Source organism: Enterobacter cloacae complex sp. SHL021 (assembly GCF_049237765.1).
Lineage (GTDB): Bacteria > Pseudomonadota > Gammaproteobacteria > Enterobacterales > Enterobacteriaceae > Enterobacter > Enterobacter cloacae.
The window spans coordinates 57672-173014 of record NZ_JBMKJG010000003.1 but is presented as its reverse complement, the minus strand read 5'-3'; the positions used below and the strand labels follow the sequence as shown (position 1 = coordinate 173014).

Below are 115343 nucleotides of genomic sequence, written 5' to 3'. Positions count from 1 at the left end.
AAAAGTGACGATGCGCCCGCTGGAAGATATCAATGCCATCTTCAAAGAGATGGAACAGGGCCAGATCCGCGGCCGCATGGTGATTGATTTACGCTCGTAACGGTCCGTTCCCGCTAACCGCTCCGTTTATGGGGCGGTTTTTTATGACCACATTCCGGCACTCAGGCCAGCGCACGAGCATCAGACTGAGCCCGCCGGGCGCGCAGATAGCCATACACCAGCAGCGCGCTCATCGCCAGGAAGGATAATATCGCCGCCGGTAGCGTGACATAGCTCCAGCTAAAACCGAGCGTAATCATCATCCCGCCAAAATAAGCACCAATCGCACTGCCCAGGTTAAAGGCCATCTGTCCGCCTGCGGCACCAAGCATTTCCCCTCCTTTCGCATTTTGCAGCAGCAGAATTTGCAGTGGTGCAGAGAGTGCGAACAGCCCGGCACAGCAGATGAACCCCATCACCAGCGACGCGGTTTTCTGTTCGCCAAAGGCGAAAAGCAATAACAGTGAGGCGACAATCACCATATCGGTGGTGGCAGCAATACGCAGCGGGCTGAAACGACCCGATAGTTTCCCGCTCAGCAGGTTACCCAGCACCATGCCGAGGCCCATTAACATCATGATGATCGTCATCAGCCCCTCGGAGAAGCCAGTGACATTGACCATAAACGGCTTCACAAAACTGAACCACGCAAAAACGCCAGCGTTGCCAAACATGGTGGCGGCGAAGATCAGCCACGGTTCCGGTTTTTTCAGGAAGTGAAACTGCTCGGTGAGTTTTATTTCTGATGCGTCATGAAGGTTTGGTACCCACACCAGCACCGAGAGGATCACCAGCGCGTCAAACAGGGCTATCAGGAAAAAGGTATAACGCCAGTTGAATGTATGCCCCAGCCAGGTTCCAAACGGAACCCCCACCAGATTCGCCACGGTCATCCCGGCGATCATCCCCGCCACGGCCACCGTCACCTTACCCGGTGGCGCTATTTTCGAGAGGATAATCGCCCCCACACCGAAAATTGCGCCGTGCGGGAACCCCGAGATTAAGCGCCCTGCAGCCAGCCAAAAATAGGATGTGGAAAAGGTAAACATCGCGTTGCCCACCGCACACAGGGCAACCAGAAACAGTAGCGTGGTTTTTAACGAGAACTTACTGGAAAACAGCGCCACAATCGGCGCGCCAATCACCACGCCAAAGGCGTAAAACGAAATCATATTTCCGGCGGAGGGAATGGAAATACCGGTATCATGCGCCAGTTCCGTCAGGACACCCATAATGCCAAATTCAGCCATGCCCAGGCCAAACGTGCTAAGGGCTAACGAGAAAATTGTCTTTTTCATACCACAACCACGAGTGAAAATTCGCAGCGGGCATTATTGAATAATCTTGTATGGTGAGCCAGTTCAAATCAGCAGACTGACACGTTAATCCATTAATTCAGGTGAATTACACTTCTTAATGCGGCCTCGCTTCTTCCCCGCGACCGGACAACCTGAGGATGACAATCATGGCAAGTAACAAGAAAACCAGCGTCGCTGTTGATGTCGTTAAAAATGCCCCTCTGAAAACAAAAGAGTATGAAAAAGAGCTTCGTCGCCTTCACGTTGAACTGATCAAACTCCAGCAATGGGTTGTCGCCAAAGGATTGAAAGTCTGCATCGTGTTTGAGGGACGCGACGGGGCCGGTAAAGGCGGCACCATAAAAGCGATAACCGAACGCGTCAGCCCGCGCGTTTTCCGGGTTGTCGCGCTGCCTGCGCCAACAGAGAAAGAGAAAACGCAGCTTTATTTCCAGCGTTATGTTCCGCACCTGCCCGCTGCCGGCGAAATCGTTATTTTTGACCGCAGCTGGTACAACCGCGCAGGCGTTGAACGGGTGATGGGATTCTGCACGCCGGAACAGGTTGAAAAGTTTCTTGATGGCGCACCGGTGATGGAAAAAGCGATGGTCGATGCCGGGATCATTTTGCTGAAATACTGGCTTGAAGTGACGCCGAAAGAGCAGGAACGCAGGCTACGCGATCGCATCAACGATGGCCGCCAGATCTGGAAATTATCGCCTATGGATATTAAATCGTTCAATTTATGGGATGAATACACCGTAGCGCGGGATGCCATGTTTGCCTCCACGGACACTGCCTGGGCACCGTGGTTTGTGGCGCGCTCGGAAGATAAAAAACGCGTGCGGTTGAATATTATCTCCCATCTGCTTTCGCAGATCCCGTATAAAGAACTTCACGTTGAAAAAGTGGATTTGCCGAAGCGAAAAATTGGCAAAGTCAAACCGACAAAATATCCTTTCCGATATATTGCGGAGAAATTCTGATAAGCTGGAAGACGGCTCGCATAATGAAGATTACCAGGGGAAACGGTATTGTTTTTTGTTGGCTGCGGTTGATAATGACCGCACCAACAAAGGAGATACCCATGAAACACTCAGCCGTAACGCCCCCACCCTTAGGCACACAATCCCGTGATTTACGACGTCATCATGAAATCGTCCCGACTTCAGTACGTACGCCATCCGCGGAGGATCGCGCATTTATACAAGCCATGAATGAGTTTGTGGAAAAACACGGAACCCTTACAGACGATGAATTTTTCAGGGTATTTTGATGCTTAAACAATTCAACGTTTATCGTAATCTTTCACCAGCAACCAGAGATATCCTGCCTTACTACATGCTTATTCAGGATGACTATTATGCTGATCTTACAACACGCGTTATTGTTCCACTTATGAGGAACAATAGATTACCATTATGGCAGAGTCACCTTGCCCCCAGAATAAATATAGATTTCGAAACGCTACTTATTTATTCACCAATGATAAGTAACCTTAATAATCAGAAAATTAATAGCAAAGATTTTGTGTGTAATTTACGCAATGCTCGTCATGATGTTATAGCCGCCGTTGATCGTTTATTGACTAACACATGAGCGAAGCGCCGCCGGGCAAAGCCGACGGCGCAGGACGTTTTACTTCATCCCTTCCGTACTCTCCTGTTTCGCTTCCTGTCGCTCCACTTCCCGGTACCAGCGTGGGTGGTGTTTCTGCGCCCAGCGGCGGCTCACCTTCCCTTCAATCATGCCTTTAATCGACCCTTTAACCCAGAACGCCATATACATATGGATCAAAATGGCATGGATCAGAATGATGGCTGAGGTTGCGTGGATCAGCAGCGCGTAGCGGATGACCTGCATCGGGAAGTACTGCGCAAAATAAGGACGCCAGATGATCACACCAGTCACCAGCAGGACGAAAATCATGCTCATGATGCTCCAGAACATCATCTTCTGTCCGGCATTGTATTTACCGACCTTCGCGACTTTATGTTCGTTCCCCTTCAGGACCTCAATAATGCCCTTCAGCCAGGGAATATCCTGCTTGTCCGGGATATTGTGGTGGACGAAACGCACAAACATAAACATCAGCACCACAAATATCAGTACGCCAAAAAACGGGTGCAGAATACGCCCCATCTGCGGCGTGCCGAACGTTTCCGTCAGCCATTGCAGCGTCGGGAAGAAGAACGAAATTCCGGATACGGCCACCAGGAAGAAGCAGATCACCACCGTCCAGTGACAGGCGCGATCGACAAACTTTGTGCGCACTATCATTTTCGACTTACTCATGATGCTCCTCCTCGTCGTCATCCACCTCTTTATTCGGCCCGATACCGATGTAGTGATAAATCAGCCCGGCAAAGGTGGCGATAAAGCCCGCCGCCGAGAGCGGTTTTAGCGCCCCTTTCCAGAGATTGATTGAGGTATCGATCGCTGGATCTTTCGGCAGATTGTGGTACAGCTCCGGCTGATCATTGTGATGCAGAACATACATCACGTGCGTACCGCCCACCCCCTGCGGGTTGTAAATGCCCGCCTTGTCGTAGCCGCGCGCTTTTAGTTTGTCCACGCGCTGCTGCGCCACCTCCAGCATCTCTTTCCTGGTGCCGAAGTGAATGGCCCCGGTTGGACAGGTCTTGACGCAGGCAGGTTCCTGCCCGACGCTGACGCGGTCTACGCACAGGGTGCATTTGTATACCCGGTTATCCTCTTTATTGAGGCGCGGGATGTTAAACGGACAACCCGCAATGCAATACCCGCAGCCGATACAGTTATCCTGCTGGAAGTCGACGATCCCGTTCGCATACTGGATGATGGCGCCTGCAGACGGGCAGGCCTTGAGACAGCCCGGATCTTCACAGTGCATGCAGCCGTCTTTTCGAATCAGCCACTCCAGCTTGCCGTTCTGGTCAGTTTCGCTAAAACGCATCACCGTCCAGGATTTGGCGCTCAGATCGGCCGGGTTGTCGTAAACGCCAACGCAGTGCCCTACCTCATCGCGGATATCATTCCACTCTGAACAAGCCACCTGGCAGGCTTTACAGCCCACGCAGGAAGAGACATCGATAAGCTTGGCGACTTCGGCCTTATAATCCCGTGCGCGCGGCGCGGGCGTTATCGGGTTGGTCGCGGAGCGTTTAATAATGTCTTGTGTTTCCATCGCCATTTACTCGCTCCTTACGCTTTCTCGATGTTGACCAGAAACGCCTTGTACTCCGGCGTTTGCGAGTTGGAATCGCCAACGTTTGGCGTCAGGGTATTGGCGAGATAGCCTTTCTGCGCCACACCTTCAAAGCCCCAGTGCAGCGGGATACCCACGGTTTCCACCTGCTGACCATTCACGTTTAACGTCTGCAGACGACGGGTGACCACCGCAACCGCACGGATAAAGCCACGTTTGCTGCTCACCGTCACGCGATCGCCATTGGCAATCCCTTTCGCTTTCGCCAGCGTTTCGCTTATCTCCACAAACTGTTCCGGCTGTGCGATGGCGTTAAGCCGCGCGTGCTTGGTCCAGGTGTGGAAATGCTCCGTCAGGCGATAGGTGGTTCCCACATACGGGAATTTGTCCTTTTTGCCTAAACGCAGCACGTCGTCAGCGTAGATACGCACGACCGGACTGGAGATAACATTTGGGTGTAGCGGGTTCGTGCCGAGCGGCGTTTCCATCGGCTCGTAGTGTTCCGGGAATGGCCCCTCAGCCAGCTTGTCGAGGGCAAACAGGCGTCCCAGCCCCTCCGGCTGCATAATAAACGGCCCGGTCTCACTGCCCGGTGGCGCGGTGTTGAAGTCAGGAATATCATTCCCCGCCCATTTCGCGCCGTTCCACGCGATCAGCATCCGTTTCGGATCCCACGGTTTACCGTTGATATCCGCCGACGCACGGTTGTACAGCACCCGACGGTTTAGCGGCCATGCCCAGGCCCAGCCCAGCGTATTGCCCAACCCGGACGGGTCAGCGTTATCGCGATTGGCCATCTGGTTGCCCTGCTCGGTCCAACTGCCGGTGTAGATCCAGCAGGACGACGCGGTGGAACCATCATCGCGCAGGAGCGCAAAGCTGTTCAGCAGCTGGCCTTTCTTCGCCACCAGATTGCCGTTGGCGTCATAGAGATCGGCCAGCGCCACGCCGTTGTTCTCTTTGGCCACCTCTTCGGATTCAGGACGATCCGGTTGCTTATAGTTCCAGCTCATCTTCAGCAACGGTTCAGCGCCTTTGCCGCCTTCGGTGCGGTACATCTCACGCAGGCGATGGTAAATCCCGGCCAGAATTTCACCGTCATTACGCGCTTCACCCGGCGCATCCTGCCCCTTCCAGTGCCACTGTAACCAGCGACCGGAGTTGGCGATCGACCCGTCTTCCTCGGCAAAACAGGTAGACGGCAAGCGGAAGACCTCGGTCTGAATTGATGCGGGATCCACATCGTTCATCTCGCCGTGGTTCTGCCAGAAGTTAGACGTTTCCGTCACCAGCGGATCGATAACGACCATGTACTTCAGCTTGCTCAGGCTGCGAACCACTTTGTTTTTGTCCGGGAAGGACGCTACCGGGTTAAAGCCCTGGCAGATATAGCCCGTGACGTTGCCCTTATCCATCATGTTGAAATACTTGATGACGTCGTAGGCCTGGTCCCATTTCGGCAGCCACTCAAAGCCCCAGTCGTTCTCTTTCTGCGCCGCATCGCCATAAAACGATTTCATCAGGCTGACGTAGAACTTCGGATAATTGCTCCAGTAGTTCACCTGCTCCGCACGCGTCGCTTTTGGCGTATTGGCCGTGAGATAGGTTTGCAGATCGGCCTGTTTTTCCGACGGCAGCGTCAGGTAACCCGGCAGGCTGGTCGAGAGTAAACCCAGATCGGTTAAGCCCTGGATGTTGGAGTGACCGCGCAAGGCATTTACCCCGCCTCCCGCCATGCCCATATTGCCGAGCAGCAGCTGAATCATCGCCATGGTGCGGATGTTCTGCGCACCAACGGTGTGCTGCGTCCAGCCCAGCGCGTACAGGAACGTGGTGGTTCTGTCGGCGGCACTGGTAGAGGCCAGCACCTCACACACTTTCAGGAAGTCGGCTTTTGGCGTACCGCAGATGTTTTCTACTACGTCCGGCGTATAGCGGGAAACGTGCTGTTTCAGCAAGTTCCACACGCAGCGTGGATGACTCAGGGTTTCATCGCGTCTGGCATAGCCGTTTTCATCGAACTGATAGTTCCAGGACGATTTATCGTACTGACGTTTGTCCGCGTCATAGCCGCTGAACAGCCCCTCATCGAAGGCAAAATCATCCCTCACCAGCAGGCTGGCGTTGGTGTAGTGTTTTACGTACTCCGCGTTGATTTTATTGTTTTCAATCAGATACAGCAGCACGCCCGAGAGGAACGTAATGTCCGTACCGGAGCGGATCGGTGCATAGATATCGGCCACCGATGCCGTACGCGTAAAGCGCGGATCGACGACGATAAGCGTCGCATCGTTATTGTTTTTCGCTTCCATCGCCCAGCGGAACCCCACCGGATGGGCCTCAGCGGCGTTGCCACCCATCACCATCACGACGTTGGCGTTTATGATATCAACCCAGTGGTTGGTCATCGCACCGCGACCAAATGTTGGAGCAAGACTTGCTACCGTTGGTCCGTGTCAGACGCGCGCCTGGTTATCAACCGCCAGCATCCCGAGGGAGCGAACAAATTTTTGCGTTAGCATGCCGGTTTCATTGCTGGCCGCCGAGGCGCACAGCATGCCGGTAGAGAGCCAACGGTTCACCGTCACGCCCTGCGCGTTCTTCTCAATGAAGTTGGCGTCGCGGTCGGCTTTCATCAGTCTGGCAATCCGGGAGAAGGCTTCATCCCAGGAAATACGCTGCCATTTGTCGGAACCCGGCGCGCGGTATTCCGGATAGCGCAGACGGTTGTCGCTGTGAACGTAGTCCAGCAGTCCCGCCCCTTTCGGGCAGAGTGCCCCACGGCTCACCGGATGGTCCGGATCCCCTTCAATATGATAAATGGCCTCTCTGGCGTTCTTCGCGCCATCGCCCAGGCTATACATTAAAAGCCCACAACCCACGGAGCAGTATGTGCAGGTGTTACGGATCTCTTTGGCACGCAGCAGTTTATAGTTGCGCGCCTGAGCCAGCGCCATTTTGGGAGCGAATCCCAGCATCGCGGCTGTTGTTCCGGCCATACCGCCCGCGCAGATTTTAAAAAATTGTCTGCGGCTGACGTCCATTGTTGTCCTCATTTACGGATAAGACTTCGCGCCGCAAACTAACAGCAAAGCCCCTGTTTTTTTTGCGTCAAATCAAGGTCGCCGGTGTTCGCCCCCTTAATAGTCAACCATCTCGCATTTAAATACCTCTTTTTGATTAACGGCTTAAGAGAATAATTCGCGACCGGGGCGCGATCGGTGCTATAAGTTTTGCCTTTGGTTTTGAGAGTAATGGCAAGGGTATGGACAGAAAAAGAGCAACGCTGATTGGGCTGGCAGCAATCTTGTTATGGAGCACCATGGTGGGGCTCATTCGCAGCGTGAGTGAAGGGCTTGGGCCTGTGGGGGGCGCCGCCATGATCTATACCGTCAGCGGCTTACTCTGTCTGGTGACGGTAGGATTTCCTCAAATCCGGCGCTTCACTCCCGGCTATCTTATTGCCGGCAGCCTCCTGTTTGTGAGCTACGAAATTTGTCTGGCGCTGTCGTTAGGGTATGCGGCTACGCGTTCACAGGCGATTGAAGTCGGCATGGTGAATTATCTCTGGCCAAGTCTGACCATTGTGTTTGCCATTTTGTTTAACGGACAGAAATCGTCCCTGTGGGTGATCCCCGGATTAGCCCTCTCTTTACTCGGTGTGTGCTGGGTATTGGGCGGCGAACAGGGGTTGCAGGTGAATGAGATTATCCGCAATGTTGTCTCCAGCCCCCTCAGCTATGCCCTTGCATTTGCCGGCGCGTTTATCTGGGCGGCGTACTGCACGGTAACCAGCAAATATGCCAAAGGACAAAACGGGATCACGCTCTTTGTGTTGCTTACCGCGCTGAGTTTGTGGGTGAAATATGCCCTAAGCGATCAACCGGAAATGGTGTTCAGCGTTCCGGTGGTGGCGAAATTACTCATGTGCGGCGTCGCACTGGGGCTGGGCTATGCGTCGTGGAATATTGGGATCCTTCACGGTAACGTCACGGTGCTGGCAGCCGTGTCCTATTTTACCCCGGTCTTATCCGCTGCGCTGGCGGCGCTGTTGTTGAGCGCCCCACTTTCCTTCTCCTTCTGGCAAGGCGCTATCATGGTCTGTGTGGGTTCTTTGCTGTGCTGGTACGCCACACGAAAATAATCTTTTCCTGATGCCGGGTTAATTACAACCCGGCCACATAATTAACATAAATTTAAAATGTGATCGCCCATTCACTCTTTAGCAAAATAATAGAAAGCGGTTTAGTTTCTGTTTATATTAACTCTCGTTCGTAAAGATATGGCGCGCAAATTGACATAAACTGACACCGGAACGTAATAACTGCATAGCAAACAGTCACGTCAGAAAAAGCATAAAATAAAATAATTCACTGCAAAACATTCACTTCACACATCGAAATCAACGTACGATTAATCTTATAAGCCACTGATTTTAATGCACATCAACTTCATCAACGATTGCAAAAGCACGAAAAAGACGATAATTAACACCATGAAATAAAATTGGTAATAATTATATTCCCCGCAACGAAAATGGCGGTAAAACGCGCACAAAATGCATAATTTTCAGGCAATTTATTCGTTAAAGCTGAAATTTACCCGATCACGATCACACTAATTGAAATTATCTTTAATATTTTGAAACTTATTATTGAAAGCAGGCTACAAGATTTTTAAAAATAGCTTGCCATTGACGAACAGCCTCGTTTGGAAATCGTTCGAAGTGGTTCAGGAAATACCCAAGAAAATTATAAGGAATATTTAAGATGAAACTTAAATTAGTTGCAGTGGCGGTCACTTCCATGTTGGCAGCAGGCGTTGTAAACGCGGCTGAAGTTTTTAACAAAGACGGTAACAAGCTGGATCTGTACGGTAAAGTCACAGGTCTGCACTATTTTTCTGATGATACTGACAACGACGGCGACAAAACCTACGTTCGTCTGGGCTTCAAAGGCGAAACTCAGATCAATGACCAGATGACCGGTTATGGCCAGTGGGAATATGAGTTCAAGGGCAACCGCTCTGAATCTCAGGGTGCTGACGGTAACAAAACGCGTTTGGCGTTCGCAGGTCTGAAATTCAACGAATTCGGTTCCTTCGACTACGGCCGTAACTACGGCGTGGCGTACGACATCGGCGCATGGACTGACGTTCTGCCAGAATTCGGTGGCGATACCTGGACCCAGACTGATGGCTTTATGACTGGCCGTACAACTGGCGTAGCGACTTACCGTAACACCGACTTCTTCGGTCTGGTTGACGGTCTGAACGTTGCCGCTCAGTACCAGGGTAAAAACGACCGTAACGACATCACCGAATCTAACGGTGACGGCTGGGGTCTCTCTTCTACCTATGAATTCGACGGCTTCGCAGCGGGTGCAACCTACGCGAAATCTGACCGTACTGACCGTCAGGTTCGTGCAGCTAGCGACCTGAACGCAGGTGGCGAGAACGCAGAAGTATGGGCAGCCGGTCTGAAGTACGATGCGAACAACATCTACCTGGCAACCACCTACTCTGAAACCCGTAATATGACGGCTTTCGGTGACAATCACATCGCGAACAAAGCACAGAACTTCGAAGTTGTGGCTCAGTACCAGTTCGACTTCGGTCTGCGTCCGTCCATCGCTTACCTGAAATCCAAAGGTAAAGACATCGGTTCTTACGGCGACCAGGATCTGGTGGAATACGTTGACGTTGGCGCGAGCTACTACTTCAACAAAAACATGTCCACCTATGTTGATTACAAAATCAACCTGCTGGACGACAATGCGTTCACCAAAGACGCTAAAATCGCTACCGACAATATCGTTGCTGTAGGTCTGACCTACCAGTTCTAAGATTTGTCACACCAGAAAGCCAGCCCCTGCGGCTGGCTTTTTTTTGCCCCTCAGCCCGCTCCCCTGATCGTCATCCCCTGGTTCCGGTATACTGCTCTGTCGTCACTGTCCTAACGTCACAGCCTGAACAGGGAGCCCTCGATGATTACCACCCACGTTTTTATCGCCGTCAGTCTTGATGGCTACATTGCCCGCCAGGATGGCGATATCGGCTGGCTACTCCAGCGCGATGATCCAACGGAAGATCATGGTTATGATGCGTTCATTGCCGACAAAGACTGGATTGTGATGGGCCGGGGAAGCTATGAGAAAGTGCTGGCCTTTGACCAATGGCCCTATAACCGCCCCGTGCTGGTGCTCTCCAGTCAGCTGGCTGACACCGAGGTGCCCGAGCCGCTGAAAGGTAAAGTGCAGTTCTCCCGCTGTACCCCAAAGGAAGCGCTTGCTGAGCTGGCAGCGCAGAACGCACACCGCGTCTATTTAGATGGCGGACAGGTGATCCAGTCGTTTCTGCGCGAAGGACTGGTGGCCGATATGGTTATCACCACTGTTCCTGTCCTGATCGGCTCAGGCAAGCCACTGTTCGGCTCGCTGACCCGGGATATCGATTTAATGCTTTTATCCACCCGTAGCTTCCCGTCAGGTCTGGTGCAATCGCACTATCGGCTGACGCGATAACGACACCGCGCCGCTGCAGCAGGAGTGAATAGCCCGAAGGTGCAGCGCCTTCGGGCTTGCATTTACTGTTACGGCGCGTTCGCCAGGCTAAACCAAATCCCAATCGCCAGCAGCAATAACATCCCACCGGCGCTGCCTAACGCCGCGCTGTGCGACGTGATAAACGCCGTTTTTGCCGCCTCAATGACGGTTTCACCGAGCGCCGGACTGAGATCCTGCGCGACCTTCATCGCTTCGCCAATGGATGACGAGGCTTTATCAGCCAGCGTTGAAGGTAAGCCCTGCGGTAGTTCAATCGACGCCGAGAAGCTACGGGTCAGCAACAGACCAAATATCGCGATCCCCAGCCCCGCGCCCAGTTCGTAGGACATGGTTTCGATCGCCCCGGCAGCGGCGGCTTTCTCTTTCGGCGCCGCCGCCATGATTGCCGAGGTGGAGGCCAGCAGCGCACTCGCCGCACTGAAGCCAAGCAGCACCATCAGGCACCACGCCTGCCACTGCTGCGTGCTGAAGTCGAGCATCGACAGGCCAATAAAGCTGACGGCGCTCAGCCCCATTCCGCCTGCCGCTACCATGCGCAGCCCCAGACGACCAACCAGTATCCCGGCAATCGGGCCGCTGAACCCGCTGGCGACCATGAGCGGCAGCATGAACATGCCCGCTTCAAACGGGGTAAAGCCATGCACAAACTGCAGCTCCTGGGCCATCAACAATTCATACCCCACCAGGGCGATCATGGCGGTCATCGCCATCACCACCCCGCTTAAAATGATGCGATGGCAAAACAGGCGCATGTCGATCATCGGCACGCGGGCGCGAAGCTGAATACGCACGAAGATAAACAGCAATACCGCGCCGGTGAGCAGTGTACAGGCCACCAGCCATGGAGAAAGCCCGCCTTTCAGCGCGGTTTTGGCGCTATAGACCAGCAGCAAAATTGCCACAATCAGCATGACGGCATGGCTAATATTCAGCGGCTGCTCTGGGCGCCCTTGCTGACGCGGAACATAGACAGCGGCCAGCGACACCACCACCAGCACAATCGGCACGTTGATCAAAAAGACCGATCCCCAGTAAAAATGCTCCAGCAGCATACCGCCAATCAGCGGACCAAACGCCGCCCCGCCGGACCCGACCGCGGCCCAGACGCCAAGCGCGATGTTGCGATCTCGCGCGTTAATAAACAAGGTGCGTATACCCGCAAGGGTTGCCGGTATGATCATTGCCGCGCCAATTGCCAGCGAGGCGCGCGCGGCAATCAGCCAGCCCGCAGAGGGGGCAAAGGCCGCCGCCAGCGATGACAGGCCAAACAGCGTGCTGCCAAGCATCAGCAGCCGTTTAAAACCGATGCGGTCGCCGAGCGCGCCCATTGGCAACACCATACCCGCCATCACCAGCGAGTAGATATCGATGATCCACAATAATTCGTTACCGCTGGCGCCCAGCGTCATGCTCAATGTCGGCGCCGCCACGTGCAGCACCGTCGCGTCAATCGCCACCGGGATATACACCAGCACGATAATCACTAACGCTAACCACTGACGAAACATAAATTTCCTTTTTATATAAAAATGGACACATGTCCAGGATGCGATCCTACGGAATGTTGAACACTTGTCCAGCTCTTTGTTACACTCGTTTCATTGCTATTTAAGAGTGAGAGAAAATGGGTTATCTGACCAGGGATGAAAGACGGGAAGAGATCTTACAGGCCGCTATGCGCGTGGCGCTGGCCGAGGGATTTTCCGCCATGACGGTGCGCCGCATCGCCTCCGAAGCCGGTGTCGCAACCGGGCAAGTGCATCACCATTTCACCTCCGGCGGTGAGTTAAAATCGCTGGCCTTTATCCGGCTGATCCGCGAACTGCTGGATGCGGATGTGGTCGGGGAACACGCCAGCTGGCGGGCACGTTTACATGCCATGCTCGGCAGCGATGACGGCAGGTTTGAACCCTACATTCGCCTCTGGCGAGAAGCGCAAATCCTCGCAACCCGCGACGCAGAGATCAAGGGCGCGTATGTGCTGACAATGGAGATGTGGCATCAGGAAACGGTTGCCCTTATTGAAGCTGGCAGGAATGCAGGCGTATTCCGTTCCGGTGACCCGGCAGCAAGTATTGCCTGGCGTTTAATTGGCCTGGTATGTGGCCTTGACGGCATATATCTATTAAACATGCCTGAAATGGATGACGCTGCGTTTAATAATCATCTTGATAAATTAATTTCTCTGGAGTTGTTTTAATACTCCCTTCTGAGTAATTAAATCCCACCGTTACAATTAGTAACACATTAGGCGAACCCCTATTTCATTTCCAAACTCTGGGGTTCGCTTTTTTATCTATCCTTTCAGATGTATCTCAATACTTCCAATAACCACAATACCAGACCTTCTCATATCTAGCTGTTTTTACTTATTTTTTATCTTCATTTGGGTAAGCAAGAGGGCGATATGTCACAACAAAGTGAGAAAAGTCATCACCATCTTTTAAGTAACTGGAAACCGGAAAATCCGCAATTCTGGGAGAATAAAGGCAAACATATCGCGCGAAGAAACCTATGGATTTCTGTGGCTTGCCTGCTATTGGCCTTTTGCGTCTGGATGTTATTTAGTGCCATTGCGGTTAACCTCAATAAAGTCGGATTTAATTTCACTACCGATCAGCTTTTTATGCTAACGGCATTACCTTCTCTCTCCGGCGCAATATTGCGTGTCCCCTATTCTTTTATGGTGCCGATATTTGGCGGACGTAACTGGACAGTATTGAGCACCGTGATCCTGATTATCCCCTGCGTCTGGCTGGGGATTGCCATTCAGAACACCGCGACGCCTTACTGGGTCTTTATCGTCATTGCCCTGCTCTGCGGATTTGCGGGCGCTAACTTTGCCTCCAGCATGGGGAATATCAGCTTTTTCTTCCCGAAATCCAGACAGGGTAGCGCGCTGGGAATCAACGGCGGGCTGGGAAACCTGGGCGTCAGCGTGATGCAGTTGATCGCGCCACTGGTCATTTTTCTGCCGATGTTCACCTTTCTGGGGGTAAACGGTGTGCCTCTGGAGGACGGGTCCACCATGTGGCTGGCGAATGCAGCCTGGATCTGGGCTCCGCTTCTGCTGCTGGCCACCATTGCGGCGTTTATTGGCATGAACGATATCGCCAGCTCAAAAGCCTCTATCGCCAGCCAGCTTCCGGTGCTTAAGCGGTTTCATCTCTGGCTGCTGAGCCTGCTCTATCTGGCGACCTTCGGCTCGTTTATCGGTTTCTCGGCAGGCTTTGCCATGCTGTCGAAAACCCAGTTTCCGGACGTTAACATTCTTCACCTTGCCTTCTTTGGCCCCCTGATTGGTGCGCTGGCACGTTCAGCGGGCGGGATGATCTCCGACAGGCTGGGCGGCGTGCGCGTCACGCTCATCAACTTTGTCTTTATGGCCATCTTTAGCGCCCTGATCTTCCTGACCCTGCCCGGCTCGGGCTCCGGCAGCTTTGTCGCGTTTTATCTGGTCTTTATGGGGCTGTTCCTCACCGCCGGGCTGGGCAGCGGCTCAACCTTCCAGATGATTGCGATTATCTTTCGCCAAATCACCATTGACCGGGTGAGAAAGCAAGGTGGCACCGATGAACAGGCGCAGCATGAAGCCGTGACGGACACCGCTGCCGCGCTGGGCTTTATCTCCGCCATTGGCGCAGTAGGCGGATTTTTTATCCCTAAAGCCTTCGGCACCTCGCTGGCGATGACCGGATCGCCGGTCGGCGCCATGAAAGTCTTCCTCGTGTTTTACATCGTCTGCGTGCTCGTCACCTGGCTGGTGTACGGTCGTAAATCCTCACAAAAATAATAACTACATCTTCGCCGGAGCGTGATGCAGCACCCTTCGGCCATGCTATCGAAGCAGGAGAAATGTCATGAGCAAACTGCTGGACCGCTTTCGTTACTTCAAAACAAAAGGCGACAGTTTCGCCGATGGGCACGGGCAGGTGTATCACACCAACCGGGACTGGGAAGACAGCTACCGCCAGCGCTGGCAGTTCGACAAGATTGTGCGCTCTACCCACGGCGTAAACTGTACCGGCTCCTGCAGCTGGAAGATTTATGTCAAAAACGGACTGGTGACCTGGGAAACCCAGCAGACCGATTACCCCCGCACTCGCCCGGACCTGCCTAACCATGAGCCACGAGGTTGCCCACGCGGCGCAAGCTACTCCTGGTACCTCTACAGCGCCAACCGCCTCAAATATCCGCTGGTGCGCCGCAGGCTGATTGAACTCTGGCGCGAGGCGCTGGCGCAGCACAGCGACCCGGTACTCGCCTGGGATGCCATTCAAAACGATCCGCAAAAAACGCAGAGCTACCGACAGGCACGCGGTAAAGGCGGGTTTATCCGCTCGAACTGGAAAGAGCTGAACCAGCTGATTGCCGCCGCCAACGTCTGGACCATCAAAAATTATGGCCCGGACCGCGTGGCCGGTTTCTCGCCTATTCCGGCGATGTCGATGGTCTCTTACGCTGCCGGTACCCGCTATCTCTCTCTGCTCGGCGGTACTTGCCTGAGCTTCTATGACTGGTATTGCGACCTGCCTCCCGCCTCGCCCATGACCTGGGGCGAGCAGACCGACGTGCCGGAGTCCGCCGACTGGTACAACTCCAGCTATATCATCGCCTGGGGCTCTAACGTTCCCCAGACGCGCACCCCCGACGCCCATTTCTTTACCGAGGTTCGTTATAAAGGGACCAAAACCGTTGCCATCACGCCGGACTTCTCAGAAGTTGCCAAACTGAGCGACCAGTGGCTCGCCCCCAAACAGGGGACCGACAGTGCGCTGGCGATGGCCATGGGGCATGTGATCCTCAAAGAGTTTCACCTCGATAACCCAAGCGACTACTTCCTCAACTACTGCCGCCGCTACACTGACATGCCGATGCTGGTTCTGCTGGATGAGCTGGCCGATGGTTGTCTGGTGCCGGGACGCATGCTGCGGGCGTCTGACCTCGTTGACGGGCTGGGCGAAGCCAACAACCCGGAGTGGAAAACCGTCGCCTTTGATATTGCCGGTAATCTGGTGGTTCCTAACGGTTCCATTGGCTTCCGCTGGGGCGAAAAAGGCAAATGGAACCTGGAATCGCTGGCTGCGGGTCAGGAAACGGAGTTGACCCTTTCCCTGCTGATCACCCACGACAGCGTGGCGGATGTCGCCTTCCCCTACTTTGGTGGCAATGAGAATCCGCATTTTCGCAGCGTGAAACAGGAGCCAGTGCTGACCCGCCGCGTGCCGAGTAAAACCCTGACGCTTGCCGATGGCAGCCAGAAACATGTGGTCAGCGTGTACGATCTGGTGCTCGCCAACTACGGTCTCGACCGTGGTCTGGAAGACAGTAACGCGGCTGAAAATTATGGTGAGATCAAAGCGTATACACCGGCCTGGGGCGAACAGATCACCGGTGTCCCCGCGTATCTGATTGAAAAAATTGCCCGTGAGTTTGCCGACACGGCGCATAAAACGCATGGACGCTCGATGATCATTCTCGGTGCCGGGGTAAACCACTGGTACCACATGTACATGAACTACCGGGGCATGATCAACATGCTGGTCTTCTGCGGCTGCGTAGGCCAAAGCGGTGGTGGCTGGTCGCACTACGTGGGCCAGGAGAAGCTGCGTCCGCAAACCGGCTGGCTGCCGCTGGCCTTCGCGCTGGACTGGAACCGCCCGCCGCGCCAGATGAACAGCACCTCGTTCTTTTACAACCACGCCAGCCAGTGGCGCTATGAGAAGCTGACGGCGCAGGAGCTGCTTTCTCCGCTGGCGGACGCATCCCGATTCACCGGTCATCTGATCGACTTCAACGTCCGCGCCGAGCGTATGGGCTGGCTGCCGTCGGCGCCGCAGCTCAACCTCAACCCGCTGCACATCAAAGCCCGCGCGGAGGCAGCAGGCCTTTCTCCGCAGGAGTACACCGTTCAGGCGTTGAAATCGGGCGATATCCGCTTCGCCTGCGAGCAGCCCGACAGCGGTAAAAACCACCCGCGCAATCTGTTTGTCTGGCGCTCGAACCTGCTTGGCTCCTCCGGCAAAGGCCACGAGTACATGCTCAAGTATTTGCTCGGCACCGAAAGCGGGATCCAGGGAGAAGATTTAGGCTCGAGCGATGACGTGAAGCCTGAAGAGGTCGACTGGCAGGCTAACGCCATTGAGGGCAAACTCGACCTGCTGGTAACGCTCGATTTCCGTATGTCCAGCACCTGCCTGTTCTCTGACATCGTCCTGCCCACCGCCACCTGGTATGAAAAGGACGACATGAACACCTCCGACATGCATCCGTTTATTCATCCGCTGTCTGCCGCCGTCGACCCGGCGTGGGAATCGCGCAGCGACTGGGAGATTTACAAAGGCATCGCCAAAGTTTTCTCTGACGTGTGCGTCGGCCATCTTGGTACGGAAACGGACGTCGTGTTGCAGCCTCTGCAGCACGATTCCCCGGCGGAACTGTCCCAGCCGTTTGATATTCAGGACTGGCGCAAAGGCGAATGCGATTTGATCCCCGGCAAAACCGCGCCGAACATTGCGGTCATCGAGCGTAACTACCCGGAAACCTGGGAGCGCTTTACCTCCCTCGGCCCCTTGCTGGACAAGCTCGGCAACGGCGGGAAAGGGATCTCGTGGAACACGCAAAACGAGGTCGAGTTACTCGGCAAGCTGAACTACGTCAAGCTCGACGGTCCGGCGAAAGGCCGTCCGCGTATCGAGACGGCCATTGATGCCGCCGAAGTGATCCTCGCGCTGGCACCGGAAACCAACGGTCAGGTGGCGGTGAAGGCGTGGGAAGCGCTGGGCGAACTGACCGGACGCGACCACACCCACCTGGCGCTGAATAAAGAAGATGAAAAAATCCGCTTCCGCGATATTCAGGCGCAGCCGCGTAAAATCATCTCCAGCCCGACCTGGTCCGGTCTGGAAAGCGAGCATGTCTCCTACAACGCGGGTTATACCAACGTTCACGAGCTGATCCCGTGGCGCACCCTCTCCGGCCGTCAGCAACTGTATCAGGATCACCCGTGGATGCGCGCCTTCGGCGAAAGTCTGGTGGCTTACCGTCCGCCGATTGATACCCGCAGCGTCAGCCATATGCGCGAGATCCCGCCGAACGGCTTCCCGGAAAAAGCGCTCAACTTCCTGACGCCGCACCAGAAATGGGGCATCCACTCTACCTACAGTGAAAACCTGCTGATGCAGACTCTGTCGCGCGGCGGGCCGATTGTCTGGATCAGTGAAACCGACGCGCGTGAGCTGGGCATTGAGGACAACGACTGGATTGAAGCCTTCAACGCCAACGGCGCCCTCACCGCCCGCGCGGTGGTCAGCCAGCGCGTGCCGCCGGGTATGACCATGATGTACCACGCCCAGGAGCGCATTCTTAACATTCCGGGTTCAGAGGTGACCGGACGGCGCGGCGGTATTCATAACTCGGTGACCCGCGTCTGCCCGAAACCGACGCACATGATTGGCGGTTACGCGCAGTTGGCTTACGGCTTCAACTATTACGGCACCGTTGGCTCCAACCGCGACGAGTTCATCATGATCCGCAAAATGAAAAACATTAACTGGCTGGATGGCGAAGGTCGGGATCAGGTACAGGAGACGAAAAAATGAAAATACGTTCACAGGTTGGCATGGTACTGAATCTCGATAAATGCATTGGCTGCCACACCTGCTCGGTCACCTGTAAGAACGTCTGGACCGGGCGTGAAGGCATGGAATATGCGTGGTTTAACAACGTCGAAACCAAACCGGGGATCGGCTACCCGAAAAACTGGGAAGACCAGGAAGAGTGGCAAGGCGGCTGGATCCGTGGTATTCACGGTAAGCTGACGCCGCGCCTCGGCGGCAAAATGGGGGTGCTGTCGAAAATATTTTCTAACCCCGTCATGCCGCAGATTGACGATTATTATGAGCCTTTCACCTTCGATTATCAGGATCTGCACCGCGCGCCGGAGGGGGATCACCTCCCTACCGCTCGCCCGCGCTCGCTGATTGACGGCAAGCGGATGGATAAAATCGTCTGGGGACCCAACTGGGAGGAGCTGCTGGGCGGCGAATTCGAAAAACGCGCCCGCGACCGTAACTTCCAGAAGATCCAGAAAGAGATGTACGGCCAGTTTGAAAACACCTTCATGATGTACCTGCCGCGCCTGTGCGAGCACTGCCTGAACCCAAGCTGCGTCGCCACCTGCCCGAGCGGCGCCATTTACAAGCGCGAAGAGGACGGCATTGTGCTGATTGATCAGGACAAATGCCGCGGCTGGCGTCTGTGCATCAGCGGTTGTCCGTACAAAAAGATCTACTTCAACTGGAAGAGCGGCAAGTCAGAAAAATGCATCTTCTGCTACCCGCGCATTGAATCCGGCCAGCCGACCGTCTGCTCGGAAACCTGCGTCGGGCGCATCCGCTATCTCGGCGTGCTGCTGTATGACGCGGACCGTATTGAGGAGGCCGCCAGTACCGAGCATGAAACCGATCTCTACGAACGCCAGTGCGACGTGTTCCTCAACCCGAACGACCCGGCGGTGATTGAAGAAGCGCTGAAACAGGGCATTCCGCAGAACGTGATTGATGCGGCCCAGCGCTCCCCGGTCTACAAAATGGCGATGGACTGGAAGCTGGCCCTGCCGCTGCACCCGGAATACCGCACCCTGCCGATGGTCTGGTATGTGCCGCCGCTGTCGCCGATTCAGTCCTACGCTGACGCAGGCGGTCTGCCGCAGAGCGACGGCGTCCTGCCTGCCGTGGAGAGCCTGCGCATTCCGGTGCAGTATCTGGCGAACATGCTCAGCGCGGGAGATACCGGCCCGGTGCTGCGCGCCCTTAAACGCATGATGGCGATGCGACACTACAAGCGCTCCCAGACGGTAGAAGGCGTCACGGACACCCGTGCGATTGAAGAGGTAGGCCTTACCGTGGAACAGGTTGAAGAGATGTACCGCTATCTGGCCATCGCCAACTATGAGGATCGTTTCGTGATCCCCACCAGCCACCGTGAAATGGCGCGCGATGCCTTCCCGGAACGTAACGGCTGCGGCTTCACCTTTGGCGACGGCTGCCACGGCTCTGACACCAAATTTAACCTCTTCAACAGCAGCCGGATTGATGCCATCAACATCACCGAGGTGCGCGAACATGGGGAGGGAGAGTAATGCAGATCCTCAAAATCATCGCGCTGCTGATTGAGTATCCCGATGAGACCCTGTGGGAAAATCGCGAGGAAGCGCTTTCGCTCATTGAGCAGGACGCACCCATGCTGCTGTCGTTTGCCCGTCAGCACCTGAGCGCCCCGCTGCTGGATAAACAGGCCGAGTGGTGCGAGGTATTTGAGCGTGGCCGCGCGACGTCGCTGCTGCTGTTCGAGCATGTTCACGCTGAATCCCGCGATCGCGGTCAGGCGATGGTTGACCTGATGGGCCATTATGAGAAAGCCGGGCTACAGCTCGACTGCCGCGAACTGCCGGACTATCTGCCGCTCTATCTGGAGTACCTCAGTATCGTTACGGACGACGAGGCGCGCGAAGGATTGCAGAACGTCGCGCCGATCCTGGCGCTGATTGGCGGGCGTCTGAAGCAGCGCGGCGTGGCCCATTATCAGCTGTTCGATGCCCTGCTGATGTTGGCCGGAACGCGGCTTTCCAGCGACAGCGTGGCGAAACAGGTGGCCACGGAGAAACGCGATGACACCCGCCAGGCGCTGGACGCCGTCTGGGAAGAGGAACAGGTCAAGTTTATCGAAGACAACGCCACATCGTGCGACAGCTCGCCGATGCAGCACTATCAACGACGCTTTAGCCAGGACGTCGCGCCGCAGTATGTGGACGTCAGCGCCGGAGGCCCAAAATGACACATTACCTGAACGTCTTTTTCTATGACATTTACCCCTACATCTGCGCCACCGTGTTTTTCCTTGGCAGTTGGTTGCGCTACGACTACGGGCAATACACCTGGCGCGCCTCATCGAGCCAGATGCTCAGCAAACGCGGTATGAACTGGGCCTCTAACCTGTTTCATATTGGGATCCTGGGGATTTTCTTCGGCCACCTGTTCGGCATGCTAACCCCGCACTGGATGTACGCCTGGTTTTTACCCGTCGCGGTTAAGCAGCAGTTAGCCATGATTGCAGGGGGGATTTGCGGCGTGCTGACGTTGATTGGCGGGTCCATGCTGCTGATTCGCCGCCTGTTCAACCAGCGGGTGCGCGCCACTTCCACCACGCCGGATATCATCATCATGAGTATCCTGCTGATACAGTGCATTCTGGGGCTGACCACCATCCCCTTCTCCGCACAGTATCCTGACGGAAGCGAGATGATGAAGCTGGTCGGCTGGGCGCAGGGAATTGTGACGTTTAAGGGCGGCTCATCGGAAATGTTGAGTGGCGTTGCCCCCATCTTCCGCGTTCATCTGGTGCTGGGGATGACTATTTTCCTTATCTTCCCGTTCACCCGCTTGGTGCACGTGTGGAGCGCACCGTTTGAGTATTTTACCCGTCGGTATCAGGTGGTGAGGTCGCGCCGTTGATTTTGTCGGGTGGCGGCTTCGCCTTACCCGACCTACGTTCAAGCACCTGTCGGCCCGGTAAGGCGTAGCCGCCACCGGGCTATTTCCCGGCCTGAGGATGTGTATCAAACCCTGCCATCACCGCCGTCAGCTCCGCCAGTGAAAAACCGTGCTTCGGATCGTCAACGCCCAGCCCGAAGCGTTCCTGCATCAGCTGATACAGCGCCGCAGCATCGGGAAGATGGATCTGCTCCTCTACATGGCCCTTTTGCCAGTGAGTAAAGTTGAAGTTGGTCAGCGTCAGTTTGCCGCCGTCAGGCAGATGGCGACACATCAGCAGATGATGGCGGAAATGGGACTGCGGCCAGTGCGCTGACCAGAAATTGCCCATGACGTAATCACTGAAATATTGCGTCGTCAGGTCAAAGTGATACATCGACTGCCAGTGTTCGTGGTGACGGAATTGTAGTACCCAGTCGTTCCCCTCGCTCAGCAGACGATACAGACCGTGCGGCGTCTCCTGCTCTTCGTTGGCAAGCAGACGAATCGGTGCCGTCAGCGTCTGGCCGCCAAACCCAACGTCGGCAATCCAGCGCTCGCCGTTAAGTTCGACGAGCAACAGGCGATGCGTGCGCGGCGGCATTTGCGGTGGATTCGCTAATACCACACGTCCCAGCACGCTGCGCACCGTAAACCCGACTTCGCGCAACACGCGCTCAAACAAGCCATTTTGCTCAAAGCAATACCCCCCGCGACGCGCCTTCACCAGTTTGTCGACGAGGCTTTGATCGTCGAGCTGTATTTCACGCGGCAGAACGACATCTATATTTTCAAACGGGATCGCACAGTTGTGATGTAAATGCAGCGCGCGCAAGGTATCGATATCAACAGTAGCCGGTTGTTTCCAGCCGATGCGGGCGAAATAGGCAGTCAGAAATGGGGACATGCATCAGTTTCCTTTAACAGTGATGTTCTGTTTATAAACTAATTTTACGCGTCCACTTTGATTTCCGTGCTTTTTCGCCATACTCATCGTTATTAATGAGGAGACCCTATGAACCACTTTCGTCCTGTTGAATTACGTCATGCCAGCCGTCTTTTAAACCATGGTCCCACCGTGCTTATCACCAGTCGGGATGAAACCCTGGACAGGCGTAACGTTATGGCTGCCGCGTGGTCGATGCCGGTTGAATTTGAACCACCGCGTATCGCCATTGTGGTGGATAAAAGCACCTGGTCGCGTGAACTGATTGAACGCAGTGGGCAATTTGGCATCGTCATTCCCGGCGTGTCCGCCGCCAACTGGACCTACGCGGTGGGTAGCGTTAGCGGGCGCGACGAAGACAAATTCAACTGCTACGGCATCCCGGTGGTGAACGGTCCGGCACTCGGCCTGCCCGTCATTGAAGAGAAATGTCTGGCGTGGATGGAGTGCCGGTTATTACCCGTTACATCCGCTGCAGAAAAGTACGATACGCTGTTCGGGGAAGTGGTTTCAGCCGCCGCCGATGAACGCGCGTTTGTCGCCGGACGCTGGCAGTTTGACGGGGATAAGCTGAATACCCTGCACCATCTGGGAGCCGGGACGTTTGTGGCGAGTGGGAAAATGGTGAAGGCGCTGGATTGATATACCCTCCCCCCATCGGGGAGAGGGTGAACGTATTACTTCGCACGCCGAGCAATAATCTCATCCGCCACATTGCGCGGTGCTTCCGCAAAATGGTGGAACTCCATCGTGTAGGTCGCGCGCCCTTGCGACATCGAGCGCAGCGTGGTGGCGTATCCAAACATCTCTGCCAGCGGCACGTCAGCGCGGATAATCTGGCTGCCGTACTGCTCTTCCATGCCCTGCACCATGCCACGACGGGATGAGAGATCGCCCATAATATTACCGGCGTACTCTTCCGGCGTTTCCACCTCGACATGCATCACCGGCTCAAGGATCACCGGATCCGCTCTGCGAGCGCCCTCTTTAAACCCGAGGATCGCCGCCATGCGGAACGCCATTTCCGAGGAGTCGACGTCGTGATACGACCCAAAGGTCAGGGTCGCTTTTACATCGACAACCGGATACCCCGCCAGCACGCCGCTGTTCATGGCTTCGCGCAGCCCTTTTTCCACAGAGGGAATATACTCACGCGGCACCACGCCACCCTTCGTGGCATCTTCAAACTTGAAGCCACTGCCAGGCTCTAACGGCTCAAGGCTCAGCACCACATGCCCGTATTGCCCTTTACCGCCGGACTGCCGGACAAATTTGCCTTCGATATCTTTCACCGCTTTGCGCAGCGTCTCGCGGTAGGTCACCTGCGGACGGCCGATGTTCGCCTCGACGCCAAACTCACGCTTCATGCGATCGACGATAATCTCAAGATGTAGCTCACCCATACCGGAGATAATCGTCTGGCCGGACTCTTCATCGGTATGCAGACGGAACGACGGATCTTCCGCCGCCAGGCGTTGCAGGGCAATGCCCATCTTCTCCTGATCGCCCTTGGTTTTTGGCTCGATGGCAAGGGAGATCACCGGGTCCGGGAACTCCATTCGCTCAAGCGTGATGATCGCATTCGGATCGGTGAGCGTGTCCCCGGTGGTCACATCCTTCAGACCCACACAGGCCGCAATATCACCGGCGCGCAGCTCGTCCACCTCGTGACGATCGTTGGCATGCATCAGCACGATGCGTCCGATACGCTCTTTCTTGCCCTTCACCGGGTTATACACCGCGTCGCCTTTTCTCAACACGCCAGAGTAAACGCGAATAAAGGTCAACTGCCCGACGTACGGATCGCTCATCAGTTTGAACGCCAGCGCAGAAAACGGTTCTTCATCACTTGGATGACGCTCCGCATGCTGCCCTTTTTCGTCCACACCGTCGATGGCCGGTACATCCAGCGGAGATGGCATCAGCTCAATCACCGCATCGAGCATGCGCTGTACCCCTTTGTTTTTAAAGGCGCTGCCGCACAGCATCGGCTGGATTTCACCGGAGATGGTCCGAATACGCAGCCCTTTGATGATCTCAGCCTCATCAAGGTCGCCCGTCTCCAGGTATTTATCCATCAGCGCGTCGCTGGCTTCTGCTGCCGCAGAGACCATTTTTTCCCGCCACTCCTGCGCGGTGCTCAGCAATTCGTCCGGTACCGGCGCATAGTTAAACACCATGCCTTGTGTGGCATCATCCCACACAATGGTACGCATCTTGATGAGATCCACCACGCCGGTGAAATGCTCTTCCGCGCCCACAGGGATCACAACAGGCACCGGATTCGCCTTCAGGCGTTCCTGCATCATCCGTACGACGCGGAAGAAATCGGCACCCGGACGGTCCATTTTGTTGACGAACGCCAGGCGCGGCACATGATATTTATTCGCCTGACGCCAGACGGTCTCTGACTGTGGCTGGACGCCACCCACGGAGTCGTACACCATGACGGCACCGTCCAGCACGCGCATGGAACGTTCCACCTCAATGGTGAAATCCACGTGCCCCGGGGTGTCGATGATATTGATCCGGTGCGGTTCAAACCCTCTGTCCATACCCGGCCAGAAGCAGCTGACGGCCGCGGAGGTAATGGTGATCCCGCGCTCTTGCTCCTGCGCCATCCAGTCGGTTGTTGCCGCGCCATCGTGTACTTCACCCAGCTTGTGGCTCATCCCGGTGTAAAACAGGATGCGTTCGGTGGTTGTCGTTTTACCGGCATCGATATGCGCGGAAATACCGATGTTGCGATAACGTTCGAGAGGGATGGGTCGGGGCATAATATTTCCTTAAGTCTGTAAGACTGAGTTGTGACGACCGGGATGGTCGCCTGTGTGTTCGTTTGCTATAATAGTCCTATTGTACGAGTATTATCGAACTATTTTTTCACGGTTGACCTATTGTTGATATAGCTCAATCTGAACGTTGACGCAGGAAAACGATGATCCCAAACCACCCCGAACCTGAACAAATACTGCTGGAAAATGTGCTGTTTGCTCTCGGCAACCCGCTCCGGCTATCGATTATCCGCAGGCTGGCCGATGGCAGTGAACTGAGCTGCAACGCGCTGCGCCCGGACGATGTGGTGAAATCCACCATGACCCACCACTGGCGCGTACTGCGCGACAGCGGTGTAATCTGGCAGCGCCCGCAGGGGCGAGAGAATATGATTTCACTGCGAAGAGACGATCTGGATGCCCGTTTTCCTGGGCTGATGGCGATATTGCTGCGGGCTGAATAGCCCTGCGGTTACGTTAATATTCGTGGCAACGCTACGCTTTTTCCTGACGATAGACCGGGATCTGCCGTCGGGTCCTGGTCAGCGTATCAAAGACCTCGGTCCCGGAGGTGGTTATTCTCATCCCCGTTTTGCGCAACCGTTGCACATCGGCCGCGATGCGCTGAATGCCGAACCAGAAAAGCCCGTCGAGTGCGGTTACCGCGAGCCCGTTTTCCAGCGCTAGCTTTAATCGCTCACGGGGCGCTTTCACCTGCTGGGCGATTTGCCGGTACGGCACTTCGCTCCCCCCTTCGCTATCACTGCGCTGGATACGCGTTTTCAGGTGGTAGTTAAATTCATCGGGGATCCCGTCCAGATTCATTTTCAGGCTATAAACACAGCCGAAGCGCTTGCCGTTAAAAAGCACATTTTTTTGGCTGAGTTGAAGCTCTTTTCTGAGGCCGTCAATTAACTGCGGGGCGCGGGTGAGGAGTAACCGGAAAGGAAGCTCAAAGCTGGTGACGTAATCCACATTCAGCAGCGCCAGACGCAGGCGTTCTTCTGCACCGGCCTGTTGCTCCCGACACTCTTCCAGTACCTCCGCCCACTGACGCGTCAGACGCTCTGGTTCGGCGGCTTCGGTAAAGAGAAATTTTTCAATCTGGTAATCAACTCTTCCGGTCATCGTGCGGTTTCCCGTCGCTGTGAATGCGGTAATTCTATCCAGCGCAGTGATATTTATAAAGAACTGAACCGCAACGGCGTGCTGAAAATGTCGTTGCGATTCAGTCTTCTGACATCCAGGATCAGTGCGCCATTAACCAGCCCATCAAAAGCGTGGCGAAAATCACCGTCGACGCACCGCCAATGCGGGTCGCAATCTGGGCAAACGGCATCAGCGACATGCGGTTAGACGCGGAAAGAATTGCCACATCTCCTGTCCCGCCCAGCCCGCTATGACAGCAGGTGACAATCGCCGCTTCCACCGGATACATATTCAGGCGCGACGCAATAAAATAGCCGCTCAGCGCCATTGCGATGACGATCGAACCGCACACCACCACGTATCCCACCGAGAAGACCGATACCACGCTCTCGAGCGGCACGTACAGCATGCCGAGACCAATCATCAACGGCCAGACCAGCGCAGCGGAGACAAATTTATAGCAACTGTGCGCGCCCTGCTCCATGGAGGCCGGGATCATCTTGAAGTATTTGCACAGCACGGCGATGAGGATCATCAATACCGGGCCGGGAATATGCACCAGCTTCTCAAACAGTCCGCCAACGATGAAAAACGCACACACCATCAGCAACCCGCCCCCCATCAGATGGAAATACGTCTGCTGTACGCTCTGCGCGCTGGCAAACAGGCTCGTGTCATCTTTGCTGCGGGTTAACATGCCATTGCCTGAAAGCGAGGGACGTTTTGCCCCGAGGCGCGCCAGCGTACCCGCACAAATAATGGCAAAGATATTCCCCACTACGGCGGCGGGTGCCAGTTGCGCCACGTAGACGTCAGGTGTCTGACCCAGTATCGCCGAATAGGCCAGCGACAACGGTAAAATCCCCTCGCCAATCCCTCCGCCGATAATCGGTACGATGATGAAGAAGAAGGTGTGATACGGCGTATAGCCAAACAGCGAACCAACAAGTAAGCCGGTCAGCACGGCCATCAGGGTACCCACCACCAGCGGAACGAACATGCGGATCATCCCCTGGATCAACAGCACGCGGTTCATCCCCAAAATACTCCCCACCACCAGACAGGCGATGACGAAATAGAGTAAATTGGCCTCTTTCATCAACAGGTGAACCGTATCCAGGGTGTGTTTCTCGAATACGCCAAAATAGACCAGCACCGAGGGCAGCATCAGGCACAATATTGCCGGGCCACCAATATCTTTCAGCAGCGGGATTTGTCGGCCAATTTTGGCAAAGGCGAAACCGAGCGTCATGATCACCGCGAGTCCACCGATCATGTTTTTCGGCAGCAGCCCCGCCCACGCGGAGGTGGCCACAATGGCCGCGATCCCGACAAACAGCATCAACGGGACCGCGCCAACTTCAGCATTGCTCAACCCAAAAGCAAAACGTGAAGCGACTGGAGACGTGGTTACAGAATTATCTTTCATATAATCACCGGATTAGTAGGTTCGGATATCAATAAACAGGAATAAATCGTAATTAGCCTGTACTTAATAAAGCTTTAATATTTAATCGTATTCAAATTGCCATTTATAAAAATGGTTCATCGAGAAATTAGCATGGCGATTTCGCCGGAAATGTGAACAGCACGAGAATTTGTTTTTAAATAACTTAATTCATCTTTTCGTAACTAAAGTTTTTAATCGCCGCGTCGGTGTTTTGAAATTAATTAAACCAGAAAGACTGTGACCGTTATCACTACGCCTATGATCCTTAACCGCTAGATTAGCGCGAAACCAAAGACATAAATAAATCTGCGCCTGCAACTGAACCTTATCCGATTATTGAAATTCAGGAGTCATTCATGTCTCGCAAAGAAGTACTGTATACCCCTTATAGCGGCGCCGTATTACTGGAAAACCCGTTATTAAATAAAGGGCTCGCATTTATTAAAGAAGAACGTGATAACTTTAATCTGCACGGTTTGTTGCCACACAACGTTGAAACCATCGAGGAACAAACCGAACGCGCCTGGGTACAATTCTGTCATTTTAAAAGCGATATTTCCCGCCACGTTTATCTGCGTAATATCCAGGATACTAATGAGACGCTGTTTTACAACCTGCTGCGTTCGCACCTGAAAGAGACGTTACCCATTATCTATACCCCCACGGTAGGAGAAGCGTGCGAACACTTCTCGACTATTTATCGCCGCGCGCGTGGGCTGTTTATTTCCTGGCCCAATCGTCACCGTATTGATGAAATGCTGCAAAGCTTCTCACGCAATGATATTCGCGTCATCGTCGTGACCGACGGAGAGCGTATTCTGGGGCTTGGCGATCAGGGAATTGGTGGGATGGGAATACCCATTGGAAAACTCTCGTTATATACCGCCTGTGGTGGGATCCACCCGGCGTCTACCCTGCCGATTATGCTCGATGTCGGTACCAATAATCAGCAGCATCTGGACGATCCCATGTATATGGGCTGGCGTCACCCACGCATCAGCGACGATCAGTACGCCGAGTTTATGGACATGTTTATCAGTACCGTGAAGCAGCGCTGGCCCAATGTATTGCTGCAGTTTGAGGATTTCGCGCAGAAAAACGCCACCAGACTGCTGCAGCGCTACCGCGACCAGCTGTGCTGTTTCAACGACGATATCCAGGGTACCGCCGCCGTGACCGCGGGCACGCTGATTGCTGCCGCCCATGCTGCCGGGACCCGTGTTCGCGATCAGCGCGTGGTCTTCCTGGGGAGCGGATCCGCCGGTTGCGGCATCGCCGAAAAAATCGTGGCGCTGATGATGGATGACGGGCTAACCGAAGCCGAAGCCCGCAGTCGGGTCTTTATGGTCGATCGCTTTGGCCTGCTGACTGACGATATGACCAACCTCCTCGACTTCCAGAAAAACCTGCTCACGGCGCGCGAGGCGATCCGCGACTGGCAGGTTGAGTCGAACAATATTTCGCTGATGGACGTGGTTAAAAACGCGCATCCGACGGTAATGATTGGGGTCTCAGGCCAGCCGGGCCTCTTCAGCGAAGAGATTGTGAAAGAGATGCATCGCCACTGCCCGCGCCCGGTGATTATGCCGCTTTCTAACCCCACATCCCGCGCGGAGGCGCAACCGCAGGATCTCATTGCCTGGACACAGGGCGCCGCGCTCGTCGCCACCGGCAGCCCGTTTGCGCCGGTGTTCTGGCAGGGCGAGCAGTACGATATTGCCCAGTGTAATAACGCCTATGTATTCCCCGGGCTGGGGCTGGGTATTCTGGCCTGCCATGCACGCCGGGTCACCGAGGAGATGCTGATGGCGGCAAGCTGCAGCCTGGCCGCGCAGTCGCCGCTGGTGACAACCGAAAAAGGTGGATTATTGCCGCCGGTGGATCATATAGAAACGGTGTCACGCCATATCGCGTTTGCCGTCGCCAGAGCGGCCATTGAGCAAGGTGTTGCGCCAGCCATGGAGGATGAGATATTGCTGGCGCGGATTGAAGAGACCTGGTGGCAAGCAGATTATGCGCCGTACCGCAGGGCTGCGCTGTAGCCGTCAGCCTGCCCTCACGTTGTGGTGAGGGCATACATTAGTGCTGAATGCCTGACTGTTCAGGCATGTCGCCTGTAGATACAGTTCTGTTGGAAGTGACCACGCTTTTTTTGCGCGCATATCTGTCCGGCTGGCCTTCAGGACGGGTTTTGAAGCGTCGGTGCAACCACATATATTGTTCCGGCGCCATCAGCACCGCGCGCTCAATCGCCCTGTTCATTTGCGTGGCTACCGACGCTTTATCACCGCCCTGCAGCGTTTCGCCGATATCTTCAAGAATAATCAGTTCGTAACCGCTGCCGTCTGCCTTTCTGCGTGGAACGAACGGGATCACCGCCGGTCTGGCACTCTTCACCAGCATATAACTTCCGGCGGTTGTCGCGGCATCAGGAACCGCAAAGAACGGTACAAACACGCTGTTGGTTTTACCGTAGTCATGATCCGGGGCATACCAGAGAATGTCATTCTGCTTCAGGGCGCGGATCATGCCCTTCAGGTCATAGCGATCCAGCATGGTTTTATTTGAGCGCAGACGGCCGCGCGTCTGCAGCCAGTCCAGCAGCGCATTATTGTTAGGGCGATAAACACCGACACCCGGGTTGAGCATACCAAAGATCCTCGCCCCCAGTTCAAGCGTGAGAAAATGCATACCGATGAGCACCACGCCATTTCCGCGCGCCCGGGCCTCTTCCATATGTTCATATCCGCTGACGCTGAAACATTTACGCACCCGCCAGTCAGGCCAGAACCAGGCGATCCCGGTTTCGATGACGCCCATGCCAACCGATTCAAAATTACGCTGCAGTAGCTTTTCGCGCTCATCCTTTTTCATGTCGGGAAAACAGAGCTCAAGGTTGCGGCGAGCGATGTCCACACGACGGGGAAGCAAACGCATGGCCAGACGACCAAGCCCGTGTCCGATTCTTAATAAAAGGGGATACGGGAGCTGCACAATGCACCAGAGCGCTGCAATGCCTGTCCAGCTGAGCCAGTAACGAGGATGAAAAAAAGCGAGTGAGAACTGAGGTAATTTTGTCATGAGAAAATTATCCTGTACTGAATTTAACGCAACTGCTGTGCTTACCAGATGATTTCGTGAAAGTTTTAGAGAGGGAAAGTGTAACGGAAACGTCACAGGATCGTATTATCGATTTTTGCGAAATGTCGCGAGAAACTTAAATGCCGGGTCAACGAGGCCGCTGCCCGGCAAATAAAATTACATCGAATAGCCGGGCTTTTTAATCAACGAATCCAGATTCGGGCCAATTTCGCTGTCCCAGACCTGCGCTTTCCAGTCTTCAGGATTAACCTGGTTTAACGCCACCGACACTGAACTGTCTTTACTGTTGAAATGACGAATTATCACCTCGGCAATATCAGCCGCCAGCGCGTTTTTTTGTTCGTCGTTTAAATCCCGGGGAAAACATTTGATATCTACATGTGGCATGTGCAGGCTTCCTGTTATGAATCAGGTTTACACGTTATCAGATAATGCCGTTTGCCTTTAACACCTTGTGCAGTTCAGGAAGCTGACACACGGCGTCTGCAATGGCCGTTATCTTTGGCGTATTCTCGGCAAACCACGCATGCCGTGGCCCCCAGGTACGTGCGACCGCAATATAGACGTCGAGTAGCGTAAGCTGTTCACCCAGCGCAAACGGGGCCGCTTTGAGCTGGCTATCGAACCACAAATAGAGGGATTTGCGGTATTCGATACAATTTTTCTTCAGTTGTTCCGGTGCGTCAGGCACCCAGCGTTCGGGATAATCGGCATAGGTAAAGGTCGGATAGACGTTCGCGACAAACCAGATAAGCAAGCGTTGAAATTGCTGACGTTCTGCCTGTCCGACGGGCGGCGCCAGATCGGGACACCTGTCGAGCACCATCAGGGCGATGGCGGCTGTTTCGGTCATGATCGCGCCATTTTCCAGCGCCAGCGTCGGCACCTGACACAATGGATTGAGCCTTTGCAGCAATTCGCGCTGCGGACCGGGCGCATCAAACCCGTCCACATTAATAAACTCGTAAGGGATGTCTGCCAGAGTCAGCATCACTTCGCTGATTGCCGAGCCCCAGCCGGGTGCACCATAAAGTTTGATCATGTTGCCCTCTCAGGAGTGAAAATCCTAAGTGTAGAGCACAATTAATACGTGATCCCAGGCGGGTTAACCTCCGAGTGTGTCACCGCTTCGCCCTGCTCTCCCCAGCGCGCCAGCACCTTCTGATACTCCCCGCGCGTGATCGCGCCGTCCAGCGCGGCCTGCAGGGCGTAGACCAGTTGATTGCCTTTTTTGGTGGTCGTGGCGACATACGCTTTTTTCGGGCCCAGCCCGACAACGCGCGTTTTACCGGTCAGCGCGGCTTTATACGCCGCGACCGACTGTGGTCCAAAGAACACATCCGCCCGCCCGGACTGAATATAAAGATTGCCCGAGGCATCATCCGTCAGGTACACCGGCAGCGCGGGCTCACGCCCGGCCTTTTTATTCTCCTCGTTCCAGCCTAACAGGATGCGCTCCTGATTGGTGCCGGATCCGACAATAACCTTTCTACCCGCAAGATCTTCAGGACCGTTAATCGACCGCACCGGACTGGTGGATTTCACCGTAAACGCCAGCGAATCGACGCGATAGGTCGCAAAATCAAACTTCTCTTTGCGCTGTTCGGTCACCGCAATGTTCACCAGCGCCACGTCATAGCGCCCGGAAGTGATCCCCAGCGGCCAGTCTTCCCAGGCGGTGGGAACGAGCTTCAGTTTTAGCCCCAGGCTGCCTGCCAGCAGCCGGGCGATATCCGGATCGCTGCCGATTCGCGTACTGTTGTCGCTGGCAAGCAGGGCCAGCGGCGGTGAGTTAAGCGCAGAAATGGCCACCGTGAGGGTTCCCGGCTCGACAAATTTGTAATGAGCGGGGATCTTCGCCACCGCCTGCTGATCCACCGTCACCGGCAGCGGCTGCTCGTTGGCTTTTAAATCAATACTGGCATGGCTGGCGGCGGTAAAGGCCAGCCCTGCCAGAAGTCCATATTTCATGGGTACTCCTTACAGGACTCGTGAAAGGAACTGACGCGTTCGCGCGTGCGATGGCCGGTTCAGCACCTCGTCGCTGCTGCCCTGCTCCACAATTTTACCGTCGACCATAAACACCACCTGATCCGCTACTTCTCTGGCGAAACCGATCTCATGGGTGACCACCACCAGCGTGGTGCCGGAACGGGCGAGTTTCTTGATGACATCCAGCACTTCGCCAACCAGCTCCGGGTCTAGCGCCGAGGTGGGTTCATCAAACAGTATGACGCGCGGACGCAGCGCCAGCGCGCGGGCAATGGCGATGCGCTGCTGCTGCCCGCCGGAGAGATGGCGCGACCAGGCATCCGCTTTATCACGCAGCCCCACCACATCCAGCAGGCTATACGCCTGCTCAACGGCCTCTTTTTTGCTCAGTTTTTTATGGGCGACAGGCGCTTCAATCAGGTTTTCCAGCACCGTGAGATGCGGGAAGAGATTAAAGTTCTGGAACACATAACCCACATTGACGCGCTGTTTGAGGATCTCTTTCTCTTTTAACTCGTAGAGTTTGTCACCCCGACGGCGATAGCCGATGTAATCCCCGTCAATCTGAATAAACCCTTCGTCGACGCGCTCAAGGTGGTTGATGGTGCGCAGCAGGGTCGATTTACCGGAGCCGGACGGTCCGAGGATCACCGTGACGGGCCCGGTGGGATCTCAAGCGACACGTTATCGAGCGCTTTATGGCGACCAAAGAATTTACTGACGCCGGTAATGGAAATATGTCCTTCATGAGAGGCTTGCATGGACGGGCTCCTGTGCGGGCGTGGTGGTGACGGAACGGGAACGGGTACGGCTGAGGGTACGGTTCTGATTCACCGCCGAGCGACGTTCGCTGCGGGCCAGTCCCCGCTCAACACCATACTGGATAGCGGACAACACGGTGGTAATCACCAGGTACCAGGCGGCACCTACCATCAGCAGCGGGATCACCTCCTGCGTGCGGTTGTAAATCATCTGGATGGTGTAGAACAGCTCCGGCATGGCCAGCACGTAAACCATCGCCGTCCCCTTCGCGAGACTGATGATTTCGTTAAACCCGGACGGCAGTATGGTGCGCAGCGCCTGCGGCAGAATGATCCGTACCGTACGACGCCAGGCCGGTAGCCCCAGCGCAGCGGCCGCTTCATACTGACCATGATCCACGCCGAGGAAGCCCCCGCGAATGTTCTCCGCGGTATAGGCGCTCTGCACCAGCGTTAGCCCGACAACGGCGGTAGAGAATTGTCCCAGCACATTGATGGTTTCAAAGCTGCCCCAGGTCATGCCGGTGAACGGCACCCCGAGCGAGAGCGTGTCGTAGAGATAGGAAAAGTTATAAAGGATGATCAGCACTACAATCAGGGGCAGCGAGCGAAACAGCCAGATATAGCCCCAGGCCAGGCTGCTCAGCAGCCAGGATGACGAGAGTCTCGCCAGCGCCAGCATACCGCCCAAAATCACGCTCAGCGCGGTGCCGATCAGCGTCAGCAGTAATGTCTGGCCGACGCCTTCAAGGATCACCGGGTCTAAGAACCAGCGGGCAAACACAGACCACTCCCAGCGCGGGTTAAAGGCGACGGACTGGACAACGACCGCCAGGACAAACAGCGCCACCACGGCACCGACGCCCCGCAGCGGATAACGCGCCGGGACCACTTTTATGGTTTCAACGTTGCTCATCATCGTACCTCATGCGGTTTTACTTAACGCTTCACGAACCAGCGTTTTGGTGAAACGCAGCCGACCATCAAACGGGGGCTGGCTGTACTCTTCCGGATCGCGGTTGAGATCGAACTGCGGCTGGTAACCCTGGCTAAGATAGAGCCGTACCGCTTCCGGCTGGCGAAAACCGGTGGTCAGGTAGATCTGGCTGTAGCCTGCCAGCACCGCCCGGCGCTCCAGCTCCTGCACCACGCGCCCCGCAAGCCCCTGCTGACGCAGGCTTTTGTCCGTCCAGATGCGTTTGATTTCTGCGGTGCGTTCGTCGAAGGGTTTGTACGCCCCGGTGGCAATAATCTTCCCGTCACGCTCCAGGACGATAAACAGCCCCTGCGGCGCCAGATACCATTCGGTGAGCTCGACCTCAGCATCTTTCGAAAAATAGTCACCGTAGCGGGCAGCGTATTCACCGAACAGCCCATTGATGATGGGCTGAAGATCGGCATCTTCCGGCGAAACGTCACGAAATTGTTCGCTCATAACGCCTCCTTAATCACCCAGACCGGCCGGGTTGACTTCCGACTGCGGGATGCGTTCCACCCCTTCTCCCCAGCGGTTCAGCACTTTGTCGTAATCGCCGTTTTTGATCACGCCGTTGAGCGCGGTCTGCACCGGTTCCACCAGGCCGCTGCCTTTTTTCAGCGTCACCGCAATATGCGCCGCCTTCGGCCAGCCGCCGTCAACGCTACCGACCAGTTTGGTTTTACCGGTCAGCGCCGCTTTCCACGCGCCAATCACGTTTGGGCCAAAATACGCATCCGCACGCCCGGACTGGAGCGCCAGCGTTTGTGCCGCATCATCTTTGGTGTAGACCGGGGTAAACGGTTTCAGTCCCTTCTTAAGGTTTTCGGCGTTCCATGCCAGCAGGATGGCCTCCTGGTTAGTGCCTGAGCCCACAATAATCCGCAGCCCGGCAATGTCCTCCGCCTTCTGCAGGGATGTGATTGAACTGGTTGATTTCACATAGAAACCGAGCGAATCCTTACGGTAGGTGGCGAAATCAAACTTCTCCTTACGCGCTTTAGTCACGGTGATGTTGCTGATCGCCGCATCGTATTTCCCGGAGGCCACCCCCAGCGGCCAGTCCTCCCAGGAGGTTGGCACCACGTTCAGCTCCAGCCCGAGGCTATCCGCCACCAGACGGGCCACGTCAACTTCGCTTCCCTGAAGCGTTTTGTTGTCATCCGAGAAAACCGTCAGCGGCGGTTGATTGAGGCCCGCCACCGCGACGGTAAATTTCCCCGGCACGGCAAAGCGATAATCTTTCGGCAACTGCGCGATGGCATCGCCGTTTTTGGCGGTATTGATCGGCGTTTTGTTGGCCTCAATACTCACGCCAGTGCCGTTAATGTTCACATTCTCTGCCCAGACGGCAGGGGTAAAGGCCAGCGCGAGCGCCAGAATAAGCGATGGTTTCTGCATAGCGGGTTCTCTTTTATTGTTGTGTGAACTGATTTTTGGGTTCGTCCAGGCCCAGGCTGTCGCGCAGCGTGGTCCCGGGGTAGTCAGTGCGAAACAGGCCGCGGGCCTGTAGCACCGGCACCACCTGGTCAACAAAGCGCGGGAAGGTATCTGGCGTCCCGCCCTGGATGATGAAGCCGTCGGCTGCATAGCCGTCGAACCACGCCTGCAGGCCGTCCGCCACCTGCTCCGGCGTGCCGGAAAAACGGGGGCGTGGTGAGGCCACTTCCAGCGCGACCTGACGCAGCGTCAGCTGACGTTCGCGGGCATTACGCTTTATCTCATCCGTGGTGCTGCGGAAGCTGTTTTTCCCCAGATCGCCGAGATCCGGGAACGGCGCGTCGAGCGGATACTGGCTGAAATCATGATGTTCGAAATAACGTCCGAGGTAATTGAGGGCATCCTTAACCGACACCAGCGCCGCGGTGGTCTGGTACTGGTTTTCCACATCTTCGGCATCTTTTCCGACAATGACGCTCACGCCCTGGAAGATGTGCAAATCAGAGGCACGACGACCGTTGTTTTCCAGCTGCTGCTTCACATCGCGGTAGAACGCTTGTGCTTCTTCGAAGGTTTCATGGTGGGTGAAGATCGCATCGGCATGCTTCGCAGCCAGCTTTTTACCGTCGTCCGATGCGCCCGCCTGGAACACAATCGGACGTCCCTGCGGCGTGCGACCAATATTGAGCGGCCCGGCGACCTGGAAGAAATCACCACGGTGATCCAGGGTATGCAGTTTGGCGGGGTCAAAAAACTGACCACTCTCTTTGTTGCGCACAAAGGCATCGCCTTCCCACGAGTCCCACAGCCCTTTCACTACGTCAAGATACTCATCCGCAATGCGGTAGCGCAGCGCGTGCTCGGGGTGTTTTTCACGCGAGAAGTTCCTGGCCGCCCCTTCCAGCGGCGAGGTCACGACGTTCCAGCCCGCGCGGCCGTTGCTGAGATGATCCAGGCTGGCAAACTGGCGCGCCACGGTAAAAGGTTCGCTGTAGGAGGTGGATAACGTGCCCACCAGCCCCAAACGCGAGGTAATGCTCGCCAGCGCGGAGAGCACCGTTAACGGCTCAAAGCGATTTAAAAAATGCGGGATCGACTTCTCATTAATGTAGAGGCCATCGGCTACGAATAAAAAGTCGAGCTTGCCCTCCTCTGCTTTTAACGCCGTCGCTTTGACGAAATCAAAATTAATACTGGCATCGGCCACCGCCGCAGGATGGCGCCAGGCGGACATATTCCCGGAAGCACCGTGCAAAATGGTCCCCAGCCGCAATTGTCGTGTTGCAGACATATTCACCTCTTCTGAATTAAACGTGTTGCAGGGCTTTTTCCGCAAGCTGTGCAAAATAACGGGCAGCCGGCTCAATTAATGCTTCGTCCGGATTAAAGGCCGGGTGATGTAAACCATACGGGCTATTGCTGCCAATGCTGACAAACGCGCCGGGGATCTGCTGCAGATAGACTGCAAAATCCTCTCCGCCCATATGCAACTCGGCATGCTGCGTTTCATAACCCGCTTCCCGGGCGACCGACGTGGCAAACGCCGCCCAATGCTCGTCATTGACCAGCGCAGTCGGTCCGGCATACCAGGTGATATCAATCCGGGCACTGAAGGCGCTGGCGAATCCGGCAGCGATTTCACCGACACGCGCTTTGACGTTCTGCTGAACTTCCGTGCGATGCGTGCGCAGCGTCCCTTCCAGCTCAACGCTTTCCGGCAGGACGTTCCAGGTATTGCCGCCCGCAATGCGCGTTACGCTCAGCACAACGGAATCCAGCGTATTCACGTTGCGACTGGCGACGCTCTGCAACGCGGTAACAAGCTGGCTTGCCAGCACAATCGCGTCGTTGCCTTCATGAGGCCGTGCGGCATGAGCACCTTTGCCGGTAATGCGGATCACAAACCGATCGACGTTGGCATAGAACGGCCCGCCGCGGGTGGCAAATTCACCCACCGGCAACCCCGGCTCGTTGTGCATACCGAAGATGGCGCTGACATCACGTAACGCCCCGGCCCGCACCATGCTCTTCGCACCGCCAAAGTTCTCTTCGGCAGGCTGGAACAGGATCCGCACGCGGCCGTTGAGCAACGCTTCACGTTCTTTTAGTTTTAATGCCGCCCCGAGGATCACGCTGGTGTGGATGTCATGACCGCAGGCGTGCATGACTCCCGCACGCTGCGAGCTAAACGCCACCCCGCTGCGCTCTTCGATCGGTAAGGCATCAATGTCCGCCCGCAGGGCAATCAGTTTGTTGCCGGTGCCGATCTCCGCCACCAGCCCGGTAGGCAAGTCATAAGGCAGCGGCGTAATACCGGCATGGGTCAGCCACTGGTGCAAACGGGCGGTTGTTTCCACCTCCTGGCCCGACAGCTCCGGGTGCTGGTGCAGCTCACGACGCCAGGCAATCAGTTGTTCGCCAAAACGCATACGTTAACCTCCCTGTTAAGTCGCGCCTGCGCCAGCAGACGCAGGGACTGCACGCGCGCGGCGCCGTCCGCAACCGGTGTGTCGATAATGAATTCGTCAATCCCCCACTGGTGATGCAGAGCGTCCAGTTGTGCCAGTACCGACTCAGCGGTCCCGGCCACCAGCGACTGCGCGCGACGCGCTATACGCAGCGGCTCGCTGCCTGCCTGACGCGCAAACGCATAGGCTTGCTCTTCGCTGGCCACCGTAACGCGCTGGCCGTTTGCCAGCTCCACGCCCCAGACTTCAACCTTTTGTGCCAGCGAGTGCGCCTGGGCCTGAGAGTCCGCCACAATGACCTGCACCGCCACAATCACCTCCCGGGCGCTGTGTTCACGCCAGGTGGTGATGACCTCGCGCAGCAGGTCGGGATCGCCATTCAGGTGAGCAGCAAAGACAAAATGCCAGTTGAGCTTTGCGGCCAGCAGAGCACTTTCGACACTCGCCCCCAGCAGAAATCCCTGCGCCGGAACCGGCGGCAACGGCGTGGCGCGCACCGCCTCCTCCGCGGACTGATTTTCAGGACGGATCCAGCTATCGAGCTGCGCCAGCTGTTCGGCAAAGCTGCCCTTTTCCTGCTGATTCAGACCGCGTTGCAACGCGCGGGTGGAGAGCGGCAGACCGCCAGGCGCTTTTCCAACGCCCAGATCCACGCGTCCGGGAGCCAGGGCAGCCAGGAGATTGAAGTTTTCTGCAACTTTATACGGGCTGTAGTGTTGCAGCATGACGCCGCCCGATCCCACGCGGATACGCGTTGTCTGCCCGAGGATCCAGGCAATCAATAACTCCGGCGAGGGGCTGGCCAACTGTGGGGTGTTGTGGTGTTCGGCAATCCAGAAACGGTGATAACCGAGAGTTTCCGCCTGTTGCGCCAGCGCCAGGGTTCGCGCCAGCGCATCGGCGGCTGTTTCATTTTCAGCGATGGGGCTTTTATCCAGAATGCTGATTCGCCAGGACGTGTTGCGTTCTCGTTTGACTTAACATGTCGTTATTAATAAAGGCGTATTTCACCGCTGAGAAACAATTAATTTACATTTGGTTTGCCGGAAATCAGATATATAAAACCCTGTTAAGAATAAGACTTTAGGGAGGAAATCAGCGTTTCCGCCTGAGCGCGGCGGGTAATACGAATAAAGCGTATGTGTGCGTAGTCCGGGTTTTGCATATCGACCTGATAACGCCTGCGGTTGTTGCGCCAGGTTTTAATCGTCCAGATGATAATGGACTCTCTGCTGAGGAAGGCGCGCCGGAAACTCTCTTTATTGCCCGTTCCCGGCCAGAGTTCGTGTTGATGCCAGGCCCGCTTGATCGCCCGGATAACGGCCTGATACAGCGTACGGACAAATCCATAGTCCACCCAGACGACCAGATCCACATTGCGCCATTTAACAGGGCGCGTGCGGTTATAGTTGCCATCGAGCACCCAGTTTTGAGAAGCGCTTAATGCATGCTCCAGTTTTTCCAGAAACGCATCATCTGCTGTGCCCTGCCAGTTCGGGCGCCAGTAAAGCCTGTCCATCTCAATATAAGGAATAGCCAGCTCATCAGCGATCCGTCTTGCCAGCGTGGTTTTTCCACTTCCGCTGGTGCCGATTACATTAATTTTCACCGTTAGCCTCGTTCTGGCAGAATAAAAACCAAACCGATCATAGCGTTTACCTTCCGCTAGTTCCACTGAGCAACTGATAAGCGCCACTGATGTTTAAATCATCAATCCGCGAATCTTTTGTCTAAAAACTCACCACGATTCAGCGCGTTGTGATCCCCGTCTGCTCTGACCACACGATTTCCTTCGACGTGCATCACTTTCGGCACGGTTATATTTTGCGTCGCTTATCAATTGCAGGTAGGATGCCTCGCCATGTTTCGCCTTATCCATACGCAGAATGACTGGGAAGGCGACATGTGTTTGCGCAGAAGCAATCGTTTGTATGCTCTCTGCCAGGCAGGGCTATCACGATAATGGTTCAGACAGGCAAACAGGTAACTCAATGAAAACAAGCAATAAAAGCGCAGCCGATCATCATGCTGCTAAACGTCGCTGGTTAAACTCCCATGAAGAGGGCTACCACAAAGCGATGGGCAACCGTCAGGTTCAAATGATCGCCATCGGCGGCGCTATCGGTACAGGTCTGTTTTTAGGTGCTGGTGCACGTCTGCAGATGGCTGGCCCGGCTCTCGCCCTCGTCTATCTGGTGTGCGGGATCTTCTCCTTCTTCATTCTTCGCGCGCTGGGCGAACTGGTACTGCATCGCCCTTCCAGCGGCAGCTTTGTCTCTTACGCCCGCGAATTTCTCGGTGAAAAAGCCGCCTACGTCGCTGGATGGATGTACTTCGTTAACTGGGCGATGACCGGTATCGTCGATATCACTGCCGTTGCGCTGTATATGCACTACTGGGGCGCGTTTGGCGATATCCCGCAGTGGGTCTTTGCGCTTGGCGCCCTGGCGATTGTCGGCACCATGAACATGATCGGCGTGAAGTGGTTCGCCGAGATGGAGTTCTGGTTTGCACTGGTAAAAGTGCTGGCGATTGTGATTTTCCTGGTCGTCGGTACCGTCTTCCTTGGCAGCGGTAAGCCGCTGGACGGCAATGCAACCGGCTTCCATCTGATAACCGATAACGGCGGCTTCTTCCCGCACGGTCTGCTGCCGGCGCTGGTTCTGGTGCAGGGCGTGGTGTTCGCCTTTGCCTCTATCGAGCTGGTGGGTACGGCGGCGGGCGAATGTAAAGACCCGCAGACCATGGTGCCAAAAGCCATTAACAGCGTGATCTGGCGTATCGGTCTGTTCTATGTGGGTTCTGTGGTGCTGCTGGTTCTGCTCCTGCCATGGAACGCCTACCAGGCGGGTCAGAGCCCGTTTGTGACCTTCTTCTCTAAGCTCGGCGTGCCATACGTGGGCAGTATCATGAACATCGTGGTGCTGACCGCGGCGCTCTCCAGCCTCAACTCTGGCCTCTATTCTACCGGCCGTATTCTGCGCTCCATGTCGATGGGCGGCTCTGCGCCGAAGTTTATGTCGAAGATGAGCAAGCAGCAGGTACCATATGCCGGTATCCTGGCGACGCTGGTGGTCTACGTGTTTGGCGTGTTCCTGAACTACCTGGTGCCGTCCCGCGTGTTCGAGATCGTGCTGAACGTGGCCGCGCTGGGGATTATCGCCTCCTGGGCCTTTATCGTGGTCTGCCAGATGCGTCTGCGCAAAGCCATTAAAGAGGGCAAAGCAGCTGACGTGAGCTTCAAGATGCCGGGTGCTCCGGTGACCTCATGGCTCACCCTGCTGTTCCTGTTCAGCGTGCTGGTACTGATGGCGTTCGACTACCCGAACGGCACCTATACCATCGCCACCATTCCGCTGCTGGCCGTTCTGCTGATTGCCGGCTGGTTTGGCGTGCGTAAGCGCGTGCATGAAATCCACAGCACCGCGCCGGTTCATCATGACGATGAAAAACACGACGGCCCGCTGGTGGAAGAGACCTCGCGTTAATAAAAAAAGCCGGGTGGCGGCTTCGCCTTACCCGGCCTACATTTCAGGGTTTTGTAGGCCCGGTAAGCGCAGCGCCACCGGGCAAAGCCCGCATTAGAGCGCGATACGTACCACATCGTCAGGCTGGGTCGCTTCCTGCTGACGGGTGGATTTCTGTTTCACCGTCACGTACAGCGTTTTGCCATCGGCAGAGAGCGCCAGGCTGTTTGGATAGACCGGCGTGTCGAAGGTTTTCGTCACTTTGTAGGTTTTGGTGTCAATCACGCTCACCTTTCCGGCTTCACGATGCGTCACGTACACTTCATTGCGCGTCGGGTTAAAGAGCACCGCCAGCGACTCTGGCGTCGCGATCTTCTCAATCACGCTGCCATCCTTCAGGCTCACCACCAGCACTTCCGGCTGTTTTGAATCGGTCAGGAAGGCACGCTGCCCGGCCGTATCCAGACTCAGGTTCAGATAGAAGTGCTCTTTACCATCATCCTGCACCTTTTTGCGGCTGATGATTTTGTTGCTGGCGGTATCAATTGTCACCAGTTCGCCATCGGCGTTGGTGGTATAGAGTCGTTTCGCCTGCGCATCCAGCGCGAGGCCGGTGCCGTAAGTACCGGTATTGGCGATGGTATCCTTCAGCTTCAGCGTTGTGCCATCCACTACCCAGATCACGCTCTCTTTACCGACCCCGGTGATGTACACGGTGTGGGTGGCATCATCCGCCACCAGCTGACGTGGCTGCAGCGGTTTGACCGTGTCACTGCGTTTGCGGTCGTCCAGAACCAGGCGCCCTTTCACCTCGCCCGTTTTGGCATCAATGGCGGTCACGGCACCGTTGATGGTGTTGCCCAACCACAGCGTCTGGGAGGCCGAATCCAGGGTGGCGCCAAACGGTTTAAGATCGTTATGAATAACTTGCGTCACGTCCAGTGTGACCGGATCGAGGCGATACACAATTCCGCCTTTATCCATTTTACGGCTTTGTGATGTCGCAACCCACAGCGCATTCTCCTGCTGGCTCACGGCCATTTCATACGCGCCTTTGCCTACCGCTTTGCGCAACATCTCTTCGCCAGCATGCACCTGGAAGGTACCGGCAAGCAGTAAAGCGCTACACAACAGAGAACGACGCAGACGCGGCGAGCACAGATGACGTAAAGACATAACAATTCCTTTTTCACAAGAGGGGGTGTACTGCTGACATCACTTCCGGTCGGCAACGTCATGGCATTGCCGTTTTGTTAATGAGAATAGTAATCATTAATCAGCAAAATGTGGAGTTTTTCTTTTCCGTTTCGCCTTTCCTTAACGCAATGTGCGGTTATAGTTTTCAAAGCATTTACAAAAGTTTTAACATATATGCACATGTTCCATTTGGTACGTTTCTTATCCTTAACCGGTTTATTTCATGAAAATCATTTCTGCCCATAGGGCTACGCTTCCACTGCTGCTGGCTCCTGTTATCTTTTCGCCCCTCACCGCAATGGGCGCGGATGAACAGACCCTGATCGTCAGCGCCACCCCACAAACGGTATCGGAGCTTGATACCCCGGCGGCGGTCAGCGTCGTGAACGGCGATGATATGCGTCACGCTGCGCCACGCATTAACCTCTCGGAATCGCTTGGTAGCGTCCCCGGCCTGCAAATTCAGAACCGCCAGAACTACGCCCAGGATCTGCAGCTGTCGATGCGAGGCTTTGGTGCCCGCTCCACCTTCGGGGTGCGCGGTATTCGAATGTACGTGGACGGGATCCCGGCGACCATGCCTGACGGCCAGGGCCAGACCTCTAACATCGATCTCTCCAGCGTTGAGAGCGTGGAAGTGCTGCGCGGCCCCTTCTCTGCCCTGTATGGCAACGCCTCCGGCGGCGTGATCAACATCAACACCCAGACCGGTCAACAGCCGCCGACCATTGAGGCCAGCAGCTATTACGGCAGTTACGGTACCTGGCGCTACGGGATGAAAGCCACCGGCGCGATGGGCGACGGCACACACGCGGGCGATGTGGATTACACCGTATCCACCACCCGCTTCACCACCAAAGGCTACCGCGATCACAGTGGTGCGCGGAAGAATCTCGCCAACGCCAAACTGGGCGTGCGGATTGACGATGCCAGCAAGCTGACGCTGATCTTTAACAGCGTGGACATGAAAGCCAACGATCCGGGTGGACTGAATTACCAGGAGTGGCAGGATAACCCGCGCCAGTCTCCGCGTGGCGATCAGTACAACACGCGCAAAACCATCAAGCAGACCCAGGCCGGGCTGCGCTATGACCGCCAGCTCAGCGCGCAGGACGATCTCAGCGTCATGATGTACGCTGGCGAGCGCGAAATGACCCAGTACCAGTCGATCCCTTATCAGCCACAGCTGCGCCCCTCCCACTCTGGCGGCGTGATTGATATGCAGCGTCACTATCAGGGCATCGATACACGCTGGACGCACCGCGGCGAACTGCTGGTGCCGGTGACCTTTACCACCGGCCTGAACTACGAAAACATGAGCGAAGATCGTCGCGGGTATGAGAACTTCGTGATGAACAACGGCGTACCGGAGTACGGCGTAAAAGGCGACAAGCGCCGCAACGAACGTAACCTGATGTGGAACGTCGATCCTTACCTGCAAACCCGCTGGCAGTTAACCCAGAAACTCTCTGTGGATGCCGGGGTACGTTACAGCTCCGTCTGGTTTGATTCCAACGATCATTACGTTACGCCAGGCAACGGCGACGACAGCGGCGACGCGAGCTATCACAAGTGGCTCCCGGCCGGGGCGGTGAAGTATGCCGTGACCGACGCGTGGAACCTTTACGCTGCGGCAGGTCGTGGATTTGAAACCCCCACCATCAATGAACTCTCCTACCGCGCGGATAACCAGGGCGGCCTGAACATTGGCCTGAAACCGTCCACCAACAATACCTATGAAGTGGGTAGCAAAACCCGCATCGGCAATGGCCTGCTGACCGCGGCCCTGTTCCGCACCGACACCGACGATGAAATTGTGGTGGATGCCAGCTCTGGCGGACGTACCAGCTACAAAAACGCCGGTAAAACCCGTCGTCAGGGGGTGGAAGTTTCCCTCGATCAGCAGTTTGCTGAAAACTGGAAGCTGAAAATGGCATGGACATATCTGGACGCCACCTACCGCACCAACGTCTGCGGTGATGACAACTGTAACGGCAACCGGATGCCGGGTATTGCCCGCAATATGGGCTTTGCTTCGTTTGGCTGGCAGCCTGAAGAAGGCTGGTACGCGGGTACCGACGTGCGTTACATGAGCGATATCATGGCCGACGACGAAAACACGGCAAAGGCTCCGTCTTACACGGTGGTCGGTCTGAATACCGGGTATAAGTTCAACTATGGCAACTGGGGCCTGGATCTCTTTGGTCGCGTTGATAACCTGTTCGACAAAACGTATGCCGGCTCGGTGATTGTCAACGAATCTAACGGACGTTATTACGAACCTGCTCCGGGTCGTAACTACGGCGTTGGCCTGTCGGTTGCTTATCGTTTCGAGTAGGACTAAAACAGGCATTTTATTGCCTGTTTTTCTCTTTCGTAATCTTAAATATCGTTCCTGATGGCGTAGAGCCATCAGGACTTATTCATAGAGCGAATGTTTTACGACGGAAATATAGATTGGCTACTAAATAATTCCTCAGCTAAAATATTGACGCTGTAAAAGTGAATTAGCTTCATCAATCAGTTTATCCACCGCTTTCTGGCTGGCTTCAACATCCCCTCTTTCCAGTGCCGCAAGTAACTCCTCGTTGTGATACGCCGACGCTTTGATGTCGTTGAGCTCCTGATGCAGATAGTTAATACAGGGCCCGATGCGTATCCACAGCTGCTCAATTAATGCGCTGAGCGTTGGCATCTCCGCATACTGATAAAGGGTGAACCGAAACACGCGATTCGCGTGCAGCGCCTGCTGAACATTGCCGTTGCGCATCGCCTCATGAAAGGCATCCGACATTTTGCGCAACGTCTCAAGCTTAGCTGGCGTCATATGCTGACAGGCGGCCGCTACCTCCATTGGTTCCAGTTGTTTCCTGATAGCGGTGATCTCGTTATAGCGTTCCAGCGTGACCTCCGGCACCAGAAACGCCTGCGCCGGTGTGGCCTGCAGCGCCCCAGAGGAGACCAGACGCAAAAGTGCCTCACGAACCGGTGTGATACTGGTTCCTAATTTATCGGCAATCTCTTTGGTAATCAGTCGAGCGCCAGGTTTCAACGAGCCTGTAATTAATGCTCCTTTCAAACTGATTTCAACTTGCATGGTAAGACTGATTCTTTGCGCTTTCTCTAAATGATCCAAATCAAGCATGTTCAATTCCTGTAGCTAAAACTTAATGCTATTTATTAACGTCAGTTTAAATAAACGACGTTGGTCCGATATATCCTGTATCGTCATGCCTGGTGGTGGGAAATGCGTATAAACATCAAAAAGTACAAACACGGTTTTTTATCGCTCTTTGGCTCATCCGCAAGGAAGGCACGAAAGCTGTGTAGGTTTAATTAAAGACAATATATCGTATCTTCACAAATAAATATGGCGGGTTACCCCGCCATAATCTTGTTTATTTATTGTCTGCCGCGACGCGAATCACGACTTTGCCAAAGTTTTTGCCTTCCAGAAGGCCAATCAGGGCATCCGGTGCGTTTTCCAGCCCGTCGGTCACCTGTTCACGATAGTGGATTTTACCCTCCTGCACCCAGCGCCCCATCTCTTCCTGGAACTCTTTGATACGGTGTCCGTAATCCTGGCCGATGATAAAACCCTGCATACGAATGCGTTTTTTCAGGATGGTGCCCATTAACAGCGGCAAACGATCCGGCCCCTCAGGCAGACCGGTGGCATTGTAGCCGCTCACCAGACCACATACCGGCACCCGCGCGGAGGTATTGAGCAGCGGGAGCACGGCGTCAAAGACCTTACCGCCAACGTTTTCATAATAGATATCAATACCGTTCGGGCAGGCGTTCTGAAGCTGCGTGGCAAAATCATCGGCATGATGATCCAGACACTGGTCAAAGCCCAGCACCTCAACGGCATGGCGGCATTTCTCTGCGCCTCCGGCCACACCGATGACCCGGCAGCCTTTGATTTTACCAATTTGCCCAACCGTCGCACCTACGGGCCCCGTTGCCGCGGCAACCACCAGGGTCTCACCCGCTTTGGGTTGCCCGATATCCAGCAGCCCCATGTAGGCGGTAAAGCCCGGCATCCCCAGAACGCCCAGCGCCCAGGAAGGATGGGAGGGATTTTCGCCCAGTTTGACCAGACCACTGCCGTCAGAGAGGTCGTACTCATGCCAGCCGCTGTATCCCAGCACCCATTCCCCTGCTTTAAAATCCGGATGACTGGACTGCTCAACGCGGCTGACCGTTCCGCCGACCATCACCGCACCAATTTCAACCGGCGGTGAATAGGATGGCGCATCGCTCATGCGGCCGCGCATGTACGGGTCAAGCGAAAGCCAGATCGTACGCAGCAGAACTTCTCCTGCCGCCGGTACCGGAACCGGCTGCTCTTCGAGACGAAAGTTATCCGCGACCGGCGCGCCGTGTGGACGCGAAGCCAGTACCCAGCGACGATTTTGCGAAACAGATTGATTCATCAGAGACTCCTTATGGTACAGATGTCCATTGATCCTGGCTCATGATCCGCCTGAGCGCCTTAACATTACGAGCCAGACTGGTTAAGACGAACCACCAGATAGACGCAGGGTTCATTGGTTTCGTTAATGAACCGACAGTCATTGGGCGGCCCGAGCTCCAGACAATCCCCGGCCTGCATTTCGTGGCGGGTGTCGCCTTCCTGAAAGACCAGCTCCCCGGACTGCAGCCAGATCAGCTGGCGGGCCAGCGCATAGGACGATGCGGGCATCGGCACATCGCTCCCGGCGGGCAGTTCAACCTGGACAAGATCGATGGGCAGATCGGTACGCGGTGAAACGTGGCGGCGCAGGTAATGGGTTTGCGGATCGCGCCAGACGGGCTGGTTAGCAAGGCGCAGCAGTTTACCCTCCTGCATCTCCGCTCTTGCTATCAGCGTTGACATGCTGATACCGAACGCGCCGGATAAGCGCGCAAGCAGCGTTGCCGTCGGGCTGCTGTCGCCGCGCTCAATTTTGTGGATCATGGCGCGCGAGACGCCTGCCCGATCGGCGAGTTCGCTCAGCGACCATCCGCGTGATTCGCGTTCAAGGCGAATTCTTGCGCTAATCCGTTGATTCATCGTGTCTGTTATGGTGTTCATGACGTCATACTATAGTGTATGAACGGTATTTCAATGAGGTTTTAATAACAAAAAAATCGAGCTTATACCGTAGCCATCTGTCCGGGTTGTTGTGTAATATCGTAGCAATAACGTAATAACATAGTAAACAACACATTCAGGGGTTCCATCATGATCGTTCGTCATGCCTGCAAAGAAGACTGCGCCGCTATTGGTGAAATTTACAACCACGCGGTGCTGCACACCGCCGCGATCTGGAACGATACCACGGTCGATACTGATAACCGTATCGCATGGTTTGAGGCCCGCACCCTCGCAGGTTATCCGGTGCTGGTAAGCGAAGAGAATGGCATCATCACCGGCTATGCCTCCTTCGGTGACTGGCGCGCCTTTGACGGTTTTCGTCATACGGTAGAGCACTCGGTTTACGTCCACCCGGATCACCAGGGCAAAGGCATTGGCCGTATGCTGATGAAGGCGTTGATTATTGAAGCCCGTGACATCGGCAAGCATGTGATGGTGGCGGGGATTGAAGCGCAGAACCACGCCTCCATCCATCTTCATCAGACGCTTGGCTTTGTTACAACGGGTCAGATGCCGCAGGTGGGCACCAAATTTGGCCGCTGGCTGGACTTAACCTTTATGCAGCTGCAGCTTGATGAGCGCAGCGATCCGGATGCGATTAAATGAACCAATCACTGGCGCTGGCTTTTCTGGTGGCGGCGGGCATTGGCCTGGTGGTGCAAAATACCCTGATGGTGCGCATCACCCAGTCCTCCTCCACCATACTCATTGCGATGCTGCTGAACTCGCTGGTCGGCATTGTGTTGTTTGTCAGCATTCTGCTGTTTAAACAAGGGGTCGCGGGGTTTAGCGAGCTGGCATCCACGGTGCGCTGGTGGACGTTGATCCCCGGGTTGCTGGGTTCATTTTTTGTTTTTGCCAGCATCAGCGGTTACCAGAATGTTGGCGCGGCGACAACCATCGCCGTGCTGGTGGCAAGCCAGCTCATCGGCGGGCTGATAATGGACGTGCTAAAAAGCCATGGCATCCCTCTGCGGGCGCTGATCGGCCCGGTGTGCGGTGCAGTGATGCTGGTGGTGGGCGCGTGGCTGGTGGCCCGACGCCAGTTTTGAACATTACAGAATAACGCCGCCTTTGGTGAGCTGCTCCTGGCGCGCCTCCATCTCTTCTTTATGCTGCTTACCGTGGTGCGATATCGCGGTACGCAGGCGCTGCTGCTGGGTATAGCGTTCTTCGCGGCTCAGCTCAGCATCATCGCTCAGTTCAATCAGCAGTTCGTTCATATGTGCAATGACGCTTTCGTCAATCGCGGCATCCACGCGGGCGATAACTTCGTTTAAATGTGACATTGTCACTCCTTTTCCGTTGCCGGGTGGCGCTGCGCTTACCGGGCCTACGGGGCATGAGTTGGCCGGGTAAGGCGTAGCCGCCACCCGGCTATAAATGTTTAGTTCAGCTTCGCTTTTGAGAAATCACTGCCCATCAGGCTCACGCTGTAACCCGTGACGTTGCTGCGGGTTGCATAGAACGTTTTGCCGTTTGCCAGCGCAATCCACGGCGCCTGCTGATAGAAAATCTCCTGCGCCTGGCTATACAGCTTCGCACGATCGTCCGGGTTGCTGGTCAGTTTGGCTTTCTGCACCAGGGCATCATAATCCTTATTACACCAGCGCGCAGCGTTGGAGCCGGTTTTGATGCTATTGCAGCCCAGCAGCACATCGGCAAAGTTATCCGGATCGCCGTTATCCGACATCCAGCCGAATAGCGCGGAGTCGTGCTCGCCTTTACGCATTCCGGAAAGATACTCTCCCCACTCGTAAGAGACGATTTTGGCCTTCACGCCCACTTTCGCCCAGTCGCTCTGGATCATCTCGGCAATACGGCGGGAGTTCGGGTTGTACGGACGCTGTACCGGCATTGACCACAGCGTGACCTCCACGCCCTTCTCCAGTCCGGCCTGCTTCAGCAGGGCTTTCGCTTTTTCCGGGTCGTAGCTGTAATCCTTCAGATCTTTATTAAAGCCCATCATATTTGGCGGAATTGGAGATTTCGCGACCGTACCGGAGCCCATAAAGACGGCGTTAACGATGGTCTTTTTGTCGGTGGCGTAGTTCAGCGCCTGGCGCACCAGCACGTTATCAAACGGCTTTTTCTCGGTATTGAACGCCAGATACCCCACGTTCAGCGCATCGACGGTGTGCAGCGTCAGGTCTTTGTTGTTCTTAATGACGTCAAACTGCACCGGAGATGGCGCAGGAATGATCTGGCACTCATTGGTTTGCAGTTTCGCCAGACGAGTCTCCACGTTTGGCGTGATGGAGAAGATCAGGTGTTTGGTCGGGACCGGGCCTTCCCAGTAGTTCGGGTTAGCCACATAGCGGATCAGAGAATCCACTTTGTACTGCTGGAGTACATAGGGGCCGGTTCCGATTGGCCAGGTGTCGACGTTCTCAGGCGTCCCTTTTTTCAGCATTGCATCCGCATATTCGGCAGACAAAATGGAGGCAAAATCCATGCCCCAGTCGGCCAGGAAAGCGGCGTTCGGTTCACTGAGGGTGAACTGAACATGATAATCATCGACCTTTTTAACGTCCTGGATCAGCTTATCGAGGCCGACGTCGTTAAAGTATTCGTAATTGCCCTGCGACACATTGTGATACGGGTGTTTAGGGTCTTTCTGACGCATGACCGAGAAAATAACGTCATCGGCATTAAAGTCGCGCGTCGGTTTGAAGTATTTGTTGCTGTTGAACTTCACCCCTTTACGCAGCGTAAAGGTATAGGTCTTGCCGTCCGGTGAAATCGTCCAGGATTCCGCCAGAGACGGAACCGGGGTGTTTTTCACCGGGTCGAAATTGATCAGGCGGTTATAGAGTACCTGAGAGCTGGCGACGAATGACGGGCCTGAGCTGGCAATTTGCGGGTTGAACGACTCGGGGGACGCTTCAGAACAGTAAATAAGGGTGTCGTTGTTTGCCGCCCATGCGGCACCGGCTGGTAAAATAGCGCTCAGCGCAAGGGCGAGCAGTTTTTTCCCTGTAGACATGGTTATAACCCTGACAGTTTTATTATATAGGACAGTAATAACAGCACAGCCGCTATAAGCTGGCAAATAACGAAACACTATCAGGTTATTCTAAAGCCGCGTTTTTCGCTGGTTTTACAGCCAGTGCCGAAAAAGTTGATTTGTCTTAAGTTCCATTATCCGTCAAGCACAACCGTCACGATCTATGCCGCAAGAAATCGGCGCTTTTAGCGTCTCTTCCTCCGTTTGTTTGCTTTCCGGTTTCGTTAAAGTAACGGTGTGAAGAAGTATATGGGATCAAATCGTGGCAAAAACTCTTTTACGCAGCGGTAATCTGGATGATTTTCAGGCCGTTGGCGGCGGCGGACAAGCCGTTTTTGAATCAGCGTTGCAAATACGTGAAGCACTCCGGTTGCGCAAAAAGCAGGCCATTGTCGACTGTCTGGCCATTCCGCAGGTCAACGACGGCGGTGACCGCGTGGACTGGTACTCTCCGGTGGAAGGTAGCGTCACCAGCTGGAAAACGGCCAATGAAGATGACCGTTTTCGCGCCCTACGCTATCTGGAAAATACCCTTGCCAGCGTTGAATCGCTGAGTAAGAAATGCCTCCAGTCGCCTAAAACCGCACAACAGCTTTTTGGCTCCTTGCTGTCGAAAGCCTTCCAGTTCCCGAGCGAAAATTTCCTTTATCTGGTCGACGGTAAACCGGTCATTGCGTTCTGGGGATTTGTAAACCTGAACGAAAATGCACGCGATGACGTACTCGACTGCCTGCGCGAATCGCTGATCCCTGAGCCCGCGCCGGTGGTGATTGAAGATCCTGAACCGGAACCTGAACCGACCCCGGCCGTCACCTTTGAACACGCTGACGAACCTTTGATCGCCCCGGCCACGGTTGTGCGCATTACGCCTGAAGCGCTGTATGAGCCCGAGCCCGCGCCAGCCGTTGCGCCGCCTGTTGAAGAGCCTGCTCCTGCGCCCGTCGTGAAAAAGCGTCGCGTGCCCTTATGGTCGCTGCCGGTTGCCGCTGTGATCGTTGCCGCCATTGCCGCCCCGCTGCTGTGGCCAAAACAGGCCCCTTCGGCAGAGCCCGCGCCAGCCGCCGCCCCGGCACCACAACCCGTGGCGATTGCCCCAAAACCGATTAAAGCGGTTGAACCACTGGCGATGAACCTGCCGCTGCATCAGGCTGAGGTGGTAGAGAATAAAGCGAAGGAACCCGATCCCGCTCCGGTGTCTGCCCCGGTGGTGATTGCCGCGATCCCGAAAGATGCCATGGTCATGGAGGCCGGTCAGGTCAAAGCGGGCTCGACGCGTTTCCTGAACGGCACCTGGCGCGCCATTCTTGACGTAAAAGATCCGGTGACCGGCAAACCGCCGTCACTGCGCTATCAGATCCAGAACAACAAAGGCTTCGCCCGTGTTGTGCATGGCGATAATGTTGTGTGCCGCGTAGAGGTTTTCTCCGGCCTGCACAGCAATGGCGAGCTGATGATTAAGAGTCGCGGCAATGCACGCTGCACAGACGGTTCCCGCTACCCGATGCCGGAAGTCTCCTGTAAAGCAGGCACCAGCGATGTCGCCGAATGCAATGCCCGTTATGATGCAAAAACCGTCGTTCCACTGACGTTTAAGAAAGCAGGTGCCTGATCCTATGCTGGTAAATCTTTGCGACTATAAACAGAGCGTTACGCTTATTGCCAACAGCGGTGTACAGTTCCTCGATTTCGGTCTGACCCCGCAGGACACCGCCAGCAACGGGCGTTTCGTGCGTAAAACCGCGAACGGCCCGCTTTTGCGCCTTGATTTCGACCTGGTTAACGGGCGTTACACCCTGCCCGGCACGGACGGCGGCCAACCTGAGGTGGTCAAGCCTGAGACAACCATCGCGCTGCATCAGTCCCTGGCCGTGCTGGATGGCGTCTGGCTCCCCGTTCCGTTCCTGCGCTTCAACCCGCCGCGAACCTTTGTTGACGGCCCGGACAACTGGGCGCGCGTTCAGGTCCGCAAGCTGGAGACGCCGGACACCGCAGGCAACACCCATCGCGTCACCCTCGCCCTCGACAGCCAGATTGCGGAGCATGCCACCTCCGCGCTGTCGCCGGTGGAAAACGATATTCTTAACGGGACCCGCTTCGCGCTGGCCTGGCGCGATGCCGAAGTTGAAAATTTCCTCGACCAGACGTGGATAGATGGCTGGCTGCGCGAAGCGTTCACGCAGTACGCCTCGGACGTTGAACACCGTTCAGAACGCGATCTGCAGCAGGCCATGCGCAGCTTTGAATATCAGGCACACTGGCTGAATGTGCTGACCATGCTTGGTGAACAGCTCACTGTGCCGGAAGTCAAATTTGTCACCCATACGCTCAGCACGCCTGCCATTCCGGTCGATTTGATCCTCGACGTGGGCAACACCCATACCTGCGGCGTGATTATTGAAGATCACGGCGACGCTAACGACGGTCTGCGCCAGACGGCCGAGTTGCAGGTGCGCTCTTTAAGCGAGCCGCAGTTCCTCAATGAGCCCCTGTTTACCAGCCGCCTGGAGTTCTCGGAAGCACGCTTTGGCAAACAGCACTTCTCGGTTGAAAGCGGTCGCGAGGATGCCTTCGTCTGGCCTTCTATTGTCCGGGTTGGCGATGAGGCGCGTAAGCTGGCCATGCAGCGTCTGGGGACTGAAGGTAACAGCGGTATCTCCAGCCCGCGTCGCTACCTGTGGGATGAGACGCCGGTGGTGCAGGACTGGCGTTTCAGCCAGATGAACAGCAAAACCCAACGCGAGCCGCTGGCGACCGCGTTCCCGCTGATGAACCTGATGAATGATGACGGCGAACCGCTGTTTACGCTGCCCCAGGACGAGCGTCTGCCGGTTTTCTCCCCGCAGTACAGCCGCAGCACCCTGATGACCCATATGCTGTGCGAGCTGCTGGCACAGGCGCTGGGCCAGATCAACAGCGTCGCCACGCGCTTGCGTCTGGGCTTCCCGGCGTCTCCGCGCCAGCTGCGCACGCTGATCCTCACGCTGCCCTCGGCGATGCCGAAGCAGGAGCGCGAAATCTTCCGTCGCCGCATGTTTGAAGCGATTGCCATCGTCTGGAAAGCGATGGGATGGCATCCGCAGGATGAAGACTTTGCCACCCGCAAGCAGCAGGATAAAAGCGTGGTGCCGGTGCCTGAGATCCAGATGGAGTGGGATGAAGCGAGCTGCGGGCAACTGGTCTGGCTTTACAACGAAGCGATCTCCCGTTTTGGTGGTCAGACGGAAGCCTTCTTCGCCTCCCTCGCCCGCCCGGATCGTGAACCCGAGCCTGGTGTCCAGCCGGGTCGCGCGCTGCGCGTCGCTTCTATCGACATTGGCGGCGGCACCACAGATATGGCGATCACCCACTATCAGCTGGATGACGGCTCCGGGAATAACGTAAAAATCACGCCACAACTTCTCTTCCGCGAAGGGTTTAAAGTGGCCGGCGACGACACGCTGCTGGACGTTATCCAGCGCTATGTGTTGCCAGCCCTGAAAACGCAGTTGCAGAAGTCCGGCATTGCGGACGCGTCTCTGCTGATGGCGTCGTTGTTCGGTGACTCCGGGCGTATTGATACCCAGGCGGTATTGCGCCAGCAGACCGCACTTCAGCTCTTTATGCCGATCGGTCATGCGATCCTTGCCGCGTGGGAATCCAGCGACATTGACGATCCGCTGGCCGGTTTGCATGCCACCTTTGGCGATCTGCTGCCGCAGAAGCCGACCCGCAACGTGATGAACTACCTGCAGCAGGCTGTCGACCATGCCCTGCCTGCTGGCTCTGAAGCCTTCGACCTGTTTGCCGTGCCGCTGCATGTGAATTTTCGCGAAATGCAGGATGCGATGCTGGCGGGTCAGTTCACGCTGGCCTCTCCGCTCCATGCGGTATGCGAAGCGATCTCTCATTACAGCTGCGATATTTTGCTGATCACCGGTCGTCCGGGGTGCCTGCCGGGCGTGCAGGCGCTGATCCGCCATCTCCAGCCCGTGCCAGTCAATCGTATCGTATGGCTGGATAAATACCAGGTTCATGAGTGGTATCCGTTCAGCCAGCAGGGTCGCATCGGCAACCCGAAATCGACCGCCGCCGTTGGGGCCATGCTCTGCAGCCTGGCGCTCGATTTGCGTCTGCCGCGCTTTAACTTTAAGGCGGCCGATATTGGCGCTTACTCCACCGTGCGCTATCTGGGCGTGCTGGATAACACCGTTAACACGCTGCGTGAGGAAAACGTCTGGTATCAGGATATCGACCTGGATAAACCTGGCGCAAAACTCGACGCCCGCTTGCATTTCCCGCTGCGTGGGAACGTCACGCTTGGCTTCCGCCAGCTGGCGAACGCACGCTGGCCAGCGACGCCGCTGTACACCCTGAGTATCAACTCGGCGGAACTGGCCAAAGCGATTGCTGGCGACGGCGTGCTGAACGTACGGCTTAAGCTCTGCGGAGGCAGCAAGCACGAAGGCCCGGAATCTTTCGAGCTGAGCGACGCCTGGCTGCAGGATGGAACCCCTGTCCCACCAGACGCCTTAACCTTCAAACTGAATACCCTGGCCGATCGCCGTCATAGCGGTAGCCACTACTGGATCGACAGCGGGAGTGTATACCTGAAATGAGTGCAACGATGACCACCACGCAGGCCTTAATCGGGTGGATTAACGAGACGCGCCTGCACGCCCCGGTGCTGGATAACGATGCCGACGCCCTGCTGGCCCGTATCAATGCGGCGCAGGCGCGGGAGCAGGCCATTGAACAGGCCCTGACCCGGCGGAGCAGCATTGGTCTGTATGGCCACTCCCAAAGCGCCAAAGCGCATCTGTTGCTGTCCCTGTGCGGCAACGGTAACGGGCGGCTGAACGTCACCCCCGGGCAACGCACGTTTGACTACTTCTCACATATCAACCCGGGACATGCCCTGACCAACATGGCACTGCGCTTCACCACTGAAAGCACAGCGGTGGACGATGAGGCTTTCCCGCTACGTCTGAGCCTGGTCACCGAGGCCGAGCTGGTGCAGCTGTTTATTGCCCGCACCACCTTACACCCGCAGATCCGCGCCGTGGATAAGGCCGTTATCGAGACGCGCCTTGAGAAGTGGCGCGGCCTGCGTCAGCCGCAGGGTGTACCGGGCATAACGGCGCAGGAAGTGGGCGCGATTGCCCGCTTCTGGCAGAGCACGGTACCTGCCGCCAGACAGCAAATTGATGATGTGCTGTGGCATCAGTTTGCGCAACTGGTGCCATCGCTTGATCTCACCGCTCGGGCCAGCGTCTGGTCGCTTTTGTGGGGTGAGCAACAGGAACTGACCCAGCAGTGGTTAAAGCTCGCCCATGTTCTGCACCAGACCAGCCACGCCAGCGAACTTGCCGCCCCGCTCAGCCTGCTGGTGGATAACTTTGGTCTGCCGGGCGAAGGCTTCCTGACCCATGGCACCTTTACCCTTCCGGACGCTCAGGAGACGCTGCTGCATCCCCTGAACAACGGCGAGATGCTTAATGCTATTAGCCTCCCCGTCGATGTACTGGCATTCCTGACGCGTGAACTGGTACTGCCTGTCGAGAGCAGCGCGCTGGATAACGTCGATATTATTGATATCCCGGTATTTGCAGACAACAGCGCCGATCCGCTAAGCCAGGCCAAATGTCAGTGGCTGCTGGAACACTATCGCCAGCAGTTGCAGCCAGATGTGCTGGTGATCTGCAATGCGGCCGCGCAGCACGACCAGACGGCAAAAAAAGCAAAGGTACTGATGAACTGGGTCAAAGAGACGCAGCCTGCGGAGGAAACAGCCCTGCCGGGTCTGGTGTGGGCGATTACGCCTCACGACGCGCGTTTTACCACCCGGCAGAATCTCGATGAAGCGGTCCAGCATCTGCTGGGTAAACCGGGCCTGCGCTGGGGCACGCTGCAGGCGCTGGACAGCCACAGCATGCAGCGCGTCATCGAGTGGCTGTCACAGGCCACGATACCTGCCCAGCGACAGAAACGTCTTAACACGCTGAAAACGGCGCTGCGCCAGGAGCTGTCGGCTTTAATGCAAAGCTATCTGGCACCGCTGGTTGAGGAGCCTGCAGCAAGACGAACTCAGGCCGAGAACATGGTTCGTACCCTGCAAAGCAGCGCTGCCCGCCACGGCGAATTGCTCGAAGGGCTTCTGCCTCCGCTCAAAGCCTTCGAAACGCTTCTGGCCGTCCAGCAACCGCGCGAGGAGCAGGTCAACGGTCTGTTTACGGATACCATCGATCTGTTTGCCGATAATGCGCAGGAAAGTGCCGGCACGTTCCAGACAAAAGATAAAGCGCGCCTGGCGCATAAAGTGTGGATGAACCATTTGCGTCAGTGGAGTCGTAATGACGCAGCGGCCACACGCCTGGGTCTTGAGCCTGCGGTGTTACAGCAAATTGCCGAGGTTCTGGTGGTCGCCAGCTACCGTCTTAACCTGCCTCAGCAGCTTCAGCGTATTGTCGAAACCGACAAGAGCAGCGCCGCACAGCTGCATGCGGTGATAGGTAATTTCGTTGGCTGGCTGGGTTACGACCAGACGCCTGTTGCTGAACGTCCGGCAAGCCGCATCCGTAAGGGGCTGGCAATCTTTGTTACGCCCGTGGTTAGCTGCGCTGCGCCGCGCCTGACGCGCCTGGGGGAACAACCTGTCCATGCGGCCACCGCGTACGTTTACGACTGGCTGGTTGCCCTCTATAGCCGGGCAATAGAGAACATTGACTATCAGCACCCGCATGATGTTCAGCCTGACGCACGTCGGGCACTTCGGGCTTTAATCATGTAGCAGCCTTTGTTGCCGGGTGGCGCTGCGCTTACCCGGCCAACATTCCGCAACGATAATCACGCCGGCATACACTCCGCTAACGTCTGCGCCAGTGCCGACGGGTTTTCCCACGACATGGAGTGCCCCGCAGCAGGGATGATTTTGACCTCTACGCCCTTCTGCTTCAGGCGCTCCACATCGTCATCCGGCAAAGAGAGCTCGCCAAAAATCAACGTCACCGGGCAAGGCAGCGACAGAAATTGCGTTTCCCAGTCTGGCTCAACGCCCGCCACCAGGCTCGATGCGCCGCGCCAGACAGCATAAGGTGCATTACTTTGGAGGCACCCGGCCCACGCCGTTTTTTCTGCACAGAGCATGGCCTGATATCCCTGTTCCAGAAACTGCTGTTCCGTTTGTGCGGCAATCGAGCGGCTGAACATCCCACCCCCGGCATGAAAATTGGGTTCCGACACCATCAGCCCTTTAACACGCGATGCCAGCAGCCCCGCCGCTTCAATGGCGATGCTGCCGCCCATGCTGTGACCGTACAGCCAGAAGGCATCGAGCTTGAGATGATCCATCAGTTCAGCCACAACGCGGGCCTGATCGGTAGTTTTGTAGCTGTAGTGCTCAGGCTTATCGCTGTAACCGCTGCCGGGTAAATCGATGAGAATCGTTCTGCCCCCGCCAAACTGAGGGTCACGAACGACGCGGGGATATTCATAGGACGAGGCGCAGCCCAATCCGTGGATGAAGACAACGGGATCGCCGGTGCCGGGCAAATCATGCCAGCGGACGGTGCAACCCGCATGTTGCGAGTAAAAACTGTTCATAAGCACTCCTTTTACGATGTACTGTTTATTTATACAGTTATCGTAGCGGGAATGCCATGTTCATCGTTTAAAAATGGAAGCGTGCTTCAGAAAAGCGAGACCAGCAGCGCAACGGGGAAGCTCATCGGCCAGGTCGACCCTACCAGAAACGCGCTGAGCAGGCGGATGCGTTTACGATCTTTAGACAGGAACCAGGTGATTAATGCGCAGATAGAAGCCATGATTGCGTAAAAAACCAACATCTTTTGATACAACGTCATTCTGTATTCCAGAGCCGAAAAAATAACCGCACGCAATATGCGTCATATGTTGATACAGATCAAGTTTTTTCGTTACAGAATAACCACTTAAATATTAAGGCTAATAACAAATGAGTATATTGCGTTACAACTATGCCCTGACAAGGATCCGTCTTCGAAAACCATGCATGACAAGATTAAGGTTGCACTTCGACTCTTTAATCCCTCTGGCTTCGATGCTCATGGTTACCTCAAGGCAACAAAAAACCCCGCCTGAGCGAGGTTTGGCATCTTTTCAATGGTGAATTAAAAAGGGAGCATTGCGCGGATTTCAGTGTGCCAATTATGAAAGGCAGGTAGGTCATCTAATAACCAGAAACCTAAACCAAGTACTGCAGCACTTATCATTATTTGAGCAATAACGTTAAACCAGTATTCAATAGGTTTAGTGTCTTTGTGTATATATTCCTTTCGCATCGTTCCCTTGAAGGTTTTAGTGTAGACACCTCGTCGCAAAAAGATAATCGACTGAACAAGCATAAAGGGGCAGATCAGAAAAATTGCACATACCGTGAACCAATATTGAAATCCCATTACCTGTCATTCCAGTTGCCGTTTTGGGCCATTATTACACATGTTTATCCAGTTCCAGTCAGGATGGCATAATCATCAACCAGGCAGCTCTGCTGAGCACTAATTTTAACTTCAATGGCCCAAAAGTAAGCGACTGCAATATATTTTCAATATATTACAGCCACTTAACTGCATATTAGTGTTTTATCATCACATGCCGGACAACGGTATAATCCTCAAGCCCGTACACCGACATATCTTTTCCGTAACCGGATAACTTCATGCCGCCGTGTGGCATTTCGCTTACCAGCATAAAATGGGTATTCACCCAGGTGCAGCCGTATTGCAGACGCGCACTCAGGCGGTGAGCACGCCCCACATCCCGGGTCCAGACGGACGAGGCCAGGCCATATTGTGAATCGTTAGCCCAGGCCAGCACCTGTTCTTCGTCGTCAAATTCAGTGACGCTCACCACCGGGCCAAAGACTTCACGTTGCACAATGGCATCTTCCTGTTTTGCCCCGGCCAGCAGGGTTGGCTGGAAGTAGTAACCCGCTCCCTCTTTTTTACTGCCGCCCGTCACCACGCGGATATGGCTGAGCGCTTTGGCCTCATCCACAGCCTGACAGACGCGCGACAGATGCGCTTGCGAGCTCAGCGGCCCCAGCTCGGTAGAGGCCTCTTCCGGCGCCCCCATCTTCAGGCTGGCCACCGCTGCGCCCAGTTTTTCCACCAGCGCAGCATAAATGCCCTTTTGGGCATAAATCCGGCAGGCCGCAGTGCAGTCCTGCCCGGCATTGTAGAAACCAAACGTCCGCACGCCCTCGACGACCGCATCCAGATCGGCGTCATCAAAGACGATAACCGGTGCCTTGCCGCCCAGCTCCATGTGGGTACGTTTTATGGATGAGGCGGTATGGCCAATGATGTGCTCCCCGGTTGCAATTGAGCCGGTGAGTGACACCATGCGCACTTTCTCATGCCCGGTCAGCGGATCGCCTACCGTTTTTCCGCGCCCGAACAGCACGTTCAGCACGCCAGCCGGGAAAATATCCTTCGCCAGTTCGGCCAGTTTTAAGGCGGTCAGCGGCGTAATCTCAGAAGGCTTGATGACCACGCAGTTCCCGGCGGCCAGCGCCGGTGCCAGCTTCCACGCCGCCATCATCAGCGGGTAGTTCCAGGGGGCGATGGAGGCGACAACCCCGACCGGATCGCGACGGATCATCGAAGTATGCCCGTCCAGATACTCACCCGCCGCCAGTCCGTTCAGGCAGCGGGCCGCGCCAGCAAAGAACCGAAACACATCGACCACCGCGGGGATCTCATCGCCCAGCGCGCAGTGCAGCGGCTTACCGCAGTTCAGGGATTCGAGACTGGCAAACTCGTCGGCATGCGCTTCAATAACGTCAGCCAGTTTCAGCAGACATTCGGCACGCGTTTTGGGCGTGGTTTGCCCCCACTGTGCGAACGCCCGATCGGCTGCCTGCACGGCCGCGTCGACCTGCGCGGCAGATGCTTCAGCAATCTCCAGCAGAACCTCTCCGGTGGCAGGGTTATAGACCGGCTGTTTTTCCCCCTCGCCACTCACCAGTTCACCATTAATCAGCAGTCGTTTTTGCATAGCATTGTCCCGTTGAAATCAATGTTATTTCCCGCTCCCGGCGCTGTTCTCGCCGTCGCGGGTTAGCCACCAGGCTCCCAGAATGGGGAAGGTTGTCACCAGCATCACCAGCAGTGCGACCACGTTGGTGACCGGCACGTCACGCGGACGTCCGAGCTGGTTAAGCAACCACAGCGGTAACGTGCGCTCGTGTCCCGCGGTAAAGGTTGTGACGATAATTTCGTCAAACGACAGAGCAAACGCCAGCATGCCCCCGGCCAGCAGCGCCGACCCAAGATTGGGCAGGACCACGTAACGGAAGGTTTGCCAGCCATCGGCCCCTAAATCCATCGACGCTTCAACCAGGCTCCAGGAGGTGCGTCGGAACCGGGCAATCACATTGTTAAACACCACCACCACGCAGAACGTGGCGTGCCCGACAACGATGGTAAAAAAACCAGGCTCCAGATTGATGGTTTTGAAAGCGGTCAGCAGCGCCAGACCGGTGATGATGCCCGGCAGCGCTATCGGTAACAGCAGCAACAGCGAAATGGCGTTTTTGCCAAAAAACGCGCTACGCCACAGCGCCGCTGCAGCAAGCGTGCCAAGTACCAGAGCAATAGCCGTCGCTAACGTCGCAATTTTAAGTGACAACGTCACGGAATCGATGATGTCGCCACGCCCCGCCGCCACGCTAAACCACTTCAACGTCAGCCCCTGCGGCGGGAAGCTGAAGGCCGCGTCCTCAGTATTAAAAGCGTAGATGGCAATAATCAGCAGGGGGAAATGGAGGAAGATCACCCCGCCCCAGGCGGCCACTTTCAGGAACAACGGTGCGCGTTCAGAGTGCATCGAATGCTCCCAGACGTTTCACGAACGCCAGATAAAGCGAGATAAGCACAATCGGCACCAGGGTGAAGGCGGCGGCCATGGGCATATTGCCGATGGCCCCCTGCTGGGCATAGACCATATTGCCAATGAAATAGCCAGGCGGCCCTACCAGCTGTGGCACGATAAAATCCCCCAGCGTCAGAGAGAAGGTAAATATCGAGCCCGCCGCGATACCCGGGATCGCCAGCGGCAGAACAACATAACGAAAGGTCTGACGCGGACGCGCACCGAGATCGGCAGAGGCCTGCAACAACGAGGCAGGCAGCCGTTCCAGCGCCGCCTGCACGGGCAAGATCATAAACGGCAGCCAAATGTAGACAAAGACCAGAAACCGCCCCAGCCCGGAGGTCGATAACGTGTTCCCGCCAATCGCCGGGAGCGTCAGAACAGAGACCAGAATCGGCTCCAGCCCCAGATGGCTGAGAAACCACTGCGCCACGCCATCTTTCGCCAGCAGTAGCGTCCACGCGTACGCTTTGACGATATAGCTCGCCCACATCGGTAGCATAACGGCAATATAGAAGAACGCTTTCCATTTGCCGCTGGTGTAACGCGCCATGTACCAGGCCATCGGGAAGGCCAGAATGGCGCTGGCGAGGGTGACCGCAATCGCCATCACCAGCGTACGGATAATAATGTCGTAGTTTGCCGGGTTAAAAAGTGCCTGAATGTTCGCCAGCGTCAGGTCCGGAGTAACCGACATGGTGAAGTCATCAAAGGTATAAAAGCCCTGCCACAGCAGCGTAAGGAGCGATCCCAGATAGACGATGCCAAACCACATTAGCGGTGCCAGCAGAAGCAGGAATATCCCCAGCGACGGTTGGCGCCAGAAATACGCGGTAATGCGGCTTAGGGTACCGCGCGGTGCGGGAGGATGTAAGACGCTCATCGCCATTTCACCCTTCCTCATGCAGGCGGATCATGGCGTCGCGCGACCATGAAGCCAGCACCGCCTGCCCCGGCTCAACACCAGTGTGCAGTGTGTCCGCGCTGAGATTGGCCTGGCTCACCAGCAGTTTTGCCCCCCCGGCAAGTTTCAGCTCCAGGCGCGTTGCCGCACCCTGATACTGGACAGCCTGAACCACGCCTTCAACCTGAACCTCACCGCTCTCATTGAGTCGGATATGTTCCGGTCGAAGCGAATAAGCGCCCTCCATGCCGCACACTTTCTGCGCCAGTGCCGCATCGAAAACGTTCGAGGTGCCGACAAAGCTGGCCACGAACGGCGTACGCGGGCGCATGTATAGCTCACGCGGGGTATCCACCTGCTCAATGCGTCCGTTGTTGAAAACGGCGACCCGGTCGGACATTGACAGGGCTTCCCCCTGATCGTGGGTCACAAAAATAAAGGTGATCCCGAGTGCCTGTTGAAGTTTTTTCAGCTCGACCTGCATCTGTTCACGCAGTTTCAGATCGAGTGCACCCAGCGGTTCATCCAGCAACAGCACGCGGGGTTCATTGACCAGCGCACGCGCAATGGCAACGCGCTGACGCTGGCCGCCGGAAAGCTGCGACGGCTTGCGCGCAATGGCAAAGCTCAGCCCGACCTTTTCCAGCGCCTCCTGCGCCAGTGCATGGCGTTTTTTTTTGTCGATGCCTTTGACCATCAGCCCGTAAGCGACGTTATCGAGAATCGACATATGCGGAAACAGCGCGTAGTCCTGGAACACCGTATTGACGTCTCGCTCCCACGGAGGAAGCTCACTCGCTTCTTTACCGAAGATTGTGATTGTCCCGCCGGAGAGTTGTTCAAAACCGGCGATCAGCCGAAGGCAGGTGGTTTTGCCGGAACCCGACGGCCCCAGCATGGAGAAAAACTCCCCGTCACGAATGGCAATGCTCACCCCATCCACCGCCCGTACGTCGCCGTACAGACGGGAAACGTCATTAAACTCTACCGCGTACGTCATGTTCTGCTCCCGGATGATTAACGGCCACCCATGATGGCGATGTAATCCTGCGTCCAGCGGCTGTAAGGCACATATTTGCCGCCTTCGGCGATCGGGGTTTTCCAGAACTTGATTTTGTCAAAGGCGTCGTAACCGTTGGTTTCACAGCCTTTCTCACCCAGCAGCGTACTGGCCTTACACCCTTGCGCCACCACCGGCAGAGAGCCAAACCACGCCGCCAGATCGCCCTGCACTTTTGGCGTCAGCGACCAGTTCATCCATTTGTAAGCACACATCGGGTGTTTTGCCTGCGCGTGAAGCATAGTGGTGTCTGCCCAGCCCGTGACGCCCTCTTTCGGGAAGACCGTCGCGATCGGCTGGTTTTCGGCTTTCAGGGCATTCGCCTGGTATGGCCAGGCGCTGGACGCCACCACGCCTTCATTCTTAAAGTCACTCATCTGTACGGTGGTGTCATGCCAGTAGCGGTGGATCAGGGCGTGCTGATCGCGTAGCACTTTCAGAACCGCAGCGTACTGTTCTTCCGTCAGCTGGTAGGGGTCGTTAATACCCAACTGGGGTTGAGTGGCCTTCACAAACAGCGCCGCATCGGCAATGTAAATCGGACCGTCATAGGCCTGCACGCGGCCCTGGTTGGTTTTACCGTCCGGTAAGTCCTGTTTTACAAACACCACGCTCCAGCTGTCCGGCGGTGTCGGGAAGGTTTTGGTGTTGTACATCAGCAGGTTTGGCCCCCACTGATACGGCGTGCCGTAGACATTGCCGCCCACGTTAAACCACTCACCTTTAACGAGACGCGGGTCGAGGGTTTTCCAGTTGGGGATGAGTTCCGGGTTAATCGGCTGAACGCGTTTTCCCATAATCAGACGGAGCGACGCATCTCCGGACGCGGTGACCAGGTCATACCCACCTTTCGCCATCAGGCTCACCATCTCGTCCGACGTGGCGGCGGTTTTGACGTTTACCGCACAGCCGGTCTCTTTTTCAAACTGGGTTACCCAGTCATAATTTTTATCCGTTTGTCCCCGCTCGATGTAACCCGGCCAGGCAATAATATCCAGCCGACCCTCTCCGTCGCCAATCGCTTTCGGTGGCTCGGCGGCTTGCGCGGTCATTATTGCCATACCAAGCGCACACAGGCTGCTGCGGGCAAATTTTTTGCTCATAAACATTACTCCAGTCGCAATGAAAATTTAGCGGCAGCCGTGCCGTAAAAATATCTCCCTCATTAAACGTAGACCGCGCAAATGCCCCGCACCGTGCGGCTTAAGGAAATTTCATCAAGGTGTGACCGAGGGCGCATTCCCCGTTAACTGGATTATAGACAAGGGGTTAGGCGTGAGAGGTGGTATGCAGATTTCGTATGATGCGACGCGGCAAAATGGTCGCCGCGGCGGCAAAAAGATAAGCAATGATTATTTAGCGAGAGGCCGGAATCGTTATTTCAACATGCTGCTGATTAATTTCCCTAACTGAATAACGGCCTGCTCTTCCCGCTCTCCCCATGCCCAGGAGGTATTAAAACGGAAAAAAGGTGTCCAGACATCTGAGGTGGAAAACATTTTGCCTGGGGCAATACTGATGTGATGGCGTAACGCCTGTTCGCTTAACAGCCCTGCATCCAGCTGTGCCGGAAGCTCCAGCCACAAAAAGTAGCCGCTGTCGTTATGATGGATTTTGACGCCCGGCGGCATATGGCGCAAAAGTGACTGCCACGCCTGCTGTTTACGCTCGGCCAGCGTACGTCGCAGGCGGCGAAGATGGGCGTCGTAGCGTTTGGTCGCGAGGTAATCCACCAGCGCCAGCTGCATCGGGGAGCTGGTAGAGAGCGTGCTCATCAGCTGAAGCTGCTGAATACGCCGCGCATGTTTACCCGCCGCTACCCAGCCGATGCGAAAACCGGCCACCAGACATTTCGAAAACGAGGAGCAGTGCAGCGTCATGTCCTGACGATCCCATGCTTTCGCCGGGAGCGGCTTTTCACGGCCAAAATAGAGCTCGCTGTAGACATCATCTTCAATCAGCGTGACGTTGTGCCTCGTCAGCAGCGCCACAAGCTGCGCTTTTTTCTCCGGGCTGAGCGTAAAGCCAAGCGGATTTTGACTGTTGGTCATTATCCAGCAGGCCTTGGCCGGGTAGTCATTCAGCGCCTGTTCAAGGGCATTGAGATCGATCCCCTCGCGCACGTCCGTCGCAATCGACAGGGCCTTCAACTTCAGGCGTTCCAGCGCCTGCAGCGCGCCGTAGAAACAGGGGTTTTCGACAATCACCCAGTCCCCCGGCTCGGTCACCGCCTGGAGACTCAAGTTCAGCGCTTCGAGCGCGCCTGCGGTGATCACGATCTCCTCCGGTGAGATATTCATCCCCTGCTGTGCATAGCGGCGGGCAATGGCGTGGCGCAAATCGACATTACCCGGCGGCAGGTTTTCAATCACGCTCATCGCCGTCGCGGTTTTGCTGACGTTTGCCAGCGAGCGGTTGAGTTGCTGAAGCGGGAAAAGACGCGGGTCGGGAAAAGCGGAAGCAAAAGGAACAACCGACGGGTCGCGGCTGGCCTGCAGAACGTCGAAGATATAGGTGTTGATGTCCACCGCTTCGTCGCGCATGACCTGTGCAGGTGGCGCTGGCTGTTGTGCGGTCGGGCGCGAGGCAACGTAATAGCCCGACTGCGGTCTGGCGACAATGCGCCCCTGACTTTCCAGCATCTGATACGCGTGGCCCACGGTCATAAAACTCATGCCGCTGCTCGCCACCTGCTCTCGCAGAGAAGGCAGCTTATCGCCCGGCAACCATACGCCAAGCTCAATCTGCGAGATAATTTGTTGCGCCAGACGCTGGTATTTTTTCATCAGATTCTCCTTATTGCGGACAGTGTATATCAGCAGGAGAAAAAGAGAAGATTTTGCTAACTGTTATGGTTTATGAAATGAATTACTTACGGTATTCGGTCACATGATTGTGTGCGAGACGCGCCGTGGCCAGATGGTCGAGTGTAATCATTGGCGATTTGCAAAAGATGCATTTTGCGCCGAAGGGATTTTTCTCAGACACATCAAAGGCTGAAGTACGGTACTGCGAGCCATGACAGCATGGGCAGCGAAAATGGATATAAGAAGTCATAGGATTCTCCTGTAAACGTAAAAACGTAAATTACTCATGAGCCGATCAGGCGATAATGGTTTGAAACAAAACTAATCGGAATGTAGATAAAGACCCAAGAGAGGCTGCGGAGAGGCACAACGTGATGAGAACTGCTTTATAAAACTACGTCAGATATTTATTTGGACTCAATACCAGAAGACCATTAACGCACGGTGCCGACGACAAAGCAAGCGGTTTAATGCATAAAATTCATTAAAATAATATTTTTATGCCGTATAATGAAGTATATCAGATGGGAAAAGCGGGAGCTTTTTGCCAACTGTTATGGTTAAATTTCGCGTTTCTGCGTCTGATAGTCTGATCTGCGCCTCTGTACCATAACAGCACACCGTTTGACATTGAGGCTGTGCATGTTTGGTTTAGATGCTTTTCACCTTGCACGGATACAGTTTGCCTTTACCGTATCCTTCCACATTATTTTCCCGGCAATCACTCTCGGCCTGGCAAGCTATCTTGCTGTGCTTGAAGGGCTGTGGCTGAAAACAAAAAATCCGATCTGGCGCTCGCTGTACCACTTCTGGTCCAGGATTTTTGCCGTTAACTTTGGCATGGGCGTGGTCTCCGGGCTGGTGATGGCGTATCAGTTTGGCACTAACTGGAGTGGATTTTCGCAGTTTGCGGGCAGCATTACCGGCCCGCTTCTGACCTATGAAGTGCTGACCGCCTTTTTCCTTGAGGCCGGATTCCTCGGCGTGATGCTGTTCGGCTGGAATAAAGTCGGGCCTGGGCTGCACTTCTTCGCCACCTGTATGGTGGCGCTGGGGACAATTATCTCCACCTTCTGGATCCTCTCCTCCAATAGCTGGATGCAGACCCCACAGGGCTATGAGATCGTCAACGGGCAGGTCGTCCCGGTAGACTGGTTTGCCGTGGTCTTTAACCCCTCCTTCCCTTATCGTCTGCTGCATATGTCGATAGCCGCCTTCCTCAGTAGCGCCCTGTTTGTTGGCGCATCGGCGGCATGGCATCTGCTGCGCGGAAACAATACGCCTGCCATCCGCGCTATGTTTTCTATGGCGCTGTGGATGACCCTGATTGTGGCCCCCATCCAGGCAATGGTCGGTGATATGCATGGGCTGAATACCTTAAAGCATCAGCCTGCCAAAATCGCCGCCATTGAGGGGCACTGGGAAAACCCACCGGGGGAACCTACCCCGCTACTGCTGTTTGGCTGGCCAGATATGGAACTGGAGCGCACCCGCTTTGGCCTTGAGATCCCCGCTCTTGGCAGCCTTATCCTGACGCACAGTCTGGATAAACAGGTTCCGGCGCTCAAGGAGTTCCCGAAGGAAGATCGTCCAAATTCCACCATTGTCTTCTGGTCGTTCCGCATTATGGCGGGCTTAGGCATGCTGATGCTGCTGCTCGGCGTGGTGGCGCTCTGGTTGCGCTATAAAAAGCGCGTTTACACCTCGCGCCCCTTCCTGTGGTTTGCCCTGCTGATGGGGCCTTCAGGGTTGATCGCCATACTGGCCGGATGGGTGACCACCGAAGTAGGACGCCAGCCGTGGGTCGTCTATGGGCTTCAACGTACCCGGGATGCGGTATCCGCCCATGGCGATCTGCATATGAGCGTCAGTTTGCTGGCTTTCTTCGTCGTTTACACCTCGGTCTTCGGCGTCGGTTACAGCTATATGGTGCGCCTGATTAAAAAAGGACCTCAGCCTCACGAATCGTTCGCCACCGAGGCCGATGGACGTCCGGCACGCCCGCTTTCCGCAGTTACCACTGGCAATAAGGAGCAGCCATAATGGGTATCGATCTTTCCATTATCTGGTTTGTCATCATCGTCTTCGCGACGCTGATGTATATCGTGATGGACGGTTTTGATCTGGGGATCGGCATTCTGTTCCCGATGACGCAAAACCCGGACGATCGCGATGTGATGGTCAACAGCGTCGCCCCGGTCTGGGACGGGAATGAAACCTGGCTGGTGCTGGGCGGCGCTGCCCTCTTCGGTGCCTTTCCGCTGGCCTACGCGGTGATTATCGATGCCCTCACCATTCCGCTGACATTAATGCTGATCGGTCTTATTTTTCGTGGCGTGGCGTTTGAGTTTCGTTTTAAAGCAACGCCAGCGCACCGTCCGTTCTGGGATAAAGCCTTTATTGGCGGTTCACTTCTGGCGACGTTTACCCAGGGCGTGACGGTGGGTGCCGTCATAAACGGGTTTGCCGTCACCGGGCGTGCCTATACCGGCGGTCCCTTTGACTGGTTTACCGCGTTTAACCTGTTCTGTGGCGCGGGTCTGGTGGTGGCCTATGCGCTGCTGGGCGCCACCTGGCTGGTGATGAAAAGTGAAAATGCCCTGCAACAGCGGATGCGCGAAGTTTCTAAAACGCTCTTAATTGTGCTGCTGGCCGTTATCGCGGCGATCAGTCTCTGGACCCCGCTGGCGCACCCGGCCATCGCCGCGCGCTGGTTTACGCTGCCGAACCTGTTTTATCTGTTGCCGGTTCCGGCTCTGGTCGTCCTGCTGAGCCTGTATCAGTGGCGCTGCCTGAATAATCTGCAAAGCCATAATCGGCCGTTTATCCTGACGCTGGGGCTTATTTTTCTCGGCTTTAGCGGGCTTGGGATCAGCATCTGGCCGCATATTATTCCACCGTCGATCACCCTGTGGCAGGCGGCCGCGCCGACACAAAGTCAGGGCTTTATGCTGGTAGGTGCGTTGTTGATCATTCCCGTGATTCTGGTCTACACCTTCTGGAGTTATTACGTATTTCGCGGAAAAGTACAGCATGGGGAGGGTTATCACTGATGCAACAGCCTGTCTGGAAACGATTGCTGTGGCTGGCCATTATCTGGGGCGGCAGCGTACTGGCGCTGGCAGCTGTCAGTATGTTCTTCCGCATGCTGATGACGGCCGCCGGGTTTAAATCTCACTGATCTTGTCCCGGGCAACCGCTGCGTTGCCCGGTCTTCTTCCCGCACTTTCAGATAAACCCCATTAACGCACGCCAGCGTATCGTTACACTGGTAAATGATTCACAGTATTTATAGTTCGAGAAGAAAAATGAAAAAACTCATTGCGTTAAGTGTTATCAGTCTTGTCCTCTCCGGCTGCGTTAATCCGGGTAAAGCGTCTGTTCAGCCGGAGCAGCTTAAGAACCACCGCTTTGTGCTGGAAAATGTGGACGGGAAAGCCGTGAAGGCCACGACAACGCAACCTGAGATCAGTTTTAGCGCGTTGCCCGATATCAGCCTGGTTAATAACATCAGCATTTCCGGCGTGATGTGTAACCGCTTCAACGGACAGGGAAAATTGTCCGAAGGGGAACTTAAGGTTAAAGGGCTGGCGATGACGCGCAAACTCTGTACCGAACCACAATTGAACGAGCTGGATCAGGCCATCGGCGACATGCTGCGCAAAGGGGCGCAGGTCGACCTGACTGAAGACCAGTTAACGCTGGCGACAGCCGACAAAACGCTGATGTTTAAACGCGCTGAATAATCAGTAGCTACCGCAGGATCCAACGGCAAGCGACTGTTCACTGCAGCGTTTGCCGTTTGGCAAGGCGCACATCCCGATCGCAGAGCCATCGAGCTGGCGGGCAACCGACAGTGAGCCACCAATCATCGCGCAGTTGGCTTGTCCAGAACTGGACATCGCGGCTTTCATTCCCGGCGTTACGTGTGCCGCCGTGGCCTGCTGAACAGGTTCGTTACTACAGGCCGACAGCAATAACGCGGCACACCCTACCCAAAACGCTGAACGCATGCTCTCTCTCCCCCATGAATAATGCGAAACCTATGCATAATAGGCATCACATCCCGTGCCGTCGAGAGCAGAAGTGCGTATTTATGCGCTGCTGAAACAATTTCTCGCAATTTTTTCACCTAAAGTTTGATCTACTCATTGATGGTGAGAATACCGAGGACACAAATGCGAAAATCGCAAAATCCGGCCTTTGCTAAAATAAGGGAATAATATTCAGGGTCTGACCAGATTTACGGACCCCTCTTTTTTTGCGCAATGTAAGGGTGTCGTCCTATGCAAACTATTGACGGTAATGGTGCAGTCGCGTCAGTCGCGTTTCGCACCAGCGAAGTTATCGCCATCTACCCGATTACGCCAAGCTCTACAATGGCCGAACAGGCAGATGCCTGGGCAGGAAACGGGTTAAAAAATGTCTGGGGCGATGTCCCGAGAGTCGTCGAAATGCAGTCCGAAGCGGGTGCGATTGCCGCGGTGCATGGTGCGCTACAGACGGGGGCGCTCTCCACGTCGTTTACCTCCTCGCAGGGATTGCTGCTAATGATCCCGACGCTGTACAAACTGGCCGGTCAACTTACCCCGTTTGTCCTGCACGTCGCGGCACGAACCGTTGCTACCCACGCGCTCTCCATTTTTGGCGATCACTCCGACGTGATGGCCGTGCGTCAGACCGGCTGCGCGATGCTGTGCGCCAGCAGCGTCCAGGAGGCCCAGGATTTCGCGTTAATTTCCCATATCGCGACGCTGAAAAGCCGCGTGCCGTTTATTCACTTCTTTGATGGTTTCCGCACCTCCCACGAAATCAACAAAATCGTGCCCCTGGCAGATGACACCCTTCTCTCGCTTCTGCCGCAGGCGGACATTGATGCCCATCGCGCCCGCGCACTCAACCCGGAACATCCGGTGATCCGCGGGACATCGGCCAACCCGGATACTTACTTCCAGTCCCGCGAGGCAACGAACCCGTGGTACAACGCGGTGTACGATCATGTGGAACAGGCGATGAACGATTTCGCTGCCGCCACCGGACGGGAATATAAACCGTTTGAATATTATGGCCATCCACAGCCGGAACGCGTGATTGTGCTGATGGGTTCAGCCATTGGCACCTGTGAAGAAGTCGTGGATGAACTGCTGACGCGCGGCGAGAAAGTTGGGGTGCTGAAAGTTCGCCTTTTCCGCCCGTTCTCAGCGAAACATCTGCTCTCTGCGCTGCCGGAGAGCGCACGTAGCGTGGCCGTGCTCGATCGTACCAAAGAGCCAGGCGCACACGCAGAACCGCTGTATCTGGACGTCATGACCGCACTGGCGGAAGCCTTCAGTAACGGCGAGCGCGAAACGCTGCCGCGTGTCATTGGCGGGCGTTATGGTTTGTCGTCCAAAGAGTTCGGTCCGGATTGCGTGCTGGCGGTGTTTAATGAGCTGAGTGAAACGAAGCCGAAGCCTCGCTTTACGGTCGGTATTTATGACGATGTCACTCATCTCTCACTGGCCTTGCCGGAAAACACCCTGCCCTCCGGCGCGAAACTTGAGGCGTTGTTCTACGGTCTGGGCAGCGACGGCAGCGTTTCGGCAACCAAGAACAACATCAAGATCATCGGTAATTCCACACCGTGGTATGCACAGGGTTATTTCGTCTATGACTCCAAGAAAGCCGGCGGGCTGACCGTGTCCCATCTGCGCGTCAGCGAACACCCTATCCGCTCCGCGTATCTCATTTCGCAGGCTGATTTTGTCGGCTGTCACCAGCTGCAGTTTATCGATAAATACCAGATGGCCGAACGTCTCAAACCTGGCGGTATTTTCCTGCTCAACACACCGTACAGTGCGGATGAAGTCTGGGCGCGCCTGCCGCAGGAAGTGCAGGCAGTGCTTAATCAGAAAAAAGCGCGGCTTTTTGTCATCAACGCAGCGAAGATTGCCCGCGAATGTGGTCTTGCCGTGCGCATCAACACCGTCATGCAGATGGCGTTCTTCCACCTGACAAACATTCTGCCGGGCGACAGCGCCTTAATGGAACTGCAGGGCGCGATCGCCAAAAGTTACAGCAGTAAAGGCCAGGAATTGGTTGAACGCAACTGGCAGGCACTGGCGCTGGCGCGCGAGTCGCTGTCTGAAGTACCGCTCCAGCCGGTGAATGCCAGCAGCCCGAACCGTCCTCCGGTGGTTTCTGATGCGGCTCCAGATTTTGTTAAAACCGTAACGGCGGCCATGCTGGCGGGGCTGGGCGATGCCCTTCCCGTCTCCGCCCTGCCGCCGGATGGCACCTGGCCGATGGGCACCACCCGCTGGGAAAAACGCAACATCGCCGAAGAGATCCCAATCTGGAAGGAAGAGCTGTGTACCCAGTGCAATCACTGTGTGGCAGCGTGCCCGCACTCTGCCATCCGGGCCAAAGTCGTTTCTCCGGACGCGATGGAATCGGCCCCATCCAGCCTGCATTCGCTGGATGTGAAATCCCGCGATATGCGCGGACAGAAATACGTTCTGCAGGTTGCACCCGAAGATTGCACCGGCTGTAACCTCTGCGTCGAGGTCTGCCCGGCCAAAGACCGACAGAACCCGGATATCAAAGCCATCAATATGATGTCGCGGCTGGAACACGTGGAAGAAGAGAAAGTGAATTATGACTTCTTCCTGAACCTGCCGGAAATCGATCGGAGCAAGCTGGAACGTATTGATATCCGTACCTCACAGCTGATCACGCCGCTGTTCGAATACTCTGGTGCCTGCTCCGGCTGCGGGGAAACACCGTACATCAAACTGCTGACGCAACTGTACGGTGACCGGATGCTGATCGCCAACGCGACCGGCTGTTCGTCTATCTATGGCGGTAACCTGCCGTCCACCCCATACACCACCGACGCCAACGGCCGCGGCCCGGCATGGGCGAATTCGCTGTTTGAGGATAACGCCGAATTTGGTCTTGGCTTCCGCTTAACGGTGGATCAGCACCGCGCACGCGTGATGCGCCTGCTGGATCAGTTTGCCGATAACATCCCTGCCGACCTGCACGCTGCGCTGCACGCTGAAGCCACCCCTGAGGTTCGTCGCGAACAGGTTACGGCGCTTCGTAATGCCCTTCAGGGCGTTGACGGCGCAGAACAACTGGTGACCGACGCTGACGCCCTGGTTGAAAAATCGATCTGGCTGATTGGCGGCGATGGCTGGGCGTATGACATTGGCTTTGGCGGGCTGGATCATGTGTTGAGCCTGACCGAGAACGTGAACATCCTGGTGCTGGATACCCAGTGTTATTCCAATACCGGCGGACAGGCGTCAAAAGCCACGCCGTTAGGAGCGGTAACAAAATTTGGCGAACACGGGAAACGCAAGGCGCGTAAAGATCTCGGCGTCAGCATGATGATGTATGGCCACGTGTACGTTGCGCAAATCTCGCTCGGCGCGCAGCTTAACCAGACGGTGAAAGCGATACAGGAGGCGGAAGCGTATCCGGGCCCATCGCTTATCATCGCCTACAGCCCTTGCGAAGAGCATGGTTACGATCTGGCGCTCAGCCACGACCAGATGCGTCAGTTGACCGCCACGGGCTTCTGGCCGCTGTACCGCTTTGATCCTCGCCGGGCAGAGGAAGGCAAGCTGCCGCTGGCGCTCGATTCACGTCCTCCGTCAGATGCCCTGGCTGAGACACTGCTGCAGGAGCAACGCTTCCGTCGCCTCAATGCGCAACAGCCAGAGGTGGCTGAGCAGTTGTGGAAAGATGCCGCCGCCGATCTGCAAAAACGGTACGACTTCCTGGCGCAAATGGCCGGGAAAGCGGAAAAATCCACCAGCGAATAATCCCCATGCCCGGCTTGTCCGGGCATTTTTATGCCATAAAAAAAGCCCGGTGTATTCACACCGGGCCAGACCAAATAATCCCTGAGCAACACGTTAAATGAATAAATGATATTCATGGGAATTATGGATAATAATCTTAAAGGCATATAACGGGGCAGACATTACCTGATTTACTGCATGATTAATAATTTTAATTTATTATGTTTTTCACTAAAACATTCATCAAACAAATTAACATTTCCGCAGAACAATTCCCTTTAGATTTTACTCACTTCGTAACAATTATAATTTATTACTCTTTCAGCGGAGTGATTTAGCATGTGACAACTCTCCGCAAAGGAAAGTTCAACAGGTAATTAAATAAAAACAACCGCAAAGGAATACCATAATGCAAAGAAAAGTACTGGCCCTGATGATTCCGGCTCTGTTAATGGCTGGCGCTGCGCATGCAGCAGAGATTTATAATAAGGATGGCAATAAATTAGATCTGTACGGAAAAGTAGATGGTTTGCACTACTTCTCTGATGACACGTCTAAAGACGGCGATCAGACCTATATGCGTTTGGGTTTCAAGGGCGAAACCCAGATCAACGATATGATGACCGGCTACGCACAGTGGGAATACAACATTCAGGCAAATAACACCGAAGGGTCTGACAACCAGTCCTGGACACGTCTGGCCTTCGCCGGTGTGAAAGTGGGTGACTACGGTTCCTTTGACTACGGCCGTAACTATGGCGTCCTGTACGACGTGGAAGGCTGGACCGATATGCTGCCAGAGTTCGGCGGCGACTCTTACACCTATGCCGATAACTTTATGACCGGTCGTGCCAATGGCGTAGCAACCTACCGCAACACCGATTTCTATGGTCTGGTGCCGGGTCTGAACTTTGCTCTGCAGTATCAGGGTAATAACGAAGATGCCAGCAATAACCAGGAAGGGACCAATAATGGTCGCGACACGCGTCATGAGAACGGTGACGGCTTCGGTATTTCTACCACCTATGATTTCGGTATGGGAATTTCAGCGGGGGCGGCCTATACCTCTTCTGACCGTACCAACGATCAGGTGAGAAATACCACCGCGGGCGGGGATAAAGCGGATGCCTGGACCGCGGGTCTGAAATATGACGCCAACAATCTCTATCTGGCGGCAATGTATTCTGAAACCCGTAATATGACCCCTTACGGCGACAATGAAAGCACCGTGGCGAATAAAACCCAGAACTTCGAAGTAACCGCACAATACCAGTTCGATTTTGGTCTGCGTCCGGCAATTTCCTACCTGCAGTCGAAAGGTAAAGACCTGGGCAACGGTCAGGGCGATCAGGACCTGGTTAAATATGCCGACGTAGGCGCAACCTATTACTTCAACAAAAACATGTCCACCTATGTGGATTATAAAATCAACCTGCTGGATGAAGATGACAGCTTCTACAAAAACAACGGTATCGGTACCGATGATGTCGTTGCATTAGGCCTGGTTTACCAGTTCTGATGATCAGAGCCCGCAGCATCATGCGGGCTCACTTTTTTGAGGTTAGTCGCACAACAGCACGCTATCGCGAGATTGTTGAGGATAAGTTGAAAGACTGCGGGTTAGACTGCGCAGATATCCCCCTCATCATTAAGGATAACTGTGTTGTTTGGTCGTGTATCCCTTGCCCTACTGGCTCTTTTAGCGTGTTTGTGGATGGCGTTAATTTTCGATTTCCGCGATATTGTTGGGCACCTCGGCACGCTCTTAAATCATCTCGACAGGCATTAACAGTGAGCCTTTGAAAACAAAAAGCCACCAGCAGTGCCGGTGGCCGTGATACCCTTAGTGAATGCTATTTTTTCACGGGCTGAGGCTTTTTATCCCCTGATTCAGGCGCCTCACGTGGGTCGTCTTTTTCAACACTAAGCATAATGTCTCCTCTTTAAGATACCCACTTCCCACTATAGCCAGCGTTAGCACAATGTGGCCAGGCGGCTAGGACGCTTGTGTTGGCGCGCGTTTGCGAAAAGAGAGATAGCCAAAGACCCCACTTTCGCCATCCGCAGGATGGTTAACCCCATCCATCACCGTCACTTCCGGGAAATCGAACGGAGAGACGTTTTCAAAACAGGCGACATTTACACCGTATTCATTGGGATTAGAACGCCGCTGATGGAAGGTATAAATCCCGCAGACCGAGCAGAAGAAATGCCGGGCTGTACCGGTGTTAAAGCGGTACTCCGTAAGTTTATCCTCGCCTTTGGTGACGGTTATACCGGTTAACGGTGCAGAGACCACAACCGCCCCTCTCATCCGACAAAAAGAACAGCTACAGCGACGGGCGGTATTTAACCCATCGGTTAACGCAACGGTGAATGCCACTGCACCACAATGGCATTGGGCATGACGGATATCTGCCATCGTTTAGACCCCTTTTCTTACCAGCTCAGCGGCCTTGACGAACACCTCATCCTCCACGCCGTCACCCTTTTGCCTGCCGAGTCTTAGCAGTTCATCAACAATGCTGTTACGATCGATCGGTTTCTGTGCCGAAACAAGCCCGATAACGGCAGCACCAATCGCCAGCCCAACTAACCCGGTTTGTTCATCTTTGTTCTTCATGTTCATGCTCCTGATACCACAAACAAGCGTAGCAGGATTTTAAAAACGCGGTGTCAGACCGTATTTCGGCGATTTGATATTTGCGGCCCAAATCTTGATATCGTTTTGCAGGAGAAGAGTGAAATCTGAATTCAGATGCGTCACCAGGGCATTGACGCTGGTTGCATCGACCACTGAAAAATGTTCAATTCTTTTCGACCCAACCTGAACACAGTAATAGCTGGCGGGCAGTACTTTACCATTCACATTAAGCGGCAGCGTATTTTTTCCGCATTGACCTTCGGTGATGTATGAAACCACCAGATTAGCGGATTTTTTCCCGGGCTGAGATACGCTCACCATTACCGGAAAACCTTCCGACGTCTGCGTCATGTCATAAAGAACGGCATTTTTTATATACCAGGTATTATATTCCCGCTCCTGAAACGTCGACCAGCCAGGCGCTGAATAAAACATCAGCGCTGCCAGCGTAATACATTTTATTTTCATGAGATGCTGTCGTCCGTGTTGTTGCACGTATTATTCAGAACGGACAAAAAACAGCAACCCACCAGGATTTGGCCTACTACTATTGGCAGTGAGAATGCTCAATAGCGAACAACAAAACCAAAAATCAGGTTTGGGTGACATTACAGGTTACCCCGCTTTTGCAAGCGGGGTAAAAAGCGTGAATGTGACTTAACTGTTTGACGCACCGAATTGCATTTTGTGAAGCTGTGCGTACACCCCATTGTGAGTCAGCAATTCCGCATGGCTTCCGCGTTCAACGATAACGCCATCTTCAACAACAATGATTTCGTCAGCTTTTTCGATAGTCGACAGACGATGCGCAATCACCAGTGATGTACGGTTCTTTTGCAGTTCCTCGAGCGCAGACTGTATAGCGCGTTCCGATTCCGTATCCAGGGCTGACGTTGCTTCATCAAGGATGAGTATTGGACTGTCCCGCAACAGTGCGCGTGCAATAGCGATACGTTGCCGTTGCCCACCAGAAAGCAGTACCCCGTTTTCACCGATGATGGTATCAAGACCGTTATCCATCTTGTTGATAAAGTCCATCGCATTTGCCATACGCGCGGCATTTTCGATCTGTTCACGGGTGTACCGCTCCGTACGACCGTAGGCGATGTTGTTGGCTACCGTGTCGTTGAACAGGTGGACATTTTGCGACACCAGCGCCACCTGGTTACGAAGCGACTGAAGGGTATATTCTCGCAGGTCGTGGCCGTCCAGCAGAATTTCACCTTCATCAATATCATAAAATCGCGTCATCAGGCTGGCGATGGTTGATTTACCCGAGCCGGAACGTCCGACAAGGGCAACAGTCTTACCGGCAGGTATGTTCAGGCTGATATTGCGTAGCGCTGGGGCCTCACGTCCCGGATAGGTAAACGTCACATTGCGAAATGCAACGTCCGCTTTAGCGCGTTCAAGTACGCACTGACCTTCATCTTTTTCCTGTTCGGAATCAAGAATAGTGAACAGCGTCTGGCAAGCGGCCATCCCGCGCTGGAACTGTGCGTTCACATTGGTCAGGGATTTAAGAGGCCGCATCAATGCAATCATCGATGTGAAAACGACGCTAATCGTTCCCGCCGTCAGGGTCGCCATAACACTCGGGAAGCTGGCAGCATAAAGAACAAACGCGAGTGCCAGGGAGGCAATAAGCTGAATAACAGGATCGGAGATTGACGATGCGGACATCATTTTCATTCCCTGCAAACGCATCTTATTGCTGACCTTATCAAAGCGTTTTGTTTCAACGTCCTGACCGCCGAAAATTAATACTTCTTTATGGCCTTTAAGCATCTGCTCAGCACTCGCCGTGACCTGCCCCATCGTATTCTGCATGCTTTTACTGATAGTGCGAAAGCGTTTGGACACCATACGAATAGTCACGGATATAACAGGTGCCAGTACAATCAGGATGATTGAAAGCTGCCAGCTATAGTAGAACATCATGGCGAACAAGCCGATGATTGACGCACCCTCACGGATGACCGTTATCAGCGTACCTGATGACGAAGATGCGACTTGTTCGGAATCATAGGTAATACGCGACAGCAACGTCCCGGTTGACTGTTTGTCAAAAAACGACACAGGCATGCCCATCAAATGGCGGAACAATTTCCGGCGCACATCCATCACCACTTTGCCCGAGACCCAGGAGACACAATAGCTGGAGATAAAACTGGTAATACCGCGTAGCGTCATCAATCCGATAACCACAACCGGCATCCATAACATGACAGAGCGGTCCATTTTGCCCACGCCATCATCCATTAACGGCTTTAGCAAAGACAGCATAAAAGGATCGCAGGCGGCATTTATCATTAATGCTAATGCCGCAACCAATAGTCCTTTCTTAAAAGGCGATATTATAGGCCAAAGACGGCGAAACGTGAGCCAGGTGGAAAGGTCTTTGTCAGTTTGCATACGGGAGCCTTAATAATGAGAGCCGTTGAGCATAACGTACAGTTTTAAAGGAACCACTGCACAACGGTATTAAGGGTATGTTGTGTTACTTCAACGAATATCTAACCACTCGCGAAAAATATTTTTTTGCTCTGTCATGTTCATTATGCTTATTTTATTTTTAACTTCATTTCACCCTGTTATCCAACCATCTATTAACATATCCCACACCAGAAAGAAATGAATAAAACAGAAGCAGATAAATCTTAATGTTTACTGATTGCACTTTCTTTTACCGCATATAAATTTTCGCTTTGTGCATGTTGATCATTTGTTATATTTACGACTAAAAATAGCCACACTGTATATACATGCTCCAGTTAAAAGACTGACAATCAGTAGCATTTTCAACCTGACGCACGTGAAACACTTCTCCTGCCGTATCTTTTATGCATGCTTCCTTCATTGACGTAAAAAGATGAAGATACAAGACACAACCCGCCAGGAAGCACCCAACTAAAAGACATACTTTTAAAACAGCCATCACCGTTTCCCTCCTGCTTTGTACGGGGAAAACAGCTTAATAGCTTGAAGATGAATAGACTCTCAACACAGTGCAGTTTAAGTGGCTATTTGTGCAGGTCACGTTAAAACTACGTATCAGCATGCAGGACCCCATCGTGAGGTCCTGGGTTGTTCTCTACTACTTATGAAATCGCTGCGCTATGCAGCCTGAAGATGATAAGCAGAAATCAATAACGCCTGATCGTGGTGACCGGCGCTCTGTCTGTCCAGTCGGGACGTTCACCAGCCATGATCGCCCGTTGCTGAGACGGTGTTACAGATTGCGTTATATCAGGCATTGGCTTATAAACCGGTTTTTCCGCAGGAGTGATAACCACATCAGAACTACACCCTGAGCACAATAAAATCATAAAACCAAAAGTACTTAACTTAAACACTTTCAACCCTTCCTGTGGGATATCATCTTAAGGGAATCGTTCGCCAGTGATTGTCTAATCCTAGCTGCCAGCACGTCAGTAAAGTCGCATGCGAGCTTCACATTCCCATACGCTAAAACGCAAGATAATAAGCAGCGATACAAGTTAAATCAATACTGATGCGAATGAAGAGCAACGTGAAATAGTCATAAAGGATTACATCTAAAAAAAGACGGATTTCAAAAAGAAGCACAAGATTAAACGCCACATATACGGGTACGCTGTGGCCGTTTATTGCTCTTTTTTTCTTTAAATGGAAATTCCCTTTCGTTGACGAAGCGTTGCAATTCACTGTTGTTAAATAATGCTGTATTAAAACGATTGTAACTATAAAGTTAATTAGAGGTTAATATGAAGGGTGGTATTTTTGCATTTTTGGCATTAGGTGTCGCGTTAGCAATAACAGGGTGCTCAAGTGATTATGTTATATCGACCAAAGATGGACATATGATGACCACACATGGAAAACCAGAGCGAGATAAAGACACCGGTTTAATTTCATACAAAGATGCAGATGGCAGCATTCATCAGATCCATCAATCGGATGTGAAAGAGATTGTAGAAAAGTAACCACCTGATCTGTCCTTCCGTTTTACTGGCTCCGCCATTTTATTGAGCGGAGCTTGCCTGCCCTTACCCACCGTATGTTATCTGTTTTAACGACCACGTCTCGCTGATGGCGAACAGAAAGCCGATTACGCTTTACCGCAAGTCGGCACAAGATCCTTCATCGCTGTAAAACGTGCTGGTATTCGCCGCCGGAATCCGTACCATACGCGACATACTTTTGCCCGCTGGCATTGACTGCCGGCGTTAACCCATCTTTCATAGCCAGACAGTTGCGGCATAGAATGCGTGGAAAATGAATGGCGAACAGGTGCTGATGCTTAACGATAAGCTGGCACGCTGAAAACTTTTGCCCCTGCTGGCTCCGAAGGTAGCAATAAATGCAAGACAATCAATCAAATACAAAGAAAGAACAATACAACCTCAACAAGCTGCAGAAGCGGCTGCGCCGTAATGTGGGCGAAGCCATTGCAGACTTCAATATGATTGAAGAAGGCGACCGCATCATGGTTTGCCTGTCAGGGGGTAAAGACAGCTACACCATGCTGGAGATCCTGCGTAATCTTCAGCAGAGCGCGCCGGTGAAATTCTCCCTGGTGGCCGTAAACCTTGACCAGAAACAGCCGGGTTTCCCTGAGCATATCCTGCCGGAATATCTCGATAAGCTGGGTGTTGAGTACAAAATCGTCGAAGAAAATACCTACGGTATCGTAAAAGAGAAGATCCCGGAGGGTAAAACCACCTGCTCTCTCTGCTCTCGTCTGCGTCGTGGCATTCTGTACCGGACCGCGACGGAGCTGGGCGCAACCAAAATTGCGCTGGGTCATCACCGCGACGATATCCTGCAAACGCTGTTCCTGAACATGTTCTACGGCGGGAAGATGAAAGGCATGCCGCCTAAGCTGATGAGCGATGACGGCAAACATATTGTCATCCGCCCTCTCGCCTATTGCCGCGAGAAGGACATTGAACGCTTCTCCCAGGCGAAAGCTTTCCCGATTATCCCATGTAACCTGTGTGGATCTCAGCCGAACCTGCAGCGCCAGGTCATTGGTGACATGCTGCGTGACTGGGATAAACGTTATCCAGGGCGCATCGAAACCATGTTCAGCGCAATGCAGAACGTGGTGCCTTCTCACCTTGCGGATGTTGAGCTGTTTGACTTCAAAGGCATCAACCATGATTCAGAGGTGGTGAATGGCGGCGATCTGGCGTTTGACCGGGAAGAGATCCCCATGCAGCCTGCAGGCTGGCAGCCGGAAGATGATGATAATCAGTTTGACGAGCTGCGCCTGAACGTACTTGAAGTGAAATAATCCTGTCGCGTCTCAGAGTCCATCTGAGACGCTTTTTTTCTGCCGCTTATTTCAGCAATCTGACCCGGCAGGTTTTGCCTTTAATTTTACCGTTTTGCAGCTGCTTCCATGCTTTATGCGCAACCGCCTGGCGGATTGCCACATATACGTGTGCCGGATGAACGGTAATCTTGCCGATATCGGCGCCATCCAGTCCCATGTCACCTGTCAGCGCGCCTAATACGTCGCCTGGACGCATCTTGGCTTTTTTGCCGCCATCAATGCACAGCGTCGCCATTTCGGCTTCGAGTGGCACAACGCGAACGTTCCCCGGAGTGTTCACCCAGTTAAGCTTTATCTGCAGCATTTCAGACAAGATATTGGCGCGCTGCGCCTCTTCCGGCGCGCAGAAGCTAATGGCCAGCCCGCTGTTTCCGGCACGTGCGGTACGCCCAATGCGGTGAACGTGTACTTCTGGATCCCAGGCCAGCTCGTAGTTAACAACCAGCTCCAGCGATTTTATGTCCAGCCCGCGTGCGGCGACATCGGTTGCAACCAGCACACGGGCGCTGCCGTTCGCGAAGCGAACCAGCGTCTGGTCACGATCGCGCTGTTCCAGATCGCCATGCAATGACAGCGCGCTTTGCCCGGCGGCATTCAGGGCATCACACACCGCCTGGCAATCTTTTTTGGTATTACAAAACACCACGCAGGAGGCTGGCTGGTGCTGGCTCAGCACTTTCTGCAGAAGCGGGATTTTGCCCTGCTGCGAGGTTTCAAAGAACTGCTGCTCGATGGCAGGCAGCGCATCCACGCTGTCGATTTCAATTGTCAGCGGATTTTTTTGTACACGACCGCTGATTGCAGCGATAGCGTCAGGCCAGGTCGCAGAGAATAACAATGTCTGACGATCTTCCGGCGCGAAGCGGATCACTTCGTCGATCGCGTCGCTGAAGCCCATGTCCAGCATACGGTCCGCTTCATCCATCACCAGCGTTTGCAGGGCATCCAGTGAAACGGTGCCTTTTTGCAGATGATCCAGCAGACGGCCAGGTGTCGCGACAATAATATGAGGCGCATGCTGGAGCGAATCACGCTGCGCCCCGAACGGCTGTCCGCCGCAGAGGGTTAAGATCTTGGTGTTGGGCAGGAAGCGCGCCAGACGACGCAACTCACCCGCGACCTGGTCAGCCAGTTCGCGGGTCGGGCACAGAACCAGAGACTGGGTCTGGAACAGAGTGGCATCAATATGCTGTAACAGTCCAAGACCGAACGCTGCCGTTTTCCCACTGCCGGTTTTTGCCTGTACGCGAACATCGCGCCCCTCAAGAATGGCGGGTAATGCGGCCGCCTGAACAGGCGTCATCGTGAGGTATCCCAACTCGTTGAGGTTATCGAGTTGGGCGGCAGGCAGAACATTCAGGGTAGAAAAAGCGGTCACAATAGTCTCTCGTGGTCATCTTTGCGGTCAGATGGCGCGTATCCTCGCAGATCTCGGGGTTCGATGCGACAATTTAATCGGTTCTTCATCGGGCGGCGGGTCGGGCATAGGCTGCGGACGCGGAATGGGATCGGGCATGGGCGTTGGGTCGGTCGGGACCGGATCGGACTGCCGTGAATGCAGTCGTTGCAGCGCGAGTAGATGGTTCATCTTTCCCTCCAGTTTTTTGGATTGACCCTTTTAGGGTAGACCCTGAGAAACGGGAGGCAAAAAAAAGCCGACTATTAAAGTCGGCGTCGTACGAATCAATTGTGCTATGCAGTAATTCAAAAAAGGAAGTAAGACAATATGGAGCGCAACGCCCATCGCTTGACGTTGCATTCACCTGCGGGAGTAATAATGCACCTTACACGGTTTCTGTTTATTGACTTTGCTCAATTAAAAGAGCGTTTTGATCCGCGCAAAAGGTGGAAAAAGCGTAAATTTACAACCATTTACTACGATGCAACCACCATGCAACACCGCCAATCAAAGCAGCTAACATGACGCAAAACGCGGTAAAGCCGTAGCGATAAGCACCGCCGGGAATGCCGCCCAGGTTTACGCCAAACAGACCGGTCAGAAAGGTACTGGGTAAAAAGACCATTGCCATCAGCGACATCGTGTAGGTTCTTCTGGCTAGCGACTCCTGCATCACCTGTGCTATCTCATCGGCCATTACTGCGGTTCTGGCAATACAGGAATCAATTTCATCCAGCCCGCGCCCCAGCCTGTCAGCAATGTCCTGCATTCTACGGCGCTGGTCATCATTCATCCAGCTGAGACGCTCGCTGGCCAGACGGGCATATACATCACGTTGTGGCGTCATGTAGCGACGCATCACAATCAGTTGCTTGCGCAGTAACGCCAGGAAACCGCGTGGCGGTATCTGCTGATCGAGCAGGTTATCTTCCAGATCGATAATTTTATCGTGCAACTCTTCGATAAACTCGCTCGCGTGATCGGTAAGCGCATCGCAGACATCCACCAGCCAGCTTCCGCAGTCGGTCGGCCCGGTGCCCTCTTTTAGATCGTTTACCACGTCATCCAGCGCCAGCACTTTACGCTGCCGAGTGGAAACAATAAGCCCATCATCCATATAGACGCGCATCGCCACCAGCTGATCGGGACGTTCATCCGTGCTGCCGTTAATACAGCGAAGCGTGATCAACGTACCGTCACCCATCCGGCTCACTCGTGGCCGCAGGCTTTCCCCTGCCAGCGCATCACGCACGTTGTTTGGCAATAAAGGGGTGGATGCCAGCCATTCAGCGCTATCCGGATGGGTATAGTTCAGGTGTAACCAGCAGGGATGCGCGTGATCGATCACGTCGTTGTCTTCCAGCGGCCGGGCACCGCCTTTACCGTCAAACACCCACGCAAACACTGCGTCAGGAACGTTCAGTTCAGACCCTTTTATGCTCTCCACAACGCCTCCGCTTTTAGCTTTTCGTTGTCAGTCTAGCTTTCGGCAGAGGTTACGCAACCACTATGTTCCGCATGGCGCTGAAATCGCTCGGGAATTGTACGGATAACGGCGGTGTCCCTTCAGGCGGAATGTCCTTGTCGCTGCGGGAACGCAAGCGGAACAACCGGTGTAGATAACGAACTATCAGCCGCGTATCCCCCGTCGAGCCGGAAATTGCGTGTCCGTGACTGCAGTTCGATAACCTGATTGCGCAGCACGTCAGAGGATCCGTTAAGTTCCTCCGCCATCGCCACATTGCTTTGCGTAACCCTTTCCAGCTCTGATAATGCCAGCGTGATCTGTGAAATTCCCTTCTCCTGCTCGGATGTGGAACTGGAAATTTCATCCATCAGACGGCTGACATTGCCGGATCCGGCCACAATCTCACGCATGTTTTTTTCCGCTTCTGACACTACCGTCACGCCCTGTGTAACGTTATTGCTGGTGACTTCAATCAGCGTTTTGATGTTCTTCGCCGCTTCCGCGCTGCGGTGTGCCAGATTTCGCACCTCCTCAGCGACCACAGAGAAGCCTTTTCCGTGGTCTCCCGCCCTTGCCGCCTCAACGGCCGCGTTAAGCGCAAGGATATTGGTCTGGAAGGCAATGCCGTCGATCATCGAGATGATTTCCGTCATTTGCTGTGCGCATTCGGTGATCGATTGCATATTGTGAGCAACCTGCCCCATCAGCTCGCCCCCCTTACGTGCCTGAAGCGTTGCCTGATTGGCCTGTTCACTGGCGAGTCGGGTGTTATCAGCATTGTTTTTGGTGCTCGCAGCCATCTGCTCCATGCTGGCTGCGGTTTGCACCAGCGAAGCCGATTGCTGCTCCGTTTTCACTGATAGCTGCGCGCTGCGTGCGGAGAGTTGATCCGATAAGGTCATGGCGGTTTGTGACGACGCCCTGATTTCCCGGACCAGCGTTGCAATATTGCCCGAAAGGCTGTTAATCCCGGGAATTAAACGCCCTGCGCAGTTGTTGCCAAACTCGGGGATTGTCACGCCAAGATTCCCTGCCGTGACATCTTCAATACTTTTTTTCACAGTATTGATCGGTGTCACAAGATATTGGGTCATGTAAATCCAGAGTAAAAAAAGAGCAATCACATTTATTACATTGAGCGTTATTAAGAGCGACGATGCGCCGGTAAATAGAAAGACGACAGCTGCGTTTAGCAAAAAAAGAGACAAAAGGAAATAGACAATGAAGGTTCTGACACTAATATTTTTTAGCATGATTATTCCCACAACTTAATATTTTGGTCGGCATTAAGGTTTATAGCATCCGTACTGGCGTTTGTCCTCACGAATAGCGGTGCTTTGTCGTTTCGCAGTTAGCAACCTGCAATTTAACTTAAGTGAGATAAAAAAAGCGTATTGTGGGAAATATTGTGCCATGGATACTGTGATACTGGTCTGACACGAACTTAAGCGATACCATCACCTGCGGCTAAATGGGTTAATCACCACCCTATTTTAGAGACTTTGTTGCAATTAACTGTCCTTGTTTAGCTGTGCTTAACACGTTAGAACTGAGAATATATTTTATATTGCTTACAGTTTTGCGTTTTAATAGTGCGGGCCGTTTTACGTACCCTATAACTAATATTGTTTGAACTCGCCTGCACGCAGCCAGATAAAGATCTGTCCCGGTTGGCGAAATCAGTAACCCCTTTGGCGTGGGATTGCATAATGCTCATTGTATCGTGGGACCCAGTGTTAATAGCCATCTCTTATCTTGTGGCCTTTATCGCCTCGTTTGTGTCCCTGGAGAATGCCGGGAAAATCCCGCTTTCCAGCGGAAAGGCCGCTCTGTTCTGGCGTTTTGCCGGAGGGCTTACGCTGGGCGTCGGGATCTGGTCGATGCATTTCATTGGTATGTTAGCGATGAAAATGCCCATGATCATGAGCTACAACCTCTGGTTAACCCTCGCCTCAATGGGCGTCGCGGTGGTGGCGTCTATGCTGGCAATGAATATTGCCGTGACGGGCGCTCGCCTTTCGCCCTTCAGACTGCTTCTCTCTACCTTAATTCTGAGCGCAGGCGTGGTGTCAATGCACTATATCGGTATGGCCGCACTGATGCTGGACAGCCCCATCATCTGGGATCACCCCATCATCGGTTTATCCATATTAATTGCCGTAATGGCCTCCGGTGCCGCGCTCTGGTTGGCCTTTCACCTGCGGCATCAGCGAAAAGGGATCTTTATCAATCGCATTCTCGCCGCTTTAGTTCTGGGCGCTGCCATCTGTGCCATGCACTACACTGGCATGCGGGCCGCTCAGTTCAGTGATATGGCTCATACCCTACCCGGCGGTATCAGCGAACTGGGATTATCGATAGGGGTGTCGGTCACCACGCTGTGCCTGCTCGGCATGATGTTGATTATCTCACTCATTGATTCCCACTGGCGTACCAACCGGCTCACGGACAACCTTCAGGCGCTCAATCGACAGCTTGAACTACAGGCACGGTTTGACGCCCTTACCGGCCTTGCTAATCGCCACCAGATGGATCTGCGCATGCAGGATTGCCTGCGCAGCGCGTTGCTTAGCAATAAACAGTTTGCCGTGATCTTCCTCGACGTTGATCACTTTAAACAGGTTAATGACACCTGGGGACATAACGTCGGGGATGAGTTGTTAATCACCATTGCGCAGCGCATCACGGCGAGGCTTACCCGTGAGATGACCCTGGCAAGATTGGGGGGCGATGCTTTTATTCTGCTGGTTCCAGAATGTGATGACGACAAACTCCAGTCCCTCCTCTCAACGCTGCTCGACGATGTGCGCCGCCCGCTTTACGTATGCGGGCATACGCTGAGTACAACGCTCAGCGCAGGCGTCAGTCGTTATCCGCAGGATGGCGAAACGCTGCATGAGTTAAAGCTAAAAGCAGATGCGGCAATGCAGTACGTTAAAAAGCAAGGCCAAAACGACTGGGTGGTCTACCGGACAGAGATGTCGACGGCGATCCCGGCTAACCCCGGTTTTTTGCAGGAACTCACGCAGGCGCTTGAGCGCGATCAGTTTGAGCTGTGGTATCAACCCACCTGGCACGCTGAAGAGAGAACTATCCACGGCTTTGAGGCGCTTCTTCGCTGGCGACATCCCGAACAAGGCGTGCTGCTGCCGAATCTGTTTTTACCTTCGCTTGAACAGACGGGATTAATTATTCCCGTGGGTAACTGGGCGATTGAGGCCGCATGCCGTCAGCTGCATTTCTGGACTGAACAAGGTTTTGCCCACTGGACGTTGTCTTTTAACTTATCCCCTGTTCAGTTTGAACAGCCGGATATCTTTCAGACCATATCGTCTCTGTTGCAGAAATATAATCTTTCTCCTTCCCGGCTCATCCTTGAGGTCACGGAGAGCACTGCCCTTAAAAATCTCGACCGCAGTATCGAATTACTGAGTGCATTCAACCAGGCCGGGATCACCGTCTCTATTGATGATTTTGGCACCGGTTATTCTAATCTGCTTATGCTCAGCGTGCTTCCGGCAAAAGAGCTCAAAATCGACAAAAGCTTTGTGACGTCAATGCTGGAAAATGAGAAAAGCCGCAAGCTGGTGGAGACCATTATTAATATTGCCCGGACCATGGAGATGTATGTTGTTGCCGAAGGGATCGAAACAGAAGAGCAACGAGCGGTGTTAACAGAGCTCGGGTGTGATTATTTGCAGGGTTTTCTGTTCTCCAGACCTTTGCCTGCCGAACAGATCCCGTGGCTACTGCTGCAGATTAATTCACAGAAACAGATTATACCAATTGGTAAAATTCATTCGGAATCCGCTTTTGTTTCACAAAAAAATCATGCTACACAGGGTTAACTGGAGTATGGTTCAGAGGAGTCCACGCGAGTCGATTCCGTCGTGATCGTCAAGCATATTGTGCCGATGTACAGGAATTCCTTATGTCGCAAAATTATTTTGATGCGCTGAATGTCATTAAAACCCCCGTGTGGCTGATCTCCCCCGTTTCTGGCCATATTATTTTTGCGAATACGGCCGCGGTTCAGGTGATGGGGGATAAAACGGTGGATGATCTGCGAAAAGGCGCTTTCTCAGCCAATGCGCAAGACGTGCTGTCGATGTATATCCCTGAGCTGAAAACGGACCAGGAGATTATCGAGATCTGGACAGTCTGGCGCGACGGGCATGAAACCGCGTTGAGCTGTCGTCTTTCGCTGACCCACCATGCGCCGTACGGCGACATTATCGTTTTTGAAGGGATTTCACATCCGGCACCGACCGGGCTTAAAGCGAGCCGCTCCGCTACTTACCAGCGAAAAAAGCAAGGATTCTATGCTCGCTTTTTTCTGACAAACAGCGCCCCGATGTTGCTGATCGACCCTGCTCGCGACGGCCAAATTGTTGATGCCAATCTCGCCGCGCTTAATTTTTATGGCTACTCGCACGAGGAGATGTGCAGCAAGCATACCTGGGAGATCAACACTCTGGGGCGCGATGTGATTCCAGTGATGAGCGAAATCGCCGCTCTGCCGGGTGGGCATAAGCCACTCAACTTTGTGCACCGCCTTGCCGATGGATCAACCCGCCATGTTCAGACCTATGCCGGACCAATTGAGATCTACGGGGATAAACTGATGTTGTGCATTATCCATGACATCACCGAGCAAAAAAGGCTGGAGCTTGAGCTGGAACATGCCGCGTTACAGGATGCCATGACGGGCCTGCTCAACCGGCGACAGTTCTATATTATCGCTGAGCAAATGAATCTCACGCACCTTCCTTTACAGCAGCAATTCAGTTTACTACTGGTGGATACCGATCACTTTAAGAATATCAACGACGTTTTTGGTCATCTGAAGGGGGATGAAGTGCTTATCGCACTTTCACGTACCCTGGAGGCCTGTAGCCGGAAAGAGGATTTCGTGTTCCGCTGGGGAGGCGAGGAGTTTGTCATTCTGCTGCCACGCACCTCTCTCGATACTGCATTACAAATCGCCGAAACGATCCGGGCAGCGGTTGCCCGCATCTCGATCCCCGGTCTGCCGCGATTTACGGTCAGCATTGGCGTGGCGCGGCACAACCAGGATGAGAGTATCGACGATCTCTTTAAACGGGTAGATGACGCGCTTTATCGCGCCAAGAATGATGGCCGTAATAAAGTCCTGGCGGCATGAAACTGGTGTATCGGATAAAGCCCCGCTACAATGCCCATCTTGATGAAAAAGACTATGGGTGGGTATCGTCTGCAATGGGAAGAACAGAAATAATCCTCACCATAATTATTTTAATGCTTATTATTTTCGGATTCTGGTTTATCTTCAGCGGCGAGATCTGGTTAGTGGCGGAATATATTGAAAACAGCATTTACCCCACTTTCGACGCGCTGTAACGCACGTTTAATCCGTTGTTTCACCTACCGAAATTATCAGGTATCGGCCAACTCAACAGGCGCGTAAGATATGCGCCGTTATCCTCCATTATGTTGGTAACGAATTGCTAAATCACTTGCTTATTTTGCCCGTGCTCTGACGGGCTTTTTTATTTCCGACATTTGCGCTACACCAGGCTATATCTAAAACGTCGTTATCCATAAAAGTGAGAAAATGATGAGCAAGAAGATCCTGATGCTGGTGGGCGATTACGCCGAAGATTACGAAACCATGGTCCCTTTTCAGGCCTTACAGATGATTGGTCATCAGGTTGACGCCGTCTGCCCGGATAAAGCGAAGGGTGACTATGTCATGACCGCTATCCATGATTTCGACGGTGCTCAGACCTATAGCGAAAAACCGGGTCACCGTTTTATCCTCAATGCCGATTTTTCCGCCGTTAACGAGCAGGACTATGACGCCCTGCTGATCCCTGGCGGCAGAGCGCCTGAATACCTGCGGTTAAATGATGACGTACTGAAGCTGGTGCAGGCATTTGATGCCGCGCACAAACCGATTGCGGCCGTGTGCCATGGCCCACAGCTGCTGGCCGCCGCCGGGATCTTAAAAGGACGAACCTGTAGCGCCTACCCGGCCTGTGCGCCTGAAGTGCGACTCAGCGGCGGCGAGTACGCCGATATCGGTATCGATCAGGCTCACGTTGATGGTAACCTGGTCACCGCGCCGGCCTGGCCTGCGCATCCGCAGTGGCTGGCGAAATTTGCGAAGTTGTTGGAATAGGCCAGCAAGGCAACCTGCTCTTTACATACGCTCTTCAAGCCAGACGATCGACCGCAACAAAAAAGCGTTCTTCCGTCAAAAGAGCGCGTTCTTTAATGCTCTGAAACTCGCGCCGGATAAACCAGCCCGCTTCCGGCGCCATGCTCAGATAAAACACCTCACGAAATCCCGGAGCTTCAACACGCATTCTTACACAACCCGTTTCTCCTGCACGAAAGAGCTGCTCTGGCACGATACTGACACTACGCTCGCCATTCTGCAGAAGGATAGTCGCTATCTCATAGCGGCAAATTCCGCTGCTCAGGCTATAACCTAATGTGCTCAGATCGTGAAGATACTGACGTGATAACGTGACTTCAATGCTGGTGCCCGCAAACCACTCAATGATTTGCTGCGCCAGCCCCTCTAACCGCTCGCAGAATTCAACGATTTCAGCCTCAACTGAGGTGTTACCTGACGTTATGTTCTTGCTACTCTGTTGCACTTTTTTAAAGAAACGTTCTCTGGCTGACACGTTGTTGCCTCTGTTCATTTTCACACGGTTAAACCAGGATCAGCCCCCTGCGCTGACCGGCCATTTTTATCTTCCCGGATACTTCCTCGCCTTCTTAAACGAGGGAACCCTTTGTAGCTATTCCGCCGTTTTTTGTTTCATCAGGGCATAACGGGCAATCAACTGCTGCAGATGCTGTTCTGTCTGGCTCTGCTGCGCATCAGGCCACGGCTGGTTTTCAGGCAGATCTGCCAGCTGTCGCAGTTGTTCCTCTGCAGGCACGGCACTGTTAAATGCCTGCATCATGGTAAATACCGCTGATTTCAGCTCGCTGACCGTCATGTACTTACCCCGCTGTTCATCAAGTGCGTTAAGCCGGTTCGCCAGTTGTTGCAATTGGGTCATTCCCTGATGCCAGCCAGTCAGATATGGCTGCGGAAGTGCAGCAACGTTAACCTGCTGCTGCCACTGTTGCGCCAGCGGTTTCGCCTCTTGCGGCCAAAGGATCAGCGCCTGCTGCACCAGGCTATCGCCGTAGCGCCATGCCCAGTCAGGTTTCAGTTCCCTAAGCTGTGCGAGCCGATTTTGCGTCTTGCTAAGCCCTGCCATGGGTGATGGTGACGCTTGTCGCAGCGCCTGCAACTGCGCTTTAGATAATTCGTCAGGTAAAGGCGCCAGAGTGGCATCGAGCTGCGTTTGAGCCGGGTCTGGTGTATGCATCGTCTGCCATCCCCATGCCACCGAGCTGGCAATCACCAGCATGGTGGCCATTCCGGCGACAAATGGCTTCCAGGGCTTCACCGGAGGCGGCGCGGTCATCACCTGCCTGTCCGGCAGCGGCTCCGGCTGCGCAACATAGACCCTCCTGACGTGTTCTGTCTGGGCCGTAAAGCTGGCCGGGAGAACAGCACCGCCCGCTTCCTGCCCGCCGTCGCTGTTTTCCAGCCGTACCGCCGCGTTATGGACCAGGGTACGCAGGGCATCGAGCTGGCTGGCATGCCTCAGTTCAAGACGCTGCAATACGTCGCCCAGTGCGTTCAGGTGCTCTTCTGTCTGGTACAACTGGCTGAGGTCGGTACAGGTCAGCGTCAGGGTGCGCATCGTCTGTTGTAACCGTCTGCTGAGCGCGCTGAGAATTTCCATACGCGCATGCACAGGCTGCGGCCAGATATTGCCCCACTGGCGGGAGAGGAGTGCGTCCAGTATTGTCAGTCCTTCGTTCATGCCGTACAGACCGGCCAGATGCGTTCGGACGAGCGTATACCAGGCCGCGGTCTGCAGTTCCACCCCGTTGTGCTCAAACAGCGACAGACAGAGCTTTTCCGCCTGCGGCCAGTTGATGTCCGGTCGCGCCGGGTGGGTCAGTTTGTTCATTTCGTCACGCAGGGCGGCGTAATCCGCAAGCGTACGCGGGTCACCGCCGGTTTTGAGGTGGCGTTCGAATTGTGTCGTCATGATGGTTTCAGCCTGAATAAAAATCAGAGTGCGGCGCGGGTATCAAGATACTGCTGCTGTTTCAGGTGGCGGATTAACACCCTGCCCTCCGGCATAAATTCCGTACCGTAACGGACCAGACCGATGCCCTTCAGCTCCGCGTCGATGGCGTAGCGCAGTTCGCCGGGAATAGCCTGCTCAAGCAACACCACATCGATTCTCTTAAGCCGGGGCTCGTACTTAAGCAATACAGACGATAAGATCCCCATCAGTTCATGGGTCGTACCCGGCATCCCCTGCAGAATTTTGGTCATATCCGGCAGACCATAGTCCGGCAGGTGCGCCAGCGTACCGGCGCGGCAGTTGAGCACGCGCTGCATGTTATCAAGTACGGATAAAATCACCTGGTTCTGCTCACTGACCTGGTGCAGGCTCAGACCACCGGAAAAATTACCAGTCAGCATTTCATACAGCGATGGCGTGTTATGTCCCTGTGGCATCAGTCATCCTTTCGCGGTTGTAATGTCAGATGGTTATTCCCGGCTTCAAGAATGCGCGGTTTATCCGGATCGAGATCTTCACGTCTGAGCACCTGTTTCCAGGTGTTGTTAACCATATCCGGATGGCGGAACAGCCCGACCACCGCGACAAACTTCGCGCCTTCTTCCATCGGCATATCAAGGCTCACATCCCCGCCCGGCTTCACCACCACGTCACGGCTGGCCAGAAGGTCCGCTTTAAGAATGGTCTCCCCGTCCTTCAGCAGCTGCTGATAGACCGTTTTGTCGAAGATCTTGCGGTCTTTCAGTTGATACACGCGGACTACCACCGGCTCAGACAGCGAGTTACTTTCGCGGGAATCGGTGTTCAACGCTTCACGGGCGGTGAAATCCAGATGCAGTACCTTAATTTTTTTATAAAACACAGCGTTAAATGCCGATTTAGTGCCATCAGTGATACCCTGCGTCATCCCGCAGCCCGCCAGGCTGAACGCCAGCAGTGCAGGCAGCCAGCACGCGGGTTTAATCAAACTTGTACGTAACACGTCGGTTTCCTTGTTGTGGTGTTGCAGGTTGCAGGCCGGTGTAATAGCCCAGTTCCGTCGTAAAGGTTTGCGGGATATCATCTGCAAACGCTCCCTCCTCCGCCCCCAGTACGCCGTTCATGCCGAGCCAGAAAGATCCTTCACCGAGCGGTGGCACGGCCAGCAGGCGGGTCAGGGTTGTCAGGGTGATTTTTGCCTTAAAACGCCAGCCAAGGTAGACACGCAACATTACCAGGAAGTCCTGATACAGCAGACCGTCCGGTTTCCATCCCTGTGATTCCTGTTCGTTATCGGTGGACAGCGCGATCAGCAGCTGGCTGCTGGCATCCATCGCTTCATCTCCAAGTGGCGTGTTGCCATCCAGTAGAAAATCGTCATCACCGTAAAAACCCAGTGGCTGACTGACCTCCACCGGACGCAGGCAGTACGGGCTGACCGTCACGGTGGTATCCGGTGCCAGCAGGCTCACCAGGGCCTGTATCCCCTCCTGGGTTTTCCCCGGTTGCTGAAGTACACCCAGCAGAGCCAGAAAACGGGATACCGGTGTGGCAATGTGGTTCGCGGTGCCGGGAATACCCAGCCCCACCAGGCCCAGCAGCGACTGCGAAATGCTGTCGGTCCCGCCGGGCTCAAAGGTGGCCGGGTAAGAGTACTTACGCCAGATGCGGTAAAACTGCGTCAGGATGCGGTGGCTGAAGATATCCAGAAAACCCTGCAGCGCATCATGTCCTTCACGGCGCTGAGTGATGTCATCAAGATACGCCGTCGGCAAGGGGGAATCGACACCGTACATCCCCATGAAGGTCGCTCGAATAACCGGAGGTGTGTTGTCATCGTCTTCGTCATATTCGACAGACTTCAGTTCACCGGCTGGAAAACCCATCCCCGGATGCGGTGCAAAGCGTACCGGGTCATCTGCGGGATGACTGGTTGAACCCATCAGTGGCCTGCCCGGATGACGTTTCTCCAGCAACTGACAGAAACGATAAAAATTCATGCGGTGCAGATCGGCTTCCAGCCGCGGGGTCAACCGGGAATGCGGCGATTGTGCTTCTCTTCCCATTCCAGGCGCTCTCCTGTCGGTTGCAGAATGATAATCAGGCGGTTAAACAGATAAATGTCGGTGTACAGCGCGAAGAAACGGCTCAGCATCTCGCCAAACAGGCAGATGTCGCCGCGCCCGGCAAAGCCGTGGCTGTCCAGCGTCACTTCAATCTGCACGCCACGAACCAGATAGCCCTGCTCAAAGCGCACGGTTTCACTGTGTTTCACGTCGAGGATGGCTTCCAGGCGGCGGCGGTTCATCTCGCTGTCGGTCCATTCATACAGCGCCAGGGTCCCGCGCAGCACATCGGCGTTATCCATCATCGACAGAAACCCGCTGCCGAGGTGATTTAGCACGCGCCAGTGAAAACGGTCCTGCGCCGGTGGATAACAGGGCAGCGTTGGCGCACACAGGTTGCGCACGGCAATATTAGCCGAAGTCGTTTTCATCACCGTATCAAGTACAGTGCTCTGCAGCGCACGCCGTGGCAGCTGGCCGTTGGTACCGGTGAGCGTCAGCGACAGGCTCTCATCTTCCGGCACCGTATGGTTATCAAACGCTTCACCGCCGAGGATGAGCCAGGTGTTATGCAACCCGGATGGCCCCCGGCGCACGCGGGTGTGGTAGTAATATTCCGGTGCTTCATGACGCATCATTCCGCCTTTGTGACGGAAGCTCGAAAACGGCACGTAGGTATGCTGGCTCGATGACATCACCGAATCCACGGTGTATATCTCGGTATGGCCATCCTGCACACGCATCGGGCGCAGCATGTATTCGGTTTGTAAGGAGTTAAGCGTCAGTGGGTCAGATTCCAGCGGAAACAGGTTAATCACCGGCACGCAGTTCAGGCGCAGATGCTTTTCGGTAAAGCTGAAATCGTGCTCCCAGCGTTCTGCCAGCACCACATCGATTTCAAACCAGGGGAGTTCAGCCGGAAAGGCCACGCTCTCCAGTCCGCGCAGCCCCGTGAACATGAATTTCTCGCGAAAGGTGAAATACTCCAGCAGCAACTGGTAACCGCTGAAACTGCTGTCCCCTTTCGGCCACAGTCTGTCATCATCACCAAACCCCAGTGCGGTGAAATACCCGTCCAGCGGTCTTCTGTCCGTGTCACCCGGCATCCGCAGCCAGAGGCGCGCAGTGTTCATGGTAAAGGCTTCATGCATGGCGCAGGCCAGTGGTGCGTCAGCATTGAAATAGAACGGGATCTGACTGAGATCGACACAACTCCAGTCAGCCAGATGGCTGCAGCTGAAGCGCAGGCTGATGACCGAACGCCCGTCCGGATCAGTCGACAGGCGGGCATGCTCCAGTGCCAGTGGCTGTAGGGTTATCTCTTGAGTTGTGGTGTAGCGACAACGTGTGCCTTTTTCACCGATCGGTCGCGAGTTTACTTCGAAGCCTTTGTCAATACGCATCGGTTCTTTCATCTCACGCCAGTCGGGGGTGAACTCCACCACCGACATCGAGGGAATGGTGCGCAGGTAATGCGGCCACAGCAGGCTGACCAGCCCTTCGGTCAGTTCAGGCAGATCGTCATCAAGCTTCTCGCGAAGACGCCCCATGAGGAAGGCAAAGCCTTCGAACAGGCGCTCCACGTACGGGTCGCGCGCGCCCGCTTTATCAAGATTGAGCATCGCTGCCTGTTCGGGGTGAGCACGGGCAAATTCTTCGCCCGCTTCCAGCAGATAGCGCATTTCGGCGTCGTAATAACGCAGGGTTAAATCGTCCATAAAAACCTGAATATGTGTGTTTTAAAGGTATGCAGGTGTTGTTACCCACAAAGCACCGCACTTCCTGCCGGGTCAAGTGCAATCAGACCGGCCAGAAGCTGGTCCATCTCCGGCTGAAGCCGTGACTTATCGGCTTCACTGCGTGTGGCTTTTATGCGCAGCAGTCGGAAGCGGCGCGATTTCACTTCAAACAACAGCGCCGGCGTCCACTGTGCGAGGGTGATGGACTGTGCGGCATTGTCGAGTTCACCCAGCAGATGCAGGGCCAGTTCATTCTTACCTTTCTGCTCGGCCACACGGGCCATCAGCAGTCGCAGTAACCATTTGTCTTTTGTGGAGTCGGTGCCCGGGCGTGTCTGAAGCCAGTGGAGTGTGGCATCCAGTCCTTCGCTGTCTGCTTTCTCCAGTGCTTCAGGTTCAAGCGCCAGAATATCGTTATCACCCGTACTGATAGCGCTGACAGGTTCATCCCGCCAGCCGGACATATCGTCCAGCACGCTCTGGTTTATCCAGTTCAGCGTGACCTCATCGGCAAACGGTGTCCCGTCGTTAAAGGCCAGGGTTTCAAGCCCGGTAAGACGGCGCAGCAGCCCTTTCAGGTCGGCTGTGATGATGTCGGCCAGCACATCCTGCCCCGACTTCATCAGGGCCTGATGGGTATACCACTGCAAATCCAGCCAGAGGTGATTGGCACCGCGCGAAAAGGTATTGTCCGCCTGCTCCAGTATTTCCAGCCAGCTCTGTTGCAGATAGAGGCGCTTGAGCATCGCACGCTGGTCAGCTCGCGGCGGCTCGATGCGCGTTTTCCCGTCAGCATCCGGTGCCGGAATAGCGCTCAGCGTGTCATGACGCAGGCTTTTCATCAGCCGGTGCGCCGCAAGCCAGCCACCGGGTTGCTCACGCAGGTACCCCGTCAGGGTGCGAGCCTGAGCCAGTAAGTCCTGACCCGAGGTGATGCGGCTCAGCACTGGAGCGTCCTGTTCTGTTGTGTGAGATGGCTGCTGACTACGTGTCTGATTGCTTGCGTTCTGCGGTACAACGGCATCCACGCCCCCGCCTTTCATCAGACGGGACTCAAGAGCGCTGTACAGGGCATTCAGCTCCGCCCGTGATGCTTCAGGCTCTGTCTCCAGGCTGTCAGCAATGAGCAGTAGCGCCCCGGCGGTACGCTGTGCATCCTCGCGTACGACCTCCGGGTACAGTGACAAACTGTCCAGTACACGGGTACCGCCGAGCCATTCCAGCGCGGCCTTGCGGCTGCGGTCCCGCCGGGGGTGAAGCTGGATGCCGTAGCGCTGCAATAATCCCGCCACCAGTTCAAGCCCTTCGGCGAAGCCAGCTTCGCCATCCTGGTGCAGGCGCGCCCAGCAGTAATAAGTCGCAACCCGGATATCTTTTGCCGTGGTGGTCATCAGTTTTTCGGCAAGCGTGCAAATCAGCCCGGTATCGATGCCGGAAAGCTTATTGACCTCCTCGCGAATGCGCTGGAAATCATCGTCATATCCCGGGTCTTCTCCCGTCGGACAGGTCACGCTGACCGGAGCAAGCCAGCGCAGCCAGCGTTCCGTACGAGTCTGCGCCTGCTGTCGCAACAGGGTTTCATCCGCCTGACAGGCGGCAACCAGATTCTGCAAAATATCCATTATTCCGTTCCGTCCATATCACTGCTTTCCGTACTGTCCATCAGCGCCTGCGCCGTGGCCACGCTGTCGACGCTGAATATCTGATCGGGCAGCGTAAAGCCGCGCAGTGCCAGTAACGCCAGCGGCCCGCTGCCCAGCTGTGAACGCAGCACCCACTGCAGGGTACGGCCATCCGGCGCGGTGAAACTCATCATCCACTGACTGCGATCAAGCTGCGCACACTTGCTCTGGTCCAGCCAGCGAATAAAGCCCCAGGTCCCGCTGTAATCCCCGAACAGACGCGCACCGGCGTTGACCGTGGTCCAGGTCAGCATGGTTCCCGGCTTGTACGTGTCTCCCGGCCAGCGGAAGGACTGCCAGTCAGCCATCTGGTTGAAGTAGTGCAGCTTTTGTCCATCAACAGTCAGTTGCGTCTCCACCACCTGCGGTACCGGACGCGCCTGCAGTTCGAAGCTGATACCCTGGCTGCCGTCGGTAAACAAAATGTCCGACAGCTGACTCAACTGATTAATCGCCCGCAGGAAGGCCGGGTTAAAACTCAGCCCCTGGCTGTTGACTTTATCCGGCACCCACTGGCTACCCTCCTTGTGAAGAACACCACCGAGCTCTGTCGTCAGGAAGCGTTCAATACGTCCGCTGTCCTTACGCACAAATTCAGCCAGCATCGGCAGGGAGGCATCACTTTTACTCGCGGCAAACGGGAAACGCCCGTCAAATGCGGTGTGCCAGTTCGCCACCACAGAGCGGCTCCACTTGTCATTGAGGCTCGCCGCCGATGGCTGAAGTACGGTTTCCCATGCCTGGGTCAGCGGCTGCACAAACATCGTGCTGCCAAAACCACTCCACTCTTCGCCAAGACTTGCCGAAATCAGACTGCCGTATTGCTGGGTGTCGGTCAGGTCCACGCTTTTGCCCTGAAATACGGTCTGCGCCAGGGTCTGCATCATCGCCTGCGGGTCAGAGGCACTGGCCACCTGTTGCAGTCGTAGACGCACGCGGGTGATACGGGTCAGGTACGTCTGCAGGCTCAGGGAGTTATCAGCCGACATGACGTTGCTGCCCTTGTTTTTACCCAGAAGCTGAAGCAACGGTCCAAAGGTGTCATCCAGCGGCCCCTGCGGTCCTGACGCAGACTGGTCAATCACCGGTTTGTCCTGCCCGCCCACCAGGTCTTTGGCCGATTTGATGATGGAGTCCGAAAGAGCTTCGCGCTGCTGTCCGGTCTGTCCCTGCCAGGCGAGGGTATTCATCAAGGCGATCAGCGGTGACTGGCGGACATCACTCATCAGCGTCAGCTGGTCTGTGACATCCGCTATGTTGTTCGCCGGATTAAGTTGCAGGCTGTTGAGGAAGCTCAGCCAGCTGCCAGCAAAGTCAGTGAAGTAGCGTTGTGTCAGACGCGCTTTCAGTGCTTCCGGCGACAGGTCTGAGGAGACGGCTTTCCGGCTGTCGCTCAGTACCCAGTCTATTTCATCGCGGCGGGAATTTGCGGCCTTTTCGATAGCCTGCTGAATCCCCCCCTCCCAGGCCTGACGGGTGAACATTCCCGGTACCACCTCATCGGTGGTAAACAGGCGACGGGCATCGGTACCGCCGGTCATGTCCTCCAGAGACACATCGGCAAAGTTACGGCGCACGGATTTGAGCATGTTCTCGTACAGCGTGCTTTCCGCGTTGCGCCGTCCTATCTGCTGCAGCAGCACCTGGCGGCCCTGGCTGACCAGCTGCGCATCTGGCGTAATTTTCCACTGTGGCTGCGCTGGCAGTTCGGATATATAGAAAGCCCACAAATCCGGTGACAGGCTTTGCCACAGGCCTGTCGAGATACCCATTCGCGTCGGCTGCACGGTTTTCATAGTCTGCGCGTAGAATGCGCCGTCGGCTTTATCCGGACGAGCCATCATCAGCCAGGCTTTCAGCTGGTCATAGCCCGGTTTCGCCAGTCGTGCCCGCTGGTCACTGTTGGGGGCAGAATTTGCCAGCGCGCTGAGCTTCTGCTTAAGCGCCTCATTTGCCGGGTCGCGTATCAGGCGATTGTTTGCCACGCCGTACCAGGGCAGCATCGCATCAAGCAGCTGCTGATTATGGTCGAGGCCGAAGCGCTGATACCAGGGCGCTCCGTCCTGGATACTGTGCTGCAGGCGGCCGGCATCATTGCGCAGAGTATGCAGGGCCGTCAGCTGGTAATCCGATACGGAAGGATGCTCCACCAGGGCATGCGCCTGCTGCGCAACAGAGACTATCTGCATGCGGTTGACCGCGAACGACAGAAGTGTTCCCGCCCCCCAGACGCCAATCATCGCCATCAGCGTCCAGGCAAGCGTCTGCTCCCACGCCATACCGACACGGCGGCCACGCACGCGGGGGCAGTCGTCAACGATACCCTGCCAGGTTGCCGGCAGGGTCAGTGCATGACGCTGTGACCCCGGAATATACTGCTCAGCGTCGGCTGTGCTCGCTGACGTACCGGCAGTTTTCTTCTCCGGCAGGCTGAACATCAGCCCCCGCAGGGGAACGCGCTGCTGGGAGGCAGCCAACCATGGCACCAGTTGCTCAGTCCAGCGGACGATACCGCCGTCTTTGAGATGCTGACCCAGGCGCAACAGGAAGTCGTGGCTGTTGTTCTCAGTGACCTGACTCACACCCTGCGTTCGCAATGCAGGCAGCATCCGCTCAAGCTGACGTGTAATATCGTCAGCTTTGGCACGCAGCGGGAAGCTTGCGCCTACCGCCTGCTCAGGACGCGTATCCTGCGACCAGTTGCTGTCACACAACTGCCACAGCCAGACCGGGGCGGAATAGCGCAGCAGTTCGCTGATTTTTTCCAGCCCGCGTAAATCGTTGTCGCTGATTAGCGGGGTCAGCTTAAGCGACTGCGGTAGTACACGGATAATCCCGTCCAGCGGGCGTCCGCGTCGCAGCTTGCGCAGCGCGATGTATTTTTCGCGGTCGGGCTCCGATGCCAGGCTGCCGCCGTAAATCAGCACGGTGCGGTTACCTTCAAGCCACTGCTGCTGTTGCATGCCGGGTACCAATTGTTCGATTGCCGCTTCATCGCCAGTGATTAACAACAGCCGGACTTTGCTACGCCAGAACGACGAGTACCGTCTTCTGAGATGCCTGCTCAGTGCTGAAAAATTATATTGATCCGACGATCTTTCTTCATTGTGATTGTTTTCACCATCAGGCGTGACGGGAGAGGGATTTTGTTGCCTGGACAACGTAAAAAATACCAGGGTGCATAATGTTGTGGTCAGGATGATGAAACCTGCCAGCACATACCAGAAATTATCGTCACCACTACCGGACGGTAACTGCGCTGTCTGTGCAAAAATAAAGAGTATCATCAGCAGAACTGCCACGATAAGTAGCCCTGCTCCCAGTGGCTTTGAAACCTTTTTCATGCCGGTTATTCCTTTCCGGAGTGTCGTGCTACCCTGATAAATTCCGGGCGCTGAAGGCGGGCTGTAATTCGTCTCAGCAAAATGGCCAGCCCAGGCAATGTCACTATCAATGACAGCAGAAGAAGAGAGATCCCTGCCCAGGAGAATGCAGTTGAAGGGAAATAGCGGATCATCAGACTGTACAGCCCAGCATTGAGCAGTAATGCCATAAGAACAGATCCCCCGGGAAAGGGTGGTTGAATAGCGAAATGATCATGCCCGATTGCGGGGGCGGCGTTTCCGAGCGTCACTACCCAGGCATCATCTTCACCTTCGAGAAGAAGCCACTGGCTGGCGGGGCCATAAGCAGCCATCTCAGCCGCAGCGCCAGTCATTGCCCAGCCAGCAAGACCGCCATACCGGACACTGGCGGTATCATAGTCAATGACACCGCCAGTGCCAATGCTATCGTACAAAGGAACCGACAGATCATTCAGCACCCTGCTCACTGACTGCCGTGGCGCATCTGAGAGTCCACTGTGCCAGACAAGGTGTTTCTTGCTGGCAGGCGTGAGAGCCATATCCCGTAATTCAGTGAGTTCCGTTGCAAGCATACGGGTGTTGAGCGGCATCGCCCGGAAAACCCGTAACGCATTTTTTTGCTCACCCGGATTCAGCATCGATGGCGGCATCAAAAATAACGCGCTGGCAAATTCCGGCAGAACATCATTGGGCAAACGATAGTGCATGGCTAGTACCAATACCGGCAGCGTTGTTAATCCCATAAACTGATTCCAGTCATCAAAGGATGAGTCTGCGTCCTGAAAATGAATCTCAGCTTTCCAGGGAGGGGAACCTGCTGACCAGATACGATGGAATGATTGAGATTCACGGTCTTTGTCGCTACCGTTGGTCTGAACAATAATCTGGAGTGGGCCGGAAGGATATCGCCGCCGAATCGAGGGCATTATCTGAGCAATGAGATGACGAAGCAGTTGCTCAAAACGTGAAATACCGGGTGTAAGCGGTTCGTCTGGCAACATCGTGAGAGGCGATGTGTCTGTACTTTCCTCTTCCTGCGTATGTGCAAGACGAGCTAACAGTCCCTTATCGGCAGTGATGAAAACATGGCTGAGAATGACAAGATGCTGTTGTGCACGTAAGCGCCACTTCAGACGCATGTTCCGGCACCACTCATTCCAGTTCCAGACACAAATTGCCAGCATTTCCTGACTGAAAGTATAGACCGCGATGGCTGCCGAAATGCCCGCAAATGTCCAGGTCGTCAGTGGTAACCAGGCCCCATTGCTCAATGAAAGTAACCCTGTCACCGGTGATTTTAGTACCACAACAAGCAGTCCAGTGCAAAGTCCGAGAATAATAATCAACAGACAGATCCACGGTGACCAGGCCGGTGCCTGCTCTTTTTCAGGCACTTCCGGCAGAGACCATCCCATCAGCCAACCTCCATATCCGGCATACTTGCAATGACACTCGCACCACACTGCGTCTTGCAGCCGTGCAATACAATTCCACGCCCGTTTTCTTCATACGCAGAAACATCGCATTCAATAATTTTATTAATGCCGTGTTTCGGGCAACTGACGGTATCATTCAAAAGTGCGGCATTTTTACCGGATATATCGAAACTGGATGAGGCTGATGTGACTTTGCCACCATGCGTAGTGGCATCCCCTAAAACAACGATGTATCTACTCATTTAATAACCATACTCCTTTGCCTTTTCTCGAATCATTTCCTCGATACCCGTTTCCCGACTTATCATTGAAGGTTCATTAATACTTTCAACAATCCCGGTGTTCATATAAGGATCAGCGCCAGTGGTCCAATCAGCAAGGTATCGGAGCTTTGAAAGGAATTCTTTATCCCATGTAGCATCGCAGTAACCTATCGGTAAATCATAAGCAACTACTCTGGACATAAATTTCTTGCTTCCCGGCAGTGTGCTGTGATCTGTTGGTTGAGAAACATAAGTTCGTAATCTTTTATCTTTTTCTTCGAAAGTTTCCTTCCTAGTTATCTCTTGCACATAACCACTTGGAAGCTCCTTATAGCCGATTACAACATCTTGATTTGGATATAAATTGACATAGTTATCATATGTATTGTCATATTTCTCTCCAGTTTTAGGGACTACTTCCCCCCACCCATCCTGTTGTTTTGAGTCATGCTCTTTACCAACTCTGGTTACATCAAATTCGGCCAACTCACTGGGATTAATTGGCTCAGGGACTTTTTCTGCATTTACAAACACTGTTTGCCATTCTGGAGGGTCTGGATAGGTGATGCTGCTGCTTTGATATTGGTCGCCTTTATCATCCCAGAAGGGTTTTCCATCAGGTAAAGTACCAAATGGTGTCTGCTTATCAGGATAAGAGCCGCATGGCGTATTCCTAGCCAACATCCTCTGGTACAAATTATTTTTAAATCTCACAATTAATGGATGTGGATTCCCATTTTTATCATTAGGTAAGCCCTGCCACCCTATCGAGCGAAGCGGTAATGACCCCATAACTCGGTCATGAGGGCAAAAATAAATATACGTTCTGCCATGATTATCACGTTCTTGTATTTTTCCAGCCCGTATTACATTCTCACCTTCAGGCTTCCAACTCGAGTTATCAGTAAACTTGCCTACACATAACCCTTTATAACCCACGGAGGACAGATGTGAGGATTGCTTTGCAATTTTTTCAATTATTGATGACAAAGTATTTTCGCGTCCACTTGGAGAAATTCTCTCTTGTTGAGGAATTGAAAATTCATTAAGCTGGCTATTATGCATTGCATAAGGGGAGTTTAATATAAAAAGAGCATCTGGTCCTTTTTTTGCTAATGTGACTGCGGCTAGCGAAACCATTGTTCCTTGGCTATGAGAGATAATACTAACTGTATCGTTAGGATATTTATCCCGGATAAGGTCTAAAAGATCTGCTAATCGCTTAGCTGCATGTGAATAATATTTTCTTGGCGGAGCGTTTGTTAAAAGTCTATCTTTATCTTCATTGAAATACTGAAGTTTCGCTCCAGGAATTCCCGCCAGATTCTCATCGAATCCATAGTTACTCCAAAGCGAGTGTAAGTTATTCGTGCCATTTTGGAATGGGCCACCTCCCCATATATATGGCCCTTTTTTCCGAATATCATCTGGTTTTATACCTGTCCTTTTCATTTGATGATAATCTTCACCATCCACATTAGCTAACGGAATAACATATTTATCCTCTTCCCCCCTCACAGAAGAATATCCCCAATAGAATCGAATGATTGGAGAACGCTCAGAATTTTCAATAAGTTCTCTGCGAGCTAAAGGTGAAGGTGACGAGTTACTTTTCCCTCCCTCTTCCTCACAATCTGTACTATATTTGTTCGGCTTCAATTCAAATTGAGTACCATTGAGCCCCAACCTATCATTTAATCCGTCGCAGAGAGACACTTCCGCATTTTGATACCATTCACCTGTTGAGTTAACACCATGGACGAGTATTATCAAACCAGGAAGATGAGGAGGTAAATCGCATCCTCCACGGACCTTTATATTTTTATGAGATGGGCTTGAACGCCATGAGGGTTTCCCATTGTCGTCATACTTCAACTCTAAAGCCCTAGTTGTTTCTGTTTTTTCACTCATTAGAAGCATCCTTTTATTATCTGTTAGACAAGCCGTTGCTTATCTTATTATTGGGACACCATGTAACTGAAGGATATATATAATAACATATGACAAAGCCACACACATACACCACTTACCTGCTTTTTTCCACCCACCATTAATAGGTTTATGAAAAAACCCAACAAAAATATATAAGAGACTGCCAATCACAAGAGAATATAAACACATTATAAAGAGTATTAATCCTAACATAGGTATTCCATCAATATTATTTAACGACCTGTAAGTGTTATGACCATATCATCTATCATATCCGAAGAATTAAGTGTCGTTGCCCCCTGCGAGTCTGTTATACCAGTGACAACTGATCCGTTTGGCATAGTTATTTTATAGGCTTTTCCTGGGAGCGGTTCTTGGGTTAATGCATTTCTGATAATAAATTTTTCGTCAAAACATTCTGGTTCGAATGACTTCATAACTCCTTGCATACTACCGGAACCAGCTTTTTTTATTCCTGAGTTCTTTATAAACAATTTGCCAGGACCACCAATCTCAACATTCCCGCCGCTGATTTTGATATAGCCGCCTCCGCATATCAGCGTCAGCTCGTCCTTTGCCGTAACAATCAGTTTCCTGCCACTCGAAATATGCGTGTCCTGTGTCGACCAGGTGGTGATATTCCCACCCTGAGCCTGAATATCAATGTCGTTTTGCGAGCTGAAAAGTTTTGCCCCTTCACGACTGTACAGGCTGAGTTGTTTACCGGCCGCCAGCGTAAAGTCCTTCTGCACACCGACATCCAGCTGTTTACCCGCTGTCAGCGTCATATTATCACTGGCTGATAGCTGCATATCTTCGCCGCTCACCAGTGCCATGCCTTTTGGCGCACTGCCCAGAATCACTTCCTCATGCAGTTGCCCGATTTTTTGTTTCAGGAGTTTTTGCTGGCGACTGACATCAGCAACCAGTGCCTGAGCCTGCCGTGCGCTGGCAGCAAGAGACTCCATTTCCACTAATGCTGCTGAAAGCCTTGCAAGCGCTGGCTCCATATCGAGGACCTGGCCCTGCGCCCTAGCCTGACCGTCAGCACTGATAAAAATCCCTTTCTGCGCCCGGATGGCACCCCAGCTGTCGGTTCTGAGCTCAAACCCCTCGCCGCGCTGCTGTTTCTCGCTGTCCACCAGGTGGCCGAGATTCAGCTGGCTCTTGCCGCCGTACTCCGTACTGACCTTGATATGCTCTTTTCCGCGCTCGTCGTCGAGGCGGATTTTGTTGTTCGCCGGGGTGCGCAGCACGTTACGTTTATAGTTGCGGATGGTGACGTGGTCACCGTGCGCCGAGTCGTGCAGCACACCGGCAATGTACGGCCGGTCCGGGTTGCCGTCTTCAAAACCAATCGCCACCTCGGTACCCGCCAGCAGCGGCAGGTGCAGGCCGTACGTGTCGCCGGCATACGGGCGGGACTGGCGGACCCGCAGGCTCTCGAATCCGGTCTCCCAGTTGTCCCGGTCAAACAGCATGTTGACGCGGTAGCGGCCGTCTTTATCGATATGCCCGTAGGTGTCATTTTCGGTGGTACTGGTGACGCGGGCCGGTAAGGTGCCGGCCATCACCGGGCGGCTGCCTGGCGCCGCGCGGAAACAAAAATCGGTGCTGTCCGGGATACCGTCAAACCTGACGCCAAAATCTTCATCACGCCGGGCATGGCTGTGCATCGCCGTGACAACCACACCCTGCGCAAACACGTCTGCCACTTCGTACCCACCGGTGACTTTCACTACCTGCCCCGGAGAGAGCACCGGACAGCTGGTGAAAGCCCTGGTCTTCGTCTGGCCATTCAGGTAACGTTCGTGACGAATGCGGGCGTAAAACGCCCCGGACTCCGGCGCCGGGTTGCGGTCATACGCGCTGCCGGGTGTCAGGTAGTTATCGGCCCAGTGATAGGCCTCACCATATGTGGTGGTATCCCCGCAGGTCGCATCCACCAGGGTATTCATGTCTTCCGTCGCCTGGCGGTAGTTGTAGTCGCGGGTGCTGACCTGCTTCTGCACCACGTTATGGTGGCTCTCCATTTCCCATACCGAGTCCACACCCTGTGAGTGCTGCCCGGACGGCGGCACCGACGGCAGCGTCAGGCCTTTCTCATACCCCTGCTGGCTGTCGTAAAACTCCACCACGTCGATGTTCAGCCGCGTGTCGGTGGTGAAGCGGAACCAGATACCGACTTCATCCAGCAGGCGGGTGATAAAGTGCAGGTCGTTCTCACCGTACTGCATCACCTGCTCACGCCGTGGATACTCTCTGGTGAGCGAAAACAGGAAATCCTGGCCGCGCATGCCGTGGCGCTCGCGCAGGATTTTCTCCACAACCTGCGGGACGGACATGTCCTGGTAGATGGCGTTCTGGTGCGAGCGGTCAAGCAGTGCCAGACGCGGCTCAAGCGTTACCGCGTAGCGGGTTTCATCTTTTGAGGTGCCAAGACGCTCAAGCCCGCTCACCATCCCCTGTATCACCCGCACCGGCTGCTGCACCTTAATGCCATAACCCTGGTCAACCGGAGCCTGCAGCGTCAGGGAAGCCGCTTTCATCAGCATCATCTCTTTGCTGATGGCATGGTCCGCGCTGCTGAATTCAATACGGTAGCGGAAGGGTTTACTCAGGGCTTCATCGCCCTCAAACGCCAGCACATCAAGCCCTGCGTCACAGCCCTTCACCGAAAGCAGATGATGGCTGTGGCTGAATCTCAGCGGGGGATTACTGCTCATGCGTGCGCTCCTCCTGTGCAGTCAAACTCCAGTCCGATCCCCGCCTCCTCACTCCAGTTGAGGGTCAGGTGCTGTGGCTTTTGCCCCGCCGCCTTATGCGTCAGCAACTGCTGGCTCAGCACCGGTAAAATCTGCTGGTTCAGCAGGCTGTCGATGTTACGCGCACCGGTATCCGGCAACAGGCAGGCCGCGGTCAGCGCGTCGTACAGGCTCTCATCAATTTTGGTGGTCAAACCGTAGTGTCGGCTCAGCCGCCTGCTCACCTGTGCGAGCTTCATTTCCACAATGGTGCGCATGGCGGCCTCCGCCAGAGGACGATAAATCACCGTCTGGAAACGCGCCAGCAGCGCAGGCTGGAAGTGGTCACGCAGGATCGGACGCAGCAGTTCATGCAGGTCACCTTCTGTTGCCTCCGGCTGTTCATCCAGCAGCTGCATGATGTGGTCGCTGCCGAGGTTGGAGGTCATCAGAATTACCGTGTTACGGAAGTCGATTTCACGCCCCTCGCCGTCGCGCATAAAGCCGCGGTCGAAGACCTGGTAGAACAGGTTCATCACGTCACGGTGCGCTTTCTCCACTTCATCGAGCAGCACCACGCTGTACGGGCGCTTGCGCACTGCCTCGGTGAGAATACCGCCCTGACCGTAACCGACGTAGCCCGGCGGGGAACCCTTAAGCTGGGAGACGGTGTGCGGCTCCTGGTATTCGGAGAGGTTGATGGTAATCAGGGATTTTTCACCGCCGTACAGCACGTCCGCCAGCGCCAGCGCGGTTTCGGTCTTGCCGGTGCCGCTCGGGCCGACCAGCAGGAACACGCCCTGCGGGCCGTTCTCCGGCGCAAGCCCGGTTTTTGACGCGCGCAGGCGCTGCGCGATGGCATTCAGCGCCGCATCCTGGCCCACCACGCGTTTACCGAGGTGCTCTTCGAGGCGTAACAGTTCCGTCTGCTCGTCCTTCATTAATGAGGAAAGCGGTACCCCGGTCCAGTCAGCAATCACCGTGGCGACGGTACGCGCATCCACATCCAGCCCCAGCAGCGGGTTACCCTGCTGAACGTCACTCAGTTGCTGTTGCAGGCCGGCAATCTCCGCCTGACGGGAGATGTCCGCACGGCAGGCGAGCAGTTCTTCCGTGAGTTTCAGCTCCTGGCCATACTGCGCTTCCCGTTCGTCGAGCTCCAGAATAATGCGGACTTCATCCCGTTCAATGGCCGCCAGACGTTCACCGTGGGTGAGGTTACCCACCGCGATATCCTCCAGTAACGCCTGCTTTTCCATCGCCAGGGCCGTGAGCTGCGCCCGCATGCGGGTCAGTGGCTCCGGCACGGTGTCGAGGCTCATCCGCACGCGGGCCGACGCGGTGTCCAGCAGGTCAACCGCCTTGTCCGGCAGCTGACGGCCGGTCAGGTAACGACGGGAAAGGGTCACCGCCGCCCTGACCGCCTCATCGGTAATGTGCACCCCGTGGTGCTGTGCGTAGCGGGATTTCAGCCCCCGCAGCATCAGGCAGGCGGTGTCGTCGTCCGGCTCGTCCACCTTCACCATCTGGAAGCGCCGCTCCAGTGCCGCGTCGCGCTCAAAATACTGCTTGTATTCACTCCAGGTGGTGGCCGCGATGGTCCGCAGTTCGCCGCGGGCGAGCGCCGGTTTCAGCAGGTTGGCCGCATCCGCGCCACCCGCCTGATTGCCTGCGCCAATAATGGTGTGCGCTTCGTCGATGAACAGCAGCACCGGGGACGGAGACTGCTGCACCGCATCAATGACGTTTTTCAGGCGCTGTTCAAACTCCCCCTTCACGCCTGCCCCCGCCTGTAACAGACCGAGGTCCAGCGTGCGCAGGCTCACCGTTTTCAGGGACTCCGGCACATTCCCTTCGGCGATGCGCAGCGCCAGCCCTTCCACCAGCGCGGTTTTCCCCACGCCCGGCTCCCCGACCAGAATCGGGTTGTTCTTGCGACGCCGCGAGAGAATATCCACCATCTGGCGGATTTCATTGTCGCGGCCGAACACCGGGTCGATTTTGCCCTCACGCGCGTTAGCGGTGACGTCAAGGGTGAACTTGTCCAGCGCGTTCTGCAGGGCCGGATTCAGTTCGCCCTCTTTCACCTCACTGCCGGACAGCGGCACGCTACCGCCCTGCGTCAGCTCCTCTTCCTGCTGTACCTCTTCGCGCTCGTCTGACTGCGCATCCAGCAGCGGTCGCAGACGCTCAAGCTGGCTCCCCCCCAGCGTCAGCAGCGGCCATAAGCCGTCGCAGCGCACCAGGCCCTGCAGGTCCACCAGCGCCATCAGCAGGTGCTGGCTGCGGATCTGCGCTTCGCCTGCCAGCGAGGCGCGCAGCCACGCGTCCTGCATCAGGGTCTGAATGCTGTCCGAAAGCTGCGGGCGGCCGCGCACTGAACGGGGCAGTTTCTCCAGAAAATTCAGCAAATCCTGCCATATCCCGTCCATGTCCCATTCATAACGGCGGGCCAGCACGGTGAGATCGCCTTCACCCTGCTCCAGCAGCTTCAGCAGCCAGTGCTCGGGCAGGATTTCCGCATGGGTGCGGGTCTGGCAGAGCGACGCTGCGCCTTCCATCGCACGGGCGCAGTAGGGGTTCAGACGACGTAACAGGCTGGCTGGATTTTCCATGAGACTCTCTCTTTATCAGTTCCGGACACGCTACCGCCCGTCGCTTTTCCTGGTATTCAGGAACCCAAAGCGCATAAGGTCGGGCAGGCAGATTGTGTTTTTCTTTGCTGAACGTCCGCGGTTACAGGCGTTCAGCAAAAACGGCGGACGGGAGAACCCGTCCGCACGAGACTCAGGCGGTGGCGCGTTCGTTCCAGGAATCGGAATGAATGATGTTGCCGTCCTTGTAGGTCCAGGTGATTTTTTCGTAGCGCAGCTCAATCTGCTCCAGATGGTTGTGCTTCTCGAAAGACGGATCCTTGATGTCATGCATCACCGGATTCACCTTCACCACCTTCACGTTTTCCAGTCTGGTGTTGAAGTACTCCACTTCCTGACCGGCATCGTTGATTTTGTACCACTTGAATTCCGCAGATTTCAGGGTCTGGCCGGTGGTCACCGCCTTGTACAGATACGGGCTGGAGGAGTCGATCTCCTTGGTGAACAGGAACGGCGTGTGGATACGGGTGCCGGTCAGTTTGCCGGTGTTGTTGTCGGTCGGGATGTACAGGTTGTGTTCCTGAGCAACAACTTCGATGCTGCCTTCACGATCCTGAACGTCCACGGAACCTTTGATGTCCGCGCCGCCATCGTCCTTCAGCCACAGATAAACAGGAATTGCCATGTTAATTACTCCATTTCATTTTTTGAGACGCCATCATCCTGCGATGGCGCGGGGGTATTGCCCGGCAGCTGACAGGCATTCGCCTGCGGCACCAGACTGATTTCGACACGGCGGTTCAGCGCCCGGCCTTCCGCCGTGTCGTTGGTGGCAACAGGACGGCTTTCGCCGTAGCCCTGCACCGCAAAGCAGCTCTCCGGCACATCGCCGGTGTCGCGCATCCAGTTGCGCACGGACTCCGCTCGTTTCAGGGAGAGCACCTGGTTGGACGGGTCATCGCCCGTGCTGTCGGTATGGCCCGCAATCACAATCAGCCAGCCGGGCTTCGCCTTAATGCCCACCAGCGAATTCACCAGCAGCTTCGTGGTGCCGGGTTTCAGCGCCCATTTGCCTGTGTCGAACAACGACATGCTGTCGAGGCGGATGATTTTCGGCGCGACCTTTTCCACAGGCTTCGGTGGAGGAGGTGGTGGTACATACGAACGGATCGCTTCCAGCACCGGTATTCGCAGACGTACCCCCCGATAAAGCCCCAGGCCCAGCCGGGCCGGTACACCATTGCGTGCATGCTCATCCAGCAGCGCCGCATCCTCGCGCAGCACCTGTACGGCGCTGGCTTTCGGACCGTAATCATCCATGGCGATGCTGTTGTAACGGACAATATCGAAGCTCACGCGTTGCAGCAGCTGGCGGTTGTTCCAGCCACTGCTGAGCAGTGCAGCAATGGCCGCCAGCGTGAAAATCCCGAGCGCACAACGCCAGGTTCGCTCACGCGGTGTCAGGCCCCGCCCTTCCGGCAGTAATGGCAGAATAAAATCCGGGAACAGGGAGATGACCGTACTGTCCGTTCCCACCGGCTGCCAGCCAGACACCTGCTGCATCGCGGTGTGACGGGAAAGCCACGTCGTCCAGGCCGATGTGGCCAGGCTTCCGGCCAGGATCGGCCCCATTCCCCACAGCACCGCAACAGGTGCAATGACCGGCACATCGGGGTTCTCATCCATAAAAACTGCCTGGACATGCTGACGAAACCAGTTCATCAGACTATTCATCAGCACCTGTTGCTGCACCGCAGGCGTTCCGCCGGAGGTAACCCATTCAGCAACAGAACCCGGGGCTGAAGATTCACGCCAGACCCTCACCCCTTCTCCCGGGAAAACCGCCTGCCAGAACATGTCATTCGTCATCGCGCTGCCGACCTGACCATTCAGCACCAGCGGCACAGAGTGACCGGTTGCTTTACGCAGCTGACTGATGTGCCAGCGCAGGGTCAGCAGTCGACTGATCAGGGCTTCGCTGTCAGGGTGCTGCTGCGGGCAGACGCTGACCATCACCGACAGCTGACGTCCCCAGTCAGGACGTAACCACAGTATCTGACGGGCGACCTGCGCCAGATCATGATGATCCTCTACGCGAATCCAGCATCCCTGCGTGACAGTGAGTACCGGTGACGAATGCGGCCAGGCCAGAGGCAGATCGCCACAAACCAGCACTACGGGCTGACGGTAAGTGGCGTCAGGCAGATCCTCCAGGCGCAGGGTGACATCATGCTGTTCACGGCGACTGGCGACAGTCCAGAACGCCACGATAAGCCCCAGAACCACCAGCAGAATGAGCACAGAAACCCACCTGGATACCGGCAGAAAACTCAGGCAGACCACGGCACTTAGCAGGACGGCCCACAACGCCAGCCCGCGCTGTTGTGCAGGACTCATTTCACGGCCCCCGGTAAAAGGGTTAGCAGCAACTGGTCCAGCCAGCGATCCAGTCCCCACCAGAGTGCAGCGACCACTATCACGCTCAGACCAATACGTACGGGCCATGACGCCAGCCAGCCGCCCATGATTCCCCGCCCGGTATGACTTTCCGCCAGTACGGGGTGGGACTGTGGATAGCTGAACGGCGTGACATATTCACTGAGTGCGTTGACAAGTTTCTGGCGCTCCGGGTCATTCAGTGAGCGGTAACTGCCGAGAAAACCCAGCATCATGACCCGCTGGAAGCAGGTCACGACAGCGTGGTCAGGCGCCGGTTCACGCAGCACATCGCGCATCCGATCGCACAGCGTGTCGCCGGCGTCCATAGTGCCGAGGAAGTGCCCCTGCAGGGGAATGTCATACCACTGCACACAGGCGTCATCTTCCACACCACGACCTTTCACCGCCTCATCGAGCAGGGCGCACTGTGCGGTAAGAATATGCTGACAGCTGGCTTCATCGAGTTCGCTCGCTTTCAGCTCACGCTGCACACGTTCGACATCAGCAATACAGCGCTCCCACAGCGTGCGCCCTTCGCCCTCCTGAAACGTCGGACCGTGACGCAGGCTGATCACCTGAAGCCAGGTGTCCTGCAGCAGGGCATCAATATCAATGGCCGCGGCAGTGCCGCGTTTACGCTCACTCATGTTCTCAGCACCGCAAAGAGTTCAAGTTCAGGCTCGCCGAGCATGCCCGGAACGTAAAACATGCAGGTCCCACCCTGAAGCATTTCAGTGGCCTGAGGATGAGAGACATCAAGACTGAAATACTGATTTTCCAGACGTAACGGAATGGCTGCCGGTACATGGCGCAGCGGCGTCAGAGGCACGCCGACCCGCGATGAATTGACGATACTTCTGACATGATCGGGGCTGCCGACCTTGCACTGGCGCGGGAACTGCTCCTGCAGTTGTGCCACCGGTACCGTTGAACGCACCGAGAGGTAGTAATCAGCCCCTTCACGCAGACGTGGGTCATGCAGACGGGCCTGCCAGAAGTGAAGCCGGGCATCATGCTCAAGCTCAATCGCTACCACCCGCGACGGCAGGCTGGCTTCCAGCAGGTCGCCCAGTAAATCAAACAGCGGCGGGAATACGTTATTCTGTTGCTCATGCTGCCAGACCGGGATCGCACTCACCTGATGCTCCAGCGAGAAAGTCAGCAGACTGCCCGCCAGGCGTGCC

At 54.9% G+C, this 115343-nt stretch carries 94 protein-coding genes and 3 pseudogenes (2 of these 97 cut by a window edge); 35 read left to right on the top strand and 62 right to left on the bottom strand.

The genetic code is table 11. The annotated features are described in order from the left end of the window. Positions 1-100 carry the final stretch of an alcohol dehydrogenase AdhP gene (adhP, locus tag ACOTZF_RS04350; protein WP_013096530.1) on the top strand. It extends 911 nt beyond the left edge of the window, so 100 of the gene's 1011 nt are visible here — the last part of the coding sequence; its start codon lies off the left edge, out of view; it ends in the stop codon at positions 98-100. Between the two features lie 61 nt (positions 101-161). On the opposite strand, the gene araJ is transcribed toward adhP, so the two are convergent. Continuing rightward, complete coding sequence (gene araJ / locus ACOTZF_RS04345) at positions 162-1337, bottom strand: MFS transporter AraJ (RefSeq protein ID WP_129251724.1); 1176 nt, start codon at positions 1335-1337, stop codon at positions 162-164. Between the two features lie 167 nt (positions 1338-1504). On the opposite strand from araJ, the gene ppk2 reads away from it, so the two are divergent. Both ppk2 and ACOTZF_RS04335 read left to right on the top strand, forming a co-directional pair. Then, a complete protein-coding gene (ppk2, locus tag ACOTZF_RS04340; RefSeq protein WP_129317636.1) occupies positions 1505-2323 on the top strand; it encodes a polyphosphate kinase 2 in 819 nt (272 codons plus the stop codon). 289 nt (positions 2324-2612) lie between these two features. Beyond that, positions 2613-2936: a CcdB family protein gene (locus tag ACOTZF_RS04335; protein ID WP_097535044.1), complete on the top strand. Its 324-nt coding sequence runs from the start codon at positions 2613-2615 to the stop codon at positions 2934-2936. 39 nt (positions 2937-2975) lie between these two features. Here the strand turns inward: ACOTZF_RS04335 and fdnI are convergent, their stop codons facing one another. Genes fdnI through fdnG form a run of 3 tightly spaced genes read right to left on the bottom strand, consistent with a single transcriptional unit; the run spans position 2976 to position 7568 of the window. Then, complete coding sequence (gene fdnI, locus ACOTZF_RS04330) at positions 2976-3632, bottom strand: formate dehydrogenase-N subunit gamma (protein ID WP_013096526.1); 657 nt, start codon at positions 3630-3632, stop codon at positions 2976-2978. Then, on the bottom strand, positions 3625-4509 hold the full coding sequence (fdxH, locus tag ACOTZF_RS04325; RefSeq protein WP_045294169.1) for a formate dehydrogenase subunit beta: 885 nt from the start codon (positions 4507-4509) through the stop codon (positions 3625-3627). The genes fdnI and fdxH overlap by 8 nt, the downstream gene beginning before the upstream one ends. An 11-nt stretch (positions 4510-4520) precedes the next feature. Further along, the gene (gene fdnG, locus ACOTZF_RS04320; RefSeq protein ID WP_348563164.1) at positions 4521-7568 is read right to left on the bottom strand and encodes a formate dehydrogenase-N subunit alpha; all 3048 of its coding nucleotides are present in this window, start codon (positions 7566-7568) and stop codon (positions 4521-4523) included. A gap of 221 nt (positions 7569-7789) precedes the next feature. Between fdnG and yddG the strand changes: the two genes are divergently transcribed. The 3 genes from yddG (at position 7790) to ACOTZF_RS04305 (ending at position 11045) form a co-directional block, all read left to right on the top strand. Continuing rightward, positions 7790-8668 carry an aromatic amino acid DMT transporter YddG gene (gene yddG / locus ACOTZF_RS04315; protein WP_129317815.1) on the top strand — a complete coding sequence of 293 codons (879 nt, stop codon included), beginning with the start codon at positions 7790-7792 and terminating at the stop codon, positions 8666-8668. 625 nt (positions 8669-9293) lie between these two features. Next, a complete protein-coding gene (gene ompC / locus ACOTZF_RS04310) occupies positions 9294-10367 on the top strand; it encodes a porin OmpC (protein WP_129251727.1) in 1074 nt (357 codons plus the stop codon). Positions 10368-10508: 141 nt separating this feature from the next. Further along, positions 10509-11045, top strand: coding sequence for a dihydrofolate reductase family protein (locus ACOTZF_RS04305; protein WP_129251730.1), 537 nt, complete (start codon positions 10509-10511; stop codon positions 11043-11045). A gap of 68 nt (positions 11046-11113) precedes the next feature. Here ACOTZF_RS04305 and ACOTZF_RS04300 read toward each other — a convergent pair whose 3' ends face one another. Next, positions 11114-12595 carry an MFS transporter gene (locus tag ACOTZF_RS04300; RefSeq protein WP_129317814.1) on the bottom strand — a complete coding sequence of 494 codons (1482 nt, stop codon included), beginning with the start codon at positions 12593-12595 and terminating at the stop codon, positions 11114-11116. Positions 12596-12711: 116 nt separating this feature from the next. On the opposite strand from ACOTZF_RS04300, the gene ACOTZF_RS04295 reads away from it, so the two are divergent. The 6 genes from ACOTZF_RS04295 to narI all read left to right on the top strand — a co-directional run bounded on the left by ACOTZF_RS04295 (position 12712) and on the right by narI (position 21601). Then, positions 12712-13287 (top strand): TetR family transcriptional regulator, encoded by a 576-nt coding sequence (locus ACOTZF_RS04295; protein WP_013096517.1) that lies wholly within the window; start codon positions 12712-12714, stop codon positions 13285-13287. 207 nt (positions 13288-13494) lie between these two features. Beyond that, positions 13495-14880, top strand: coding sequence for a NarK family nitrate/nitrite MFS transporter (locus tag ACOTZF_RS04290; RefSeq protein WP_029883341.1), 1386 nt, complete (start codon positions 13495-13497; stop codon positions 14878-14880). Positions 14881-14947: 67 nt separating this feature from the next. After that, positions 14948-18688, top strand: a complete 3741-nt coding sequence (locus ACOTZF_RS04285) for a nitrate reductase subunit alpha (RefSeq protein ID WP_421636047.1) — start codon at positions 14948-14950, stop codon at positions 18686-18688. Then, a complete protein-coding gene (gene narH, locus ACOTZF_RS04280) occupies positions 18685-20229 on the top strand; it encodes a nitrate reductase subunit beta (RefSeq protein ID WP_048972815.1) in 1545 nt (514 codons plus the stop codon). Before ACOTZF_RS04285 ends, narH begins: the two co-directional genes overlap by 4 nt. Further along, positions 20229-20924, top strand: a complete 696-nt coding sequence (narW, locus tag ACOTZF_RS04275) for a nitrate reductase molybdenum cofactor assembly chaperone (RefSeq protein WP_129251734.1) — start codon at positions 20229-20231, stop codon at positions 20922-20924. Before narH ends, narW begins: the two co-directional genes overlap by 1 nt. Then, positions 20921-21601 (top strand): respiratory nitrate reductase subunit gamma, encoded by a 681-nt coding sequence (gene narI, locus ACOTZF_RS04270; protein WP_013096512.1) that lies wholly within the window; start codon positions 20921-20923, stop codon positions 21599-21601. The genes narW and narI overlap by 4 nt, the downstream gene beginning before the upstream one ends. 79 nt (positions 21602-21680) lie before the next feature. On the opposite strand, the gene nhoA is transcribed toward narI, so the two are convergent. Continuing rightward, positions 21681-22526 (bottom strand): N-hydroxyarylamine O-acetyltransferase, encoded by an 846-nt coding sequence (gene nhoA, locus ACOTZF_RS04265; protein WP_045294187.1) that lies wholly within the window; start codon positions 22524-22526, stop codon positions 21681-21683. 108 nt (positions 22527-22634) lie between these two features. On the opposite strand from nhoA, the gene ACOTZF_RS04260 reads away from it, so the two are divergent. Further along, positions 22635-23207 (top strand): flavin reductase family protein, encoded by a 573-nt coding sequence (locus ACOTZF_RS04260; protein ID WP_013096509.1) that lies wholly within the window; start codon positions 22635-22637, stop codon positions 23205-23207. A 35-nt stretch (positions 23208-23242) separates the two neighbouring features. Here ACOTZF_RS04260 and fusA read toward each other — a convergent pair whose 3' ends face one another. Further along, on the bottom strand, positions 23243-25342 hold the full coding sequence (fusA, locus tag ACOTZF_RS04255) for an elongation factor G (protein ID WP_058678651.1): 2100 nt from the start codon (positions 25340-25342) through the stop codon (positions 23243-23245). A gap of 161 nt (positions 25343-25503) precedes the next feature. Between fusA and ACOTZF_RS04250 the strand changes: the two genes are divergently transcribed. Then, positions 25504-25803 carry an ArsR/SmtB family transcription factor gene (locus ACOTZF_RS04250; RefSeq protein WP_013096507.1) on the top strand — a complete coding sequence of 100 codons (300 nt, stop codon included), beginning with the start codon at positions 25504-25506 and terminating at the stop codon, positions 25801-25803. A gap of 31 nt (positions 25804-25834) precedes the next feature. Here ACOTZF_RS04250 and ACOTZF_RS04245 read toward each other — a convergent pair whose 3' ends face one another. Further along, positions 25835-26467: a DNA-binding protein gene (locus ACOTZF_RS04245; RefSeq protein ID WP_013096506.1), complete on the bottom strand. Its 633-nt coding sequence runs from the start codon at positions 26465-26467 to the stop codon at positions 25835-25837. A gap of 121 nt (positions 26468-26588) precedes the next feature. Then, positions 26589-27917, bottom strand: coding sequence for a 2-hydroxycarboxylate transporter family protein (locus ACOTZF_RS04240; protein WP_129317812.1), 1329 nt, complete (start codon positions 27915-27917; stop codon positions 26589-26591). A gap of 377 nt (positions 27918-28294) precedes the next feature. On the opposite strand from ACOTZF_RS04240, the gene ACOTZF_RS04235 reads away from it, so the two are divergent. Then, positions 28295-29980, top strand: a complete 1686-nt coding sequence (locus tag ACOTZF_RS04235) for an NAD-dependent malic enzyme (RefSeq protein ID WP_129251739.1) — start codon at positions 28295-28297, stop codon at positions 29978-29980. Between the two features lie 37 nt (positions 29981-30017). Here the strand turns inward: ACOTZF_RS04235 and ACOTZF_RS04230 are convergent, their stop codons facing one another. The 11 genes and pseudogenes from ACOTZF_RS04230 to ACOTZF_RS04180 all read right to left on the bottom strand — a co-directional run bounded on the left by ACOTZF_RS04230 (position 30018) and on the right by ACOTZF_RS04180 (position 40286). Beyond that, positions 30018-31019, bottom strand: a complete 1002-nt coding sequence (locus ACOTZF_RS04230; RefSeq protein WP_045903032.1) for a Kdo(2)-lipid IV(A) acyltransferase — start codon at positions 31017-31019, stop codon at positions 30018-30020. A 177-nt stretch (positions 31020-31196) separates the two neighbouring features. Further along, positions 31197-31427 carry a tautomerase PptA gene (pptA, locus tag ACOTZF_RS04225; RefSeq protein ID WP_023621239.1) on the bottom strand — a complete coding sequence of 77 codons (231 nt, stop codon included), beginning with the start codon at positions 31425-31427 and terminating at the stop codon, positions 31197-31199. 37 nt (positions 31428-31464) lie between these two features. Then, entirely contained in the window at positions 31465-32082 is a 618-nt protein-coding gene (locus ACOTZF_RS04220; protein ID WP_013096501.1) for a glutathione S-transferase family protein, read from the bottom strand. A gap of 41 nt (positions 32083-32123) precedes the next feature. After that, the gene (locus tag ACOTZF_RS04215) at positions 32124-33011 is read right to left on the bottom strand and encodes an ABC transporter substrate-binding protein (protein WP_129251744.1); all 888 of its coding nucleotides are present in this window, start codon (positions 33009-33011) and stop codon (positions 32124-32126) included. A 9-nt stretch (positions 33012-33020) separates the two neighbouring features. Further along, positions 33021-33793, bottom strand: a pseudogene (locus ACOTZF_RS04210) (amino acid ABC transporter ATP-binding protein). Then, entirely contained in the window at positions 33777-34709 is a 933-nt protein-coding gene (locus ACOTZF_RS04205; protein ID WP_129251880.1) for an amino acid ABC transporter permease, read from the bottom strand. Before ACOTZF_RS04205 ends, ACOTZF_RS04210 begins: the two are co-directional and overlap by 17 nt. Positions 34710-34718: 9 nt before the next feature. Further along, complete coding sequence (locus ACOTZF_RS04200; protein ID WP_013096497.1) at positions 34719-35228, bottom strand: GNAT family N-acetyltransferase; 510 nt, start codon at positions 35226-35228, stop codon at positions 34719-34721. A 9-nt stretch (positions 35229-35237) separates the two neighbouring features. After that, a pseudogene (locus tag ACOTZF_RS04195) lies at positions 35238-37500 on the bottom strand (NtaA/DmoA family FMN-dependent monooxygenase). A gap of 16 nt (positions 37501-37516) precedes the next feature. Continuing rightward, positions 37517-38638 carry an amidohydrolase gene (locus ACOTZF_RS04190; protein WP_038981844.1) on the bottom strand — a complete coding sequence of 374 codons (1122 nt, stop codon included), beginning with the start codon at positions 38636-38638 and terminating at the stop codon, positions 37517-37519. Next, positions 38617-39624 carry an LLM class flavin-dependent oxidoreductase gene (locus ACOTZF_RS04185; protein ID WP_129317809.1) on the bottom strand — a complete coding sequence of 336 codons (1008 nt, stop codon included), beginning with the start codon at positions 39622-39624 and terminating at the stop codon, positions 38617-38619. Before ACOTZF_RS04185 ends, ACOTZF_RS04190 begins: the two co-directional genes overlap by 22 nt. 122 nt (positions 39625-39746) lie before the next feature. Continuing rightward, positions 39747-40286, bottom strand: coding sequence for an AAA family ATPase (locus tag ACOTZF_RS04180; RefSeq protein ID WP_020684771.1), 540 nt, complete (start codon positions 40284-40286; stop codon positions 39747-39749). Between the two features lie 382 nt (positions 40287-40668). Between ACOTZF_RS04180 and ansP the strand changes: the two genes are divergently transcribed. Beyond that, positions 40669-42165 (top strand): L-asparagine permease, encoded by a 1497-nt coding sequence (gene ansP, locus ACOTZF_RS04175; RefSeq protein ID WP_020684770.1) that lies wholly within the window; start codon positions 40669-40671, stop codon positions 42163-42165. A gap of 93 nt (positions 42166-42258) precedes the next feature. Here ansP and ACOTZF_RS04170 read toward each other — a convergent pair whose 3' ends face one another. Continuing rightward, a complete protein-coding gene (locus ACOTZF_RS04170) occupies positions 42259-43320 on the bottom strand; it encodes a YncE family protein (protein ID WP_013096490.1) in 1062 nt (353 codons plus the stop codon). Between the two features lie 244 nt (positions 43321-43564). On the opposite strand from ACOTZF_RS04170, the gene pqqU reads away from it, so the two are divergent. Beyond that, positions 43565-45679: a TonB-dependent receptor PqqU gene (pqqU, locus tag ACOTZF_RS04165; protein WP_040022667.1), complete on the top strand. Its 2115-nt coding sequence runs from the start codon at positions 43565-43567 to the stop codon at positions 45677-45679. A gap of 138 nt (positions 45680-45817) precedes the next feature. Here pqqU and ACOTZF_RS04160 read toward each other — a convergent pair whose 3' ends face one another. From ACOTZF_RS04160 to ACOTZF_RS04150, 3 genes are all read right to left on the bottom strand, one after another. Further along, the gene (locus tag ACOTZF_RS04160) at positions 45818-46486 is read right to left on the bottom strand and encodes a GntR family transcriptional regulator (RefSeq protein WP_129317808.1); all 669 of its coding nucleotides are present in this window, start codon (positions 46484-46486) and stop codon (positions 45818-45820) included. 253 nt (positions 46487-46739) lie between these two features. Continuing rightward, positions 46740-47780 carry an NADP-dependent oxidoreductase gene (locus tag ACOTZF_RS04155; RefSeq protein WP_129317807.1) on the bottom strand — a complete coding sequence of 347 codons (1041 nt, stop codon included), beginning with the start codon at positions 47778-47780 and terminating at the stop codon, positions 46740-46742. A 65-nt stretch (positions 47781-47845) separates the two neighbouring features. Then, positions 47846-48421, bottom strand: a complete 576-nt coding sequence (locus tag ACOTZF_RS04150; protein ID WP_013096486.1) for a helix-turn-helix domain-containing protein — start codon at positions 48419-48421, stop codon at positions 47846-47848. A gap of 150 nt (positions 48422-48571) precedes the next feature. Between ACOTZF_RS04150 and ACOTZF_RS04145 the strand changes: the two genes are divergently transcribed. Both ACOTZF_RS04145 and ACOTZF_RS04140 read left to right on the top strand, forming a co-directional pair. Next, complete coding sequence (locus ACOTZF_RS04145) at positions 48572-49090, top strand: GNAT family N-acetyltransferase (RefSeq protein WP_013096485.1); 519 nt, start codon at positions 48572-48574, stop codon at positions 49088-49090. Next, positions 49087-49536 carry a DMT family transporter gene (locus tag ACOTZF_RS04140; RefSeq protein ID WP_114518833.1) on the top strand — a complete coding sequence of 150 codons (450 nt, stop codon included), beginning with the start codon at positions 49087-49089 and terminating at the stop codon, positions 49534-49536. Before ACOTZF_RS04145 ends, ACOTZF_RS04140 begins: the two co-directional genes overlap by 4 nt. Before the next feature lie 3 nt (positions 49537-49539). On the opposite strand, the gene ACOTZF_RS04135 is transcribed toward ACOTZF_RS04140, so the two are convergent. Together ACOTZF_RS04135 and ACOTZF_RS04130 are read right to left on the bottom strand one after the other, a co-directional pair. After that, a complete protein-coding gene (locus ACOTZF_RS04135; RefSeq protein ID WP_013096483.1) occupies positions 49540-49773 on the bottom strand; it encodes a YdcY family protein in 234 nt (77 codons plus the stop codon). Positions 49774-49871: 98 nt separating this feature from the next. Next, positions 49872-51470, bottom strand: a complete 1599-nt coding sequence (locus tag ACOTZF_RS04130; RefSeq protein WP_421636046.1) for an ABC transporter substrate-binding protein — start codon at positions 51468-51470, stop codon at positions 49872-49874. A gap of 283 nt (positions 51471-51753) precedes the next feature. On the opposite strand from ACOTZF_RS04130, the gene ACOTZF_RS04125 reads away from it, so the two are divergent. Genes ACOTZF_RS04125 through ACOTZF_RS04115 form a run of 3 tightly spaced genes read left to right on the top strand, consistent with a single transcriptional unit; the run spans position 51754 to position 58257 of the window. Then, positions 51754-53100, top strand: a complete 1347-nt coding sequence (locus ACOTZF_RS04125) for an SrfA family protein (protein WP_348563168.1) — start codon at positions 51754-51756, stop codon at positions 53098-53100. A 4-nt stretch (positions 53101-53104) separates the two neighbouring features. Continuing rightward, complete coding sequence (locus tag ACOTZF_RS04120) at positions 53105-56086, top strand: virulence factor SrfB (RefSeq protein ID WP_129317719.1); 2982 nt, start codon at positions 53105-53107, stop codon at positions 56084-56086. Further along, complete coding sequence (locus ACOTZF_RS04115; protein ID WP_129251751.1) at positions 56083-58257, top strand: virulence factor SrfC family protein; 2175 nt, start codon at positions 56083-56085, stop codon at positions 58255-58257. The genes ACOTZF_RS04120 and ACOTZF_RS04115 overlap by 4 nt, the downstream gene beginning before the upstream one ends. Positions 58258-58313: 56 nt before the next feature. Here ACOTZF_RS04115 and ACOTZF_RS04110 read toward each other — a convergent pair whose 3' ends face one another. From ACOTZF_RS04110 to ACOTZF_RS04070, 9 genes are all read right to left on the bottom strand, one after another. Continuing rightward, positions 58314-59069, bottom strand: coding sequence for an alpha/beta fold hydrolase (locus ACOTZF_RS04110; RefSeq protein ID WP_040023761.1), 756 nt, complete (start codon positions 59067-59069; stop codon positions 58314-58316). An 86-nt stretch (positions 59070-59155) separates the two neighbouring features. Beyond that, on the bottom strand, positions 59156-59329 hold the full coding sequence (locus ACOTZF_RS04105) for a GhoT/OrtT family toxin (protein WP_013096478.1): 174 nt from the start codon (positions 59327-59329) through the stop codon (positions 59156-59158). Between the two features lie 748 nt (positions 59330-60077). Then, positions 60078-61502 (bottom strand): aminobutyraldehyde dehydrogenase, encoded by a 1425-nt coding sequence (patD, locus tag ACOTZF_RS04100; RefSeq protein ID WP_038419535.1) that lies wholly within the window; start codon positions 61500-61502, stop codon positions 60078-60080. A gap of 24 nt (positions 61503-61526) precedes the next feature. After that, the gene (locus ACOTZF_RS04095) at positions 61527-62333 is read right to left on the bottom strand and encodes an ABC transporter permease (RefSeq protein ID WP_029882932.1); all 807 of its coding nucleotides are present in this window, start codon (positions 62331-62333) and stop codon (positions 61527-61529) included. After that, positions 62323-63267 (bottom strand): ABC transporter permease, encoded by a 945-nt coding sequence (locus ACOTZF_RS04090; RefSeq protein WP_047351696.1) that lies wholly within the window; start codon positions 63265-63267, stop codon positions 62323-62325. The genes ACOTZF_RS04095 and ACOTZF_RS04090 overlap by 11 nt, the downstream gene beginning before the upstream one ends. A gap of 1 nt (position 63268) precedes the next feature. Next, complete coding sequence (locus ACOTZF_RS04085; protein WP_038985147.1) at positions 63269-64282, bottom strand: ABC transporter ATP-binding protein; 1014 nt, start codon at positions 64280-64282, stop codon at positions 63269-63271. 17 nt (positions 64283-64299) lie between these two features. Beyond that, complete coding sequence (gene ydcS / locus ACOTZF_RS04080) at positions 64300-65445, bottom strand: putative ABC transporter substrate-binding protein YdcS (protein WP_014832084.1); 1146 nt, start codon at positions 65443-65445, stop codon at positions 64300-64302. 273 nt (positions 65446-65718) lie between these two features. Then, positions 65719-67128: a PLP-dependent aminotransferase family protein gene (locus tag ACOTZF_RS04075; RefSeq protein ID WP_129251760.1), complete on the bottom strand. Its 1410-nt coding sequence runs from the start codon at positions 67126-67128 to the stop codon at positions 65719-65721. A gap of 82 nt (positions 67129-67210) precedes the next feature. Continuing rightward, positions 67211-67399: a cold-shock protein gene (locus tag ACOTZF_RS04070; RefSeq protein WP_129251762.1), complete on the bottom strand. Its 189-nt coding sequence runs from the start codon at positions 67397-67399 to the stop codon at positions 67211-67213. A gap of 392 nt (positions 67400-67791) precedes the next feature. Here ACOTZF_RS04070 and ACOTZF_RS04065 point away from each other — a divergent pair, with 392 nt between their 5' ends. The 4 genes from ACOTZF_RS04065 to hslJ all read left to right on the top strand — a co-directional run bounded on the left by ACOTZF_RS04065 (position 67792) and on the right by hslJ (position 70895). Beyond that, complete coding sequence (locus tag ACOTZF_RS04065; RefSeq protein ID WP_129251764.1) at positions 67792-69192, top strand: cytochrome ubiquinol oxidase subunit I; 1401 nt, start codon at positions 67792-67794, stop codon at positions 69190-69192. Next, positions 69192-70202, top strand: a complete 1011-nt coding sequence (gene cydB, locus ACOTZF_RS04060; RefSeq protein ID WP_100168161.1) for a cytochrome d ubiquinol oxidase subunit II — start codon at positions 69192-69194, stop codon at positions 70200-70202. The genes ACOTZF_RS04065 and cydB overlap by 1 nt, the downstream gene beginning before the upstream one ends. Then, complete coding sequence (locus tag ACOTZF_RS04055) at positions 70202-70330, top strand: DUF2474 domain-containing protein (RefSeq protein WP_013096467.1); 129 nt, start codon at positions 70202-70204, stop codon at positions 70328-70330. Before cydB ends, ACOTZF_RS04055 begins: the two co-directional genes overlap by 1 nt. A gap of 127 nt (positions 70331-70457) precedes the next feature. Next, on the top strand, positions 70458-70895 hold the full coding sequence (gene hslJ / locus ACOTZF_RS04050) for a heat shock protein HslJ (protein ID WP_013096466.1): 438 nt from the start codon (positions 70458-70460) through the stop codon (positions 70893-70895). Here the strand turns inward: hslJ and ACOTZF_RS04045 are convergent, their stop codons facing one another. Then, a complete protein-coding gene (locus ACOTZF_RS04045; RefSeq protein WP_013096465.1) occupies positions 70896-71162 on the bottom strand; it encodes a DUF333 domain-containing protein in 267 nt (88 codons plus the stop codon). A gap of 273 nt (positions 71163-71435) precedes the next feature. On the opposite strand from ACOTZF_RS04045, the gene nifJ reads away from it, so the two are divergent. Together nifJ and ompC (ACOTZF_RS04035) are read left to right on the top strand one after the other, a co-directional pair. Continuing rightward, positions 71436-74960 (top strand): pyruvate:ferredoxin (flavodoxin) oxidoreductase, encoded by a 3525-nt coding sequence (gene nifJ / locus ACOTZF_RS04040; RefSeq protein ID WP_129317717.1) that lies wholly within the window; start codon positions 71436-71438, stop codon positions 74958-74960. A gap of 388 nt (positions 74961-75348) precedes the next feature. Continuing rightward, positions 75349-76458, top strand: a complete 1110-nt coding sequence (ompC, locus tag ACOTZF_RS04035; protein WP_038985136.1) for a porin OmpC — start codon at positions 75349-75351, stop codon at positions 76456-76458. A gap of 334 nt (positions 76459-76792) precedes the next feature. Here the strand turns inward: ompC (ACOTZF_RS04035) and ACOTZF_RS04030 are convergent, their stop codons facing one another. The 5 genes from ACOTZF_RS04030 to msbA form a co-directional block, all read right to left on the bottom strand. Continuing rightward, the gene (locus ACOTZF_RS04030) at positions 76793-76870 is read right to left on the bottom strand and encodes a hypothetical protein (RefSeq protein WP_223232805.1); all 78 of its coding nucleotides are present in this window, start codon (positions 76868-76870) and stop codon (positions 76793-76795) included. Between the two features lie 65 nt (positions 76871-76935). Next, the gene (locus ACOTZF_RS04025) at positions 76936-77361 is read right to left on the bottom strand and encodes a GFA family protein (RefSeq protein WP_038985133.1); all 426 of its coding nucleotides are present in this window, start codon (positions 77359-77361) and stop codon (positions 76936-76938) included. A 3-nt stretch (positions 77362-77364) separates the two neighbouring features. Beyond that, positions 77365-77562, bottom strand: a complete 198-nt coding sequence (locus ACOTZF_RS04020) for a hypothetical protein (protein WP_013096459.1) — start codon at positions 77560-77562, stop codon at positions 77365-77367. Between the two features lie 39 nt (positions 77563-77601). Then, the gene (locus tag ACOTZF_RS04015) at positions 77602-78051 is read right to left on the bottom strand and encodes a hypothetical protein (RefSeq protein ID WP_052250619.1); all 450 of its coding nucleotides are present in this window, start codon (positions 78049-78051) and stop codon (positions 77602-77604) included. A gap of 189 nt (positions 78052-78240) precedes the next feature. After that, positions 78241-79998 (bottom strand): lipid A ABC transporter ATP-binding protein/permease MsbA, encoded by a 1758-nt coding sequence (msbA, locus tag ACOTZF_RS04010; RefSeq protein WP_129317716.1) that lies wholly within the window; start codon positions 79996-79998, stop codon positions 78241-78243. A 1331-nt stretch (positions 79999-81329) separates the two neighbouring features. On the opposite strand from msbA, the gene ACOTZF_RS04005 reads away from it, so the two are divergent. The 3 genes and pseudogenes from ACOTZF_RS04005 to ttcA all read left to right on the top strand — a co-directional run bounded on the left by ACOTZF_RS04005 (position 81330) and on the right by ttcA (position 82861). Next, on the top strand, positions 81330-81548 hold the full coding sequence (locus ACOTZF_RS04005; protein WP_032618552.1) for a YgdI/YgdR family lipoprotein: 219 nt from the start codon (positions 81330-81332) through the stop codon (positions 81546-81548). 93 nt (positions 81549-81641) lie between these two features. Then, positions 81642-81888, top strand: a pseudogene (locus tag ACOTZF_RS04000) (site-specific integrase); the annotation flags it as partial. A 37-nt stretch (positions 81889-81925) separates the two neighbouring features. Further along, on the top strand, positions 81926-82861 hold the full coding sequence (ttcA, locus tag ACOTZF_RS03995; protein ID WP_023621324.1) for a tRNA 2-thiocytidine(32) synthetase TtcA: 936 nt from the start codon (positions 81926-81928) through the stop codon (positions 82859-82861). Between the two features lie 46 nt (positions 82862-82907). On the opposite strand, the gene dbpA is transcribed toward ttcA, so the two are convergent. From dbpA to ACOTZF_RS03975, 4 genes are all read right to left on the bottom strand, one after another. Further along, on the bottom strand, positions 82908-84281 hold the full coding sequence (dbpA, locus tag ACOTZF_RS03990; RefSeq protein WP_038985129.1) for an ATP-dependent RNA helicase DbpA: 1374 nt from the start codon (positions 84279-84281) through the stop codon (positions 82908-82910). 27 nt (positions 84282-84308) lie between these two features. Then, the gene (locus tag ACOTZF_RS03985) at positions 84309-84473 is read right to left on the bottom strand and encodes a hypothetical protein (protein WP_283841960.1); all 165 of its coding nucleotides are present in this window, start codon (positions 84471-84473) and stop codon (positions 84309-84311) included. A 292-nt stretch (positions 84474-84765) separates the two neighbouring features. Beyond that, complete coding sequence (zntB, locus tag ACOTZF_RS03980) at positions 84766-85749, bottom strand: zinc transporter ZntB (protein ID WP_029882921.1); 984 nt, start codon at positions 85747-85749, stop codon at positions 84766-84768. 119 nt (positions 85750-85868) lie between these two features. After that, positions 85869-87023, bottom strand: coding sequence for a methyl-accepting chemotaxis protein (locus ACOTZF_RS03975; protein WP_060578399.1), 1155 nt, complete (start codon positions 87021-87023; stop codon positions 85869-85871). A gap of 456 nt (positions 87024-87479) precedes the next feature. On the opposite strand from ACOTZF_RS03975, the gene ACOTZF_RS03970 reads away from it, so the two are divergent. The 4 genes from ACOTZF_RS03970 to ACOTZF_RS03955 all read left to right on the top strand — a co-directional run bounded on the left by ACOTZF_RS03970 (position 87480) and on the right by ACOTZF_RS03955 (position 91930). Then, a complete protein-coding gene (locus ACOTZF_RS03970; protein ID WP_038985125.1) occupies positions 87480-89618 on the top strand; it encodes a putative bifunctional diguanylate cyclase/phosphodiesterase in 2139 nt (712 codons plus the stop codon). An 83-nt stretch (positions 89619-89701) separates the two neighbouring features. Further along, the gene (locus tag ACOTZF_RS03965; RefSeq protein WP_038985123.1) at positions 89702-90934 is read left to right on the top strand and encodes a sensor domain-containing diguanylate cyclase; all 1233 of its coding nucleotides are present in this window, start codon (positions 89702-89704) and stop codon (positions 90932-90934) included. Further along, positions 90931-91149 (top strand): Ecr family regulatory small membrane protein, encoded by a 219-nt coding sequence (locus ACOTZF_RS03960; RefSeq protein ID WP_020689199.1) that lies wholly within the window; start codon positions 90931-90933, stop codon positions 91147-91149. Before ACOTZF_RS03965 ends, ACOTZF_RS03960 begins: the two co-directional genes overlap by 4 nt. Positions 91150-91366: 217 nt before the next feature. After that, a complete protein-coding gene (locus ACOTZF_RS03955; RefSeq protein ID WP_023621314.1) occupies positions 91367-91930 on the top strand; it encodes a DJ-1/PfpI family protein in 564 nt (187 codons plus the stop codon). Between the two features lie 34 nt (positions 91931-91964). Here ACOTZF_RS03955 and ACOTZF_RS03950 read toward each other — a convergent pair whose 3' ends face one another. The 17 genes from ACOTZF_RS03950 to tssK all read right to left on the bottom strand — a co-directional run. Then, positions 91965-92444, bottom strand: coding sequence for a hypothetical protein (locus tag ACOTZF_RS03950; protein ID WP_013096446.1), 480 nt, complete (start codon positions 92442-92444; stop codon positions 91965-91967). Positions 92445-92561: 117 nt separating this feature from the next. Beyond that, positions 92562-93878, bottom strand: a complete 1317-nt coding sequence (locus ACOTZF_RS03945; RefSeq protein WP_062934525.1) for a VasL domain-containing protein — start codon at positions 93876-93878, stop codon at positions 92562-92564. A gap of 23 nt (positions 93879-93901) precedes the next feature. Next, positions 93902-94357 carry a type VI secretion system baseplate subunit TssE gene (tssE, locus tag ACOTZF_RS03940; RefSeq protein WP_038419559.1) on the bottom strand — a complete coding sequence of 152 codons (456 nt, stop codon included), beginning with the start codon at positions 94355-94357 and terminating at the stop codon, positions 93902-93904. Continuing rightward, positions 94357-94902, bottom strand: a complete 546-nt coding sequence (tssJ, locus tag ACOTZF_RS03935; protein WP_048972241.1) for a type VI secretion system lipoprotein TssJ — start codon at positions 94900-94902, stop codon at positions 94357-94359. The genes tssE and tssJ overlap by 1 nt, the downstream gene beginning before the upstream one ends. Then, positions 94880-95965 carry a type VI secretion system baseplate subunit TssG gene (tssG, locus tag ACOTZF_RS03930; RefSeq protein ID WP_038985117.1) on the bottom strand — a complete coding sequence of 362 codons (1086 nt, stop codon included), beginning with the start codon at positions 95963-95965 and terminating at the stop codon, positions 94880-94882. The genes tssJ and tssG overlap by 23 nt, the downstream gene beginning before the upstream one ends. Next, positions 95929-97683, bottom strand: coding sequence for a type VI secretion system baseplate subunit TssF (gene tssF / locus ACOTZF_RS03925; RefSeq protein ID WP_129251771.1), 1755 nt, complete (start codon positions 97681-97683; stop codon positions 95929-95931). Before tssF ends, tssG begins: the two co-directional genes overlap by 37 nt. 41 nt (positions 97684-97724) lie before the next feature. Further along, a complete protein-coding gene (gene tssA, locus ACOTZF_RS03920) occupies positions 97725-99326 on the bottom strand; it encodes a type VI secretion system protein TssA (protein ID WP_129251774.1) in 1602 nt (533 codons plus the stop codon). Beyond that, positions 99326-102730 carry an ImcF-related family protein gene (locus tag ACOTZF_RS03915; protein WP_062934526.1) on the bottom strand — a complete coding sequence of 1135 codons (3405 nt, stop codon included), beginning with the start codon at positions 102728-102730 and terminating at the stop codon, positions 99326-99328. Before ACOTZF_RS03915 ends, tssA begins: the two co-directional genes overlap by 1 nt. A 5-nt stretch (positions 102731-102735) precedes the next feature. Further along, positions 102736-104166: a hypothetical protein gene (locus tag ACOTZF_RS03910; protein ID WP_038985109.1), complete on the bottom strand. Its 1431-nt coding sequence runs from the start codon at positions 104164-104166 to the stop codon at positions 102736-102738. Then, a complete protein-coding gene (locus tag ACOTZF_RS03905) occupies positions 104166-104429 on the bottom strand; it encodes a PAAR domain-containing protein (protein ID WP_038985107.1) in 264 nt (87 codons plus the stop codon). Before ACOTZF_RS03905 ends, ACOTZF_RS03910 begins: the two co-directional genes overlap by 1 nt. After that, the gene (locus ACOTZF_RS03900) at positions 104430-106361 is read right to left on the bottom strand and encodes a T6SS effector phospholipase Tle3 domain-containing protein (protein ID WP_038985106.1); all 1932 of its coding nucleotides are present in this window, start codon (positions 106359-106361) and stop codon (positions 104430-104432) included. A gap of 254 nt (positions 106362-106615) precedes the next feature. Beyond that, positions 106616-109108, bottom strand: coding sequence for a type VI secretion system Vgr family protein (locus tag ACOTZF_RS03895; RefSeq protein WP_129317715.1), 2493 nt, complete (start codon positions 109106-109108; stop codon positions 106616-106618). Further along, entirely contained in the window at positions 109105-111741 is a 2637-nt protein-coding gene (gene tssH / locus ACOTZF_RS03890) for a type VI secretion system ATPase TssH (protein WP_421636045.1), read from the bottom strand. Before tssH ends, ACOTZF_RS03895 begins: the two co-directional genes overlap by 4 nt. A gap of 172 nt (positions 111742-111913) precedes the next feature. Beyond that, entirely contained in the window at positions 111914-112405 is a 492-nt protein-coding gene (gene hcp, locus ACOTZF_RS03885; protein WP_038985100.1) for a type VI secretion system effector Hcp, read from the bottom strand. Positions 112406-112410: 5 nt separating this feature from the next. Beyond that, entirely contained in the window at positions 112411-114117 is a 1707-nt protein-coding gene (locus ACOTZF_RS03880; RefSeq protein WP_129251782.1) for an OmpA family protein, read from the bottom strand. Beyond that, positions 114114-114806 carry a type VI secretion system protein TssL, short form gene (gene tssL / locus ACOTZF_RS03875; RefSeq protein WP_129318172.1) on the bottom strand — a complete coding sequence of 231 codons (693 nt, stop codon included), beginning with the start codon at positions 114804-114806 and terminating at the stop codon, positions 114114-114116. The genes ACOTZF_RS03880 and tssL overlap by 4 nt, the downstream gene beginning before the upstream one ends. Next, positions 114803-115343 carry the end of a type VI secretion system baseplate subunit TssK gene (gene tssK / locus ACOTZF_RS03870; protein WP_129251786.1) on the bottom strand. 800 nt of this gene lie beyond the right edge of the window, so the window shows 541 of its 1341 coding nt (coding positions 801-1341); its start codon lies beyond the right edge, outside the window; the stop codon is at positions 114803-114805. The genes tssL and tssK overlap by 4 nt, the downstream gene beginning before the upstream one ends.

Excerpts from the sequence above, each read along its gene's own strand:
- ACOTZF_RS04130 (WP_421636046.1), bottom strand. The coding sequence starts at position 51,470 with ATGTCTACAGGGAAAAAACTGCTCGCCCTTGCGCTGAGCGCTATTTTA.
- patD (WP_038419535.1), bottom strand. The coding sequence starts at position 61,502 with ATGCAAAAACGACTGCTGATTAATGGTGAACTGGTGAGTGGCGAGGGG.
- narW (WP_129251734.1), top strand. The coding sequence starts at position 20,229 with ATGCAGATCCTCAAAATCATCGCGCTGCTGATTGAGTATCCCGATGAG.
- ACOTZF_RS04300 (WP_129317814.1), bottom strand. The coding sequence starts at position 12,595 with ATGTTTCGTCAGTGGTTAGCGTTAGTGATTATCGTGCTGGTGTATATC.
- ompC (WP_038985136.1), top strand. The coding sequence starts at position 75,349 with ATGCAAAGAAAAGTACTGGCCCTGATGATTCCGGCTCTGTTAATGGCT.
- ACOTZF_RS04220 (WP_013096501.1), bottom strand. The coding sequence starts at position 32,082 with ATGATCAAACTTTATGGTGCACCCGGCTGGGGCTCGGCAATCAGCGAA.
- ACOTZF_RS04025 (WP_038985133.1), bottom strand. The coding sequence starts at position 77,361 with ATGGCAGATATCCGTCATGCCCAATGCCATTGTGGTGCAGTGGCATTC.
- tssL (WP_129318172.1), bottom strand. The coding sequence starts at position 114,806 with ATGAGTGAGCGTAAACGCGGCACTGCCGCGGCCATTGATATTGATGCC.
- tssE (WP_038419559.1), bottom strand. The coding sequence starts at position 94,357 with ATGCCACAGGGACATAACACGCCATCGCTGTATGAAATGCTGACTGGT.
- ydcS (WP_014832084.1), bottom strand. The coding sequence starts at position 65,445 with ATGAGCAAAAAATTTGCCCGCAGCAGCCTGTGTGCGCTTGGTATGGCA.
- ACOTZF_RS04045 (WP_013096465.1), bottom strand. The coding sequence starts at position 71,162 with ATGCGTTCAGCGTTTTGGGTAGGGTGTGCCGCGTTATTGCTGTCGGCC.
- ACOTZF_RS04110 (WP_040023761.1), bottom strand. The coding sequence starts at position 59,069 with ATGAACAGTTTTTACTCGCAACATGCGGGTTGCACCGTCCGCTGGCAT.
- ACOTZF_RS04285 (WP_421636047.1), top strand. The coding sequence starts at position 14,948 with ATGAGCAAACTGCTGGACCGCTTTCGTTACTTCAAAACAAAAGGCGAC.
- fusA (WP_058678651.1), bottom strand. The coding sequence starts at position 25,342 with ATGCCCCGACCCATCCCTCTCGAACGTTATCGCAACATCGGTATTTCC.
- ACOTZF_RS04260 (WP_013096509.1), top strand. The coding sequence starts at position 22,635 with ATGAACCACTTTCGTCCTGTTGAATTACGTCATGCCAGCCGTCTTTTA.
- ACOTZF_RS04150 (WP_013096486.1), bottom strand. The coding sequence starts at position 48,421 with ATGAACACCATAACAGACACGATGAATCAACGGATTAGCGCAAGAATT.
- cydB (WP_100168161.1), top strand. The coding sequence starts at position 69,192 with ATGGGTATCGATCTTTCCATTATCTGGTTTGTCATCATCGTCTTCGCG.
- ACOTZF_RS04200 (WP_013096497.1), bottom strand. The coding sequence starts at position 35,228 with ATGAGCGAACAATTTCGTGACGTTTCGCCGGAAGATGCCGATCTTCAG.
- fdnI (WP_013096526.1), bottom strand. The coding sequence starts at position 3,632 with ATGAGTAAGTCGAAAATGATAGTGCGCACAAAGTTTGTCGATCGCGCC.
- ACOTZF_RS04115 (WP_129251751.1), top strand. The coding sequence starts at position 56,083 with ATGAGTGCAACGATGACCACCACGCAGGCCTTAATCGGGTGGATTAAC.
- ACOTZF_RS03910 (WP_038985109.1), bottom strand. The coding sequence starts at position 104,166 with ATGGGATGGTCTCTGCCGGAAGTGCCTGAAAAAGAGCAGGCACCGGCC.
- ACOTZF_RS04155 (WP_129317807.1), bottom strand. The coding sequence starts at position 47,780 with ATGAATCAATCTGTTTCGCAAAATCGTCGCTGGGTACTGGCTTCGCGT.
- ACOTZF_RS04215 (WP_129251744.1), bottom strand. The coding sequence starts at position 33,011 with ATGAAATATGGACTTCTGGCAGGGCTGGCCTTTACCGCCGCCAGCCAT.
- tssG (WP_038985117.1), bottom strand. The coding sequence starts at position 95,965 with ATGGGAAGAGAAGCACAATCGCCGCATTCCCGGTTGACCCCGCGGCTG.
- hcp (WP_038985100.1), bottom strand. The coding sequence starts at position 112,405 with ATGGCAATTCCTGTTTATCTGTGGCTGAAGGACGATGGCGGCGCGGAC.
- tssA (WP_129251774.1), bottom strand. The coding sequence starts at position 99,326 with ATGGATATTTTGCAGAATCTGGTTGCCGCCTGTCAGGCGGATGAAACC.
- ACOTZF_RS03965 (WP_038985123.1), top strand. The coding sequence starts at position 89,702 with ATGTCGCAAAATTATTTTGATGCGCTGAATGTCATTAAAACCCCCGTG.
- ACOTZF_RS04020 (WP_013096459.1), bottom strand. The coding sequence starts at position 77,562 with ATGAAGAACAAAGATGAACAAACCGGGTTAGTTGGGCTGGCGATTGGT.
- ACOTZF_RS03970 (WP_038985125.1), top strand. The coding sequence starts at position 87,480 with ATGCTCATTGTATCGTGGGACCCAGTGTTAATAGCCATCTCTTATCTT.
- ACOTZF_RS04240 (WP_129317812.1), bottom strand. The coding sequence starts at position 27,917 with ATGAAAGATAATTCTGTAACCACGTCTCCAGTCGCTTCACGTTTTGCT.
- ACOTZF_RS03955 (WP_023621314.1), top strand. The coding sequence starts at position 91,367 with ATGAGCAAGAAGATCCTGATGCTGGTGGGCGATTACGCCGAAGATTAC.
- ACOTZF_RS03895 (WP_129317715.1), bottom strand. The coding sequence starts at position 109,108 with ATGAGCAGTAATCCCCCGCTGAGATTCAGCCACAGCCATCATCTGCTT.
- ACOTZF_RS04335 (WP_097535044.1), top strand. The coding sequence starts at position 2,613 with ATGCTTAAACAATTCAACGTTTATCGTAATCTTTCACCAGCAACCAGA.
- ACOTZF_RS03900 (WP_038985106.1), bottom strand. The coding sequence starts at position 106,361 with ATGAGTGAAAAAACAGAAACAACTAGGGCTTTAGAGTTGAAGTATGAC.
- ACOTZF_RS04145 (WP_013096485.1), top strand. The coding sequence starts at position 48,572 with ATGATCGTTCGTCATGCCTGCAAAGAAGACTGCGCCGCTATTGGTGAA.
- ACOTZF_RS04160 (WP_129317808.1), bottom strand. The coding sequence starts at position 46,486 with ATGCTTGATTTGGATCATTTAGAGAAAGCGCAAAGAATCAGTCTTACC.
- ttcA (WP_023621324.1), top strand. The coding sequence starts at position 81,926 with ATGCAAGACAATCAATCAAATACAAAGAAAGAACAATACAACCTCAAC.
- hslJ (WP_013096466.1), top strand. The coding sequence starts at position 70,458 with ATGAAAAAACTCATTGCGTTAAGTGTTATCAGTCTTGTCCTCTCCGGC.
- ACOTZF_RS04005 (WP_032618552.1), top strand. The coding sequence starts at position 81,330 with ATGAAGGGTGGTATTTTTGCATTTTTGGCATTAGGTGTCGCGTTAGCA.
- ACOTZF_RS04235 (WP_129251739.1), top strand. The coding sequence starts at position 28,295 with ATGTCTCGCAAAGAAGTACTGTATACCCCTTATAGCGGCGCCGTATTA.
- ACOTZF_RS03960 (WP_020689199.1), top strand. The coding sequence starts at position 90,931 with ATGAAACTGGTGTATCGGATAAAGCCCCGCTACAATGCCCATCTTGAT.
- yddG (WP_129317815.1), top strand. The coding sequence starts at position 7,790 with ATGGACAGAAAAAGAGCAACGCTGATTGGGCTGGCAGCAATCTTGTTA.
- ACOTZF_RS04105 (WP_013096478.1), bottom strand. The coding sequence starts at position 59,329 with ATGACGTTGTATCAAAAGATGTTGGTTTTTTACGCAATCATGGCTTCT.
- ACOTZF_RS04065 (WP_129251764.1), top strand. The coding sequence starts at position 67,792 with ATGTTTGGTTTAGATGCTTTTCACCTTGCACGGATACAGTTTGCCTTT.
- ppk2 (WP_129317636.1), top strand. The coding sequence starts at position 1,505 with ATGGCAAGTAACAAGAAAACCAGCGTCGCTGTTGATGTCGTTAAAAAT.
- ACOTZF_RS04070 (WP_129251762.1), bottom strand. The coding sequence starts at position 67,399 with ATGACTTCTTATATCCATTTTCGCTGCCCATGCTGTCATGGCTCGCAG.
- ACOTZF_RS03915 (WP_062934526.1), bottom strand. The coding sequence starts at position 102,730 with ATGAAAAAGGTTTCAAAGCCACTGGGAGCAGGGCTACTTATCGTGGCA.
- ACOTZF_RS04015 (WP_052250619.1), bottom strand. The coding sequence starts at position 78,051 with ATGAAAATAAAATGTATTACGCTGGCAGCGCTGATGTTTTATTCAGCG.
- araJ (WP_129251724.1), bottom strand. The coding sequence starts at position 1,337 with ATGAAAAAGACAATTTTCTCGTTAGCCCTTAGCACGTTTGGCCTGGGC.
- ACOTZF_RS04135 (WP_013096483.1), bottom strand. The coding sequence starts at position 49,773 with ATGTCACATTTAAACGAAGTTATCGCCCGCGTGGATGCCGCGATTGAC.
- fdxH (WP_045294169.1), bottom strand. The coding sequence starts at position 4,509 with ATGGCGATGGAAACACAAGACATTATTAAACGCTCCGCGACCAACCCG.
- nifJ (WP_129317717.1), top strand. The coding sequence starts at position 71,436 with ATGCAAACTATTGACGGTAATGGTGCAGTCGCGTCAGTCGCGTTTCGC.
- ACOTZF_RS04030 (WP_223232805.1), bottom strand. The coding sequence starts at position 76,870 with ATGCTTAGTGTTGAAAAAGACGACCCACGTGAGGCGCCTGAATCAGGG.
- ACOTZF_RS03945 (WP_062934525.1), bottom strand. The coding sequence starts at position 93,878 with ATGACGACACAATTCGAACGCCACCTCAAAACCGGCGGTGACCCGCGT.
- ACOTZF_RS04090 (WP_047351696.1), bottom strand. The coding sequence starts at position 63,267 with ATGGCGATGAGCGTCTTACATCCTCCCGCACCGCGCGGTACCCTAAGC.
- pptA (WP_023621239.1), bottom strand. The coding sequence starts at position 31,427 with ATGCCACATGTAGATATCAAATGTTTTCCCCGGGATTTAAACGACGAA.
- ACOTZF_RS04120 (WP_129317719.1), top strand. The coding sequence starts at position 53,105 with ATGCTGGTAAATCTTTGCGACTATAAACAGAGCGTTACGCTTATTGCC.
- ACOTZF_RS03905 (WP_038985107.1), bottom strand. The coding sequence starts at position 104,429 with ATGAGTAGATACATCGTTGTTTTAGGGGATGCCACTACGCATGGTGGC.
- narI (WP_013096512.1), top strand. The coding sequence starts at position 20,921 with ATGACACATTACCTGAACGTCTTTTTCTATGACATTTACCCCTACATC.
- ACOTZF_RS04095 (WP_029882932.1), bottom strand. The coding sequence starts at position 62,333 with ATGCACTCTGAACGCGCACCGTTGTTCCTGAAAGTGGCCGCCTGGGGC.
- pqqU (WP_040022667.1), top strand. The coding sequence starts at position 43,565 with ATGAAAATCATTTCTGCCCATAGGGCTACGCTTCCACTGCTGCTGGCT.
- ansP (WP_020684770.1), top strand. The coding sequence starts at position 40,669 with ATGAAAACAAGCAATAAAAGCGCAGCCGATCATCATGCTGCTAAACGT.
- ACOTZF_RS04230 (WP_045903032.1), bottom strand. The coding sequence starts at position 31,019 with ATGACAAAATTACCTCAGTTCTCACTCGCTTTTTTTCATCCTCGTTAC.
- ACOTZF_RS04250 (WP_013096507.1), top strand. The coding sequence starts at position 25,504 with ATGATCCCAAACCACCCCGAACCTGAACAAATACTGCTGGAAAATGTG.
- ACOTZF_RS04075 (WP_129251760.1), bottom strand. The coding sequence starts at position 67,128 with ATGAAAAAATACCAGCGTCTGGCGCAACAAATTATCTCGCAGATTGAG.
- narH (WP_048972815.1), top strand. The coding sequence starts at position 18,685 with ATGAAAATACGTTCACAGGTTGGCATGGTACTGAATCTCGATAAATGC.
- ACOTZF_RS04055 (WP_013096467.1), top strand. The coding sequence starts at position 70,202 with ATGCAACAGCCTGTCTGGAAACGATTGCTGTGGCTGGCCATTATCTGG.
- ompC (WP_129251727.1), top strand. The coding sequence starts at position 9,294 with ATGAAACTTAAATTAGTTGCAGTGGCGGTCACTTCCATGTTGGCAGCA.
- ACOTZF_RS04245 (WP_013096506.1), bottom strand. The coding sequence starts at position 26,467 with ATGACCGGAAGAGTTGATTACCAGATTGAAAAATTTCTCTTTACCGAA.
- nhoA (WP_045294187.1), bottom strand. The coding sequence starts at position 22,526 with ATGTCCCCATTTCTGACTGCCTATTTCGCCCGCATCGGCTGGAAACAA.
- ACOTZF_RS04170 (WP_013096490.1), bottom strand. The coding sequence starts at position 43,320 with ATGTCTTTACGTCATCTGTGCTCGCCGCGTCTGCGTCGTTCTCTGTTG.
- ACOTZF_RS04085 (WP_038985147.1), bottom strand. The coding sequence starts at position 64,282 with ATGACGTACGCGGTAGAGTTTAATGACGTTTCCCGTCTGTACGGCGAC.
- msbA (WP_129317716.1), bottom strand. The coding sequence starts at position 79,998 with ATGCAAACTGACAAAGACCTTTCCACCTGGCTCACGTTTCGCCGTCTT.
- ACOTZF_RS03975 (WP_060578399.1), bottom strand. The coding sequence starts at position 87,023 with ATGCTAAAAAATATTAGTGTCAGAACCTTCATTGTCTATTTCCTTTTG.
- tssH (WP_421636045.1), bottom strand. The coding sequence starts at position 111,741 with ATGGAAAATCCAGCCAGCCTGTTACGTCGTCTGAACCCCTACTGCGCC.
- ACOTZF_RS04190 (WP_038981844.1), bottom strand. The coding sequence starts at position 38,638 with ATGCGTTTTGGCGAACAACTGATTGCCTGGCGTCGTGAGCTGCACCAG.
- ACOTZF_RS04205 (WP_129251880.1), bottom strand. The coding sequence starts at position 34,709 with ATGAGCAACGTTGAAACCATAAAAGTGGTCCCGGCGCGTTATCCGCTG.
- ACOTZF_RS04295 (WP_013096517.1), top strand. The coding sequence starts at position 12,712 with ATGGGTTATCTGACCAGGGATGAAAGACGGGAAGAGATCTTACAGGCC.
- ACOTZF_RS04305 (WP_129251730.1), top strand. The coding sequence starts at position 10,509 with ATGATTACCACCCACGTTTTTATCGCCGTCAGTCTTGATGGCTACATT.
- ACOTZF_RS03880 (WP_129251782.1), bottom strand. The coding sequence starts at position 114,117 with ATGAGTCCTGCACAACAGCGCGGGCTGGCGTTGTGGGCCGTCCTGCTA.
- tssF (WP_129251771.1), bottom strand. The coding sequence starts at position 97,683 with ATGGACGATTTAACCCTGCGTTATTACGACGCCGAAATGCGCTATCTG.
- ACOTZF_RS04140 (WP_114518833.1), top strand. The coding sequence starts at position 49,087 with ATGAACCAATCACTGGCGCTGGCTTTTCTGGTGGCGGCGGGCATTGGC.
- ACOTZF_RS04290 (WP_029883341.1), top strand. The coding sequence starts at position 13,495 with ATGTCACAACAAAGTGAGAAAAGTCATCACCATCTTTTAAGTAACTGG.